This window comes from Paenibacillus sp. FSL R7-0331, from assembly GCF_000758645.1.
GTDB lineage: Bacteria > Bacillota > Bacilli > Paenibacillales > Paenibacillaceae > Paenibacillus_AQ > Paenibacillus_AQ camerounensis.
In genome coordinates, this window is record NZ_CP009284.1 from 6055675 (window position 1) to 6171017 (window position 115343).

General features: G+C 52.4%; 100 protein-coding genes, 16 tRNA genes, 2 rRNA genes, 1 pseudogene and 2 riboswitches (2 of these 121 only partly in view). Of the genes and pseudogenes, 23 read left to right on the forward strand and 96 right to left on the reverse strand.

Annotation, left to right across the window (positions count from 1 at the left end; all coding sequences use genetic code 11):
• Window positions 1-869, forward strand: partial view of an AraC family transcriptional regulator gene (locus R70331_RS26265; protein ID WP_042180772.1) — the 3' portion only. Its footprint begins 13 nt before the window's first position; 869 of the gene's 882 nt are visible here — the last part of the coding sequence; its start codon lies off the left edge, out of view; it ends in the stop codon at window positions 867-869.
• 539 nt (window positions 870-1408) lie between these two features.
• Here the strand turns inward: R70331_RS26265 and R70331_RS26270 are convergent.
• The 3 genes from R70331_RS26270 to R70331_RS26280 form a co-directional block, all read right to left on the reverse strand.
• A complete protein-coding gene (locus R70331_RS26270; protein ID WP_042180774.1) occupies window positions 1409-1969 on the reverse strand; it encodes a cysteine hydrolase family protein in 561 nt (186 codons plus the stop codon).
• Between the two features lie 21 nt (window positions 1970-1990).
• Entirely contained in the window at window positions 1991-3406 is a 1416-nt protein-coding gene (gene allB, locus R70331_RS26275; RefSeq protein ID WP_042180776.1) for an allantoinase AllB, read from the reverse strand.
• Between the two features lie 124 nt (window positions 3407-3530).
• A riboswitch (purine riboswitch) is annotated at window positions 3531-3634 on the reverse strand.
• Window positions 3635-3843: 209 nt separating this feature from the next.
• Window positions 3844-4230: a MerR family transcriptional regulator gene (locus R70331_RS26280; protein WP_042180778.1), complete on the reverse strand. Its 387-nt coding sequence runs from the start codon at window positions 4228-4230 to the stop codon at window positions 3844-3846.
• Between the two features lie 153 nt (window positions 4231-4383).
• On the opposite strand from R70331_RS26280, the gene R70331_RS26285 reads away from it, so the two are divergent.
• Together R70331_RS26285 and R70331_RS26290 are read left to right on the forward strand one after the other, a co-directional pair.
• Complete coding sequence (locus R70331_RS26285) at window positions 4384-5304, forward strand: aldo/keto reductase (RefSeq protein WP_156131200.1); 921 nt, start codon at window positions 4384-4386, stop codon at window positions 5302-5304.
• A gap of 90 nt (window positions 5305-5394) precedes the next feature.
• Window positions 5395-5949 (forward strand): hypothetical protein, encoded by a 555-nt coding sequence (locus R70331_RS26290; protein ID WP_156131201.1) that lies wholly within the window; start codon window positions 5395-5397, stop codon window positions 5947-5949.
• Window positions 5950-5968: 19 nt separating this feature from the next.
• On the opposite strand, the gene R70331_RS26295 is transcribed toward R70331_RS26290, so the two are convergent.
• The gene (locus R70331_RS26295) at window positions 5969-6598 is read right to left on the reverse strand and encodes a GNAT family N-acetyltransferase (RefSeq protein WP_052419228.1); all 630 of its coding nucleotides are present in this window, start codon (window positions 6596-6598) and stop codon (window positions 5969-5971) included.
• 131 nt (window positions 6599-6729) lie between these two features.
• Here R70331_RS26295 and R70331_RS26300 point away from each other — a divergent pair, with 131 nt between their 5' ends.
• A complete protein-coding gene (locus R70331_RS26300; protein ID WP_042183287.1) occupies window positions 6730-7290 on the forward strand; it encodes a TetR/AcrR family transcriptional regulator in 561 nt (186 codons plus the stop codon).
• 81 nt (window positions 7291-7371) lie between these two features.
• On the opposite strand, the gene R70331_RS26305 is transcribed toward R70331_RS26300, so the two are convergent.
• The 19 genes from R70331_RS26305 to R70331_RS26395 form a co-directional block, all read right to left on the reverse strand.
• Window positions 7372-7450: transfer RNA gene (locus tag R70331_RS26305), tRNA-Leu, on the reverse strand.
• Between the two features lie 28 nt (window positions 7451-7478).
• Window positions 7479-7552, reverse strand: a tRNA-Cys gene (locus tag R70331_RS26310).
• A 6-nt stretch (window positions 7553-7558) separates the two neighbouring features.
• Window positions 7559-7633: transfer RNA gene (locus R70331_RS26315), tRNA-Gly, on the reverse strand.
• 5 nt (window positions 7634-7638) lie between these two features.
• Window positions 7639-7713, reverse strand: a tRNA-Gln gene (locus R70331_RS26320).
• Between the two features lie 34 nt (window positions 7714-7747).
• Window positions 7748-7820, reverse strand: a tRNA-His gene (locus R70331_RS26325).
• Between the two features lie 40 nt (window positions 7821-7860).
• Window positions 7861-7936: transfer RNA gene (locus R70331_RS26330), tRNA-His, on the reverse strand.
• A 25-nt stretch (window positions 7937-7961) separates the two neighbouring features.
• Window positions 7962-8035, reverse strand: a tRNA-Trp gene (locus R70331_RS26335).
• A 5-nt stretch (window positions 8036-8040) separates the two neighbouring features.
• Window positions 8041-8126, reverse strand: a tRNA-Tyr gene (locus R70331_RS26340).
• 5 nt (window positions 8127-8131) lie between these two features.
• Window positions 8132-8207 (reverse strand) — tRNA-Thr (locus tag R70331_RS26345).
• A 20-nt stretch (window positions 8208-8227) separates the two neighbouring features.
• A tRNA-Phe gene (locus R70331_RS26350) sits at window positions 8228-8303 on the reverse strand.
• 20 nt (window positions 8304-8323) lie between these two features.
• Window positions 8324-8401 (reverse strand) — tRNA-Asp (locus R70331_RS26355).
• A gap of 6 nt (window positions 8402-8407) precedes the next feature.
• Window positions 8408-8481: transfer RNA gene (locus tag R70331_RS26360), tRNA-Met, on the reverse strand.
• A gap of 17 nt (window positions 8482-8498) precedes the next feature.
• Window positions 8499-8574, reverse strand: a tRNA-Val gene (locus tag R70331_RS26365).
• Between the two features lie 66 nt (window positions 8575-8640).
• Window positions 8641-8715: transfer RNA gene (locus R70331_RS26370), tRNA-Glu, on the reverse strand.
• Between the two features lie 23 nt (window positions 8716-8738).
• A tRNA-Ser gene (locus tag R70331_RS26375) sits at window positions 8739-8828 on the reverse strand.
• Window positions 8829-8831: 3 nt separating this feature from the next.
• A tRNA-Asn gene (locus R70331_RS26380) sits at window positions 8832-8907 on the reverse strand.
• A 57-nt stretch (window positions 8908-8964) separates the two neighbouring features.
• A 23S ribosomal RNA gene (locus tag R70331_RS26385) occupies window positions 8965-11891 on the reverse strand.
• 283 nt (window positions 11892-12174) lie between these two features.
• A 16S ribosomal RNA gene (locus R70331_RS26390) occupies window positions 12175-13722 on the reverse strand.
• Together the 16S and 23S rRNA genes with 16 tRNA genes alongside form the textbook arrangement of a ribosomal RNA operon.
• Window positions 13723-14162: 440 nt before the next feature.
• On the reverse strand, window positions 14163-15038 hold the full coding sequence (locus R70331_RS26395) for a nucleotidyltransferase-like protein (RefSeq protein WP_042180784.1): 876 nt from the start codon (window positions 15036-15038) through the stop codon (window positions 14163-14165).
• A gap of 129 nt (window positions 15039-15167) precedes the next feature.
• On the opposite strand from R70331_RS26395, the gene R70331_RS26400 reads away from it, so the two are divergent.
• Window positions 15168-15536 (forward strand): YgzB family protein, encoded by a 369-nt coding sequence (locus R70331_RS26400; protein WP_042180785.1) that lies wholly within the window; start codon window positions 15168-15170, stop codon window positions 15534-15536.
• Between the two features lie 121 nt (window positions 15537-15657).
• On the opposite strand, the gene R70331_RS26405 is transcribed toward R70331_RS26400, so the two are convergent.
• The 14 genes from R70331_RS26405 to R70331_RS26475 form a co-directional block, all read right to left on the reverse strand.
• On the reverse strand, window positions 15658-17373 hold the full coding sequence (locus R70331_RS26405; RefSeq protein ID WP_042183289.1) for a glycosyl hydrolase family 18 protein: 1716 nt from the start codon (window positions 17371-17373) through the stop codon (window positions 15658-15660).
• Window positions 17374-17592: 219 nt separating this feature from the next.
• Window positions 17593-18024, reverse strand: a complete 432-nt coding sequence (gene perR, locus R70331_RS26410; protein WP_042180787.1) for a peroxide-responsive transcriptional repressor PerR — start codon at window positions 18022-18024, stop codon at window positions 17593-17595.
• Between the two features lie 134 nt (window positions 18025-18158).
• Window positions 18159-20024: a DUF4097 family beta strand repeat-containing protein gene (locus R70331_RS26415; RefSeq protein WP_081947761.1), complete on the reverse strand. Its 1866-nt coding sequence runs from the start codon at window positions 20022-20024 to the stop codon at window positions 18159-18161.
• Between the two features lie 41 nt (window positions 20025-20065).
• On the reverse strand, window positions 20066-20536 hold the full coding sequence (locus tag R70331_RS26420; RefSeq protein WP_042180789.1) for a GNAT family N-acetyltransferase: 471 nt from the start codon (window positions 20534-20536) through the stop codon (window positions 20066-20068).
• Window positions 20537-20626: 90 nt separating this feature from the next.
• The gene (gene gatB / locus R70331_RS26425) at window positions 20627-22072 is read right to left on the reverse strand and encodes an Asp-tRNA(Asn)/Glu-tRNA(Gln) amidotransferase subunit GatB (protein WP_042180792.1); all 1446 of its coding nucleotides are present in this window, start codon (window positions 22070-22072) and stop codon (window positions 20627-20629) included.
• Window positions 22073-22125: 53 nt separating this feature from the next.
• Window positions 22126-23583 carry an Asp-tRNA(Asn)/Glu-tRNA(Gln) amidotransferase subunit GatA gene (gatA, locus tag R70331_RS26430; RefSeq protein ID WP_042180794.1) on the reverse strand — a complete coding sequence of 486 codons (1458 nt, stop codon included), beginning with the start codon at window positions 23581-23583 and terminating at the stop codon, window positions 22126-22128.
• 24 nt (window positions 23584-23607) lie between these two features.
• Window positions 23608-23895 (reverse strand): Asp-tRNA(Asn)/Glu-tRNA(Gln) amidotransferase subunit GatC, encoded by a 288-nt coding sequence (gatC, locus tag R70331_RS26435; protein ID WP_042180796.1) that lies wholly within the window; start codon window positions 23893-23895, stop codon window positions 23608-23610.
• A 140-nt stretch (window positions 23896-24035) separates the two neighbouring features.
• On the reverse strand, window positions 24036-24419 hold the full coding sequence (locus tag R70331_RS26440; protein ID WP_042180798.1) for a hypothetical protein: 384 nt from the start codon (window positions 24417-24419) through the stop codon (window positions 24036-24038).
• Between the two features lie 145 nt (window positions 24420-24564).
• Window positions 24565-24789 carry a hypothetical protein gene (locus R70331_RS26445; protein ID WP_042180800.1) on the reverse strand — a complete coding sequence of 75 codons (225 nt, stop codon included), beginning with the start codon at window positions 24787-24789 and terminating at the stop codon, window positions 24565-24567.
• Window positions 24786-25115, reverse strand: coding sequence for a DUF5345 family protein (locus R70331_RS26450; protein WP_042180802.1), 330 nt, complete (start codon window positions 25113-25115; stop codon window positions 24786-24788). Before R70331_RS26450 ends, R70331_RS26445 begins: the two co-directional genes overlap by 4 nt.
• Window positions 25108-25638, reverse strand: a complete 531-nt coding sequence (gene sigY / locus R70331_RS26455) for an RNA polymerase sigma factor SigY (protein WP_042183295.1) — start codon at window positions 25636-25638, stop codon at window positions 25108-25110. Before sigY ends, R70331_RS26450 begins: the two co-directional genes overlap by 8 nt.
• A 478-nt stretch (window positions 25639-26116) precedes the next feature.
• On the reverse strand, window positions 26117-26749 hold the full coding sequence (locus R70331_RS26465; protein ID WP_042180806.1) for an MBL fold metallo-hydrolase: 633 nt from the start codon (window positions 26747-26749) through the stop codon (window positions 26117-26119).
• Between the two features lie 3 nt (window positions 26750-26752).
• The gene (locus tag R70331_RS26470) at window positions 26753-27319 is read right to left on the reverse strand and encodes a thioredoxin family protein (protein WP_042180808.1); all 567 of its coding nucleotides are present in this window, start codon (window positions 27317-27319) and stop codon (window positions 26753-26755) included.
• Window positions 27316-27930 carry an undecaprenyl phosphate transporter UptA gene (locus R70331_RS26475; protein ID WP_042180810.1) on the reverse strand — a complete coding sequence of 205 codons (615 nt, stop codon included), beginning with the start codon at window positions 27928-27930 and terminating at the stop codon, window positions 27316-27318. The genes R70331_RS26470 and R70331_RS26475 overlap by 4 nt, the downstream gene beginning before the upstream one ends.
• Window positions 27931-28146: 216 nt before the next feature.
• Here R70331_RS26475 and R70331_RS26480 point away from each other — a divergent pair, with 216 nt between their 5' ends.
• Together R70331_RS26480 and R70331_RS26485 are read left to right on the forward strand one after the other, a co-directional pair.
• The gene (locus tag R70331_RS26480; protein WP_042180812.1) at window positions 28147-28482 is read left to right on the forward strand and encodes an autorepressor SdpR family transcription factor; all 336 of its coding nucleotides are present in this window, start codon (window positions 28147-28149) and stop codon (window positions 28480-28482) included.
• Window positions 28479-29135, forward strand: coding sequence for an SdpI family protein (locus tag R70331_RS26485; RefSeq protein ID WP_042180814.1), 657 nt, complete (start codon window positions 28479-28481; stop codon window positions 29133-29135). Before R70331_RS26480 ends, R70331_RS26485 begins: the two co-directional genes overlap by 4 nt.
• Before the next feature lie 65 nt (window positions 29136-29200).
• On the opposite strand, the gene R70331_RS26490 is transcribed toward R70331_RS26485, so the two are convergent.
• The 5 genes from R70331_RS26490 to yyaC form a co-directional block, all read right to left on the reverse strand.
• A complete protein-coding gene (locus tag R70331_RS26490; RefSeq protein WP_052419231.1) occupies window positions 29201-31666 on the reverse strand; it encodes an O-antigen ligase family protein in 2466 nt (821 codons plus the stop codon).
• Window positions 31667-31828: 162 nt separating this feature from the next.
• Entirely contained in the window at window positions 31829-33022 is a 1194-nt protein-coding gene (locus R70331_RS26495; protein WP_197071367.1) for a class I SAM-dependent methyltransferase, read from the reverse strand.
• 128 nt (window positions 33023-33150) lie between these two features.
• Window positions 33151-33822 (reverse strand): DUF6483 family protein, encoded by a 672-nt coding sequence (locus R70331_RS26500; RefSeq protein WP_042180818.1) that lies wholly within the window; start codon window positions 33820-33822, stop codon window positions 33151-33153.
• Window positions 33823-34027: 205 nt separating this feature from the next.
• Window positions 34028-34816 carry an alpha/beta fold hydrolase gene (locus R70331_RS26505; RefSeq protein WP_042180820.1) on the reverse strand — a complete coding sequence of 263 codons (789 nt, stop codon included), beginning with the start codon at window positions 34814-34816 and terminating at the stop codon, window positions 34028-34030.
• 75 nt (window positions 34817-34891) lie between these two features.
• Window positions 34892-35419 (reverse strand): spore protease YyaC, encoded by a 528-nt coding sequence (gene yyaC / locus R70331_RS26510; protein ID WP_231576363.1) that lies wholly within the window; start codon window positions 35417-35419, stop codon window positions 34892-34894.
• Between the two features lie 194 nt (window positions 35420-35613).
• On the opposite strand from yyaC, the gene R70331_RS26515 reads away from it, so the two are divergent.
• Window positions 35614-35838 carry a DUF1128 domain-containing protein gene (locus R70331_RS26515; RefSeq protein ID WP_042180822.1) on the forward strand — a complete coding sequence of 75 codons (225 nt, stop codon included), beginning with the start codon at window positions 35614-35616 and terminating at the stop codon, window positions 35836-35838.
• Between the two features lie 109 nt (window positions 35839-35947).
• On the opposite strand, the gene R70331_RS26520 is transcribed toward R70331_RS26515, so the two are convergent.
• Entirely contained in the window at window positions 35948-36667 is a 720-nt protein-coding gene (locus R70331_RS26520; protein ID WP_042180824.1) for a pirin family protein, read from the reverse strand.
• Window positions 36668-36963: 296 nt separating this feature from the next.
• Here R70331_RS26520 and R70331_RS26525 point away from each other — a divergent pair, with 296 nt between their 5' ends.
• Together R70331_RS26525 and R70331_RS26530 are read left to right on the forward strand one after the other, a co-directional pair.
• The gene (locus tag R70331_RS26525) at window positions 36964-37500 is read left to right on the forward strand and encodes a YtxH domain-containing protein (protein ID WP_042180826.1); all 537 of its coding nucleotides are present in this window, start codon (window positions 36964-36966) and stop codon (window positions 37498-37500) included.
• Between the two features lie 145 nt (window positions 37501-37645).
• On the forward strand, window positions 37646-37978 hold the full coding sequence (locus R70331_RS26530) for a DUF5665 domain-containing protein (protein WP_039877217.1): 333 nt from the start codon (window positions 37646-37648) through the stop codon (window positions 37976-37978).
• Window positions 37979-38075: 97 nt separating this feature from the next.
• Here the strand turns inward: R70331_RS26530 and R70331_RS26535 are convergent, their stop codons facing one another.
• The 10 genes from R70331_RS26535 to R70331_RS26580 form a co-directional block, all read right to left on the reverse strand.
• Window positions 38076-38846, reverse strand: coding sequence for a sigma-70 family RNA polymerase sigma factor (locus R70331_RS26535; RefSeq protein ID WP_039877218.1), 771 nt, complete (start codon window positions 38844-38846; stop codon window positions 38076-38078).
• Window positions 38843-39295 carry an anti-sigma B factor RsbW gene (rsbW, locus tag R70331_RS26540; protein ID WP_042180829.1) on the reverse strand — a complete coding sequence of 151 codons (453 nt, stop codon included), beginning with the start codon at window positions 39293-39295 and terminating at the stop codon, window positions 38843-38845. Before rsbW ends, R70331_RS26535 begins: the two co-directional genes overlap by 4 nt.
• Before the next feature lie 19 nt (window positions 39296-39314).
• Window positions 39315-39653, reverse strand: a complete 339-nt coding sequence (locus tag R70331_RS26545) for an STAS domain-containing protein (protein ID WP_039877221.1) — start codon at window positions 39651-39653, stop codon at window positions 39315-39317.
• Window positions 39654-39756: 103 nt separating this feature from the next.
• On the reverse strand, window positions 39757-41421 hold the full coding sequence (locus R70331_RS26550; protein ID WP_042180832.1) for a response regulator: 1665 nt from the start codon (window positions 41419-41421) through the stop codon (window positions 39757-39759).
• A gap of 17 nt (window positions 41422-41438) precedes the next feature.
• On the reverse strand, window positions 41439-42308 hold the full coding sequence (locus tag R70331_RS26555; protein ID WP_042180834.1) for a CheR family methyltransferase: 870 nt from the start codon (window positions 42306-42308) through the stop codon (window positions 41439-41441).
• 84 nt (window positions 42309-42392) lie between these two features.
• Window positions 42393-46052, reverse strand: coding sequence for a response regulator (locus tag R70331_RS26560; protein WP_042180836.1), 3660 nt, complete (start codon window positions 46050-46052; stop codon window positions 42393-42395).
• Complete coding sequence (locus R70331_RS26565) at window positions 46052-47221, reverse strand: SpoIIE family protein phosphatase (protein ID WP_042180838.1); 1170 nt, start codon at window positions 47219-47221, stop codon at window positions 46052-46054. The genes R70331_RS26560 and R70331_RS26565 overlap by 1 nt, the downstream gene beginning before the upstream one ends.
• Window positions 47222-47447: 226 nt before the next feature.
• Window positions 47448-47795 (reverse strand): YflT domain-containing protein, encoded by a 348-nt coding sequence (locus tag R70331_RS26570; RefSeq protein ID WP_042180840.1) that lies wholly within the window; start codon window positions 47793-47795, stop codon window positions 47448-47450.
• A gap of 98 nt (window positions 47796-47893) precedes the next feature.
• Window positions 47894-48427 (reverse strand): hypothetical protein, encoded by a 534-nt coding sequence (locus R70331_RS30765; protein WP_052419232.1) that lies wholly within the window; start codon window positions 48425-48427, stop codon window positions 47894-47896.
• Between the two features lie 65 nt (window positions 48428-48492).
• On the reverse strand, window positions 48493-48999 hold the full coding sequence (locus R70331_RS26580) for a DUF948 domain-containing protein (RefSeq protein ID WP_042180842.1): 507 nt from the start codon (window positions 48997-48999) through the stop codon (window positions 48493-48495).
• A gap of 186 nt (window positions 49000-49185) precedes the next feature.
• Between R70331_RS26580 and R70331_RS31310 the strand changes: the two genes are divergently transcribed.
• Both R70331_RS31310 and R70331_RS26590 read left to right on the forward strand, forming a co-directional pair.
• A complete protein-coding gene (locus tag R70331_RS31310; RefSeq protein ID WP_042180844.1) occupies window positions 49186-49353 on the forward strand; it encodes a DUF1328 domain-containing protein in 168 nt (55 codons plus the stop codon).
• 279 nt (window positions 49354-49632) lie between these two features.
• A complete protein-coding gene (locus tag R70331_RS26590) occupies window positions 49633-50010 on the forward strand; it encodes a hypothetical protein (protein ID WP_042180847.1) in 378 nt (125 codons plus the stop codon).
• Window positions 50011-50208: 198 nt separating this feature from the next.
• On the opposite strand, the gene R70331_RS26595 is transcribed toward R70331_RS26590, so the two are convergent.
• Window positions 50209-51300 (reverse strand): C40 family peptidase, encoded by a 1092-nt coding sequence (locus R70331_RS26595; RefSeq protein ID WP_042180849.1) that lies wholly within the window; start codon window positions 51298-51300, stop codon window positions 50209-50211.
• Between the two features lie 212 nt (window positions 51301-51512).
• The gene (locus R70331_RS26600) at window positions 51513-52337 is read right to left on the reverse strand and encodes a cation diffusion facilitator family transporter (RefSeq protein ID WP_442950594.1); all 825 of its coding nucleotides are present in this window, start codon (window positions 52335-52337) and stop codon (window positions 51513-51515) included.
• Window positions 52338-52518: 181 nt separating this feature from the next.
• Between R70331_RS26600 and R70331_RS26605 the strand changes: the two genes are divergently transcribed.
• Window positions 52519-52704, forward strand: coding sequence for a hypothetical protein (locus tag R70331_RS26605; protein WP_042180853.1), 186 nt, complete (start codon window positions 52519-52521; stop codon window positions 52702-52704).
• Window positions 52705-52821: 117 nt separating this feature from the next.
• On the opposite strand, the gene R70331_RS26610 is transcribed toward R70331_RS26605, so the two are convergent.
• Both R70331_RS26610 and R70331_RS26615 read right to left on the reverse strand, forming a co-directional pair.
• Window positions 52822-54447 (reverse strand): ABC-F family ATP-binding cassette domain-containing protein, encoded by a 1626-nt coding sequence (locus R70331_RS26610; protein ID WP_042180854.1) that lies wholly within the window; start codon window positions 54445-54447, stop codon window positions 52822-52824.
• Between the two features lie 119 nt (window positions 54448-54566).
• A complete protein-coding gene (locus R70331_RS26615; protein ID WP_042180856.1) occupies window positions 54567-55562 on the reverse strand; it encodes an MBL fold metallo-hydrolase in 996 nt (331 codons plus the stop codon).
• A 161-nt stretch (window positions 55563-55723) separates the two neighbouring features.
• Here R70331_RS26615 and R70331_RS26620 point away from each other — a divergent pair, with 161 nt between their 5' ends.
• Window positions 55724-56857 (forward strand): virulence factor, encoded by a 1134-nt coding sequence (locus tag R70331_RS26620; protein ID WP_042180858.1) that lies wholly within the window; start codon window positions 55724-55726, stop codon window positions 56855-56857.
• 100 nt (window positions 56858-56957) lie between these two features.
• Window positions 56958-57172: riboswitch (Lysine riboswitch) on the forward strand.
• A gap of 158 nt (window positions 57173-57330) precedes the next feature.
• The gene (locus R70331_RS26625; RefSeq protein WP_042180860.1) at window positions 57331-58791 is read left to right on the forward strand and encodes an amino acid permease; all 1461 of its coding nucleotides are present in this window, start codon (window positions 57331-57333) and stop codon (window positions 58789-58791) included.
• Between the two features lie 403 nt (window positions 58792-59194).
• Here the strand turns inward: R70331_RS26625 and R70331_RS26630 are convergent, their stop codons facing one another.
• The 9 genes from R70331_RS26630 to xylA all read right to left on the reverse strand — a co-directional run bounded on the left by R70331_RS26630 (window position 59195) and on the right by xylA (window position 73838).
• Window positions 59195-60337 carry a transglutaminase domain-containing protein gene (locus R70331_RS26630; RefSeq protein WP_042180862.1) on the reverse strand — a complete coding sequence of 381 codons (1143 nt, stop codon included), beginning with the start codon at window positions 60335-60337 and terminating at the stop codon, window positions 59195-59197.
• 350 nt (window positions 60338-60687) lie between these two features.
• Window positions 60688-63138 (reverse strand): glycoside hydrolase family 95 protein, encoded by a 2451-nt coding sequence (locus tag R70331_RS26635; RefSeq protein WP_042180863.1) that lies wholly within the window; start codon window positions 63136-63138, stop codon window positions 60688-60690.
• A 103-nt stretch (window positions 63139-63241) separates the two neighbouring features.
• Window positions 63242-64987 (reverse strand): ABC transporter substrate-binding protein, encoded by a 1746-nt coding sequence (locus R70331_RS26640; protein ID WP_042180865.1) that lies wholly within the window; start codon window positions 64985-64987, stop codon window positions 63242-63244.
• A 182-nt stretch (window positions 64988-65169) separates the two neighbouring features.
• On the reverse strand, window positions 65170-66069 hold the full coding sequence (locus R70331_RS26645; protein ID WP_042180868.1) for a carbohydrate ABC transporter permease: 900 nt from the start codon (window positions 66067-66069) through the stop codon (window positions 65170-65172).
• Between the two features lie 14 nt (window positions 66070-66083).
• On the reverse strand, window positions 66084-67073 hold the full coding sequence (locus R70331_RS26650; RefSeq protein ID WP_081947762.1) for an ABC transporter permease: 990 nt from the start codon (window positions 67071-67073) through the stop codon (window positions 66084-66086).
• Between the two features lie 114 nt (window positions 67074-67187).
• Window positions 67188-68993: a sensor histidine kinase gene (locus R70331_RS26655; RefSeq protein WP_442950560.1), complete on the reverse strand. Its 1806-nt coding sequence runs from the start codon at window positions 68991-68993 to the stop codon at window positions 67188-67190.
• Between the two features lie 111 nt (window positions 68994-69104).
• Entirely contained in the window at window positions 69105-70655 is a 1551-nt protein-coding gene (locus tag R70331_RS26660) for a response regulator (protein WP_042180873.1), read from the reverse strand.
• 212 nt (window positions 70656-70867) lie between these two features.
• Window positions 70868-72364: a xylulokinase gene (gene xylB / locus R70331_RS26665; RefSeq protein WP_042180875.1), complete on the reverse strand. Its 1497-nt coding sequence runs from the start codon at window positions 72362-72364 to the stop codon at window positions 70868-70870.
• A 154-nt stretch (window positions 72365-72518) separates the two neighbouring features.
• On the reverse strand, window positions 72519-73838 hold the full coding sequence (xylA, locus tag R70331_RS26670; RefSeq protein ID WP_042180877.1) for a xylose isomerase: 1320 nt from the start codon (window positions 73836-73838) through the stop codon (window positions 72519-72521).
• A gap of 291 nt (window positions 73839-74129) precedes the next feature.
• On the opposite strand from xylA, the gene R70331_RS26675 reads away from it, so the two are divergent.
• The gene (locus R70331_RS26675; protein WP_197071369.1) at window positions 74130-75287 is read left to right on the forward strand and encodes an ROK family transcriptional regulator; all 1158 of its coding nucleotides are present in this window, start codon (window positions 74130-74132) and stop codon (window positions 75285-75287) included.
• Window positions 75288-75419: 132 nt separating this feature from the next.
• Window positions 75420-75626 carry a hypothetical protein gene (locus tag R70331_RS26680; RefSeq protein WP_042180881.1) on the forward strand — a complete coding sequence of 69 codons (207 nt, stop codon included), beginning with the start codon at window positions 75420-75422 and terminating at the stop codon, window positions 75624-75626.
• Window positions 75627-75738: 112 nt separating this feature from the next.
• Here R70331_RS26680 and R70331_RS26685 read toward each other — a convergent pair whose 3' ends face one another.
• The 8 genes from R70331_RS26685 to deoC form a co-directional block, all read right to left on the reverse strand.
• Window positions 75739-76179 carry a GNAT family N-acetyltransferase gene (locus R70331_RS26685; protein WP_042180883.1) on the reverse strand — a complete coding sequence of 147 codons (441 nt, stop codon included), beginning with the start codon at window positions 76177-76179 and terminating at the stop codon, window positions 75739-75741.
• 94 nt (window positions 76180-76273) lie between these two features.
• Window positions 76274-76507 carry a glutaredoxin family protein gene (locus tag R70331_RS26690; protein ID WP_042180885.1) on the reverse strand — a complete coding sequence of 78 codons (234 nt, stop codon included), beginning with the start codon at window positions 76505-76507 and terminating at the stop codon, window positions 76274-76276.
• A 129-nt stretch (window positions 76508-76636) separates the two neighbouring features.
• Window positions 76637-77578, reverse strand: coding sequence for a thioredoxin-disulfide reductase (gene trxB, locus R70331_RS26695; RefSeq protein ID WP_042180887.1), 942 nt, complete (start codon window positions 77576-77578; stop codon window positions 76637-76639).
• A 382-nt stretch (window positions 77579-77960) separates the two neighbouring features.
• Entirely contained in the window at window positions 77961-79925 is a 1965-nt protein-coding gene (locus R70331_RS26705; protein WP_042180891.1) for a heavy metal translocating P-type ATPase, read from the reverse strand.
• 981 nt (window positions 79926-80906) lie between these two features.
• A complete protein-coding gene (locus R70331_RS26710; RefSeq protein WP_042180894.1) occupies window positions 80907-82037 on the reverse strand; it encodes a hypothetical protein in 1131 nt (376 codons plus the stop codon).
• Window positions 82038-82435: 398 nt separating this feature from the next.
• On the reverse strand, window positions 82436-83728 hold the full coding sequence (locus R70331_RS26715; RefSeq protein WP_042180896.1) for a homocysteine synthase: 1293 nt from the start codon (window positions 83726-83728) through the stop codon (window positions 82436-82438).
• A 351-nt stretch (window positions 83729-84079) separates the two neighbouring features.
• Window positions 84080-84601, reverse strand: a complete 522-nt coding sequence (locus R70331_RS26720) for a GNAT family N-acetyltransferase (protein WP_052419233.1) — start codon at window positions 84599-84601, stop codon at window positions 84080-84082.
• Between the two features lie 105 nt (window positions 84602-84706).
• A complete protein-coding gene (gene deoC / locus R70331_RS26725) occupies window positions 84707-85384 on the reverse strand; it encodes a deoxyribose-phosphate aldolase (RefSeq protein ID WP_042180900.1) in 678 nt (225 codons plus the stop codon).
• Between the two features lie 293 nt (window positions 85385-85677).
• Between deoC and R70331_RS26730 the strand changes: the two genes are divergently transcribed.
• Window positions 85678-86019, forward strand: coding sequence for a hypothetical protein (locus tag R70331_RS26730; RefSeq protein ID WP_042180902.1), 342 nt, complete (start codon window positions 85678-85680; stop codon window positions 86017-86019).
• A 9-nt stretch (window positions 86020-86028) separates the two neighbouring features.
• Window positions 86029-87045: a ketoacyl-ACP synthase III gene (locus R70331_RS26735; protein WP_042180903.1), complete on the forward strand. Its 1017-nt coding sequence runs from the start codon at window positions 86029-86031 to the stop codon at window positions 87043-87045.
• Window positions 87046-87139: 94 nt separating this feature from the next.
• Here the strand turns inward: R70331_RS26735 and R70331_RS26740 are convergent, their stop codons facing one another.
• From R70331_RS26740 to R70331_RS26770, 6 genes are all read right to left on the reverse strand, one after another.
• Window positions 87140-88018 carry a hypothetical protein gene (locus R70331_RS26740; RefSeq protein ID WP_156131203.1) on the reverse strand — a complete coding sequence of 293 codons (879 nt, stop codon included), beginning with the start codon at window positions 88016-88018 and terminating at the stop codon, window positions 87140-87142.
• Window positions 88019-88205: 187 nt separating this feature from the next.
• Window positions 88206-89666 (reverse strand): SulP family inorganic anion transporter, encoded by a 1461-nt coding sequence (locus tag R70331_RS26750; RefSeq protein WP_081947895.1) that lies wholly within the window; start codon window positions 89664-89666, stop codon window positions 88206-88208.
• Between the two features lie 190 nt (window positions 89667-89856).
• Complete coding sequence (locus R70331_RS26755) at window positions 89857-90933, reverse strand: bifunctional 3-deoxy-7-phosphoheptulonate synthase/chorismate mutase (RefSeq protein WP_042180909.1); 1077 nt, start codon at window positions 90931-90933, stop codon at window positions 89857-89859.
• A gap of 486 nt (window positions 90934-91419) precedes the next feature.
• Window positions 91420-93720: a PAS domain-containing hybrid sensor histidine kinase/response regulator gene (locus R70331_RS26760; RefSeq protein ID WP_052419234.1), complete on the reverse strand. Its 2301-nt coding sequence runs from the start codon at window positions 93718-93720 to the stop codon at window positions 91420-91422.
• Window positions 93721-93952: 232 nt separating this feature from the next.
• Window positions 93953-94351 carry a response regulator gene (locus R70331_RS26765; protein WP_042180911.1) on the reverse strand — a complete coding sequence of 133 codons (399 nt, stop codon included), beginning with the start codon at window positions 94349-94351 and terminating at the stop codon, window positions 93953-93955.
• Between the two features lie 138 nt (window positions 94352-94489).
• Window positions 94490-95164, reverse strand: coding sequence for a Na-translocating system protein MpsC family protein (locus R70331_RS26770; protein WP_042180913.1), 675 nt, complete (start codon window positions 95162-95164; stop codon window positions 94490-94492).
• A gap of 204 nt (window positions 95165-95368) precedes the next feature.
• Here R70331_RS26770 and R70331_RS26775 point away from each other — a divergent pair, with 204 nt between their 5' ends.
• A complete protein-coding gene (locus R70331_RS26775) occupies window positions 95369-95917 on the forward strand; it encodes a glutathione peroxidase (RefSeq protein WP_042180915.1) in 549 nt (182 codons plus the stop codon).
• 202 nt (window positions 95918-96119) lie between these two features.
• Here R70331_RS26775 and R70331_RS26780 read toward each other — a convergent pair whose 3' ends face one another.
• The 9 genes from R70331_RS26780 to R70331_RS26820 all read right to left on the reverse strand — a co-directional run bounded on the left by R70331_RS26780 (window position 96120) and on the right by R70331_RS26820 (window position 106092).
• Window positions 96120-96464 carry a 4Fe-4S dicluster domain-containing protein gene (locus tag R70331_RS26780; protein ID WP_042180916.1) on the reverse strand — a complete coding sequence of 115 codons (345 nt, stop codon included), beginning with the start codon at window positions 96462-96464 and terminating at the stop codon, window positions 96120-96122.
• Window positions 96461-98065: an FAD-dependent oxidoreductase gene (locus R70331_RS26785; RefSeq protein ID WP_042180918.1), complete on the reverse strand. Its 1605-nt coding sequence runs from the start codon at window positions 98063-98065 to the stop codon at window positions 96461-96463. The genes R70331_RS26780 and R70331_RS26785 overlap by 4 nt, the downstream gene beginning before the upstream one ends.
• A gap of 760 nt (window positions 98066-98825) precedes the next feature.
• On the reverse strand, window positions 98826-99890 hold the full coding sequence (locus R70331_RS26790; protein WP_052419235.1) for an ABC transporter substrate-binding protein: 1065 nt from the start codon (window positions 99888-99890) through the stop codon (window positions 98826-98828).
• Between the two features lie 87 nt (window positions 99891-99977).
• On the reverse strand, window positions 99978-100310 hold the full coding sequence (locus R70331_RS26795) for a 4Fe-4S dicluster domain-containing protein (protein WP_042180920.1): 333 nt from the start codon (window positions 100308-100310) through the stop codon (window positions 99978-99980).
• Window positions 100307-101917 carry an FAD-dependent oxidoreductase gene (locus R70331_RS26800; RefSeq protein WP_042180922.1) on the reverse strand — a complete coding sequence of 537 codons (1611 nt, stop codon included), beginning with the start codon at window positions 101915-101917 and terminating at the stop codon, window positions 100307-100309. Before R70331_RS26800 ends, R70331_RS26795 begins: the two co-directional genes overlap by 4 nt.
• Before the next feature lie 24 nt (window positions 101918-101941).
• Entirely contained in the window at window positions 101942-102829 is an 888-nt protein-coding gene (locus R70331_RS26805; protein WP_052419236.1) for an ABC transporter permease, read from the reverse strand.
• Window positions 102830-102843: 14 nt separating this feature from the next.
• The gene (locus tag R70331_RS26810) at window positions 102844-103656 is read right to left on the reverse strand and encodes an ABC transporter permease (RefSeq protein ID WP_042180924.1); all 813 of its coding nucleotides are present in this window, start codon (window positions 103654-103656) and stop codon (window positions 102844-102846) included.
• Window positions 103657-103771: 115 nt separating this feature from the next.
• Entirely contained in the window at window positions 103772-104548 is a 777-nt protein-coding gene (locus tag R70331_RS26815) for an ABC transporter ATP-binding protein (RefSeq protein ID WP_042180926.1), read from the reverse strand.
• Between the two features lie 224 nt (window positions 104549-104772).
• On the reverse strand, window positions 104773-106092 hold the full coding sequence (locus tag R70331_RS26820; protein WP_042180928.1) for a PQQ-binding-like beta-propeller repeat protein: 1320 nt from the start codon (window positions 106090-106092) through the stop codon (window positions 104773-104775).
• Between the two features lie 270 nt (window positions 106093-106362).
• On the opposite strand from R70331_RS26820, the gene R70331_RS26825 reads away from it, so the two are divergent.
• Complete coding sequence (locus R70331_RS26825; RefSeq protein ID WP_042180930.1) at window positions 106363-107475, forward strand: LLM class flavin-dependent oxidoreductase; 1113 nt, start codon at window positions 106363-106365, stop codon at window positions 107473-107475.
• Window positions 107476-107578: 103 nt separating this feature from the next.
• On the opposite strand, the gene R70331_RS26830 is transcribed toward R70331_RS26825, so the two are convergent.
• Window positions 107579-108445 carry a helix-turn-helix domain-containing protein gene (locus R70331_RS26830; protein WP_042180933.1) on the reverse strand — a complete coding sequence of 289 codons (867 nt, stop codon included), beginning with the start codon at window positions 108443-108445 and terminating at the stop codon, window positions 107579-107581.
• Window positions 108446-108557: 112 nt separating this feature from the next.
• Here R70331_RS26830 and R70331_RS26835 point away from each other — a divergent pair, with 112 nt between their 5' ends.
• The gene (locus tag R70331_RS26835; RefSeq protein ID WP_042180935.1) at window positions 108558-109823 is read left to right on the forward strand and encodes an MDR family MFS transporter; all 1266 of its coding nucleotides are present in this window, start codon (window positions 108558-108560) and stop codon (window positions 109821-109823) included.
• Between the two features lie 256 nt (window positions 109824-110079).
• On the opposite strand, the gene R70331_RS26840 is transcribed toward R70331_RS26835, so the two are convergent.
• Both R70331_RS26840 and R70331_RS26845 read right to left on the reverse strand, forming a co-directional pair.
• The gene (locus tag R70331_RS26840; RefSeq protein WP_042180937.1) at window positions 110080-110307 is read right to left on the reverse strand and encodes a hypothetical protein; all 228 of its coding nucleotides are present in this window, start codon (window positions 110305-110307) and stop codon (window positions 110080-110082) included.
• A 3-nt stretch (window positions 110308-110310) separates the two neighbouring features.
• Window positions 110311-111315: a TIR domain-containing protein gene (locus R70331_RS26845; RefSeq protein WP_042180939.1), complete on the reverse strand. Its 1005-nt coding sequence runs from the start codon at window positions 111313-111315 to the stop codon at window positions 110311-110313.
• A gap of 159 nt (window positions 111316-111474) precedes the next feature.
• Between R70331_RS26845 and R70331_RS26850 the strand changes: the two genes are divergently transcribed.
• Window positions 111475-112602: an N-acetylmuramoyl-L-alanine amidase family protein gene (locus tag R70331_RS26850; protein WP_042180941.1), complete on the forward strand. Its 1128-nt coding sequence runs from the start codon at window positions 111475-111477 to the stop codon at window positions 112600-112602.
• A gap of 29 nt (window positions 112603-112631) precedes the next feature.
• Here the strand turns inward: R70331_RS26850 and R70331_RS26855 are convergent.
• The 4 genes and pseudogenes from R70331_RS26855 to R70331_RS26875 form a co-directional block, all read right to left on the reverse strand.
• Window positions 112632-112739 (reverse strand): annotated as a pseudogene (locus R70331_RS26855) (helix-turn-helix domain-containing protein); the annotation flags it as partial.
• 247 nt (window positions 112740-112986) lie between these two features.
• Window positions 112987-114282, reverse strand: a complete 1296-nt coding sequence (locus tag R70331_RS26860) for an Nramp family divalent metal transporter (RefSeq protein WP_042180945.1) — start codon at window positions 114280-114282, stop codon at window positions 112987-112989.
• A gap of 359 nt (window positions 114283-114641) precedes the next feature.
• Window positions 114642-114845 (reverse strand): DUF2933 domain-containing protein, encoded by a 204-nt coding sequence (locus R70331_RS26870; RefSeq protein ID WP_231576364.1) that lies wholly within the window; start codon window positions 114843-114845, stop codon window positions 114642-114644.
• A gap of 241 nt (window positions 114846-115086) precedes the next feature.
• Window positions 115087-115343, reverse strand: the 3' end of a protein-coding gene (locus R70331_RS26875; RefSeq protein WP_042180950.1) for a glutamine--tRNA ligase/YqeY domain fusion protein. 1456 nt of this gene lie beyond the right edge of the window; 257 of the gene's 1713 nt are visible here — the last part of the coding sequence; its start codon lies beyond the right edge, outside the window; it ends in the stop codon at window positions 115087-115089.

The following is a 115343-nucleotide window of genomic DNA, read 5'->3' on the forward strand; positions in this document are numbered from 1 at the left end:
AATTCTCCAGCCCGCCGCTGCCGCATTATATTATCAGCGGACTTACCCGTTTTCCGCAGGGCTTCCGCCATGTGAACCGCCATAATATTAATGTCTTTGATCTGCTGGTCGTCCGGGAGGGCTGCCTCTATCTCGGAGAAGAAGACCGAAAGTATGAAGTGCAGGCCGGCGAGGCGCTGATTCTCCGCCCGGACTGCCATCATTACGGGACCGCAGATTGCCGGGAGGACGGCTCCTACTACTGGCTCCATTTTCAAACCCCGGGTCCGTGGTGCTCTGTAAGCTGTCATGCGGAAGCTCCCCGTGAACGGGATACCACCGAGGAGTCTGCCCATTACAACTTGTATAATGCACGTACCTTCAGCCTCCGGCTGTCGCAGTATATGACGCTGCTGCAGCCGGCCCGGATGGAGGAACTGCTCGCCCAGCTCGAGCTCCTTAAAGTCAACGCCCACCTGGATGCCGTCCGCTTCAAGCAGCAGATGCTGTTCCAGGAGGTGCTGCAGCAGCTCTCCGCCTCCGTGCACCGCGAACGGTCCGCGTCCCAGTCCACCGCCTGCGCTGAGCAGGCGGCCTCCTTCCTCCGCGCCCATTACCGCGAGGAGATCACAACCGGTATGCTGGGCGACTGCCTCAACTTCCATCCGGTCTACATTGCCCGCTGCATGAACCAGGAGTATGGCTGTCCTCCGATGGAATACCTGCTGCGCTACCGGATCGAGCAGAGCAAGCTGCTGCTGATGCAGACCAGCTTCCCGATTGCCCGGATCGCCGAGGAGGTCGGCTTCAACCAGGCGCCCTATTTCAGCTCCAGCTTCATGAAGCTGGAGGGGATTTCACCGCGCCAGTACCGGCAGCGGTTCTCTTGAGCAGTGTGCGCGCGCGATAACAGGCGTAATAATGCCACAAGTAATTGTCCCTTAGAGCATTCCAACAATTAGGTTGATTTCCTCCACCTAATCCCAGCATTTATCAACATTTACGATGATTAGGTGGACAAACGTCACCTAATTCGGTCCATATGCCCCTTTAGGGACATATTAGGGACATTTAAGTGGACTTTTTCCCACTATTACTCTAAATCCGTTGTTTGACGAAGAAATAAGTGGCGAAATTCCACCTAATTTGCTAAAAGCAGCTCGTTCAGCTCCGATCCTGGCAATAGCGCAGACAACAGCCCCTGTATACCGGAAGCATTCCCGGCGATACAGGGGCTGTTATTTGTTGTGTACTATACAGGCCATTATTTGCAGTTCATATGCTGCTTAATGGCAGCACCCGCAAGTAGCATACTTAATCTGCCGTTTATTCTCAGTACAGCCAGTGGGCTCTGACCCGGTCAATCCCATCCGCCTAACAATCGCACAGGACAGCGGCTAGCCGCTTCCCGGCAAACCTGCTAACCCGCTTAGCCCTTTACCACCGCATACTTCTCTTTATACTGCTCCAGCGTTACCACTTCGCCAAAAATCCCGATGTCGCGCAGCCCCGAGAGATGCATCTCCTCATCCTTGGAAGCGCAGCAGTCGCTGATGCAGACAACTTTATACGTATGGTACATCGCATCCGACGCCGTCGAGCGGACACAGACATTGGTCCATACCCCGGTAACAGCTACCGTGTCGATCCCCTCTTCCCGCAGGAACAGGTCCATATCCGTATAGCTGAACGCGCTGTGGCGTCTCTTTTGCACCACATAATCTCCCTTTGACTCATCAGGTGTAAGCTCAGCAATGAAATCCGATCCCCAGCTGCCTTTAATAGCGTGAACCGGCCGGACCCGGAAGTCAGCATCGTTTTTGCGGTGTGCTTCCTGTACAAAGATCACCTGGATCTCATTTTCATGGCTGAATGCTATCAGGTCCTGCAGTGCTGGTACAATCCCTGCCCCGTTTGGACAAGTCAGTGCTCCGTCCGGATGAATAAAATCATTTAGCATATCTATGACTACAATTGCGTGTTTTCCCATATTAATCACGTTCCCTTCGGTTTAGTATTTCAGCAGGCGCGGAAGCTCGCTGATCGTCTGGCGCTTCACATATTCACCGTGGCCCGGCTTGCCGACAACACCCAGCGCATCATCGTAGACCAGCGTACCGCGCACAATCGTTTTATCCACCTTGCCTTTAAGCTTCATACCATGGAACGGCGTATATTTCGGCTTACAGTGCATCTGATCCTTATCCAGCGTCCATTCTTTCTCCAGATCCACAATGGTGAAGTCAGCGTCAGTACCGATCTCCAGCGCCCCTTTTTTCGGATATAGTCCGTAGTGGATTGCCGGATTTGTGCAGAGCAGCTCTACCAGCCGGGAGAGGCTCAGTCTGCCTTTGTTGTAGCCTTCGCTGATCATAATCGGCACCAGTGTCTCTACCCCCGGGATTCCCGGAAAAGAAGTCCAGACATCCATCCCCGGCGCATCCTTCTCAGTGGCAATTTCATACGGGGCATGGTCAGTAGCCATGAAGTCAATTGTTCCGTCTGTCAGGCCCTGCCACAGCACTTCATTATCCTTTGCAGTACGCAGCGGCGGCGCGATCTTGGCGAACGTACCGAACTCGGTCATCGCATCTACCGCATTCAGTGTCAGGTAGTGCGGACAGGATTCCGCCGTCACCTTGGTTCCCTTCAGCTTGGCTTCACGGATCAGCTCGTTACCGGCCCCCGTACTCATATGCACGATATGCAGCCTGGCACCTGTCTCTTCAGCAAAGCTAATCCCCAGCTGGATTGCGGCTTTCTCAGCGAGCGCCATACGTGCTTCTGCCCAAGCCGGGTAATCCATACGTCCTTCACCCTTCAGCTTGTTAGTAAAATAATCACAGATGGCAAAGTTTTCAGCATGGATACCAATTGGCAGCCCGGTAGGAGATACAGCAGCAAATGCCTCCAGCATCTCCGGATCGGTCACACGCGGGTAACTCGGCACGGACGGCGTCATATATACTTTAAAAGCAACTACTCCATTCGCAATCTGCTCACTGATAATCTCAGGCAGCACATTGTTGCGTACGTCCTCACCAGTAATGCCGCCCCACATCGCATAATCGACAATTCCTTTGCCTTCCAGTGCATTCAGCTTGTTGAACAGGTTATCCGCAGAACGGACCGACGGCACACTGCAGCAAGGCATATCTACAATCATCGTTACCCCGCCGGCCGCGGCACTGCTTGTTCCGGTCACAAAATCCTCACGGTGCGTAAACCCCGGATCATTAAAATGCGTATGTGAATCAATAACGCCCGGCAGCACCAGCTTCCCGCCGGCATCAATAATCTCGGCCGCATCCCCCTCAAAATCCTTCGCAAAGCCCACAATCACACCATTGTTCACCAGAATGTCTGTCAGTACCTGTCTGTCGCCTTGCGGAATGCTCGCATTTTTAATGATCAGATCATAACTCATGAATACGCACCTCTTCTTTTGAATTTAGATTCAGTTCCGCGCACGACAAATAAACCCCAGGTTACAAAAGGCACAGGGCAGACACCATTCACACGCAGCCACAATAGCCGCACATAGAACAATAATTCTTTCCTGCACCTCTTGTAGCCTGGGGCAATTTACGGTCGCCTGGTCGAAACGCTCAAACCGGATTAATGAGCTTATACAAGAGCTTATTCTGTTAGTCCATCCAAGAAAGTTATTCGATAAAATGTTATGTTTAGTAACGTGATGGTTTTGAATTTGCTTTCTTAATTACCCTAATCATATCATCAGAGGGAATATCGTCAAGACACATCAGCAGTTCGTCATTAAAAAGCCGATTTTTATGTTATATTACCTAACAAAACAGGCGTTTTCCATTATATCCATAAGAATATCAGCGACATTCATCACTTCTATGCTTCATTATTTTCCGTCTCTGCCCGCTCCTCCAGCGAAGCAAAATAAGCAATCTTATGCTCCACCTTTTCCGCAAACGTCTGAAAAAATTTTATCTTCTCATCAATATGCACCTTATGCTCCTGCAGCAGCCTCCGCTGCTCAGAGAGTGAGCTATGCCCCTCTTTGGAGAGCGAGATAAACTGCTTAATGTCGGCAATCGGCATACCGGTATCCTTCAGACAGCAAATTAACGAAATTAGCTCCAGATCCTCATCGTGGAAGCAACGGTTTCCGTGCTCGTCCCGGGCTACCTCAGGCAGTACACCCTCTCTTTCGTAGTAACGCAGCGTATATTGGCTCAGTCCGCTTTTTTGTGATATGGTTTTGATGCTATATCCCATGATTGCAGCTCCCTTCTGCCGTATGGCTACGGCCCATCTCTAAAGTAACACCATTTAAGTACAATTAAAAGCGCTTCAAAAACCTGTTGACTTACACTTAACTCTAAGGTCTACACTAAACCAGGAACCTTACAAACGAGGAGTGAACGCAAAGTGGTAAAAAAAATTAAAGCAGGCAGCAGCCAGCTTGAGGTAGCACAAATTTCACTTGGATGTATGCGGATTGCCGAGCTTTCCCCGAAAGAGGCGGATGTGCATATTCACAGTGCCCTAGAGGCGGGAATTGACTTTTTTGACCATGCAGATATATACGCCGGAGGTAAAGCTGAAGAAGTATTCGGAGAGGTTGTAGCAGCAAGCCCCGGTATGCGCGACAAACTGCTGGTTCAGACCAAATGCGGAATCCGTGACGGGTTCTTCGACTTTTCCAAAGAGCACATTGTACAATCGGTCGAGAACAGCCTGAAGCGCCTAAAAACTGATTATGTAGATGTATTGCTGCTGCACCGCCCGGACACTCTGATGGAGCCTGAGGAGGTAGCTGAAGCCTTTGATTATCTCGAGCAAAAGGGTATGGTCAAACACTTCGGCGTCAGCAACCTGAACCCGCTGCAAATCGAGCTGCTCAAAAAGAATGTAAAGCAGCCTTTGCTCTTCAACCAGCTGCAGCTTAGCATCATGGTCTCCGGAATGATTGATGCCGGCTTCAATGTGAATATGACCAATGCTGCATCCGTAGTGCATGATGGAGGCATTCTGGAGTACAGCCGTCTGCACGACATGACAATCCAGCCTTGGTCCCCGTTCCAGTACGGTTTCTTTGAAGGGGTATTCCTGGGTAATGACAAGTTCCCTGTGCTGAATGAAGTAATTAACCGTCTCGCAGCTGAAAAAGAGGTCGCTGACACGGCTATCGCCATCGCCTGGCTGTTAAGACACCCTGCCGGTATGCAGCCGATTGTCGGTACAACCAACACTCAGCGCCTGCTTGATATTGCCAAAGCTTCTGACATTACCCTGACCCGTCAGGAATGGTATGAAATTTACCGCGCTGCCGGCAACAAGCTGCCTTAAGCAGCTGACAAGCCTGCACAGCCGCCCACGATAAATAGAGAAGAGTACTCTTACCAGTCCCTTCGGCAGGTGGAGTACTCTTTCTTTGCTTTGCTTATTTTAACAGCAGTGACAGAATGCTTTGACAGTCTGCAGCCCTTTGCGCTATTTTTAAGTCAATATTTTAAAGTAGAACGGAGCCTGACAATGGGACTGCATTTCATAGGTTTTATTCTGCCTCTTTTAATTTTGCTGCCGAATCTGCTGTTCATCTTCTTCGCTCCGCGCAATGTCCCGCCATCACTCACAGCTCCGCCTGTAATCTTTAATGCGCTGGAACGGGCTGGTCAGATTGCCTGCTTTACTTTGCCCATCCTGTTCGGCCAGAAGATCGCTGTACAGCCCGTATCTTCTTTAGGGTGGTTAATGTTAATCTGTTTAATCTTCTACTATATGTGCTGGCTGCGCTACTACCGGTCCGGCAGAACATTCAGCATGTTATTCAAACCATTAGGACCGCTCTCTTTACCTATGGCCATGTTCCCGGTTCTTTACTTTAGTCTGCTTGCCGTATGGATAGACTCTCTTCTCTTTGCTGCAGCTGCTGTAGTTTTTGCCATCGGACATCTTGCTGTAAGCTGGAATACCTATAAGCAAATCAGATAAAATCATAATTTCATGAGTATTAAACAGGGTTAATATTCAGCTCGAAGCTATAATTCGGTATTGAATTCCCCTTCGGCCCAATACCGAATTCGTTAAAAACCTTAAAACCATTTTTACAATAAAACCTTTTGTTCAGCTCCGTGTGGGTAACCAGTGTGATCCGGCCGCCCCCACGTTCACTGATGTAAGGGAATAGAAAATTATTAAACAAGGTGCTCCCCAGGCTTTTTCCTTGAAAACCCTTCGCCACCGCAAAGGAATCAATGTACCAGCTCTCCTTCCCGTAACGATCACAAGCCTCCTTCATTTTATCCAGTGTCCCCAGAATATGAAGAATTCGCTTTATGCCAAGCTGAGCAGCCAGTGCTAATCCGCCGTTTAACAGATATTGAACAAAGCCCGGTCCCTTTGCCCCGCTTTTTTTCAGCAGAACAGCAGAAACAATTTTTCCGTCTAGAATCCCTACAAAGCACGCACTTTGCTGATAATATGATTTTGTATTAGTATAATTAAGTCTATACAAGTTTTTTTTATAGTCCTTATCCTGGGTCAAAATTAGCGGAAACAACGGATATTCTAAAAATGAATCAGTTAACAAGGCAGCAACTTCTTGTAATTCATCCTTTTTGGCCAAGCGAAATGACTTCACGTGAATCACCTCTTATATTCCTTTGATTTTTCTTATTGTAATCAGCAGATGTATAAAATAGTATAGTCAATTCATTTTATTTGTTTATTAATGAACAGGCGAAGCCTAATTGTACAGAAATGGGGTTAATTGTGGGAGATAGACGATCTATTAAAACTAAAGCATCGATAAAACAAGCTTTTCTGACATTATTAAATACTAAGGCTATTTCTAAAATAACCGTTTTGGAAATCTCGGAGCTTGCTGACATCGGCAGAAGTACTTTTTATTTGCATTATCAGGACATCTACGATTTATATAATGAAATTGAAGCTGAGATGTTTGATCAGTTAAATCAGTTCTATGATGATTCCTTTCCAATTAAGAATCATCATGATATTATGCAATTTATTAATAAACTTACAGACTACATATATCGAAACAGGACATTATTTAACGTGCTTACTAATCCGGAAGACACATTATTAACCTCCGAAAAATTTAAGCAGTTTTTTAAAAAGAAGATCTTACAGGAAATGCTTGAGGATAACAGAGATCGTATTAAATCATCATTAAATGAAGAAACTGAAAGTTTGTTTATTGCGTCAGGGGTAGTCGGGGTTATTGAGGACTGGATCGTACGCGGCATGGAAGAAGAACCTGCGGGAATGTCTCTACGTATTCATCAGCTGCTGATGAAGTTAGAAGAATAACTGTATCACTTAACGAAAATGAGTTAGTCAGTAATAAAAAAAGGGTCCCTTAGAGATTATCTCTAAGGGACCCTTTAGCTATACCGGCGAGAGGACTCGAACCTCCACGGTTTCCCACTCGATTTTGAGTCGAGCGCGTCTGCCATTCCGCCACGCCGGCGTATTCAAGCTTATTATTCCAAAATCAATGGAGGCGCCACCCAGACTCGAACTGGGGATAAAGCTTTTGCAGAGCTTTGCCTTACCACTTGGCTATGGCGCCATAAAATGGAGCGGACGACGGGAATCGAACCCGCGACCCTCGCCTTGGCAAGGCGATGCTCTACCGCTGAGCCACGTCCGCATAAATGGCTGGGGATATAGGATTTGAACCTATGCATGACGGAGTCAAAGTCCGTTGCCTTACCGCTTGGCTAATCCCCAATATTCATTTCAATCTTCATTGTAGTAATAAAAGGGCGACTGATGGGTCTCGAACCCACGAATGCCGGAACCACAATCCGGTGCGTTAACCCCTTCGCCACAGTCGCCATATTAAGCTATTATTACAATTTCACACTTCAAAATTAATGGGGCGGCCGATGGGTCTCGAACCCACGAATGCCGGAACCACAATCCGGTGCGTTAACCCCTTCGCCACGGCCGCCATATTAAGCTTTAAAGTATTACATTGGCAGGGGCAGCAGGAATTGAACCCACACCAACGGTTTTGGAGACCGTTGTTCTACCTTTAAACTATGCCCCTAAAGATGGTGGAGGCTGATGGATTCGAACCACCGAACACGTACGTGAGCAGATTTACAGTCTGATGCGTTTGGCCACTTCGCTAAGCCTCCACAGATGGTGCCGGCGAGAGGACTTGAACCCCCAACCTACTGATTACAAGTCAGTTGCTCTACCAATTGAGCTACACCGGCATATTCTATTGTAACAATCATGGTGGCGCGGGAGGGAATCGAACCCCCGACACAAGGATTTTCAGTCCTTTGCTCTACCGACTGAGCTACCGAGCCATATAAAGTTGTGATACAAATGGCGGAACCGACGGGATTCGAACCCGCGATCTCCTGCGTGACAGGCAGGCATGTTAGGCCAACTACACCACGGTTCCAAATAATTGCGGGGGCAGGATTTGAACCTGCGGCCTTCGGGTTATGAGCCCGACGAGCTACCGGGCTGCTCCACCCCGCGTCAGTAAAAAATATATATGGTGGAGGCTGAGGGGATCGAACCCCCGACCCTCTGCTTGTAAGGCAGATGCTCTCCCAGCTGAGCTAAGCCTCCATCAAAACCAGCAACTTTTATATCATATCATTTCTCAATTAAAAAGTCAAGCTTTTAAAGAAATATTGGTGACCCGTAGGGGATTCGAACCCCTGTTACCTCCGTGAAAGGGAGGTGTCTTAACCCCTTGACCAACGGGCCATACTAATGATATCCATAAGGAACGGAGAGAGAGGGATTCGAACCCTCGAGACGCTTGTGGCGCCTACACGATTTCCAATCGTGCTCCTTCGGCCAAACTCGGACACCTCTCCATATGGCTCCCCGAACAGGACTCGAACCTGTGACAACTCGATTAACAGTCGAGTGCTCTACCAACTGAGCTATCAGGGAATATATACAGGCTTGATCACCTGAAAACTGAATCCGAAACGAATCTGCGAATTAATGTTGGATAAGCCCTCGACCGATTAGTATTGGTCAGCTCCATGCATTGCTGCACTTCCACCTCCAACCTATCTACCTCGTCGTCTCCAAGGGGTCTTACTAATTGGGAAATCTCATCTTGAGGGGGGCTTCACGCTTAGATGCTTTCAGCGCTTATCCCGTCCGTACGTAGCTACCCAGCCATGCTCCTGGCGGAACAACTGGTGCACCAGCGGTACGTCCATCCCGGTCCTCTCGTACTAAGGACAGCTCCTCTCAAATTTCCTGCGCCCACGACAGATAGGGACCGAACTGTCTCACGACGTTCTGAACCCAGCTCGCGTACCGCTTTAATGGGCGAACAGCCCAACCCTTGGGACCTACTTCAGCCCCAGGATGCGATGAGCCGACATCGAGGTGCCAAACCTCCCCGTCGATGTGGACTCTTGGGGGAGATAAGCCTGTTATCCCCAGGGTAGCTTTTATCCGTTGAGCGATGGCCCTTCCATGCGGTACCACCGGATCACTAAGTCCGACTTTCGTCCCTGCTCGACTTGTTGGTCTCGCAGTCAAGCTCCCTTATGCCTTTGCACTCTTCGAATGATTTCCAACCATTCTGAGGGAACCTTTGAACGCCTCCGTTACTCTTTAGGAGGCGACCGCCCCAGTCAAACTGCCCGCCTGACACGGTCCCCGTACCCGTTAAGGGCACCAGGTTAGAACCTAGATACGATCAGGGTGGTATCCCAACGGCGCCTCCACAGAAGCTTGCGCTCCTGTTTCTACGGCTCCCACCTATCCTGTACAGATCGTACCCAAATTCAATATCAAGCTGCAGTAAAGCTCCATGGGGTCTTTCCGTCTTGTCGCGGGTAACCTGCATCTTCACAGGTATTAAAATTTCACCGGATCTCTCGTTGAGACAGCGCCCAAGTCGTTACGCCATTCGTGCGGGTCAGAATTTACCTGACAAGGAATTTCGCTACCTTAGGACCGTTATAGTTACGGCCGCCGTTTACTGGGGCTTCGGTTCATAGCTTCGGGTTACCCCTAACCACTCCCCTTAACCTTCCAGCACCGGGCAGGCGTCAGCCCGTATACTTCGCCTTGCGGCTTCGCACAGACCTGTGTTTTTGCTAAACAGTCGCTTGGGCCTTTTCACTGCGGCCCCCTCGGGCTATTCACCCTACCGAGGCACCCCTTCTCCCGAAGTTACGGGGTCATTTTGCCGAGTTCCTTAACGAGAGTTCTTCCGCGCGCCTTAGAATTCTCTTCTCGCCTACCTGTGTCGGTTTGCGGTACGGGCACCTTCTCCTGGCTAGAGGCTTTTCTTGGCAGTGTGAGATCATGACCTTCGCTACTACAATTTTCGCTCCCCATCACAGCCTGGCCTTAACAGTGTGCGGATTTGCCTACACACCAGCCTCACTGCTTAGACGGACATCCATCAGTCCGCGTCACTACCCTCCTGCGTCACCCCATCGCTCATAGCGGATTACGGTGGTACAGTAATTTCAAACTGTTGTCCTTCGACTACGCCTATCGGCCTCGCCTTAGGTCCCGACTTACCCTGAGCGGACGAGCCTTCCTCAGGAAACCTTGGGCTTTCGGCGGATCAGATTCTCACTGATCTTTTCGTTACTCATACCGGCATTCTCACTTGTATGCTGTCCAGCGCTCCTTACGGTACACCTTCAACCTACATACAACGCTCCCCTACCCCAGATGCAAAGCATCTAGCCATAGCTTCGGTGGTGTGTTTAGCCCCGTTACATTTTCGGCGCAGAGTCACTCGACCAGTGAGCTATTACGCACTCTTTAAATGGTGGCTGCTTCTAAGCCAACATCCTGGTTGTCTGTGCAACTCCACATCCTTTCCCACTTAACACACACTTGGGGACCTTAGCTGATGGTCTGGGCTGTTTCCCTTTTGACAATGGATCTTAGCACTCACTGTCTGACTCCCGGCAAGAAGTTAATGGCATTCGGAGTTTGACTGAGCTTGGTAACCCTTGCGGGCCCCGCACCCAATCAGTGCTCTACCTCCATCACTCCATTCACCGAGGCTAGCCCTAAAGCTATTTCGGGGAGAACCAGCTATCTCCGAGTTCGATTGGAATTTCTCCGCTACCCCCACCTCATCCCCGCACTTTTCAACGTACGTGGGTTCGGGCCTCCAGTGCGTGTTACCGCACCTTCACCCTGGACAGGGGTAGATCACACGGTTTCGGGTCTACGTCCACATACTAAATCGCCCTATTCAGACTCGCTTTCGCTGCGGCTCCGGCTTCTCACCTTAACCTTGCATGTTAAACGTAACTCGCCGGTTCATTCTACAAAAGGCACGCCATCACCCATTAATAGGGCTCTGACTTTTTGTAAGCACACGGTTTCAGGTTCTATTTCACTCCCCTTCCGGGGTGCTTTTCACCTTTCCCTCACGGTACTGTTTCACTATCGGTCGCCAGGTAGTATTTAGCCTTGACAGATGGTCCTGCCGGATTCATACGGGGTTTCACGTGCCCCGCACTACTCGGGATCCGTCTCGGAGAGAATATCATTTCGGCTACAGGGCTTTTACCTCTATCGCGGGCCTTTCCAGACCTCTTCGCCTACCATATTCCTTTGTAACTCCATGTGAGACGTCCCACAACCCCAGGAGGCAAGCCCCCTGGTTTAGGCTGTTCCGCGTTCGCTCGCCGCTACTGACGGAATCACTATTGTTTTCTCTTCCTCAGGGTACTTAGATGTTTCAGTTCCCCTGGTCTGCCTCTACGCATCCTATGTATTCAGATACGAGTAACTGCGAATTACCACAGCTGGGTTTCCCCATTCGGACACCCCCGGATCAAAGCTTGCTTACAGCTCCCCGAGGCAGTTTCGTTGTTCGCCACGTCCTTCGTCGGCTCCTGGCGCCTAGGCATCCTCCGTGTGCTCTTATTAGCTTAACCTCGATTTTCTCCGGAGGAGAAATATCGGACCATTGAATAAATTCAAGATCTTCATTTCCTTCACAGAAAAATTCGTATCAACTAATAACTATTTCAACTTGCTTACACAAGTTTCAGCTAAAAGATGTTCTAAAACGCAAATTCGTTTCGGTATCCAGTTTTCAAGGATCAAGGTACTTACTTGAGAGCTTAAACTCTCAAAACTGACCAACGAGTGAGTAACTAACCGACCGGTTAGATTTTAAATTTGAATGTCCCCATTGCAGAGAACGATTCTCCATAGAAAGGAGGTGATCCAGCCGCACCTTCCGATACGGCTACCTTGTTACGACTTCACCCCAATCATCTACCCCACCTTCGGCGGCTGGCTCCCTTGCGGGTTACCCCACCGACTTCGGGTGTTGTAAACTCTCGTGGTGTGACGGGCGGTGTGTACAAGACCCGGGAACGTATTCACCGCGGCATGCTGATCCGCGATTACTAGCAATTCCGACTTCATGCAGGCGAGTTGCAGCCTGCAATCCGAACTGAGACCAGCTTTGCTGGGATTGGCTCCACCTCGCGGCTTCGCTTCCCGTTGTACTGGCCATTGTAGTACGTGTGTAGCCCAGGTCATAAGGGGCATGATGATTTGACGTCATCCCCACCTTCCTCCGGTTTGTCACCGGCAGTCACTCTAGAGTGCCCAGCTTAACCTGCTGGCAACTAAAGTCAAGGGTTGCGCTCGTTGCGGGACTTAACCCAACATCTCACGACACGAGCTGACGACAACCATGCACCACCTGTCTCCGATGCTCCGAAGAGGGGCACTATCTCTAATGCTTACACCGGGATGTCAAGACCTGGTAAGGTTCTTCGCGTTGCTTCGAATTAAACCACATACTCCACTGCTTGTGCGGGTCCCCGTCAATTCCTTTGAGTTTCAGTCTTGCGACCGTACTCCCCAGGCGGAGTGCTTACTGTGTTAACTTCGGCACCAAGGGTATCGAAACCCCTAACACCTAGCACTCATCGTTTACGGCGTGGACTACCAGGGTATCTAATCCTGTTTGCTCCCCACGCTTTCGCGCCTCAGCGTCAGTTACAGCCCAGAAAGTCGCCTTCGCCACTGGTGTTCCTCCACATCTCTACGCATTTCACCGCTACACGTGGAATTCCACTTTCCTCTTCTGTACTCAAGCCACCCAGTTTCCAGTGCGACCTCAGGTTGAGCCCAAGGTTTAAACACCAGACTTAAATAGCCGCCTGCGCGCGCTTTACGCCCAATAATTCCGGACAACGCTTGCCCCCTACGTATTACCGCGGCTGCTGGCACGTAGTTAGCCGGGGCTTTCTTCTCAGGTACCGTCACTCCGGTAGCAGTTACTCTACCGGACGTTCTTCCCTGGCAACAGAGCTTTACGATCCGAAAACCTTCATCACTCACGCGGCGTTGCTCCGTCAGGCTTTCGCCCATTGCGGAAGATTCCCTACTGCTGCCTCCCGTAGGAGTCTGGGCCGTGTCTCAGTCCCAGTGTGGCCGTTCACCCTCTCAGGTCGGCTACGCATCGTCGCCTTGGTGAGCCGTTACCCCACCAACTAGCTAATGCGCCGCAGGCCCATCCCTTAATGACAGATTGCTCCGCCTTTCATTCTCTCTTCAGGAGAAAAAAGAAATTATCCGGTATTAGCTACCGTTTCCGGTAGTTATCCCAGGTTAAGGGGCAGGTTGCCTACGTGTTACTCACCCGTCCGCCGCTAAGCTTACCCCGAAGGATAAGTTCCGCTCGACTTGCATGTATTAGGCACGCCGCCAGCGTTCGTCCTGAGCCAGGATCAAACTCTCCAAATTGGTATTTAGAAAGAGCGATTGCTCATTTTGAAACATCTGACGAGAATTTACATTCTCTACTTTTGGATCTCACCGAAGTGATCTCCAGATACTCACTCGTTGTTCAGTTTTCAAAGATCAAGCTCGCCGTCGCTTTCGATTATCTCGTCAGCAGCGACCTTTATAATATATCATGCTTCCCTCGTTTTTGTCAACATCTTTTTTTGATTTCTTTTTTCCGTTGATCACCTTCTGCTTCTCAGCTTTCAAGTGTGTCGGAGGGACGAGTTATAATTTAACATAGAATTAACAACCGAGTCAACAGTTTAATTTTCAATTTATTTATTGGTATCGTTGTTCAACTTCCACACCTAAAAACCAACAAAAAAAGAGAGTACATTTCCTCTCCTTAGCTTGACCTATTCAGCTTCACAGCATGCATACCGGTGATCTTTTTGTATCTATAGTGTGTAGCGGACCGCGCGGCCTTCAGCAGCATCATCGGCCCAGGCCGTTATCTCTCTAATCTGTGAACGGGACACCAGCTTGCGCAGTACAAGCGGCAATTCAGCACCAAGCGGACTTAGACCGGAATGCTGTAATAATTCTTTAATGCTCCAGGACTCTTTGCGGCTTCCCAGAATATCCAGCAGCAGGCTGCAGCAGTCAGACATTTTGGACATAAGAGCAAACTCACAGGCGAGCAGAATAAGCTCAACTCTCTGATCAAGCGTTTCGGTGCTCACTGTCAGCTCCTCATACAGCTTGTGTACCGGGGTATTCAGACTTTTCACCTGCTCCCACACTGCCGGACTTGGAAAGAATCCCGCCTCGCTGACCTCAATCCGTGCCCAGTGATATAAGGCAATAAGTACACAATTATATGCATCCATCGTGCAGTCGGCTTCAAGGTAGCGCTTGGATTTTACATACATGTGCAGGAAACGGGCAAATTCCATAAACAATACCCGCTCTTTAAGCGGTCCCTGGAACCGGACTATTTCACGCCGCATCTCCCCCAGAATCCCCTTAGGGTCCCAGATAACCTCGCCGGCTACCAGACTGGTAAGCAGTTCGTTATTATCCCCTGCCAATACAGCCCGTTCAAGTGCAGGCAAACCTACATGCACTGTCTGCGTCCGCCGCTCACCTGCAACGGTGTGAGTCAGAACCCGTTCCTTTTCCTGCTCCTCGTGCAGCATCAGTACCACCATATCAAAATCGTGAAGCAGAGCGCTCTCAAACGAAGCATTACCCTGTTGCCGCAGTGCTATAGCGCCCAGGACAGTCTCGTCAAACGTTTCTCCACTCAATAAGGTCAAATTGGATAGTTCCATGCTTCCCTCCATCAAATTTGGCGATTTTGCGTCACGTCAGTTATAATTCTTATAAATAATAATATTCTACATAGTCATGTCAGTTCCTTCCGGAAGTCCCAACTATATTTTAGTTAGGAGCTAAGCGATATGAAGATGAAGTCGGCTAAAATCAATGCTTTTCGCACTTGGGGACTGCTGCTCACCATGGTTGGCATGGGCCTGATGATTGCCGGAACGGCAGGCATTGTATTCTGGGGATCCGCAGGGAAAATAGCTGCCGCTATCGGACTCGTTATCGGACTGATCTCGATGACAGCCAGTCTGGCCATCTATTTTTGGGCAGGCATGCTGTCTACAAGCGCTGTCCAGCTGGAGTGTCCGGAATGCGGGAAGCTTACCAAAATGCTCGGTAAAACCGACCGTTGCATGTTCTGCCACACCCTGCTTACCCTGGATCCTGCACAAGCAACCCTGACTTCCGAGCAGCTTGAAAGTCAAAAGCTTCAGCATCCCTAGAATGCCCGGCGTGCAATTCTCTTCTTATTATCCACTCCCCCACTGAAAAATCACTGAAAAATTGATGTAAACAAAGAAAGGTGCCCCAAACGGGGCACCTTTCTTCTATATACCGGATCGTCTACTTACTTATTTCCTGAAGTGTCTGCCAAGCCTCCAGCGTTCCGAAGCTGCGGGTCCAGGAAGCCACTCCGCCAAGTCCGAACGATTTGGCAAGCTCAACCCGTGATTTCAGGGAAACCTTGTCCTCAATCCATATTTTGTTAAGCACACCGTCTACTTTGTATTCCACATAATTCTGACCTGCCTCGTTATCGAAAGACGGGGTCAGTTTCTTTTCCGCCAAAAGCTCCTGAACCGTCTTCATGCCGACCGCTTTGGAGCTTACCTTCTTCTCCCCGTTCTCCATCGTCTCAGTCCAGATGCGGGTGTAGAGCGGAACACCGAGAATCAGCTTCTCGGCCGGCACATCGTCCTCCTCAATAATCCGGCTTATCGAGTTTTCAACCCAAGACAATGAGGCTACCGAGCCTGCTGTGGGGCTGGACGCCCAATGCTCGTCATACGCCATAACAATTAAAAAGTCCGCTGCTGAGCCAAGCGCTCTCCGGTCCAGGAACAGTGACCACATTTCACTATTCGATTTCGGGGTAACATCTATAGAAGTAATCAGATTTTTGGCCTGAGCCATCGGTTTTAGCTCCCGCATAAACTGCGTGACATTCTCCCCGTCCTTGGTGTACACATTCTCAAAATCAATATTAATTCCGTCAAGATCATATAAATCAGCATATTCCAGCATTTGAACAATTGTATTCATCCGCTTTTCATAGCTCGATAACGCTTCAGTGGTCAGATCCGCGTCAAAGCTGTTACTGAGCAATCCCCATACCTCCATGCCTTGCTTATGAGCCCACTCCACATAGGCACTATCGGCCTTACTGCGTACATTACCTTCAACATCCACAATACTGAACCAGGTTGGACTGACCACGTTCACCCCGGGCAGCTCTCCAAAATTAGCCGGATTAGGCTTTCGCTCATAGACAGCCTCCCAGAACAGGTTCACAGCCTTCCCTTTCCAGCTGCGTTCTGCACGCGTAGGCACATACTCCTTCTGCTCCACTGTCTTTTCTCCGTCAGCGGTAATATCGGCAGTCTTTATATATCCGGTATAGCCGCTATCCATCTGTACATACAGCCATTCCTCATTCTCGTTCTCTGTATTCCAGATCCGTACCATTGTACCGGGAGGCATGTCCGCAATAATTGGCGCATGAATAGTCGGCTCATTGCGCAATGCCTTCGTACGGCCGCCTGTCTCCCCTTTAACCATGCCGGTCGGCACGCTCTCTCCGGCAGTCATCAGCAGAACAGCACCAGTGACGCTGTCCTCCTCCACCTCCAGCCCGTACAGATCTTCAAGAGCATCGGCCGGAAGATAGGTCACTCCATCCTTCTCTTCAGGAGCAAGCCGGAGCTGGACCGGCTCATTGTTCAGGCTGGCCGATGTTGAATCCTCCTGCATATATAGCAAATCATTATCTGTAGAAAGAATAACGGACTTGGTAGCTTCTTCATAACGGATAGCCGGATCAACATAATCCTGCAGCAAAGGGAGCGGCAAAAGTAAACCGTCACCGGTACCGCTGGCAGAGTATCCTGTTAACTGGCCTTTTACAAAAACCGGCTGCTTCATGCCTTCCCAGTCCGGCTCGGTATGCTCACGGTTAGGCAATACATAGAAAGCGATCCAATAGGCGGCTGCGGCGATAATAACAAGTACTGCGAAAAGGCTAAAACGGCTTCCACGCTTGCGGGTACGTCCTTGTCTCATTCTGCTCTCCAAAATATATCCTCCAAAACTATCAATAGATTTAAGTGCAGTTTTCTAGTCTTAAGTATACGCTATGTTCAATGCATTGGTTGCGCAAATCTGCTGGAAGGACAGGCATTAAATGGCCTCTACACTCCGGTATAACAAAAAACGCGTGATACCCGTTGCCGGATCCCACACGTTATAAATTCTCGCTCTTCACTTAAATTCCTTTACTGCTTAATGCTTGTTTTCACTGCAGCATTTGCAGACTCCGTACATTTCCATACGCAATCCGTGAACCTTGAAACCTGTTGCGAGCTCTGCCGCATGCTCTACCTCATGAAGCGACGGATAGCTGAAGTCTTCGATTTTACCGCATTCCTGGCAGATGACATGATAATGATCGGATACATTAGCATCAAAACGGCTGGAGTTATCACCGTAGGTCAATTCACGCACCATTCCGGCTTCCATGAACATCTTCAGATTGTTGTATACTGTCGCCACGCTCATACTTGGAAACTGCGGCTCCAGCGCACGATAAATATCGTCTGCCGTAGGATGATTCAATGCCTCCATCAGATACGTCAAAATAGCATGACGCTGGGGTGTAATACGGACACCGGTAGTCTTTAATTGTTCCAATGCATGCTGTACGCCACTACCCATCAATTCCACCGCCTTTAAATTAAACCCGTAATGTAAGAAATTAAAACTATACTGCAATTGTAAAACCATAATTTGAATGTTGTCAACGCGCCAGATACATTATATTCATTATTATATAATAAAAATTACTTTTTTCAATATTCCTTCACAATTAAACTGCTGTTTCCTTCTACATGCACCTTATACTCACCTGTGCCTATTTCGCCGGAAATGGTTTTCTTGTCAATCATCAGTCCGCTAATTTCAGAATTAATGTTTCCGTAACCGCTCGAACCTGCCATTGTATAATTTGCTTCAGCAGGCAGGTAAAGATTAATATCACCAACGGCGCTATAGACCTCCCAGTCCCCGCCAACCGCCTCTGACCGGACATTAATTGTGCCGTTCAGCGATTCCGCATGCAGCTTCGCCCTTACACCGTCAACTGTAAGGTTTCCGTTTTTGCTGGACAGGCTTACTTCATCCCCGCTGCCTGTAGCTGAGATATTACCGACAACCGTGGAGAGCTTCAGTGCACCTGCAACATCCCAGGCATCCATGCTTCCTCCTCCTGTTGAGAGATCAACTCCGCCTTGAACTGTACGGGCGCGGACTGCGCCGTTCAATGTTTTTCCTTTTACATTTCCAAAAATACGATGCAGAATCAGCTCACCGTTACCAGTCTCAAGGGCAATATCTTTAATGGCCTCAACGTTCTGCAGTGTTATGCCTCCGTTCATCGTCCGGATATCGAGATTGAAGCGCCGGTCTTCCGGGAGCGAAATGTCAAGGTCCATGCGCGGCTGCCGTTTGCCGGAATCGCCGTACGTTTTGTATTGAGGAGTGATTTTAATAGTGGGACCTTCTTCTACCTGGACAAAAGACTGCTCTGAAACGGCCTCTGCCTGTGCTCCTTCCAGCTGATCTACCCACACAGTGGCTGTAATTTCTATATCCTCCACTGCAGCGCGGTGGATCAGAATATCCCCGTTGATACCATCGACCGTAATCTTGGAGGTATTAAGCTCGACGGGTACAATTAGCGGCGCCTTCTCGTAACGGTTCCCTTCCGCCTCCCCGTAATCCACTGCAGCCGCAGTCAGATTAAGACTGACTTTGTTCCACAGATGCAAATAGTGCGCCTGTTCAGCCACAATAAATACGCTGGCTCCCAGTACTATTGCCGACAGCAAGCCGCGCAGGTCCATCCGGGGTCTCGGGGCTTTGGTTATATTACCCCTCCGGTGCGAAATCAGGGAAATGAGCAGATACTCCACGCCCCACAGTACCGGGATCAGCGGCCACCATTTGAGCAATAACAGCATGCTGTCGGTTCCGTTCACCCAATCCAGCAGCAGGAGAATGCCAACGGCGGCGAGCACTGCAGCAGCTGTATAGCGGCCTACACGGCGAGGGCGGCGTTCGCCGCTGTTGCGTACCAGCATACCCTTGGCAATCTCGCGTCCCCCCAGCCATAAACCGCCAAGTATCAGAACGCCAGCAACAGCAGCACCTGCATAGTTCTCAATAGTGTACTGAAGCCAGAACGGCTTTTGGCGGAAAAGGAACATAAGCACTCCCCCGAAAAGCAGCATCAGACCAAAGGCAATCCCCGGCTCACTGATCCAGGCACGGCGCCTGGCTGTCTTGCCCGCTGTTAGCGGCAGCTCCGGCTCGGATTCCTCCGGCAGCCGGAGAATACGGTCTGCAGACTGCAGCGCATCGAATACATTGTAAAAATACACGGCAGGAATCAGCAGTGCCAGCAAAATAAGCAGCGGAACATTGATCTGCATGCCTAAAGATGAAAAATACAGCATAGCCGCAATATCCAGCAAAATAATGAACAGGAAAGAAATCCCCTTGCGCAGAAGCCCAAAATAGAGATGTCCGCTTCCGGGAATAACGGCTGCCAATAGCCCTGCTATAAATTTGCGCTTGCGGGGGCGTTTTTTCTGGCGCGGCGGAATTACAGGTGGCTTAGGCTGCATAACAGATTCATCCTGCTGTTCGGAATTCATATCTGGACTCTTCCTTTCCCGAAAGGTATATTTCATCCTGCTCAAAGCTTCCCACCCCGGTAGAATTCAATCAGCTCCACTCCCGGAGCCACTTCCTCTGTACTTGCAGGAACAAAACCGTGCTTTGAATACAGGGTTACGGCAGGGTGATTCAGCTTCCCTGTAGATACTATAAACTGCTCCATTTCGGAATACTGTCTGAAAATAAATTCCAGCAGGCCTCCGGCAACGCCCTGGCGAAAATGCTCAGGATTCACCATCATCCGGGTAACCGTCAGCCTGCCCGGTGTTTCCTCAAGAACAGCTACGGCTCCCAGCAGGTCTCCGCTGTCATCAAACCGGCCGTAGAACTCCTCTTTCGCAGCGGACAGCATCTCTCTTGTCTCAAGCAGCGGAGGAATTTCATTGAAGCCTATCATCTCCGCTTCCAGCCTGTAGGCTTTGTGCTGGAGGCTCCAGAGCTCACTTAGAGTGTAATCATCCTGCAGATCCAGCCTGATTATTGTATTCATCCGCCCATTCCCCTTATATGCCGCACAGGGCCTGCCGTTGCCGACAAGCCCTGTGCATAAGATCCTATAATAAATCACCCAAACCCGGTCTTATCCGTTCAGCACTTCTGCCAAAAGGTTGTTTACCAGCCCCGGATTAGCTTTACCTTTGCTTTCTTTCATTACCTGGCCTACGAGGAAGCCGATTGCCTTCTGCTTGCCGGCTTTGTAATCCTCAACGGATTGCGGATTGGCAGCCACAACAGCTTCAACAATCTGCTTGATTGCACCTTCATCACTGATCTGTATAAGGCCCTTTTCTTCAACGATTACAGCAGGCAGCTTGCCGCTTTCCAGCATTTCTTTAAACACGGTTTTGGCGATTTTACTGCTGATGGTTCCGCCGGCAATCAGCCCGATCATCTCCCCAAGTCCCTGCGGGGTAATCTTTACCCGGGATAATTCAAGGCTGTTGCTGTTCAGATACCCGAGCAGATCGCCCATCATCCAGTTCGCAACGGCTTTGGCATCCTTTGTAAAGGCAAGACTGCCCTCAAAGAAATCAGCCAGCGGCTTGGAAGAGGTCAGTACGCCTGCATCGTAGGCTGTAAGCCCATATTCTTCGCTGTAACGGGCCTGGCGGGCATCCGGCAGTTCCGGAATGGTCTGGCGGATGGATTCCTTCCAGGCATCGTCAATATGCAGGACAATCAGATCCGGGTCCGGGAAATAACGGTAGTCATGTGCTTCCTCTTTGCCGCGCATGGACAGGGTTTTGCCCTGTGCCTCGTCCCAGCGCCGGGTTTCCTGCACTACCACACCGCCGTCATCAAGGATTTCACCCTGGCGGAACTGCTCATATTCAAGGCCGCGCAGTACACCGCGGAAGGAGTTCATGTTCTTCAGCTCGGCGCGGATACCGAATTCTTCTTGTCCCACAGGACGCAGGCTGATGTTGGCATCGCAGCGCATCGAGCCTTCCTCCATCTTCACATCGGAAACATCGCAGTACTGCATGACTGCACGGATCTTCTCCAGATAAGCACGCGCCTCTTCCGGCGAACGCAGATCCGGTTCAGAAACGATCTCTATCAGCGGAGTTCCCACCCGGTTGAAGTCAACCAGTGAGGCAAATCCGCCGTCCACGTGTGTTAGCTTGCCTGCATCTTCCTCCAGGTGAAGGCGGGTAATGCCGATCCGCTTTGTCTCTCCGTTCACCTCAATATCGATCCATCCGTTCAGGCCGATCGGCTGGTCGAACTGCGAAATCTGGTAGGCTTTCGGCGAATCGGGATAAAAGTAGTTTTTGCGGTCGAACTTGCTGACATCACCGATAGTGCAGTTCAGCGCCATTGCCGCTTTCATGGCATAATCCACCGCCTGGCGGTTCAGCACAGGCAGCACGCCGGGATGCCCCAGGCAGACCGGGCAGGTATGGGTATTAGGCGGTGCACCGAATTCCGTCGAGCAGCCGCAGAAAATTTTGGACTTGGTATGAAGCTCCACATGAACTTCCAGCCCGATGACCGTTTCGTATTTAGACATAAATGATCTCATCCCTTAAAAGTTTTGTGAGCCTGTTCCCTGTACAGAGTATTATCCGGCGGAGCTTACAGCTGTGGCCGCTCTTTGTGGTAATCTGTATGTTGTTCAAAGGCGTGCGCAACACGCAGCACGGTGCTTTCGTCAAATTCCTTCCCGATAATCTGCAGTCCGACCGGCAGACCGTCGGCAAAGCCGCAAGGAATGCTGACCGCAGGAATGCCGGCAAGATTGACCGGAATGGTCAGTATATCGTTCAAATACATCGTCAGCGGATTTTCCGTCTGTGAGCCCAGCTTGAAAGCAGTAGTCGGCGCTGTAGGGCCGATTACCACATCATATTTCTTGAAGACTTCATCAAAGTCTTGCTTAATCAGGGTGCGTACTTTCTGCGCTTTCAGATAATAAGCATCATAATAACCGGAGCTCAGCGCATATGTGCCCAGCATAATCCGGCGCTTCACCTCTGGACCGAAGCCTCGGCTGCGGGAATTGTGGTACAGATCAAGCAGTCCGCCGCCCTCATCCACACGCACACCATAACGGACGCCGTCAAAGCGGGCCAGGTTAGAAGAGGCTTCCGATGAAGCGAGCAGATAATATGCTGCCACTGCATATTCCGTATGCGGCAGGGAAACTTCTTCCCATACTGCGCCGAGGCTTTCCAGCACTTTAAGTGCGGACATCACCTGTTCGCGCACCGATGGATCTACGCCTTCGCCGATATATTCCTTCGGCACGGCAATGCGAAGTCCGGAAACGTCGCCGGTCAATGCGCTCAAATAGTCGGGGATGTCCACTTTTGCAGAGGTGGAATCCTGGGCATCATAGCCTGCGATCGCCTGCAGCACATATGCGGAATCCTCCACATTGCGGGTTACCGGGCCGATCTGATCAAGCGAGGAAGCGAAAGCCACCAGACCGTAACGGGACACCAGACCATAGGTCGGCTTCAGGCCGACTACGCCGCAATAAGATGCTGGCTGGCGGATCGAGCCGCCGGTATCCGAGCCAAGCGCGAACAACACTTCACCGGCGGCAACAGCCGCTGCCGAACCGCCGCTTGATCCTCCGGGAACATGCTCCAGATTCCATGGATTACGTACAGCACCATAAGCGGAGTTTTCATTAGAGCCGCCCATAGCGAACTCGTCCATGTTCAGCTTACCGACCGTTACCGCATCCGCCTGACGCAGCTTAGAGACAACGGTCGCATCATAAATCGGCTGGAAATTGTCCAGGAACTTACTCGCACAGGTAGTACGCAGCCCCTTAGTAACAATGTTGTCCTTTATCCCGGCAGGCAGGCCGAACAGCAGGCCGCGCGCCGCTCCTGAAGCCAGCTTGTCGTCCAGCGCACGCGCAGACTGGCGTGCCCCTTCCTCATTCAGCGTTAAAAATGCATGTACCTTACTGTCACGATCAGCAATAGCAGCCAAAGATTGCTCCGTCAGCTCACTGACGGAAATTTCCTTGCTCTGCAGCATGTTATGTAGTTCTGGCAATCGATATTGAAACAGGCTCAACATTCTTCCTCCTTTTCGGTATGGTTATTCCAGTACAGCCGGAACCTTAAAGTGGCCGTCTTCATCCTCCGGCGCGTTAAGCAGAGCTTCGTCCTGGGACAGGCTCTCCTTCACGACATCCTCACGCATGACGTTGCTGACCTGCAGCACATGTGTAGTCGGCTTTACATTTTCTGTATCCAGCTCATTCAATTTCTCGGCATATTGTAAGATAGCATTCATTTGTTCAGTAAAAACAGCCTCTTCCTCCGGGCTTAGCTGCAGTCTGGCCAGCTTGGCCACATGCTGCACATCTTTGACAGTAATGCTCATAAAGAATATCCCTCCTGTTTAAAGGGCTAAAGCGCCCGGATAACGTTTTTAATTATATTGTAGAAGCCTGGACAATTCAATGTACTTGTCATTCCGCCCTTTATCTGGATAACAAAAAGACCGGCTTGCGCCGGTCTTCCTTAAATCCAAGCCCGGAGATTCACCTGTTTGATGAATTCCGCCTGGGACATGCTCTCTTTAGGTGCTGCTTCCGCTTCTTCCGCTTCAGCATCCTCGCCGTTCATCAAATGATGAAACAGCTTCTCGTTATACGTCGATAAAGCATAATCGATCAAGGCCTCATGCGTCGCTCTTTCGGCTTCCGCCTCCAGCAGCTGATCTTCCGCCTCAATGTCCTCTGCAGTAACATAAAAATTCCTATTAGCCTGAGGGACCCGGATGACGTAATCAAACGCATTGTCAGGATTGCGGTCATAAGCAATCAGGTAGCCGTAGTCTCCGATAGGAAGACTCTGTTCAAACGCGTCAGCAACAATGACAATCTTCTCTCCCAACCGCAGCATCGCCTTACCTCCTGCTCCAAAATCTATCATGGTTCTACTTGTTTCAACAGTCTACTAGAAAAAGCTAGAGCTGTCCAGCAGCAGCAGGAGTGTTAAATGAAAGTTCACAATAATTTTCTGAAAACAAACATTGTGTAATACGGATTCAGCGTTTCTGTCCGGTTCTCCGGCGGCGTTCCGGCCGCACAACAAACAGCAGGTAAACAATCAGCGGCGTGGGAAATCCGGTCATCCCCCATAATCCCCAGAACCAGGCTGCCCTGCCTTTATCCCTGCTGCGGGCATCATGGAAAAGCCATGTCCCCTGAACCAGCAATATGGCTGCAATAACAGCCCATAGCCAATAAGGCACATCACGCAGCTCCTTCATTGCCCCCTCTCCTCCCGTCGTTGCCTGACCTTTACCGCGGCCAGCCCCCCAAGTACAGCAAGCGGAATTACCGCTTGGATAACCCAGTAAACAGCAGGCGCAAAACCAAGAAGAGTCAGAACAATACTTAAGAGAAGTATTGCAGCCAGTAAAAACAGCAGCAGCTCCCGGCGGCTCTGACGCCGTCTGTGGTCAGCCTCTGCGGCCAGAAACTGCTGTATCGCCGGTAAGGACGGTGCCGAGATGTCATCATACTGCGCATCCAGCCGCTCCAGCTCAGCAGACAGCTTATTCAGAAGCTTCTGGTCCTCAGCATCTTTATTCATCCTCTTTGAGCTCCTTTCTCAGCTGCTGCAGACCTGTAGACACACGTGATTTAACGGTTCCTGAAGGAACCTCCATAATGCTCCCTATCTCTTCATAGCTGTAGCCGTAGTAATGCTTCAGAAGTACAGCTACACGCTGGGGCAGCGGTAGCCTGGACAATGCATCAAGTACATCACTCCATTCCATATTGCGGCTCTCGAACCGCCAGCGGATAGCCGCCGCTCCCCGCTCCCGGCGCAGCCATTCTGACTCCCTCTTCCATCGCCGTTTACGGTCAATGTACAGCCGGGTTGCAATCGTGATCAGCCATGAGGAGAAAGCTGAGGTGCCATTATAATTGCCGATCTTCTCCATAGCCCGCACCATAGTGTCCTGGGCAAGCTCTTCCGCCAGGGAAGGGTCCATAGTAGCTTTGATTAAATATTTGAACAAGAAGTTGTAGTGCTCCCGCAGAAGCCCGGCCAGCGCCGTGGCATCCCCCTGCTGTGCCTGCCTGATTAACTCCAGCGTCCCTTCGTCCATCAGCTTCCTGTTCCCTCCTTCATTTGTGCACAGCTGTAATACGTCCAGAGCTGCCGGATCGTTCATTCCCCGTCCCGGTTATTTTGCAGCTCCCATAGTCTGCGCCTCCAGGGCTGATAGCGCCCCCGGCCGGCCGGAAATCCCCAAAAACATAAAGGGCTCCGTGACTCTCCGGCTGTCTGAGTTTCCTTTACCTTTGGATGATATAACGCCGGCCTCTCTATGCCTTCAGCCTTTAAATCAGCTTCACTTAAGCTGGAGCAAACATATAAATCAATACTATCGTTCTTCAATGAACTTCCTCCCATACAAATAAACCCGTATAAACAGACAAAAAAAGAACGCAAACCGGGATTAATTCCGCAGTCTGCGTGCTTCGCGAGGTAAATGTTACATTTAATTAACGTTATTGTAGCAACTTTGTATCCTTCTGTCTATCTCTATTTTCTCGCTTTTTGTCGCCTGGTAAGGAATGCCGTCACTGCATGGGGACGTAGGGATTGTTCCGGCGCTCAAAGCCAATGGTCGTCCGCGGGCCGTGCCCCGGATAAACCTTCACTTCTTCATCCAGACGGTATAGCTTGCCGCGCAAGGAATCAACCAGATCCCGCTCTCTGCCTCCGGGGAGGTCAGTACGTCCTACACCAAGCTTAAACAGGACATCTCCGGAAAAAAGATCATTCCCGCACAGGAAGCTGACGCTGCCCGGCGAATGACCGGGAGTATGAAAAACTTTAAAGGTAAGCCCTAGCAGCTTCAAAATCTGGCCCTCGGCCAGATCATATTCCGCAGGCTCCGTACTGATCGGAGGTGAGGACTCCGGCCACATCAGGGAGCCGTTCAGCTTGGGACTGACCAGCCACTCACTCTCCAGGGCATGTACATAAACAGGGCAGTTTTTGGCCTTGCGCAGTTCATCCACACCGCCAATATGGTCGAAATGGGCATGGGTCAGCAGAATCGCTTCAATCTCCATATCTTGAACAGCGCGCAGCAGTGCAGCAGGATTCATGCCGGGGTCGATGATGACACCCCGCTGCGGATCAGCTCCGGTAAGCAGATAGGCATTGGTCTGGAGCGGGCCCAGATTATAGGAGCGGACATTTAACATTGATCAGAGACCCGAAATCAGAGTGCGAAGCTCACTGGCAATAACCGCGTGCGACTCTGTTCCTTCTCCGTAGGCCTGCCCCATAGCCTTGCGCACTTCCGCAATTTTGCTGTCGTAATCAGCAGCTTCACGGTCAGGATTCTCCTGTTTGAAGGCACGCATCAGTGTCTGTACATGCTCTGGACGCGGTCCCCAGTGTCCCAGCACATATCCGCCTGTATCAGCAAAGATTACAACCGGCACTGATCTTCCGCCCATCGTAAGAAAATCATCCATAAGATCCTGATTCTCTTCAAGAATCAGCACTTCAGTCTTGATCCCTGCGGTCTCCAGAATCCGGAATACAACCGGCACATTGCGCACAACATCACCGCACCAGTCCGCAGCCAAAATCAGCACACGCAGATCATCACGATGGTTCAGGCTTTCAAAAAATTCACGGTCGTCCCCGTTATCCCATGCAAACTTCTCATACCAGGATTCAAACGCCTGCTGGTTTTTGGTCATGCTCTCCACGAACTGGCGGGGGGTCAGGCCTTGGCCAAACTTATAGGCTACATTCTGCTTCATGCTGCACTACCCTTCTTTTTGAATTTATACCATTTGAACAGAAAATAGATAATAATAACGGCAATTGCAACCAGAAGAATCTCACGGGTATATTTACCCGCAACCTCATCAATGGTCTCCCATTTGTCACCCAGGGTGTATCCCAGGTATACAAACAGCGCACTCCATGGAATCACAGCAAGTGTAGTAAGCAGCGTAAATTTACCCAGCGGCATACGTGATATACCTGCAGGCACTGAGATGGCATGACGGACGACCGGAATGAACCTTGCGGTGAAAATAACACCGGTACCATACTTTTTAAACCATTCCTCTGAGTGGTCGATATGCTTCTTGTTAATCAAAATATACTTTCCGTATTTCTCCAGCACCGGTCTTCCGCCGTAGCGGCCGATCCAGTACACAAAAATCTGTGCAATTACACCGCCAATTGTACCAAAAATAATGGCTCCGAAGAAATTAATGTCGCCCTGTGAAACCAGATAGCCGCCAAATGCGAGCACGATTTCACTTGGAATGACCTCCAGCATCAGCCCGATCATAATCCCGAAATAACCAAGACTCTGAATCCATTCAAACAAATGTGAGATCAGATCAGATATAACATGCAACTGCAGCCCTCCTCCCTTTGAATGCAAAGTGTAAACTGCCGGAAATCCGGCATTTTTCTGCTCTATGTACCCGGCTTCTACTAGCTTATTCTAGCATATGCCGGCTTACAACTTCTAGTTAAGGCACACAGCTGAATAACCGCTATTGACAATTACAGGAATAAGCGCAATTATATATTTAGACAATTACCTAAATATCGAAAGGTCGGACAGAACATGAATGAATCCTTTAAAGCGCTGGCCGATCCAACCCGGAGGCAGATCATCCGGCTGCTGCGTGAGAAAGACCGGACCGCCGGCGAGATTGCCGATTATTTCCGGATGACCAAACCCAGCATCTCCCATCACCTAAGCGCCCTGAAGCATGCCGGGCTGATACAGGATGAGCGCAAGGGGCAGTTTATTGTGTACTCACTCAATACAACTGTGCTTGAGGAGGTCCTGGGATGGTTTCTGGAACTGACCGGTGCCGGTAACAGCAGTGAGGCTGAACCGCCTGCAGCCAAGGATCAGCCCCGCGGGAAGCTCCAATCTGACAAGGAGGAATTATGATGAAGGATTTTAAATGGAAATGGCAGGACACGCTGATCGTTATATTCGGTATGCTTGCGCTCGGGTACGCTCTGGCTAACTATAGCAGACTGCCGGACCTGCTCCCTGCCCAGTTCAGCATTACAGGAGAAGTGAACAGGTATTGGCCGAAAAGCTCAATTATTATTCAAGGCGCCTTCCTGGGCCTCATTCTTCCGTTAGCTATGCAGTTCATCCGCCGGGCCGACCCCAAGAAGGATAATTACAGGAAATTTGAAGCTGCCTATAAAATGATCCGTCTGGCTATAGCCGTCATGATGGATGCTATGCTGGTGCTCGCTGTGGCCAAAGGGCTGAATCCCGATTTTGCTGCAGGCAAGCTTGCCATTGCCGTCATCGGTGTGCTGTTCATCGCGCTGGGCAACTATATGCCGCAGATAAAAGATAACTATTTTACCGGCATTAAGACACCCTGGACGCTTGCGAGTCCTGAAGTCTGGCGCAAAACCCACCGTTTCTCCGGGTACATGTGGGTAGCCAGCGGAGTATTGCTGATGCTTGCTGCATTTCTGCCTGCAACGCTGTCGATCAGCCTGATTATCACCGCTCTGCTGATTGCTGTCATTGTACCTTATGTCTACTCCTGGCTTATTTCACAGCGGATGAAGGCGTAGGGATGGTGCAGAGCGAAAGGCGTGCGATCAATTTAGATGGAATACCGCCGCTTAATTCTCTTCTTTCACGGCTCCAATGAATCTTGCCCGTTTGCCTGCACTGTCCGCACCTGGACGGCTGCTGCGATCAGCTGATCCAGCTTCGCACCCAGCTCTTCAGCTTCAACTGAAAATTCAAAACCCCGGTCATTATGTGCCTGACCTTTATTATGTTCATAAAGTGCCAGCAGCCGGTATCCCCTCGTCAGCTCGTGTCCGGCATACGCCATTGCCGCCGCGCTCTTCCGGTCGCCCTTGGCTAAAAAATACTGTCCCATCTGCAGCATCCCCTTTGCTGCGCTCTCCCATTTGACGGCATTAAACCGGTCCAAATCCAGGCTCCTTCTCATCCAGTACAACGCTCTCCCCGGATCATTGCCATCCAAATATGACTCTGCCAGCAGCCAGTGCAATCCGGCATCACCCGGGGAATACCTAAGACTGCTGTGCAGCAGCTCTATCTTCTCCTGCTCCGGAAGCAGAACGGCAAGGTTAATGGCTGTACGCGGAGCATATGGATTGTAACGCAGCGATTTCCGGAGCAGTATGCTTTGTACTTCAGGTGCAGCAGAACCTGCAGCTTGCGTGAATAAGACCTCCCCCCTCCACAGCTTGAAGGAAAATCCGGTACATACCAGACAGAAGCAGACCGTTGCGATCAGCAATTCCCGCACCCCTGACCGCTGTGCTGAAGTGATGCGGGGCATCTGTCCCTGGCGGGCAGAGCTCCGTCGTGATAAGGTGTTCAACACCAATTTCGTTGCGTAAGCTGTACGTCCAGGGACAAACTTGGCTGCCGGCACTAGTGCAGCTGCGGGTACAGAGACCCGTTTATGCAAATCGGCCGTGTCCGAATGGAAGCCGGCATCCCTAGCCCGGCTGACCGGCCTGTGCAGCGGCGATCCGGCCAGCGCCCGTGCTGTCAGCAGAAACAGCAGCAGCCAGAACAGCCCGTAGCTCCAGCTGAAATCCACCGCCCCGTGCAGGAGGATTATGAGCATTGGGGGCAGCAGCCCGGGGGCGTTCCTGCCGGCTATATATAGTGCTGCCAGCAGCATGAGCAGCAGAACGGCACCTCCGGCGATGCCGAGATTCAGCAGGAAATCGAGGTAGCCGCTGTGTACCTGGCTGCCGACATAGGGGCGGGACTGGACAGCGAGGTACGCGCTGCGCCAGGTCTCGCCCCCCTGCCCCAGCCAGGGCGCTTCCCCCGCGAGGCGCAGAGCGTCGCGGTAGAACAGCCCGCGGGCGGCGGCCGTCGGGGACGGCCCGCTGATCCGCCCGCGCAGCAGTGCCAGGACGGCGCTGCCCGCCGCCGTCCAGAGCCCCGCCGCCAGCAGCATGGCGGCGGGGTCCCTGCCCGCCGCACGCCTGCTGCGGCGGCACAGCCACAGGCCGGCGAGCAGCGCGCCGGCCCAGCACCCGGCCAGCAGCAGCAGGCCGGGCAAGGGCTCTGCCGCCAGCCCGGTGCGGGCCAGCTGGCGGTAGAGCAGCGCCGCTGCAGCCGCAGGCGCGGCGGCGCAGATAAGCAGCGGCGCGGCAAGCTGCCGCTGCAGGAGCAGTGCCGCTGCGGCGGCGCAGGCCGCAGCGAGCATGGCGCCGCGCGACTCGCTGAGGAGCAGCGCGGCGGCGTAAGGGAACAGAGGCAGCATGCGCAGCAGCTGCCTCGCGGTGTCCGGCGCGCGGAGCCGGCCGCGCGCCGACGCGCCGGCCGCCCGCTCCCCAGCGGCGGCGGCCATGACCCGCTCCAGAAGAAAGACTGCCATCGCCGCGCCGAAGGCATTAGGATACTGGAGCAGGCCGCCCAGTCTCGCTCCGGCAACACTTACAGCCGGAGAAGCTGTATAGGCAACCGCAAAGGGTACCGGCAAGCCGCCGCAGACAGCCAGCAAGCCGCTTAAGCAGATTGTCATACCAAGCATAGTCCACAGGGCTTCAAGAAACCGGGTTCCCCGGCGGCTGCCTGTACAAAGAACGGCACAAAAAGCAAAGCCCGCATATAGACCCCAGCGCAGAAGTTCATTAAGCGTACCCAGCACTGATAACGGCTCCCGCAGCTGAACGGCATACAAAGCCAAAATCAGCAGCAGACAGCCCGCAACAACGGTAACCGCTTTACCGGCCCCGCCGGTCATACCAGCCTTACCTGGCTGCTGACCTTCTATTCCGCTCCCGGTAATACATAACCGCTTGTTCAAGCCTGGAGCGGACAGAATAATGATGGAAGACGGAATTCGGAGCTTCGCAGGAAATTTACGCATGGCGGACTTTGCAGAGAATGCGGGTATTCCGGCCTGCCGCCAGCCTGCAAACAGGCAAGCAGCGGCAGCAGCCGTGCATAGGCCGAACCATACGGCCATAAACCCGTACATTTCTCTGGCAAAAAATAAGCCGCGCAGCATACAGGCCGCAGCCGCTGCAGCAGTGACCATCCCCGCACTTCCCCATACCGCTATAATCTGCAGCCTGCGCTTCCCTTTATCTGCGCTCATCTCATCACTCCAGGCACTTAAGATATCTGTAAGTATTTCCAGATTCCCTCTTGCGCAACGGAGACAAAGCTATAGTTACAAAAAAACAGGAGGACGGCTTGCTCCTTCCGGAGACAGCCGTCCTGCCTGTTATCATACTTTTGTCTTCTCTCATAGGCAGCTTCAGCCCTGTGACGGAGTTTCCGCGGGCAGCAGATCCGCACAGACACGTTCAAGATACGGCTTTGCCCCCAGAAAATCACGGAATGCGCTGTATTCGCGCCATTTGGCAGCTTTGTCTACGCTGCCGGCTTTCACTGCACGGATAAGGATATTTTTGGGTGTATGCTCCATGTCGATGAATTCCAGCAGCTGGCTGCGGTAGCCCATCAGCTCCAGCAGCTTGGCCCGGATTGCATCAGTGGCAAGCGCCGAGAAGCGCTCCTTGAGAATGCCATGTGACAACAGCGGATTCAGCACCTCATTCTCAACCTGGTTAAACAGCTCATGCTGGCAGCACGGTACTGACAGGATGACCGAAGCGCCCCAGCGGACCGCTTTTTCCAGTGCGGCATCAGTGGCAGTATCACAGGCATGCAGTGTAACGACCATGTCCACCTGATCCAGCTCGTTGTAATCGGCAATATCGCCCACAAGGAACTTCAACTGATCATAGCCCAGCTTCGCAGCCAGCTGGCTGCAGTGGGCAATAACATCCGCTTTGAGGTCAAGGCCGACAATGTTCAGCTCCCGGCGCTCCCGGACAGCCAGATAATGATACAAGGCAAACGTCAGGTACGATTTGCCGCAGCCGAAATCAACAATGGTCAAGGGACGCCCGGCCGGAAGGTCGGCCAGCACATCCTCAACCATCTCCAGGAAACGGTTGATCTGGCGGAACTTATCGTATTTCTTGGCCAGCACCTTGCCTTCACTGTTCATTATCCCCAGCTCGATCAGAAACGGAACAGGCTCTCCCTCATCCAGCACATAGCGCTTCTTACGGTTATGGGCCAGATCAGGCGCCTCCTCCTTGCTGGCAGATTTCGTCAGGATCGATACTTTGTACTTCTTGCTGATCAGCACCTGATAATCCGCCTCAATGGTGCACACCAGCGCCTGGCGGAAGGTTGACCGCAGCAGGGACATCATCTCCGCAGCAGCTTCTTCAGCCGGAATGTTCCGGTGCTCAACCTTAGGACCGGTGAAGTAGGCAAACTGGTAATGCAGCTTCCCCTTGAGCTCAACCGGCTTGACCTGCACTTTGCTGTAGGCGACCTCGCCTTTACTGCGCAATTGGCTTAATGTAGCCGATATTAAGGTGCGGCTGTTAATCACCTGTACGATTAATGTATTTAAAGATTCCACGGGGTACATCTCACTTTCACATATTGAATAGAGAACGGATTCTCATTAGCAGCTGCTATATTATAGCATGCCCGGCACACGGATATTATAAAAGGCTGCTGCAGTACTATGTCAGCTATAGAAAACGTACTTGTTAGCTAGCTTTGCTCTTGCCTGGCAGCCGCAGTAATTCTCTCCCACTCGGCCTGTCCCTGGCGGACTTCCTCCAGCGGAAGACCGCCGAGCTCCAGCGCTTCAGGCTCCTTCAGCAGCAGCCGCCGGTAGAGTCCCTGGCCTTCCACAGCAACATCTGCCCCCTGCTCCCATAACCGGTACAGGCTGTCCTCTGCTTTGGCATAACGTCCGTCAGACTCAAGATAAGGCAGCAGCAGGCGTTCCGTTTTGACGGGAAGCTGGTAGCCCTGTATGTTATCCAGCAGCTCTTCCACTTCCTTGGTCATTCCCAGCAGCTCCCGGTCAGCGCCGTGCTGATCTGCGTAGAGGAATAAATGCAGGGCGCGCATAGACCGCAGCAGCGCAGCTTCCTTATTCCCTGCAGCTGCATAAATGCTGCCCTCCTCCTTAAGCAGCCGGGCTACACCCTGCAGCTTGTCGGACTCTATTATACCGCCCAGGCGGAACATTTCGATCATGTCTTCCACGGACAAAGAGTTCAGCAGACGGGAATTCAGCCGGAAATGCCGGTTAAACTGCTCATCCACTTCCCACAGGGCCTCCGTCGTTTTTTTCTCCTGCTTGAGGGTCATCACCTTGGCTACCATTGCTGTCATATCTTCAATCATCCGGACGATATAATCTCTTCGGAACATAAATGCCACGCCTCCCCGGAAAAATATGCCGGCTGCCGGTATGTAAAACCGCAGCTGGCAGAATATCAGATGCTTCTAGGATCATCTTAAACCATTCCCGGTCCTGTGCGCCACTTCACTGATCCATAACCTAAAGAGGCAGCCGTCCGCACATCCGCGGCAGCTGCCTCTTTAGACATATCCGAATTTCCTTCCACCTGTACAATTATTCCTTAGCTGCAGGCACCTGTGCAAAATCCTTAATCATCTCAGCCAGACGCTCCGGCGCTTCATACATGCTCATATGTCCTGCTCCCGGAATGACTGCCTTAGTAATATTCGCCTTGTCGGAGGTAAAGATCCGTTCAGCCGGTACCAGGCTGTCCTCCGCACCGGCAACAAGCAGCACCGGTACAGCAGCCGCAGAGATTACATCACGGCGGTCCGGACGCTCCCGCATCGCCAGAGCCGCGCCTGCTGCACCTTGCGGCGGAGTCTTATAGCCAATCTCCTTGGCCCGTTCGAGCAGCTGCGGAGCAGCACCTGAAGCGAATAGTCCGGGAACCAGTGCATCCACAAATGAGGTGATCCCTTCATTCTGGATCGCGCTGACGCTCTTGAGCCGTTTCTCTCTGGCTTCCTCACCGTCCGGATAACCGGTTGAATGAATCAGCCCGAAGCCCTTCAGCCGGGAAGCATAGCGCTGGGCAAAGGATAACGTGACATAACCGCCCATGGAATGGCCCAGCAGATATACATCCTGTATCTCCAGGGCATTCAGCAGGGAGAGCACATCATCGGCCATCTGATCTATGCTGTATGCGCCAAGCGGAGCATCCGATGCGCCATGTCCGCGCAGATCCGGGGCAATCACCCGGTAGCTGCCGCTCAGAAAGGGAATGACCTGCTCAAAATAAGCCGAGCTTCCGCAGAAGCCGTGGAGCAGCACAATAACTTCACCCTGCCCCTGATCACTGTAACAAATATTACTTCCTTCACAACGGATATTTTCCATGGCTGCTTCCTTCTTTCTATGTAATAACTTAGGCTTGTTCTAATTATTAAGCAGAACAGCACTGCTTGAAACGTCCTAAAGCACCAGTCCAAAACCTTTTGCCGCAGCCAGGGCAATCTGCTCTGACATCTGAATAACCCGGTACAGCGGTGTGGTCTGCAGTGTGCGGTATGGAAAGGGGCCGTTCACCCCGACGATAGCAGCCAGACTGTAATTTCCGACCTCCGGCAGGCTCAGCCCAATGGACTGCGCTGGACGCAGCGGCTCACTCGCGGCGAAATAGCAGCCAAGGGCTGCCGGAGGACCCAGGCAGGCATCAACCGCTATAACAAGCTGCCCTTCCGGAATAGCCGCAATCCGCGCCACCAGATTATCCGCATCGCAAGGCGAGGGCAGGGTACCGGTAACATGGGGGAATCCGTGCTCCAGCAGCCTGCTGCCGGTCAAGGGGCCGAGGGCATCGCCTGTAGAACGGTCTGTGCCGATACATAGAAAGGTAATCTGCTCTACAGGATGCCGGCCGGCAATATCATGGAAGAAGGCCCTTAGCTGTTCTGCATCCATTTTAATCCGTTTTCTGCTCTCCTGCTCCCTGATTGCCACTATCCTTGCCTCCTTATCCCTATAAATAATCGCATTGCTTCCCTCTAATTTAACATGTTTTTTGCAGACCGGACAAAAAAATGGTGTTTCTTTACCCTGTCATGATAAAATACTTCAGAAGAAACAGCCGCGCACTTTACACAGGAAGCCGGCCATTTCATCGAATCATACTCAGAAAGGACTGTTTGCACTTCATGGATCTGACAAAGCCCAGCCAGGAAAATGTGGAATATATGATTGAGGGCATCAAAACCAAGCTTAAAATGGCGAGCGCAGCCGCCATGCAGGCATCTGCTTTCTCGGTAGACCACTACGAGGATATTCTGGATATCTACGAGGTTGCTATGGGCAGCGACCGGCTCAGCATTTCCCAGGTCGAAGCGCTGGTATCAGAGCTTGGCCGCCTGCGGAATAAATAACAAGCCTTAGACGACACAGGAGCTCTCCGCCCGGCTGCCATTTACAAATGGTTCCGGGCGGAGAGCTCCTTTTACTTTTTATCCGGATTCAACTGATATCACCGTTTTTTTATGGCAGATCAATCAGTATAAACTCTGCTGCCCCGTCGTTGGTGGTCCCTTTAAGCGTAAGATCACAGCTTTTACGGATACGGGCGGCATCACCGGGCTGAAGCTGAAATTCTCCTTCGCTGCAGCTGACCTCCAGATTACCTGAGATCAGGTAAATATGCGTACGGCGGTCTTCCTTTTGCGGATATTGCACCAGCCTGTTCGTTTCAAGCACGGACAAATAAACCGTTACATCCTCACCGAGCTTAAGCGCCCCGTCTATCTCTGCTCCTGAAGCTACAGGAAGCAAAGTGCCTGTCTTCAGCTCGCGCGGGAAAAATTTGGCATCCCAGGATGGTTCAACTCCAGGACGGTCAGGCAGCAGCCACATTTGCAGAAACCTAACATTGTCATCCGGTGAGGAGTTGGTCTCCGAATGGTTGATTCCTGTCCCTGCGCTCATAACCTGAATACTGCCTGCCTGAAGCTCGGCATGATTCCCAAGATCATCCTGATGCCGCAATACGCCTGATATTACATAAGTAATAATCTCCAGGTCGTGATGCGGATGCTCCTCCATTCCCTGCTCCGTCTTCAGCTCATTGTCGTTATGGGCCAGCAGTGCGCCGAAATGTGCGTTGCTGGGATCATCATAGTCGGCAAAAGAGAAGCTGAATTCACTGTGAATCCATTCTTTATTCGAAGTATGACGCTCTGCTGAAGTGATTATTTTTATCATTAGTTATGCACCTCCAAAGATGTTCGAATCTCTGCATTTTTTAATAAAAAGAAGGGGGTGTATGCCCCGGTTTATATTGATAATAGGCGCCTTAATTATGTATTTCTTACCCTCAACCTTTCTCTGTCAATCAGAACGATTTACTATATAATGCCATGCCCCGGTTTCGCCCTTGGGTAATGTTTCCTGAGCCTTCCTGCTGTTTCAGCCTATATCCCGTAGTTTATATACGAAGTAAGAACATTCAGGCTATCCTGAACAACAAGTGACCCTATTCTATTAAGGAGTGATTAATAATGAACAAGACAGAGACAGAACATCCGGTAGAGAGCGGCAGCACATTCTTTAAAGGTATTTTTATCGGCGGACTATTAGGTGCCGCAGCCGCATTGTTGTTCGCACCTAAGCCAGGCCGCGAAATACGCAGTGACCTGTCTGACAAGCTTACACTCGCAACAGACAAGACTAAGGAAGTTGCCGGTGTGGTAACAGACAAGACCAAAACTATTGCTACTACTGTCGGAGAAAAGGCAACGGATCTGGCCAGCACGGTATCCGCCAAAGCTTCTGACATCCTTACAACGGTCAGCGACAGCAAGCAGCAGATCGCTGCAACACTGCAGGAGACCGGTAAAAAAATCGGGGAGACTGTAGCTGAAGCATCCGGGGACGTGGCTTCCGATGTCAAAAAAGCATCTGAGGAAGTAACCGATGAAGCCAAATCCGCTTCAAAAGAGGTTGCCGATAAAGCCAAGGATGCCAAAGACGAGGTCGCCAGCGAAGCTAAAGATGCCAAGGAAGAGGTTAAATCCTCTTACAAGTCCTCTTACTAAAATGCTGTGACCTGCGGCTCAGTCTGAAGTGGAGAACAGCCAGCTCAGTGCAGCTGGCTGTTCTTATGTAATTACAACTTCTCATAACAAGAGCAAGTATGCATTATAATAAAGCCTTTATGGCTCAAGAAAGCGGGGAGACCTTATGGGAGATGCGGGCAGCAAGACCAAAACATATGAAGTCGATGAGCATCCCTTTGAGCTGCGGCACGAGGTTAAGCGGCTGAATGCCAGACTGGACAAAATAGCCGATTCTCTGGAAAAATCGGAATTCAAGGACATCCTTGAGAACTATACCAACCCTAAGAAGCGGATTGTAACCAATCTGATGGCCGGCATATCACGGGGACTGGGCCTTTCTCTCGGGACCTTCGTTATCCTTGGTTTACTCGGCTATGTGCTCAGCCTGTTTCTTGATGTTCCTGTCATTGGAGAGTATCTCGGCGAGATCAAAACCTATATTGATGCGAACAGCTAACGCCCGTGCTTCAGGGCCGGCCGGAAATAAATAAAGGACATGCCTATCCTCCGGGAAAGGGCATGTCCTTTATTTATTTGCTTATACGGCTTTAGCTTCAATAGGAAGAGTTAGCCATGATCTGTTTCAGCTTCTCAGTGGCCCGCTTCTGAATCCGTGACACACTCATTTGCGACACGCCCAGCTTCTGGGCAATGGCCCGCTGGGATTGGCCGTCCTGGAATGCAAGCAGCAGCACCTGCTGCTCCTGTTCCTTGAGCTGGCCCAGCGCCTGCTGGAGATCCATCCGCTTTTCAACGGTTTCATAGTCATTGGCATCAGAACTGATCAGCTCGCCGAGTGTAGCTCCCGTCTCCTCCTGGGAGAGCGGTGAATCAAGCGATACATAGTGGTAGCATTCCCTGCCGGCCAGCACTTCGACAGTTTCTTCCACGGTAAGATCGAGATAATGGGCAATTTCCTCTACAGCCGGTGAACGCTCCAGCCTGATGGTTAGCTCATCAATGGCCTGCTGGACAAGCGCCCCCTTCTCCTTGATTCGTCTCGGAACCTGTATGTACCAGGATTTATCCCGCAGGAAATTCTTCATATGGCCGATCATACTCTTCATCGCATACGGCTCAAAGGGAATTCCCAGACTGATGTCATATTGCTGAAGCAGTCTGATCAGCGCCATCTGTCCTACCTGGTACAAATCTTCATAGAGGTCGGGACGGTTGCGGGCAATTTTGCCTGCCGCCATCTTGACCATAGGCTCGTATTTGCGGATCAATACAGTAGCAATTTCATTATCTTTGGTCTGCTGGTATTCCCAGATCAGACTTACCGCTTCGTTCATGGACTCTGGGGGAGTCACTTTGTCACTCATACTTTCTCCTCGCTAAAATTAAGCCGTTTCGTCAGGGTAACGACCGTCCCTCTCCCAGCTTCACTCACAACGCTAACATCATCCATGAGTGCCTGCATAAGATAAAAGCCCAGTCCGCCTACCTCAACATCATTCAGCTCTTTGTCATGCAGCGTCATGCGCGGTTCAGGTGAACCCACTCCGTCAAAGCTCTCCCCCTCGTCTTTGACTGTAATGGACAAGGCGCTTGTCCCTACTTCAAAAATAACATCTACAAGCCCGTCTTCCTGGCCGTAAGCGTACAATACCGAGTTATTACAGGCTTCCGATACGGCTACCTTCATGTCTTCTATATCCTCGTAGGTAAAACCCATTTTCGAGGCGATTCCATATAAATTCAGTCTGACGATATCGACATATTCTGCGCTGGCAGGTAACTGAAGAACTACTTTTTGCACGTCATCACTCATCCTTGTTTCGATCCTTTCCTTAGTTGGAGTTCTCTTGGGGGGCAAAAAACTTGGAAATACCAGTCATATCAAACAGCTTCTGAATCTGAGGCGGAACTTCCTCAACCGTAAATTTAACATCCATTCCGTGTCTTGCCTTGAGAATCGAGAGCAGAATACCAATACCTGTGCTGTCGATATATTTCAAATCCTTAAGATTAATAACGAGATCCAGTCCCGTGTCTCCCACAAGCGGCTCCATTACCAGACGGAAATCGGGAGCGACTGACAAATCCAGCTCTCCAATCAGATAAACCGTACATACATTGCCTTCAGTTTCGGTCTTTGCGTGGAATTTTTCGCTTTTATGTGTATTCATAGACAATCTCTCCTGATTAAATGTTTTCTTTACCAATAACCCTAAAGGCATAGTGTTGAAACAAAACACGGACAATCTGCAGCAGGTAATTCCTGGGTTACCGTTAAAACAGCGAGGCATTCCGTTCAATTAGGGTACTGTCATGGACTTCATGACGGCTGATAATTTGTTTGATGCTGCTCAGCTTCAGCGGCTTGCTGATGTAACCGTCCATTCCCGCAGCCTTACAGCGGGTCTGGATGCCTTCCATGACGTTAGCTGTCATTGCAATGATAACAGTCTTCTCCGCTGACAGGCTGCTGCCTGCGCGGATTCTGGCGGTCGCTGTGAGGCCGTCCATTACCGGCATCTGCAGGTCCATAAATATATACTCATAGCAGTTCTGCGCGGCGAGGTCCACCGCCTGGCTTCCATCCTCAGCAATATCGGCGCTGTAGCCCAGCTTATCCAGCATACTGACCATCAGCCGCTGATTAATCGGATGGTCGTCCACCACAAGCACCTTTTTATGCATCCGCTCCTTATTTATCTCCCCGTGCGGCTCTTCGGCCTGAAAGCCTCTGGCAAGTTCATCCTCAGGCATTGCGGCCTGAATGGTGAATACAAAGGTTGCCCCCTTCTCCTCCATCGATTCAACACGGATCTCACCGCCCATCATTCCGACAAGTGATTTGCATATTGCCAGCCCCAGGCCCGTTCCGCCATATTTCCGTGTCATAGAGGAATCAAGCTGGGAGAACGGCTGGAACAGCCGGTCGCATTTTTCCGGAGAGATACCGATACCTGTATCCTTGACAGTGAACTCCACCATAAGCTGTCCATCAGTACCGGAGGTGCGCGAGGCTACCAGATATACACCGCCCTGGTTGGTGAATTTCACCGCATTAGCCACCAGATTAATCAGCACCTGGCGCAGCCGGGCCATATCCCCATAGATTAGCTTAGGCAGATTCTGGTCGATAAAATAAGCCAGCTCCAGGTTTTTCTTGCCTGCCTCGGCAGAGAACAGACTGAATACCTCCTGGATCGTACCCTGCAGCTCAAACAGCTGCTCCTCCATCTCCATTTTTCCGGATTCCATTTTGGTGAAGTCCAGAATATCATTGATTACGGTAATGAGCGTATCTGCGCTTTTACGGATAATCTCCGTGTATTCCTTCTGTTCAGGAGCGAGCTCTGTCTCCATCAGCAGGTCAATCATGCCCACAACACCGTTCATCGGTGTGCGGATTTCATGGCTCATCATCGCCAGGAATTCTGTCTTGGCATTGGCGGCAATTTCTGCGGCCTCCTTAGCCTTGACCAGCTCTCCGTTGATTTTTTCCAGCTCCTGCGTCTTTTGCTGCAGCAGCATGGACTGCATCTGATGCTTCTTATTGGTGAGATGCATGTTGACGAAGCCTTCAATTTTGGACTTGAGAATCTGCGGGATGAAAGGCTTGACCATATAATCAATTGCACCGGCAGAATATCCGGCAAACAGATGCTCTGCCTCTTTGCTGTTAGCCGAGATGAAAATAATCGGGATATCCTTGGTCTTTTCTCTGGCCTTGATTAACTTGGCGGTTTCAATTCCGTCCATACCCGGCATCTGTACATCCAGAACAATAACAGCGAATTCATATCTTAATAAGCTCCGCAGTGCTTCTTCACCGGAATTTGCTTTGACAAGCTTATAATGCTGGCTCTCAAGCACGGCTTCCAGTGCCAGCAGATTTTCAGGACGGTCATCAACAAGCAGTATATGAACCGGTTCTTGAACCCCCATAGGCCCCTCCTATCCCGTTATTGATTTTTACGGTATATTTTTTCAACTCTGTCCAGGGGCTCGTAGCCGTTGCTAAACCTGGTGAAATGAATAGATTCCTTTGAGCCGAGCACCAGCACACCAAAGCGGCTTAGGCTTTCATAAAACAGCCCGTGCACGTGATCGCGGAGCTCATCGTTGAAATAGATCATTACGTTGCGGCAAAAAATAACATTAAACTCATTAAACGATGTGTCCGTCGCCAGATTATGCTCGGCGAAAATAATGTTTTTGCGCAAAAAAGGCTGCAGGATTACGGAATTATATTTTGCAGTGTAGTATTCGGAAAAAGCGCGGGTTCCTCCCGCCTCCATGTAGTTCTTGGTGTATTGCTTCATTCTGCCGATCTCATATACCCCTTCTTTGGCCTGCTGCAGGGAACGCGCATTCATATCCGTTGCATAAATACGCGCTTTATCATAGAGCCCCTCCTCATGCAGCAGAATCGCCATCGAATATACCTCTTCACCGGTCGAGCAGCCCGCATGCCAAATTCTGATGTACGGATAGGTACGCAGCAACGGGATGACCTTCTGGCGGAAGGTTAAGAAAAGGCCCGGATCACGGAACATTTCCGTAACAGGAATAGAAAGGCTGTATACAAAACGTTCAAAGCAGGCACGGTCATGCAGAACCTTCTCCTGAAGCGCGGATATGGTAGGTACATTCTCGGCATGGACATGATGCCAGATGCGCCGCTTCAGCGAAGGCAGCGCATAGTTTCTGAAATCATATCCGTACAAGCGGTGCACACCGCTGAGCAGTAGTTCAATTTCGATCTGCTCCAGCTCCTGCCCGCTTCCCGTATTCCCCGTTTGTTCATCATATCCCCGTTCCATCGCTGTCATCGTTATCGCTGCTCCCTTGCTTGCTTCCGTATTTCCGGACTGGTTATTTTCACTTACTGTAATGCTATTACCCCAATAATCGGCTTACGAATACAGCCATACACGCATTAGAGAAAGAAGCTGATCGTTACTTATCGGCTTCTTCATATAATCGGAGGCTCCGGCCTCAATACACTTGGCCCGGTCCTCCTTCATCGCCTTCGCAGTGAGTGCAATAATTGGCAGCTTCTGATACTGGGGCATCTCGCGAATCCGGCGCATCGCCTCGTATCCGTCCATTTCAGGCATCATCATATCCATGAGCACCAAGTCAAAATCGTTGTGTTCAACCAGCAGATCAAGGGCCTCCCGGCCGTTCTCGGCAAACTTCACTTCCATATGGTAGCCTTCCAGCACGCTGGATAAAGCGAAGACATTACGGATGTCATCATCGACGAGCAGTATCTTCTTCCCGTCGAAGAGCTCCTCCTTATTGTGCAGCTTTTGCAGAATTTTACGCTTGTCCTCAGGCAGATTGGCTTCTACCCGGTGCAGGAACAACGTTGTCTCATCAAGCAGACGCTCCGGAGAACGGACATCCTTAATGATTATGGATTCTGCATATTTACGCAGCTGTGTCTCTTCCTTGCTGTCCAGATCCTTGCCTGTATAAATAATAATCGGCAGATCATTAAGCTCCTCATCGTCGCGAATCTGGTCCAGCAGCTCAAAGCCGGTCATATCGCCCAGCATGAGGTCAAGCACCATACAGTCATACCGCTGCTTACGCAGCTCGCTAAGGGCTTCCTCACCGGTCGACACCGCAGTAATCGCAACATCATCGTGACCGATCAGCTCCATAATAGAGCGCCGCTGAATCTCATCATCCTCAACGATCAGAAGATGCTTAAGGGTACTGGCGGTATAGTTCTCAATCTGCGAGAAGGCCCGGTCCAGTGCCTGTCTGGAGGACGGCTTCTTCAGGTACGCCATTGCACCCATCATTAGCCCCTGCTTCACTTCATCATTAACAGAGATGACATGCACAGGAATATGGCGGGTCTGTGAGGCGCCCTTGAGCTCTCTTAGAATCGACCACCCGTCCATAACAGGCAGCTGGATGTCAAGGATGATCGCGTCAGGCAGGAAGGACTTGGCCATCTGCAGCCCGGTATCACCCTGCAGCGCAACCAGGCCTTTAAAACCGCGGCCGCGGGCCATCCCGAGCAGAATTTTGGCAAAGCTGTCATCATCCTCAATAATCAGGATAACCTTATCTTCTGCCTGAAGTCCCTCACGGTCATCTTCAACGATTGCCGGGTTTAGCGGCACAGGAATGGCTTCACCTGTTCCGGCAGACTGCTGGCTCTCGGAGTATTCGGCCGGGGAATAGGCAGACGCCGCTTCCACAGCCCCCGGAAGCAGACTGTAATGCCCCTTAACCGGCAGGTAGAGGGTAAATACACTTCCCTGGCCTTCACGCGACTCCAAACCTATAGCGCCGCCCATCAGACGGGCAAGCTCACGGCTGATCGACAGCCCAAGGCCTGTCCCCCCATATTTACGGCTGGTTGTACCGTCCACCTGCTGGAACGCCTCGAAGACAATCTCCGTCTTGTCCGTAGGAATACCAATGCCGCTGTCTTTAACAGCAATGGCTACATACTCGAAATCATCCGGCAGGAAGGAAGGAAGGCGTCCAGGTTCAGCACGGCTGATTGAGAATTCCACGAAGCCCTCACTCGTAAATTTGAAGGCGTTGGACAGCAGATTGCGCAGAATCTGCTTCAGCCTGTGACTGTCTGTATACAGGCTGTCCGGCAGCGGCTCATCAAAGGCTAAACGCAAAGACAGCCCTTTCTTGGCTGCCTGCGGCGCAAAGTTCTGCTTCACAAAGGTCTTAAGCTCAGTTATCGGAATGTCTTCGTAATTCAGCTCCATTTTTCCGGCATCCACCTTGGACAGGTCAAGAATCTCATCAATCATCTTCAGCAGATCGGCACCGGACATATAGATCGTATGGGCGAACTCCACCTGTTTCTCCGAAAGGTTACCTTCTTTGTTCTCAGTAAGCAGCTGGGATAGGATCAGCAGGCTGTTAAGCGGGGTCCGCAGCTCATGGGACATGTTCGCCAGAAATTCTGACTTGTATTTCCCCGTAACGGCAAGCTGCATAGCCTGCTTCTCCAGCTGGAGGCGGGCCTGCTCAATTTCATCCTTCTTCTCCTCGACCTCCTGCACCTGCTCCTCAAGGGCACGAGTTTTGGCGACCAGCTCTGTATTGAAATGCTCCAGCTCACCCTGCTGCCGCTGCAGCAGCTCTTCGGAGCGCTTCAGCGCATCGGTCTGCTCCTCCAGGTTCTCATTGGAACGGCGCAGCTCCTCCTGCTGGGTCTGCAGCTCCTCTGACTGGCATTGCAGCTCCTCCGTAAGCGCCTGTGATTCACGAAGCAGCTCCTCAACAGCCATTCTGCGGATAATATTATTCAGTATAATACCGAGATTATTTGCCAGCTGGTGCAGAAGTTCATTCTGTAGCATAGTAAACGGTGTAAAGGAGGCAAACTCGAGCACACCCAGAACTTCATCCTCAAACAATACAGGATAAATAAAGATATGGTCCGGATGCGCATCCCCAAAGCCCGAAGTGACATTAATATAATCATGAGGCGCCTTTTCAAGCTTGAGCGGCCTCTTGTCCAAGGCACATTGTCCGACGAGGCCCTGGCCTACATCAAAGTACTCCTTAAGACCGTCCTCGGCATCTCCGGCATAAAAGGCACTTGCCAGCAGCCGGTTAGGTTTATGAAGGTCTTTAAGGTATAGCGCCCCGTATTGTGCTCCCAGCACAGGAGTAAATTCACTAATGAAGGTCTGAGAGACTTGGTCCAGCGAGCTCACACCGCGCAGCAGCTCCGTCACGCGCGCGATATTTCCATTTAGCCAGGCCTGATCGCTCTGCGCCTGGGTATAAGCCTGCTCCAGCTGCTGCTTCTGCTCGATATCCTCGGCCATCTTTTGAAAGACACGGGCTACATCACCAATCTCATCCTTCGAGTTCACCTTAATCCGGCGGATCGCTCGCATTTTTCCGTTGCCGAAGCTGGTAATCATCATCGACACCACATTAAGCCCGCGCGTGATGCTGGGAATCACCCATAAAATGACCCCGAGCCCCAGCAGCAGCCCGACTACCATAATTAATGTCACCATCTGAATCGAACGGCCAGAAGCCTCCTGTGCCTGATTTGTCTCCTGCGTCATCAGGCTGGCGTTATAGTCCGACAGGGCATTCAGGCTGTTAAGCATTTCGTTCTGGATGTCCTGTCCTTCAGAGTTACGGTAAGCGTTGGCATTCTGGAAATAACCGGCTTCAAGCATCTTGACCGCCTTGCTCTGGTAGTTCATATAAGCGGTATATGCACTCTCAATCCGGTTAAGTATTTGCAATTCATCAGCATTGGTAAGCGCGGCTTCAATAGTCTTCAGATGCCCATCTGCCTTGACCACCTTATCCTCAAGCTCTGTCTTCTGAACCTCCACTGTTTCTACATCTGCATTCAGCATCGCCGTGGTCAGGATACGGGCCATATCATTAACTTCGCCCCGCAGCCCTGAGGAAGCACGTCCTTTATCATACCTTGCGGTAAAGCTGTCAAGCTGATCGCTCATATAATTAAGCCGATCGTAGCCAATCATTGTTAATGCCAGCATAATGGCCAGCAACGCACTGAACCCGATCAGCAGCTTAGCTTTTATTTTCATTACATTTCAGTTCCTTTCCCCAGCGTAATCCACACCAGGCATTTATCGTCATCGCGCTCCACGTCAGGTTCGTCTATGAAGAATACATCCCGCATAGCCTTTTCACGCCATTCATGCCCGCTGTTGAGATGTCCTGTCATGAATTTAAGCTGATCCTCCTGATCGCCCTCGGCCATTTCGAGCAGCCCGTCCGTGTAAAGAACCAAGTGGCCATCCTCTTCATAGCTGAGACTCTGGGGCTCAATGTCAATCCGGTCAAACAATCCGACGGGATGGCAGTTGCTTTCAAGAAGAACTGGCTCCTTGGCCCCGCCCTCAAAGAACAGCCCCGGCGGATGCCCTGCGTTCACGTAGTCGATCCGTTTGGTCCGGGTATCAATAACCATATAAATGGCCGTAAAATAATACTGGACAAGCTGCTTCTCAATGTATAGCTGGTTAAACCTGCGGTTCAGCTCCTGAATGACCTTTTCGGGTTCCACATATGTAGTCACCGTATCCTTCAGCACAGAAGCGAGGAACATGCAAAAAAGCGATGAAGAGATCCCGTGACCCATCATATCGAGCAGAATAACAGCATATCTCCCGTCACCAAGCGGATACCAGGCATACAAATCACCGGCCAGCTCAAAGGAGGGCTGATAGATTGCATGGACCTCAAAGTCTTCTTCTTTAACAGGCAGGCTCAGCACGGCATTCTGCACAAGTGCGGCAAGCTTCAGCTCGTCCTGAATCCGCGTGTCCCGTTCCTTATGCCAGTCCTTTTCCCTCTTCAGACGCAGTGCCAGACGGATGCGGGCCATCAGCTCAACCTTATTAATCGGTTTCGTAACATAGTCACCGGCTCCGGCATCAAGCGCTTCAGCCAGCTTTTTGGAATCGCCCACGGCGGTCACCATAATAATGGGAATATCCCGGAGATGTTCATATTGCTGTACTACACGGCAAGCCTCAATACCGTCCATCTCCGGCATCATCATATCCAGCAGAATCAGATCCACATCCGAGGGACGCGGGCGCTGTGTATCATTCCCGGCACCAATGCCCAGAATCTTCAGCATTTCCTTCGCAGATGATGCTGTAATAAAGTTCCGGTAATCCTCCTTTTTCAGGATTTCCCGGATTATAATAACGTTGGTCGGATTATCGTCAACAATTAATATTTTCAAGCCTATTCACCTCTCCAGAATAATGTAAGCCCGTAATCATCCCTCGTATTTCATCCTTATTATCATACGATATTTAAGCAGCCCTTTACCATTATTCTAAAATTTGGAATATAAGGGTTTTGTTATTTCCGTATTCAACAAAGTAACCTCCAGCCCCACCACTACAAATAGTGGAGCTGGAGGTTACGCTATTGCGCTATAGTTCCGGCCTCCCGGAAAACGGCGGTTATTGCGGATATTTCTTGGCAATTACAAGTACCTTGCCCGCATCGAGTTCTTTCTCATAAAATCCTGCTTCCGCGCTGCTGAAGCCAAGGGCTGTAATCTTGGAACGCAAGGCGTCCCCGCGCGAGCGGAAGAGGTTGGCGATAGCGCCAAACAAACCTTCTTCACCTAAGCCGACCTCATTTGTGTCCGCCGCATCAACAATGCGGTTTTCCCGGTCCTGATCATGACTGATAACATAAATGTTATCCTTCGTGTAGCCGCTGCTGCGCAGCCGGTTCACTTCTTCTATCGCCTGGACACCGTTCTCCAAAAGCTTGGCGTATGACTGAGTGCCGATTGGACCCATGAGATCACCTTCCTTAAGCTTAGATTTGTGAGGTGGATATGTCTTCTATTAAAGACAACTGTACTTTTATTAACCTCACCGGAAGCTTATGAAACACCTCATGATGCATTCGCATCAAATAAATCAATTCCGTCCCATTCACCGGTGAACGGATTGCGGTAAATCTTCAGTGCCGCGCTTCCTCTTATATAGACATCCCCGTCATCCGCAATGAAATCCGGTTCCCCCAGCAGCTCACGTGCGGTATTGTCCGCCGGATTCAGCGACACTCCGTTAAGAATCAGGCCATACGTCCCTGCCTGGGCCGGATTCACATGGATGTAGGTAACGATACCGCCGCAGATTCCGGCCGTCAGATCAGCGTACTGATATTCCAGGCATTCCTGCCAGGGATCAGGGGAAATGCTCAGCGGCACTCCCTTACTCAGCAGAAGCTCCTCCTTCGAAGTAAACAGGGCTGCTCCCGCAAGGGAATCAAAGCTGCTGATATACGGATTCAAGCCGAGATTGTGTTCAAATGCAAGCACTACCTGCGGCTGCATGGAGAAAAAAGCGGCCGGGACATACTCCCTCTGCACGGAGGGCGATAGATATGAGGATAGCAGGCTAACCAGAAGAATGATGACGTTCATAAGACGTCCCGCCTTTCATAATGTGCACCGTTGCTGTGTGAATGGGACTGTTGCCGGAACCGGAATTAGTGCCGGAATTTCTGCCAGATTGCTGCTGCCGCGTCAACACCTTTAAGCGCTATTGCTACTTTACCCGGTGCTTTCTTGGCGTATGCGGCGTCATAGGACTTCACTGTACGCTCTTCTGCGGGAGTGAGTGTTTTTTCATCTATGGCTACCTCTCCCGCCTTCTGCTTCAGCTCACGGGATTTCCGGTATTTCTCAATTACCGTAACCGATACCTGCTTCACAGTCAGCGTAAGCTCATTCATAACATCCCCAAGGTTCTTAACGGAATCGACAATCGGATCAATCTTCTGGATCTTACCCTGGACATCAGCGGTAATATCGTTGGCATGACGGACAGTTGTCTTGATTTCATAGGTAAGCTCATCCACTGTCTTCTGCACTTCCTGCAGAGTCTGGCTGACTTTGTCGAGGGATTCCTTTGCTGAATTTAAGGTTTTGATTAAGAAGAAAACAAGTACGGCGAATGCGACAGCAACCAGTGCCACGCTCAGTTCAATGATCATTTCGAAAACCCCTTCCAAGTCATAAATATCGGCTTACTCTGCCTTATTACTGCATAGTTACCCTTACGCCAATAGCACGAAACAGCCTGTCAAGCGTCTAAAAGACCATATTATTCCATTTTGTTTCAATCCGTAAGCACCCGTTTAAACATTGACTACACCACCCGACAGAAAGGATGACTTCACATGCTGAAATGGTCGGTAATTCTGCTGGTGATCGCACTCATCGCCGGTGTATTCGGATTCTTTAATATCGTAGGAGCGGCAGTCGGCATTGCTAAGGTATTGTTCTTTATCTTCCTCATCCTGTTCATTGTATCCCTCTTCACGGGACAGCGCGGAAGGTCAATGTGATTATATCCGCCCAGCGTGCCTAGAGGATAAACATGCATAGCATTACGGAACTACAGACCCGGTGTCTCCGTCTCAGGAGCTCCGGGTTGTTCTATGTAGAGAATGTTCTTTTATTCTATTCACACAGCAGAATATGTAGGCCTTTCCCTCCGGCAGGCAATTTTAAAGTTTTATTTACACGGTTGGTTCACCGCCTCCTCTTTTTGTTTACATGCATATTAGCACAGTACAAACATGGAAAAAACCGCTAACCCAAAACCACACTAGGAGGAATTACAGATGAAAAAATTAGCCAGTTTTACAGTAGCAGTAGGTCTTATGGCATCCATAGCAGCATCGGCTTCAGCGGCAGAGGTTACAGGCACTGCAGATCCGGCAACTACAGTTACGGGGAGCACTTACAGTGAGCGGTTTGAAACTGTAATTACTCCGGCGGATATTAAACCGGCGACCCCGATGATTATTTTGACAAAAGCAACTCCTTTCCATTTCTCCACTGACAGCTTGACTCCAGCCGGCTGGCTGAGCGCCCAGACCATTGATACTACCGGCGCTGTTTTGACCGATGCCTGGGGCAATGAATGGAGAGAGGTTTATACCTGGCTTGGCAAAGCATGGATTAAGGTTCCGGCATCTGCATACGTAATTACTCCATAATGGAATAACTGCAAGCATTCATTCCTGCCTGCACCCATATCCGGCAGTCTGAGACTTAATGTCTTATGGCTGCCGTCTTCCTTTTAAGATAACACAAAAGAAGGGCTAACTCTTCAGTAGACATTCTACTGAAGAGTTAGCCCTACAAAACATCTACCCTAGTTCACCCGTCACAAACCTTGTACTGCTCTAATATCATTAGCGGACAACCGAACCTCCATACAAGAACCGGTTCATCCACGAAGAGCTTAAATTGTCGACTCTCACACCGCCGGAAGCTACAGAATACGTGTGCAGAATCTTTCCGTCTCCCAGATACATCGCTACGTGTGAAATCCGCTCCGAAAATCTGTTCACTCCAGCATAAGCAGAAGCTGAGCTTCCCTTATAATCCATAAAGAACATCAGGTCGCCGCGCTTGAGGCCGGAAATATCAGTAACCGTCTGGCTGTTCTCCCTAACCCAGGTTCCCTGCTGCCGTGAATCGGCAGGCAAAGTTAAATTCAGTGCATCCTTGAACATCTGCCGGATAAAATCAGAGCAGTCAAAGGTGCTTGTATTACTTCTGCTGGAGCCGAATTCATATGGCGTCCCCAGATATTTCATTCCTGCTGCGATAACATTATCAATGATAGCAGACTGTGCCGGAGCAGTTGGAGCCGGTGTCGGAGTTGGTGCTGGCGCAGGTGCCGGAGTTGGTGCTGGCGCAGGTGCCGGAGTTGCCGGAGCCGGCGCTACCGCTGCTTCATCCAGCTCAATATAACGGTCTGCCGAACTGGTGTAGCCGATCGTCCCGTTAGTTGTCTGCACTTTATACCAGTAGCTGTTGGTCTCCTCCAGTATTACCACCGGATCGCCTTCCTTGAGGTTCCCGAGCACTTTTCCGCTGGTTGAAGGGGTCTCACGGAGCCGGACAGACGCCTGAATGACTGCCGTCTGTACAGCTGGTGTCACTGCAGGTGCAGCAACAACACTGATATACTGATCTCCGGAACTTGTATATCCAACTTCTCCGGACGCAGTTCTGACTTTGTACCAGTAACTGTTGGTTTGTTCAAGTATAACGACCTGATCGCCCTTACTCAGGTATGTGATCACACTGCCGCTTGTAGAAGGGCTGGTGCGCAGACGAACTGAAGATTGAATAATGCCTGTCAGCGAAGCAGATGCCGTTACAGATGAAGCTGATGAAGCAGCGAATGCCTGCTGAGGGCTGAATACTCCCCAGGATAATGCAAGTGATGCTGAGACCAATAACGAAGCCGCAAGCTGTTTATGTGATCTGATCATAGCGTTCCCCCGCTTATGCAAAGATGAGAATTCAACAACGGCGCGCGCTACGTTTGTTGCTTTCTGCCCTCATTATAGGGGCAGGCGGGAATTGGAACATGCTTCTAATCTCACAAAAAGACTTGCCAAGTTATGGTAAGCACCGGGTCTATAGTCTTGATTTCTCCTTGGATTTGGTGGAAATTACAGCTAATTAGGAGCTGGCCGGAACTTTATTCTTTGGGCTCGACATGAATATGCACATTCATAATATTGTCTCTGCCGCCCATCCGCTCTTCAATCGAATCGCTGATCCGGTGGCCTTCTGCCACACTGATTCCGGCATCAACCTCCACGACCACATCAACCAGCACCTGGCTTCCATGTACACGGGCTTTAATATCCTTAATTCCCTCCACACCAGGGGTCCGGGCAATCGTACTGCGCAGATCCATGAGCTTATCCTCATCAAACCCGTCCGTCAGCCGGTAGGTGGCATCACGGAAAATATCCCATGCTGTCTTGGATATGAGTAATCCTACCAGGACGGCAGCAGCGGAATCAATCCACGGCAGGCCGAACTGTGCACCAACAATCCCTGCTGCTGCGCCGATACTGACCATGGCATCCGAGAAATTATCCTTGGCTGCAGCCATAAGGGCGCCGTTGTTAATCCGCTTGGCTAATCTCTTGTTATATATATATACCCCCATCATCGCCGCTGAACACACCACCGCCACCGCAGCAGACCAGAGCTCCGGCACCGCTTTGGCGCCTTCAAACAGAGAACGTACCGCTTCAACGATTACCTGTATCCCGACCATCGCCATAATAAAGGAAGCCAGCAGTGCCGCCACCGTCTCCGCCCGGAAATGCCCGTACGGATGATCGGAGTCAGGCGGCTTCCGTGAAATCCGCAGTCCGATCAGCACTGCTGCGGAAGCAACAATATCCGTCAGGTTGTTGAAGCCGTCAGCCAGCAGTGCGCTCGATCCGAATATAGACCCGCTTACCAGCTTAAATGCAGACAAAACCAGATAGGCAGCGATACTGACCATCGCCCCGCGTTCTCCTTTGCGTATATCCTCATAAATATCGGCCACCGGCTGACACTCCTTCTTCATCTTCTTTGCCCGGTCTGCTCCGGCAATTCATTTCTTGAATTATTCTTGCCCTTGTGGCGGCATTTAAAAACAATTAAAATGAGGAATAGGACTTGCTTCATAAGGGGGTAACATAATGAGCGAAAATACTGAGAAACCAAAGGTCAATCTGGCCGATGCCATCCGCCAGAAGCTTGAACAAAAGAAACAGCAGAATTCAAGCAAACCGGGCTCATCGTTTCAAGCCGGCTCCGCAAAGCCGCTGAAGAGCCAGAACAACAAAAAGCCTAACAACCAGCGCCGCCGCACCGGCGGGTCCTAGGCCTTTTGGTCCGGACACAGAATCTGGTTCAGCTCTGAACATAAACGGCTGCGTTATCCCGGGAGGATAACGCAGCCGTTTTGTTATGAACCTTACCTGTTCATATAATTTATTCTATTAGACTTCAACAGGATACATGCGCTGGCGCAGTTCCTTAATTTCCGGATTCTCCAGGTATTCATCATAGCTCATGGAGCGGTCAATGACGCCTGTCGGTGTAATTTCAATAATCCGGTTGGCAATGGTCTGGATGAACTGATGGTCATGGGAGGTAAAGAGAATCGTCCCGTCAAAATCAATCAGACCGTTATTCAGCGCAGTGATCGATTCCAGATCCAAGTGGTTCGTAGGCTCATCGAATACGAGCACATTCGCGCCGTTCAGCATCATTTTGGCCAGCATACAGCGGACCTTCTCTCCCCCGGACAGCACGCTTGCCTTCTTCAGCGCTTCCTCACCGGCAAACAGCATCCGGCCCAGGAATCCGCGCAGGAAGGTTTCGTCCTGATCCTTGGAGTACTGGCGCAGCCATTCCACAAGGTTCAGATTGACACCGTCGAAATAGCTGGAGTTGTCTTTCGGGAAGTACGCCTGGGTAGTGGTTACACCCCATGAATACTCACCGCTGTCTGCTTCCTTCTCACCCATCAGAATATCGAACAGCAGTGATTTCGGCTGCGAATACGGGCCTACAAAAGCAATCTTGTCGCCTTTGTTGACTACAATATTAAACTCATCCAGCATTTTCTCGCCCTCAACAGTCTTGCTCAGGCCAGTGACCGTAAGCAGCTGCTTACCGGCTTCACGCTCCGGCTTGAAGTTAAGGAACGGATATTTACGGTTGGATGGACGGATATCGTCCAGTGTAATCTTCTCGAGCTGCTTCTTACGGGAAGTCGCCTGCTTCGATTTGGAAGCATTGGCCGAGAAGCGCTGAATGAAGGCCTGCAGCTCCTTGATCTTGTCTTCCTTCTTCTTGTTGGCATCACGCTGCAGGGTCTGAGCCAGCTGGCTGGACTCATACCAGAAGTCATAGTTGCCGACGTACATCTGAATTTTGCCGAAATCGATATCCGCAATATGCGTGCAGACCTTGTTCAGGAAGTGACGGTCATGGGATACCACGATAACAGTACCTTCATAGTCCATGAGGAAGTTCTCCAGCCAGCCGATGGATTCAAGATCCAAATGGTTGGTAGGCTCATCGAGCAGCAGGTTGTTCGGACGGCCGAACAGAGCTTGAGCAAGCAATACCCGGACCTTTTCGTTGCCGCTGAGTTCGGCCATCTTTTTGTCGTGCATTTCACGCATAATGCCCAGACCGATCAGCATTGCTGCCGCATCCGGCTCGGCGTCCCAGCCGTTCAGCTCGGCAAATTCACCTTCAAGCTCACCGGCGCGCAGGCCGTCAGCTTCTGTGAAGTCGCTCTTGGCATATAGGGCATCCTTCTCCTTCATAATTTCATAAAGGCGGGTGTGTCCCATAATGACTGTTTCCAGCACCTGAAATTCATCATACTCAAAATGGTTCTGTTTCAGGATTGCCAGACGTTCGCCCGGAGTGATGTGTACATCCCCGATATTGGCTTCAATCTCGCCGGACAGGATTTTTAGAAAAGTAGATTTACCGGCACCGTTCGCCCCGATCAGGCCGTAGCAGTTCCCTGGTGTGAATTTTATGTTTACATCCTCAAAAAGTGCGCGTTTTCCGTAGCGGAGTGTTACGCCGCTTGTGCTAATCATTAAGCATTACCATCCTTTTCACTTTGGGTTTCGGCTCATTATAGCATAAAATCAAGGCAAATAGCCCGTAACATCACGTTGTTCCTGCGGTTTTGGCACTAAATCCCTATGTGTGCGCATTATTGCCCCGAATAGCGCTCCTCAGGGTGCACGATTAACGTCTCGCCGTACCCCAAGGTGCGTATCCGCTCCGGACTTATTCCCTGAGCCTCACGGGCCAGCTCCATCCGGTCCAGCGCCTCCCGCGCCGTATCGTCAGCCAGCCGGAAGGTGCCAAAATGCATCGGAATCATCATTTCAGCGCCCACATCCAAAAAAGCCTGCACCGCTTCTTCAGGATTCACATGCTGTGAGCTCATGAACCACTCCGGCTCATACGCCCCGATCGGCATCAGGGCAATATGCAGCTTGAAACGGCTGCCGATCTCCTTAAAGCCCGGAAAAAAGCCGCTGTCTCCGGCAAAATAAAGATTCGGCGGAAGCTTCCGCTTCTGTTCGTCCTTCTTCCCCTCCGGATGCCTGCCGGGCTCGGCAGGCTGAAGCACATAACCTCCCCAGTGCGAGCTGTTGGTATCAAAGGGGGTCCGCCGGGTCCAGTGCTGGGTCGGCACGAACGTCAGCTTGACCGGACCCAGCGTCAGCTCCTCCCACCACTGCATCTCCTGGCAGTTCGGAAATCCCTTACGCAGCATTTTCCGCTTGAGTCCGGCCGGAACCACGATCTTCGTGGCTGCCTTATACAGCTTGCGGATTGAGGGGAAATGCAGATGGTCATAATGGGAATGCGAGATCAGGATCAGATCCACCGGCGGCACCTCATTCAGCGGAATGCCCGGCTGGCCGATCCGCTTCTCGAAGCCGAGACGGCGGGCCCAGATTGGATCGGTAATGATATTAAGTCCCTCATATTGCATAAAAAAGGTCGAGTGCCCGATCCAGGTTATCGTCGTGTCCAGCCGGTTCCCTCTGAGATAACTCAGCTCCGGCGTGTGGTTCGGTACCTTATAGGAGTAGTCCTTCTGCTTGCTGCGGCGCTCCTCCCTCCACTGGCGCAGTTCCTTCAGCGTCTTGTCTACGCCGACGTTATCGATGTTGTTGTATTTTATTTTAGCCATAACGGCATCTCTCCTTATCAGGATTCAGTACAAATTTTACCCAATTTACGGCCGGATTAAGCTGCCGGGGCTGGCTGCGATTTTGTATTCCCCCCATATAATGATGTAAAATGCGGGTAAAGACTGCGGTGATTCTACCGAATTAAAGGGGAGCTAAGCGTATGAAGATCACATTTATAGAACCGACTCCAAGTCCAAATACGATGAAGCTTCATCTGGACGAGAGCCTGGAACCCGGCATCCGCCGGACCTATACACCCGAGAGCGAGCGCAGCGCCCCTGCCTGGGCACGGGATATGCTGAAGATCTCCGGTGTGACAAGCATTTATCACGCCGCTGATTTCGCTGCGCTGGAGCGCAAGGGCAGCGCCGACTGGGCGGCCATTTTGCGCGAGGTGCAGAGCCGCTTCGGCGCAGACGGCCTTAGCGCAGAGATTAATCTGGAGGACGAGAATGCCGGCGCCCACTTCGGGGAATCGCAGGTATTCGTCCAGATGTTCCGCGGCATCCCGATTCAGATCCGCGTAAAGACCGGCGCGAATGAAGAGCGCATCGCCCTCTCCAGCCGCTTCACGCAGGCGGTGACCGATGTGGCCAGCGCTGTGCTGATCAAGGAGCGCAAGCTCTCCGATTACGGCGTACGCTACGGCGAGCCGCCGGAAATTGCCCGCGAGGTCGAGCAGGAGCTGGAGGCGGCGTATCCGCAGGAACGCCTCGACTCCCTCGTGCAGCAGGCCATCGCGCACGGGGCCGCCGGCGAGTTCATCGAGCAGCGGCAGAAGAAGGGGCAGGCCGAGCTGCTGCTGGGCCTGCAGGACGCCGACTGGCGCGTGCGCTACGCCGCGCTGGAGGACCTGGCGCCGACTGCGGAGCTCCTGCCGGAGCTGCGCAAGGCGCTGCACGACCCCAAGCTGCAGCTGCGCAGGCTTGCGGTCGTGTACCTGGGCGACATCCGCACGCCGGAGGCGATGGAGCTGCTCTATGAGGCGATGGCTGACAGTGCCCCGGCTGTGCGGCGCACGGCCGGGGACACGCTGTCCGACATCGGCGACCCGGCTGCGACGCCGGTGATGACGGCGGCGCTTAAGGATGCCAGCAAGCTCGTCCGCTGGCGGGCGGCGCGCTTCCTCTATGAGGTCGGTACCGCTGAAGCTCATGATGCACTGGCAGTTGCGGCCGATGACAATGAGTTCGAGGTCGGCCTGCAGGCACGGATGGCGCTGGAGCGGATCGCTTCCGGCGAGGAAGCCGCCGGAACCGTCTGGCAGCAAATGTCGGAGCGCCGCCGTACCTGACACGCATCTGCCGTATTTTGTTATTGCGTGAGCCTTGGCATTTGCATTATACTAATTCCTGTTGTGTTCATAATGTATATAGATAGCCTCATCATACCTAAGATGAGGTAGAGGTCGCGAATATTATAAGTAAGCGTGCAGAGGCGTTAAGAGCCGCCTGTGAAGCCGCCGAAAGGAATATCCGCCGAAGTCTGCGCCGCCGCTCCTACATGCGCCGCAGACTGGGGCCGTTGCCGAACAGGCACGGAACTGTCACAGTGTACCGCAGGCTGCCATTGCCTGCAGAATTCTGCACTGTGTTGCGCTATCTTAACAGGGAGTATGATGCGGAGCCGTATTTTCAGGAAACCGCAGACCCGTCTGCGGTTTTTTTGCGCCTACAGGATTTGCCGCCCTCATGCACGAGGGCGGCTTCGTATACCACTCCCCTTCATGAACAGAAACACGAACCTTCAGAAGGAGTGTCCATTTTTATGCAAGCAACACAAGACAACCAGCAGCCGGCACTGCGCAAAACCTTCAAAGCCAGGCATCTGACGATGATCGCACTCGGCGGTTCGATCGGAACCGGCCTGTTCCTGGCCAGCGGCGGCGCCATTGCCTCCTCCGGTCCGGGCGGAGCCCTGCTCGCCTATGCTGCGGTAGGGCTCATGGTGTATTTCCTGATGACCAGCCTCGGTGAGCTGGCCACCTACCTGCCTGACTCGGGTTCCTTCAGCACCTACGGCACCCGGTTTGTCAGCCCGGCCTTCGGCTTCGCCATCGGCTGGAATTTCTGGTACAACTGGGCGGTAACCATAGCAGCAGAGTTAGCCGCGGCAACCGTCATTATTAAGTACTGGTTCCCAGAGAGCTCTTCTACTCTCTGGAGCCTTCTGTTTCTGCTGCTGATGTTCGGCCTGAACTTCCTCTCCTCCCGCGGGTACGGGGAATCCGAATACTGGTTCGCGATTATCAAAATCATTACCGTTATCGTCTTCCTTGTTGTCGGCGTACTGATGATCTTCGGCATCATGGGCGGCGAGCGGATCGGCTTTACCAACTTCCAGCTTGGCGGAAGCTCGTTCCACGGCGGCTTCTTCGCCTTCGTCGGCGTCTTCATGGCCGCCGGCTTCTCCTTCCAGGGCACGGAGCTGGTCGGTGTTGCTGCAGGCGAAAGTGAAAATCCGCGCCGCAACGTGCCAATCGCGATCCGCCAGGTGTTCTGGCGGATTATGATCTTCTACATCTTCGCCATTCTTGTCATCGGTATGGTGATTCCTTACACGAATCCCGACCTGCTGCGCGGCGGTATCGACGATATCGGCGTCAGCCCGTTCACGATTGTCTTCAACAAAGCCGGACTTGCGATTGCCGCCTCCGTGATGAATGCCGTCATCTTAAGCTCCGTCCTGTCGGCCGGCAACTCCGGAATGTATGCCTCCACCCGCGTCCTGTACGCGATGGCCAAGGACGGCATGGCGCCGCGTGCGCTGGGCAAGCTGAACCGCCGCGGTGTGCCTGTCGGCGCCCTGCTGGTGACTACAGCAGTCGGCATGCTGGCCTTTCTCGCTTCGTTCTTCGGCGACGGTGCCGTCTACAACTGGCTGCTCAACGCCTCCGGGATGTGCGGCTTCATCAACTGGCTGGGCATCGCCGTCTGCCATTACCGGTTCCGCCGCGCTTTCGTGAAGCAGGGCCATTCGCTCAGCGAGCTGCCATACCGGGCCAGATGGTTCCCGTTCGGTCCGCTCTTCGCCTTCGCGCTCTGCATGATCGCGGTGCTCGGACAGAACATGGGTGCCTTCACCGGCAGCAAGATCGACTGGTACGGCGTACTAGTCTCCTATGTCAGCCTGCCGCTGTTCCTGCTGATCTGGGCCGGCTACCGCTGGTTCAGACCCAGCCGCCTCATCCCGCTCAAGGATTGTGATCTCAGCACCCATGCAGACTAGGCACTGGTTCATCATCTAAACTATTTATTACATTAAAAAGGATGCTTGCGCTGCAATGTAGCGCGGAGCATCCTTTTTAATGTGTTTCCACTGCCGTCCGTACTTCCACCTGTTTTCCCTTGGTTCCCTTCCTCCCTCCACACTCCCCAACATTTAGTTGGATTTTCGCTACTTATTTCCCGCTTTTTTTAGCATTCAGAGCAATTAAATGGAAAAACGCCACTTATTCCAGACGGTTTCCCTATAAGAGGCGATAACCGCAGAATTAGGTGGCGTTTTTCCTGTTAAAATTATCTTCTCCATTGTTTATGCAGAAATAGTTGGCAAAATTCCACTTAGCTTGTTAGACAGATCAACGTCAGTACTTTCCTCGCCCGCGGATTATCCCATGCAAACAAGCTGGTTATTTCCAGGTCACATAGACCTTTAGATCACCGGTATTCTCAAAGACGGAGCTGGTGTACGCAAGCTGGTCCAGTCCAAGCGTGTACAGCGTCTGCAGGTCATTCTTCAGCAGCTTCTCGCTTCCCCGGTAACGGAACAGCAGCGATTGCTTGCCGGAAGCGACAGCGGCTCTTGCCAGCTCCTTCAGCTCTGCAGCAGAGCTCACGACTTCTTTTTCCTCATACAGCCTGTAATCCAGCTGCTCCTGCAGCTGCTCAAACACAGCTACTCCCGTTCCGCCGCGGCTGACCAGCTCGGACAAGGTCTGGGCATAGGTGACCGTTGCCGCGGGATAGGATTTGGTCCAGCTGTGGTCACGGCGCATCTGTGAATCTGTTCTCATGTAGTATGCCGTACTGACTTCACCTTCAATGTTCGGTACCGGATCATCCCACGTAGTATCCAGGTGGTACCAGAGCCCGTTCAGCTGAACCAGATTCCAGGCATGGGATTGTCTGGCTCCTCCCGCCGGCTTGGCTGTGCCTTCGACAATTTTATTGGGAATTCCTGCACCGAGCAGCAGCTTATAGGTAAGCAGGGAATAGCCCTGGCATACGGCGCTGCCCGTCGTCAGTCCTTCATAGGCAGTGTATTTAGTATACGTGTTATCATATTTCAGGTTCAGCACCACCCAATCATGAATAACTTTGATTTTCTGGTGGTTATTCATGCCCGGCTTGATGATCTTCTGAAGAATTGCTTTTACCTGCTGATTTACATAGGCGGTCTGCTGCTGCGTCTCCCGGTACTTCACCTGCACTGTCACATTGGCGGCAGACTGGCCGTTTTTTGTATATGAAAAAGCATAGCTGTCAACGATGTAATACAGATAAATATCACTGGCCATGGCTTGGTCAATTGCACTCTGCACTTGAGCCTTCAGCTTAGTAGTCTTCCCTGCATATTTAAAGATAATCGTCTCCCGGCGGTTACTCATTGCCCCCGTCAGCCTCTGCGTCATCTCGCTTACCGATTGAAGCGAAGCGGTTGCAGCAGCCGCGTGTACCTGTCCCCAGCCGTAATAAGCCGCCGGCGGCAAGGCCGCAGACAGCAGCATTCCCCCCAGTAACGCCTTCATTAGCGATAACCGTCTTTTCCCCATTGTTCTCGTGCCTCCTGCAAACTTCATATAGCTGCGGCTTACAGTATAGTATAGTTTGTACTCCTACTCTATAGTAGATGCCGGAAATTTCGTTTGTACAACCAGAACTTAATGTCCTCAACGTCTTCGGCCTGCTACACTGCATTCTGCAGTATCCATTCCATATTATCTCAAATTAAAAATAGATACTATTATTATCGGCCCGGATTGTCCGCGGAATAAGCTTTTTCCATGGAATAGCACGAAGCTGAGGAGTTTAGTCTTTTCCGGCAAAAAAACTGCTCCCGCGCAGCTTTATGCTGCACAGAGAGCAGTTTGATACCCCAGCTATTTATTGCGAATCCTTCCTCTTATGCTTCGTCAGCAGTTACAAGGTAGACTTCGCCTGCTTTAACCCGAAGAGGCTCAGCAGCATCGGCAAAGCTGCCGTCAGGCCGCCGGATCTTCAGCCCGCGATCGTATACAAGACGGCATTCCCCGTTCCTGGATGCGGCAATACGTGCCGATACCAGCACCCGGTCCTGCCATTCAAGCTCCAGCTCGTAGCCGCCGCGCGCCCTGATCCCCTTTACCCGGCCGTTCTTCCAAGCCTCAGGAAGGGCCGGGAGCAGGCGCAGTTCGCCCAGATGGCTCTGCAGCAGCATCTCGGCAATACCGGCAGCTGCACCGAAATTCCCGTCAATCTGGAACGGCGGATGGGCGTCGAACAGATTGGGATAAGCCGAGCGCGATAATAGTGTACGCACAAAGCTGTGAGCCGCCTCTCCGTCCCGCAGTCTTGCGTACAGGTTGATCAGCCAGGCGCAGCTCCAGCCGGTATGCCCGCCTCCTGACGCAATCCGCTTCTCAAGCGTCCGCCGCGAGGCTTCAACCAGCTCAGGGGTATCCTGCTCGTTGATCATCTCACCCGGGTACAGCCCGTACAGATGAGAGACATGGCGGTGTCCCGGCTCCGCTTCACTGAAATCCTCATACCACTCCTGAACACGCCCGTCCGCGGTGATAACAAGCGGGGCCAGTTGCGGCAGCGTCTGCTCCAGCTGCTGCCGGAATGCATCATCCGTGTCCAGAATCCGCGCAGCTTCCACGCAGTGCCCAAACAGCTCCCGAATCAGGCTCATGTCCATCGCCGACCCCATCGAGACACTGCAGGCCTCCCCTTCAGCGGTAACAAAGCGGTTCTCCGGCGAGGTCGACGGATTGGTGACGAGCAGGCCGTCCGGCCCTTTAACCAGCCAATCCAGCGCGAACAGCGCTGCCCCCTTCATTAGCGGATAGGCCGTCTCCTGCAGAAAGACAGGATCGGGATTATACGCGTAATGCTCCCAGAGATGACGGCTCAGCCACACGCCGCCCATCGGCCAGAACGCCCAGCTGGCATCGCCGCCGGACGGCACGGAGCTCCGCCACAAATCCACATTGTGGTGGGCTGTCCAGCCGCGCGCTCCATAGTGGACCGCGGCCGTTCTGGCTCCGGTCTCGCTCAGCTCGCTGATCAGATCAATCAGCGGCCCGTGGAGCTCACTCAGATTGCCGGCCTCAGCCAGCCAGTAATTCATCTGCGTATTGATATTCGTCGTATAATTACTGTTCCACGGCGGGGTGACATGCTCATTCCAGATCCCCTGCAGATTGGCGGCCTGCGAGCCGGGACGCGAGCTGCCGATCAGCAGGTAACGCCCGTACTGGAAGAGCAGCGCCTCCAGTGCCGGATCTTCCCCGCCGTTCTTGTATGCAGCCAGCCGTTCATCGGTCGGCAGCTCTGCTGCTTCGCTCCAGCCGAGGTCAAGCTCCATCCGGCGGAACAGCGCCTGATGATCGGTGATATGCCGCTGCTTGAGCACCTCATACGGCACTTCCGCAGCCGCCGCCAGCCGCAGTCCGCAGCGCTCAGCCGGGCTAAGCAGCTCCGCGCCTGTTCTGCTGCTCTTCAACTCTGCCGCTCCAGCCTTCACAGTCATACCCTCTGCTGAAAACAGCGGCTTCCCGCTGCCCTTCAAATGCGCAGCCCTGCTTCGCACCTGCTCATAATCCGTAGCGGCAGCAAGCACCAGCTGCACCTGGTCCGCACCGGAGACAATTAGCCGCCCGTCGGCGGCTTCAACGCTGCCGCCTGTAGTAATCAGCTGCATATGCAGCTCGAAGGCGATCCCAAGCCCGTCCTCATACTGGATCGCATACGGATGATCCCGGTGATAGTTATCAGCTATATGTGTCGGGCAGCGCCCTTCCAGCACCAGTCCCGTTACACCGGCTGTCCTTACCGTATGCCGCAGCGGACTCGAAAGAGCCAGCTCAAGGTTGAGTCCGCCGCTTGCCTCGCTCGAAGCCCGGACCACCATCACGCCGTCAGGCGCACTGATCCAAGTCTCACGGGTGAACACGCCTGCCTCTGTCCGGAAAGATACGGAGGCAATCCCGCTGTCCAGATCGAGCTCCCGGCTGTATTCCGTGCAGCTGTCTGTACCCGGCTGGCTCAGCAGCAGATCGCCAAGCGGCATGTACGCCTGGCAGTTTACACCAAGCATCCGGCTGTTAATCAGCTTCTCCGCCTCGGTATAGCTTCCTTCCGCGACCAGCTCACGCGCTTTTTTCAGATAACGTAATGCCTCATAGTTGTTCGTATCCCGGGGAAATCCCGACCATAATGTATCCTCATTCAGCTGGTAACGCTCCTCAGCCGTACCGCCGAACACCATTGCGCCCATATGACCGTTACCAAGCGGCAATGCCTCTTCCCAGACAGCTGCGGGCTGCTCGTATTTCAACTTCCACGCTTGTCCCTGATTCACGTCCCTCATCCTCTCCGGCCTTCCATAGGGGCAGTATACAGCAAAAGACCCGGACTAACACCGGGTCCCTGCTGCTTGAATTAAGTTTGTAGTTCAGAAAGAATATCCTGAATTAAAATTCTTTACCGGTCCACAGGGATACTCTCTTTTTCACAAGCTCAGTGAATTCTTTTTCCATATCCTGAGCGCCTGCCTTGTCCAGCTCGGCAAGGAATGCATCGTAGACCTTGTCGAAATCACCCGGTTTGGACAGGATTGCTTCCGGAATGCGCTTGCGGATAATATCTTGGGTCTTCTTGTAAATTACCTGATACTGGCCGTCTGTCGGAACTGGCAGGTTGTAAAGAGCGCCTGTTTCTTTTATAGGGAATTCATCCTCTTTCGGGAACAGGTCTTTCCAGGTTGTAGCACCATAGCCGGCGAGTGATTCCTTCTCAGCTTCAGAGTAAGCTGCTACGATTTCATCCGGGAAGGTTGCAGTATAATAGTTGTCAGTAGAATCCTTCACTCCGTCGCCATAACGTGCACCGAAGATCAGATACTGGCCGATACCCGTTTCTTTTTGGAAGTTAGCAGCATCATTGGCTTTTTTGTTGGAAATTTCAGCCGGAACTTCACGCTTGCCTTCTGCATTTACAGTGTAATGCTTGCCTTCAACACCCCAGCTTCTAAGAACCTGACCTTCATCGGAGGACATCCAGTCCAGCCATTTGATGATACGCTCAGGGTCTTTAGCGGCAGTTGTAATCGCCAGCCCGTAGCCGTCGATACCTGTCTGCATGAAGGAGTGATCTTTATACTCTTCGCTCAGGGTTACAGGGAAGTGGGCATAGGTATACTCATCTTTACCGGCTGCTTTCAGTGCATTTTCACCGTCAGAATATTCCCATTCCTGGGAGATCAGACCAAGGACACGGCCGCTTGCAACCTTCGCTTTGTACTGGTCATCTTTCTGGACGAAAGTATCTTTATCCAGCAGGCCTTGATTGTACATGCCGTTCAGCCAGCGGAAATATTCCTTTTCTACAGGGCGTTTGTAGTGAAGCTGTGCTTCGTAGGTTTCAGGATCTACATAGTACTCACCGTCATCCGGTGCGCCTGTCGTAGTGAAGGCAGGGTTGGTAACCGTGATCATAATCTTCCAGTCATCGGCATTCAGTGTGAGCGGAATAGTCGGCTGGCCGTCTGTTTCCGGATGCAGCGCCACGTAATCCTTCAATACCTTCTCATAATCAGCCAATGTTTTTACTTCAGGATAACCCAGCTCTTTAAGTACGCGGTGCTGGATCTCGAATCCGCCTGTTGCGTCAAAGGAGGATTGACCGACGCCCATATTAGTAGGAATCTGATAGATGCTCTGGTCATCCAGACTGTATTTCAGACGGTTCATGTTCTCGCCGTACACTTTTTTGAGGTTAGGCGCATACTTGTCAATCAGCTCAGTCATATCGATAATCAGGCCTGCATCCACAAGGGTACTCAGATTTCCCTTTGCAAAGATCAGATCAGGCACATCGCCGCTGGCAGCCATCATAGGAATCTTCTGGTCACCGCCGCCGCTGCCGACATCGAATTCAGCTTCAATCGTTACGCCGGTCTTTTCAGTAATCACTTTACCTACATCATCCTGCATTTTGTTCCAGTTCGGACTGGCATCTCCGCCGAAGAATGTGATTGTAAAAGGGCTTGTATCCATTGCATCATCTGCAGGCTGGTTCGTAGCTGTGTTGTTACCAGTATTAGCCGGCGTATTATTGGCAGTATCATTGGCAGCGTTGTTGTTGCCGCCACAGCCTGCGATCAGCATAGAGCTCATAAGCATGAGTGTAAAAGCAGTTTTAATGCCTTTGCTTTTCATTTGAATCCCCCTTAAAAATTTGTATGTTCCTATATGCATATCAGGCTTAACCTGAGTATACCGTTGTTAGCGCTTGCAAAATCAATATAATAATAAATCCTGCAAGCGGTGAAGCTTGGGGAGCGTAATCCGGCGGATGTGTCCGCTCAGCATTTACGCTCCCCGGCTGCCAATACCGGGATCTAAGCTTTTACCGCACCCAGTGTCATACCGCCGACAAAATACTTTTGCAGGAACGGATATACAACGAGAATAGGTACAGTAACTACAATCGTGATTGCCATCTTGATGGATTCCGGTGAAATCTGTGCCATCTGCCGGGCCATATCGTTGGCATTTACCATGCCGCTGCCCTGGTTAGTGGTCGCAAGCACCTTCATCAGCTCATACTGCAATGTTGTAAGCTCTGGTTTGTTACCGTTGTAAAGGTAGGTTGTGAACCATTCATTCCATTGTCCTACAGCGAGGAACAGCGCAATGGTGGCAAGTACCGGTTTACAGAGCGGCAGGATGATCTTGTAAAAAATCATAAAGTCATTCGCGCCGTCCAGCTTTGCTGATTCCTGCAGGGCAAACGGCAGGCCGTCCATAAAAGAACGGATGATGAACACGTTGAAGGCGGACACTGCACCCGGAAGAATGTAAATCCAGAAGGTTCCGATCAGTTCCATATCTCTCATCAGAATGTACATTGGAACCATACCGCCGGAGAAATACATAGTCAGGGCCAGGAATACCGAGACAAACTTTCTTGCTCTGAATTCCGGCCGGCTGAGCGTAAAGGCCAGCATGGAAGCACTGATCAGACCGAGAAGAGTACCTGAAAGGGTACGCAGAAGTGAAATCTTGAAGCCTTGAATCAGACCGGTATAACTGAATATCCGCTCGTAGTTCTCAAGTGTCCAGGCTCTTGGCCAGATGTAGATACCGCCGCGGACAGTGTCTGTAGATTCATTAAAAGAAATCGCCAGCACGTTGAGGAAGGGATATAACGTCACGATCATAATCAGGGTAAGAAAAACGTATAGGAATATATCGAATGCACGTTCAGACTTTGTCATTTGAAAAGCTTTGCTAGCCATCTGGGATCCCCTCCTTACATGATGCTTTCTTTAGTTAATTTCTTCATTACACCGTTAGCAGAGAACAGCAGGATTACACTGACCACTGAGGTGAACATACTTATCGCTGTACCATAGGAGAACCGTGAGATCTGAATACCATATTTAAGCGCATACAAATCCAGTACTTCCGAATAATCGGTGACCAGGTTGTTCTGCAGCTGGAACTGCTTTTCAAAGCCGATACCGACCAGGTGGCCGATGTTCATAATGAGCAGTACCATAACGGTTGATCGGATACCCGGCAGCGTAATATTGAACATCTGCTTGACTCTTCCTGCACCGTCCACTTTTGCCGCTTCATACAGCTCTTTGTCGATACCTGTAATTGCAGCCAGATAGATAATCGCATTCCAGCCGGTTTCTTTCCAGATGTCGGCTCCCGTTACCACACCCCAGAAATACTTCCCTTGGGCCATGAACTGAATCGGCTCATCGATGACATTCATCCAGAGCAGCAAATCGTTCACGATCCCTCCGTCGATGGAGAGTGTCTTGTAGACAATCCCGCCGACAACAACCCATGATACAAAGTGAGGCAGGTAGGATACGGTCTGAACCGTTCTCTTGAAGACACTTCCGCGCAGCTCATTGAGCAGGACGGCAAACAAGATAGGGACCACGAAACCGACAATCAGTCCGAGAATACTCATTGCGAGTGTATTTCTTAGTACGAGGTAGAAGCGTTCATCCTGGAACAGCTCTTTAAAGTTATCCAGTCCGACCCATTTCTGCTCGCCAAAGGATTTGGCAGGCTTATAATTCTGAAATGCCATTATCCATCCCCATAAGGGCAGGTAGCTGAAGATAAAAACCCAGATTACGAATGGAATAGACATTAGATACAAGTACCTTTGCTGCAGTACACTACTCCAAAATCCACTGTTTTTCCGCTTCGTAGGTGGGTGGGGGGTTACGCTTTCATTTGCTGTAACACCGTTTTCAGTGAGCGCTTTCACGATCATTATTCCCCCTTCGTTTTTATATTCATATCATACCGTACCGAAATGTAAGCGAATACCCGACATATTTTATCTAAAACCACATACAAATTAGACATTGAAACAGCAGCAGGGGAACTAATGTTTGTAATCGCTATCATTCGGGATAGTAAAGGATATTTCCGTCCCTATCCCCTCTTCGCTGGCAATCCTCAGGCCGTACTGCTCCCCGTAATACAGCACCAGCCTCTGATGCACATTGCGCATCCCGATCCGGCTCCGCTGCTCCTCCTCCGCTGCCGTAATGACCGCCAGCAGTTCAGCCAGACGCTGCTCCGACATTCCGACACCGTCATCCTTTACATTAACGCGGATTTCATTATCCTGCATGGTTACACTGACATAGACATGCACGGGTCCCTCTTTATTCTCCAGCCCGTGAACCACGGAATTCTCGACGAGCGGCTGGATAATCAGCGGCGGAATCAATACCTCTGCTGCCTTCGCGTCAAAGGCAATCTCATACACCAGCCGCTCCTCGTACCTGAACTTCTGAATCTCCAGATAGGAACGGATCATTTCAATTTCTTCCTTGAGCGGGGCCCGCTCCCGGCCGACCTCCAGGTTTTTGCGCATCAGCTTGCCTAGCAGCCGTACAATGTTGGCGATCTCCTTCTCACCCTTGAGATGGGCATTCATGCGGATCGACTCCAATGCATTAAACAGGAAATGCGGATGAATCTGGCTGGCCATCATCTTCAGCTTGATCTCCCGCTGGGCGATCTCCAGCCTGCTGTTCTTCTCGTTGGATTCGATCACCTGGCTGATCAGCTGGTTGATGCTGGACACCATGTAATTGAACTGGCGCGAGAGCTGGCCGATTTCGTCCGTACCGTCAATGTGGGAGACAATGTTCAGATTACCGAGGGCCACCTGGTTCAATTGACGGCTGAGCCGCAGCAGACGGTTCGTCGTGAGCAGAGAGATGATGTACACCATTACCAGTGCAACCAGCAGCACGCCGCTGATAATCAGCAGCCCAAGCACGCTGACCTTATTGGCATCGCTGAGAATGCTTTTGGTTTCAAAAACGGAAATAATTTTCAGCTTGCTGATGCTAAGCTCGGGGTTTATCTCGTCAAGAATCACGTAGGAGTCCTCGCCTTTGACCTGAGTCTGAATCACCTTTTCCGTCTGGCTCTCCAGATTGACCCCAATATCAAAAGAGGCAAGTGTCGTGCCGACGAGATGCGGGTTCTTGGCTGCCACAACATATCCCTGTTCATCGGTGATAATGGTCTCGAACGGCTCCTGGGACAGCATGCTGTTCAGCTCATCCTGATTGACCTGGACCATAATAACGCCGGTGCTGTTGTATTCAGGATAAGACACCTGCCGGATCAGGCTCAGCTTGTTGATGCTCCCCTTAGTCTTGCTCAGAAAGTCCTCTTTATCATCTATATAGAGCCAGTAAATTCCTTTGGTCTCCATCACCTTCCTGAACCAGACTCTTTCCTCGGTCTCCCGTGTCAGCGGAGTAATCGCGAGGTTGTTGACCAGGGTCGGGTTGTCTATAAAAAAGCGGATATTGGCAATCTCCCGGTACTGCAGCATGTAATCCTGAAAATCGGAATAGTTCATATAAGCCTTCGTAAGCTCCAGAATGTTCGGGTACCTTGTGTTTACAAGCACTTCAAGCGTTTCATCAAAAAACAGCAGGTTGGAAATATCCGTAGGCACACGCAGCTTTCCGGACATCTGGCTTTTGATTTTCTCCACATTATTGGTTGCCTGGTCAATCGCCCGGTCAAGTGCGGCGCTCCGGAAATAGCTGATTAGGATAATCCCGACAATCAGCACCGGAATCATGACCACGACAACGTAAAACATCATCAGCTTATACTTCAGCTTCATATTATTAATAAGGCTCACAAGCTGCTTCATCTTCATCCTCCCCCGGATATGTCAAACAGGCTGTCCCGCTCATCCGCTGCGGATGGGGAACAGCCCGTCTATCATAAACCTGTGCCTCACGTTCGGCAAGCCCTTCGCCGTTTAATGCTCCTTGCGGAAGGCGCTTGGTGATACACCGACATATTTGCGGAATTTGGCGTTAAAATAATCAGCATTCATGTAACCGACCCGTTCCGCCACCTCGTACACCTTCATGCCCTGCGCCAGAAACTGCTTGGCCTTCTCAATTCTCACCTTGTCGAGGTACGTATTGAAATGCTCACCGATCTGATTCTTAAACATTTTACCCAGATAAGCGCTGTTATAATTAAAAATCTGTGCCAGCATTCCAAGCTTCAGATTCTCGTTATAACGGCGCTGGATCAGGTCGGTGATCCGTTTAATTTCATCCCCCCGGCCGCCGCTGTTCAGCTGTCCTGCCAGGTGCTCCAGATAATCAGCCACCATGCGGTGGATATCGCTCAGAAAAAAGCTGTTGTACACATCGCTCGCCGGGGAAGGATTGTCGCTGACCAGTGCACGCACCTCCGGGTTCGCCGCCTCAAGCCGGGCAATGATGCTGCTGATAATCCGGATCAGATTGTTTTTGATGTGGAACTCATCATGTCTGGCTTCCACCAGCTTGGCGATCATCTGCTTCACCAGCGGTGACAGGATTTCTGTGCTACCCGTCTCAACTGCCAGCAGCAGCTCCATCTCTTCATCACGCTCGGATTCCCCGTGTTCACCCGGCTCTGCCTCAGGCTCCTCAGCAGCCTCGGCCCAATGCTCCATGAAGCCGCCGGAGAGTATCTCCCTGTGCCCGAAAAAAGCCTGCTCAAGCAGCATCCTGGCCGCGCTGTAAGAAGCAGCAATACGCTCCGGGTCTGCCGCCGTGCCGCCGGATGCGGCGTAGTAATCCAGGCCTTCCCTGAGGATGACCCGGTCAAGCTCCTGCCGCAGTGCAGCGCGCGCAGCGTCATCCTGCAGCGGCTCCTTAAGCAGCAGGCCGGCGTAGGGAGGCAGGCTGAAGTACTCAGCCTCCTCCGGCTGCCAATGCCGCTCCAATTCACTGCGGACACGATCTTCCTTTCCTTCTTCCCCCTTGGCGGGGTTCAGCAGCTTGAGCAGTACAACCTCGCTGCTTCCCTGCAGCTTAAGCTTGCCGGCCGCCTCAAGAGCACTGATATCCCCCGGGCCGGGCTGGAACAGTCCGCGCAGCCAGAGTTCACGGCTGTTCTCCTCCACTACATTCTGCAGAACGTTCAGCATCTCCTCTTGCCCGATCGTCACACGCATCTCCCGCAAATAGGAGATAAGCTCCTCTTCATCGACCGGCTTCAGCAGGTAGCCGTCAATGCGGTTGGAAATGGCCCGCTTGGCATATTCAAAGTCGGCATAGCCGCTGAGAATCAGCACGTGGCATTTCGCATTCTGTCTGCGCAGCTCTGTAATCAGCTCCAGACCGTCCATTCCCGGCATCCGGATATCGGCGACAACCAGCTTAGGAGCAAACGTATTGTACTTCTCGAGCGCCTCGAATCCGTTCGCTGCAGTTGCTACGACCGTATAACCCTCATCCTCCCATGGAATCAGGCTGCGCAGTCCCTCCCTCAGCTTGGGCTCATCATCCACAATCAGCACTTTTATCATCAGCTCTCAGCCCTCCCCTATAACACGAATCCGGAAACAAGTAGAAACGGCTCTGCCTTCCTTCAGAGAAGACAGCAACCGTTTCTGCGGGAAATATAAGGATTACTGATTGCGTAGAACATATACATCCTTATATTTGGACAAACCGTTTTTTCCGGAATTCTCAAGTATTATCAGCTGACCATCCGCCTGACACAGCTAAGCTTCAGCTGTTATCTGCGGTAAGCCGCCAGCTTGTTATTCAAATCGCGGGTCTGTCCGTATACATCCTGGTAAAGTGCAAACAAGCCGTCATAGACTGCAGCCTCTTCTGCATTCGGCTTAAATACTTCTGCCGGACGGATGAAGGCTTCGGCGCATTCGCTCAGCGAGGTGAACCAGCCGCTGCCGTAGGCAGCCAGCATAGCTGCGCCCATCGCCGGACCCTGCTCGCTTTCCAGCTTAATAATGGAAGCATTGAAGATATCAGCCTGCATCTGCAGCCAGGCTTCATTCTTGGCACCGCCGCCAATCGCGATGATTTCTGTAATCTCTTTACCCGATTCACGCACGATCTCAATCGATTCACGCAGCGAGAATGTGATGCCTTCCAGCACCGAACGGGTGAAATGGGCCAAAGTATGGCCGGAATCCATGCCGATGAAGCTGCCGCGGATGTTGGCATCCGGGTGCGGGGTACGCTCACCGCTGATGTACGGGGTGAACAGCAGGCCGCCGCTGCCTGCCGGAATCGATGGTACGCCGGACAAGAGTTCATCAAAGCTCTTCTCAGCGGCAAAGGTTTCCTTGAACCAGGTAAGGCTGTGGCCTGCCGCAAGCGTTACGCCCATAATATAGAAGGCATCCTTCTCACTGTGGTTGAAGAAATGAACCTTGCCCTCCAGGTTAAGATCCTTGTTGGTTTCATAGGACAGCACAACACCCGAGGTACCGATGCTGCACATCGTCCGGCCTTCACCAAGGATACCTGCACCCAGCGCCCCGCAGGCATTGTCAGCACCGCCGGCGAATACCTTTGTCGAGGTCAGCAGGCCGGAAGCCTCCGCAATCTCAGGCAGCAGCGTGCCGGTCTGGTCAAAGGATTCCACCAGCTTCGGGCACAGGGACAGCGGCAGGGAGAAGGCTTCAGCAATCTCCGGGCTCCACTGCTTCGCACCCACGTCCAGCAGCAGTGTTCCGGCTGCATCCGAGTAATCCATCGCATAGTCGCCGGTCAGTCGGAAACGCACATAATCCTTAGGCAGCAGGAACTGATGGGCCTGCTCCAGCACTTCAGGCTCGTTCTCCTGAACCCAGAGAATCTTCGGCAGAGTGAAGCCTTCCAGCGCCTTATTTCTGGCGATGTCGATCAGCTTCGATCCCAGCGTCTTCTCAATTTTGCGGCATTGGGCCGTAGTCCGTGTATCATTCCAGAGAATAGCCGGACGCAGCACTTTGCCTTCGCTGTCCACCAGCACCAGCCCGTGCATCTGGCCGGAGAAGCTTAGCCCGTCTACCTGTGACGGATCAACGCCTGAGGTCTCAATCAGCCGGCGCAGGCTGACCAAAGTCCCCTGCACCCAATCCTCCGGATTCTGCTCGCTCCAGTTCGGCTGCGGCCGGCTCAGCGGATACGCTTCCGAATGCTCGAACGCTACCTTTCCCTGCGCATCAACAAGCACAGTCTTAACTGCGCTTGTTCCGAGATCGACACCGATTACATATTTCATAGTTGGGGCCTCCTAAAATTTATATGTAGCATAAACGCTTCAATAAAACAAGAAAAGGGGCTGCCGAAGAATGCTTTCTTCAGCAACCCCCGTTGCATTAATGGTCAGTCAGCCTTGAACTTACAGGCAGTGCCGCAAGCTGCGGCAGCTCTGCTTACTCTACAGTAAGAATGTACTGGTTCAAAGTAGCTCTGAGCAGTTCCTGACGTCCGGACTGGTTCGCACGCGGATTTTCGTTGTTCAGCGCGTAGTCAGCCAGGGAAGCCAGAGTAGCCTTGCCGGATACGATGTCTGCGCCTACGCCTTCATTGAAGCTGCTGTAGCGTTTTGCGATGAAATCATCGAATACACGGTCTTCGATCAGCTTGGCAGCAACCTTAAGGCCCTTGGCATAAACGTCCATACCGGAGATATGTGCCAGGAACAGATCCTCAGGCTCGAAGGAAGGACGGCGTACCTTGGAGTCGAAGTTGATTCCGCCTTTGCCGAGTCCATCGTTCTTCAATACTTCATACAGGGTCAGAGTAGAATCATAGATGCTTGCAGGGAATTCATCTGTGTCCCAGCCCAGAAGCGGATCGCCCTGGTTCGCATCCAGCGACCCCAGCATGCCGTTGATGCGTGCTACACGCAGCTCGTGCTCGAAGGTATGTCCTGCCAGAGTGGCATGGTTGGCTTCAAGGTTCAGCTTGAAGTGCTTGTCGAGATTATATTTCTGCAGGAATGCGATGCAGGTTGCCGCATCAAAATCATATTGATGTTTGGTAGGCTCTTTTGGCTTAGGCTCAATCAGGAACTGTCCGTCGAAGCCGATTTCCTTGGCGTAATCTACTGCCATGCTGAACAGACGGGCAATGTTGTCCTGCTCAAGAGCCATATCTGTGTTCAGGAGGGTTTCGTAGCCTTCGCGGCCGCCCCAGAATACATAGTTGTCAGCGCCCAGACGTTTACCGACTTCCAGACCCTTCTTCACCTGTGCAGCTGCGTGTGCGAACACGTCAGCATTGCAGGTGGAGCCTGCACCGTGCATGAAGCGAGGGTTAGTGAACATGTTGGCAGTGTTCCACAGCAGCTTTTTGCCGGATGCCTTCATGCCTTGTTCAAGGATATCTACGATAGTATCGATGTTGCTGTAGAACTCGCGCAGGGATGCGCCCTCAGGAGCAATGTCTACGTCGTGGAAGCAGTAGTACTGCAGGTCCATCTTTTCCATGAATTCAAAAGCTGCTTCTGCACGTGCCTTAGCCTTGTCCAAAGTGCTCAGCTTATCCCATGAGCGGACTGCAGTTTCAGCGCCGAACGGGTCGGAGCCGCCTGCTGTTAATGTATGCCAGTATGCCATTGCAAATTTCAGATGCTCTTCCATCGTTTTGCCGGCTACGATTTCTTTAGGATTGTAGAATTTGAATGCGTAAGGATTAGTGGAACGGCTGCCCTCATACGAGATTTTGCCCACTGTTTCAAAATAAGCCATTATTAAAATCCTCCTCTGTTTTGCTTCGCCCGCAAGCGTTTACAGCAACATCTTATCATATCTTTTTGACTTTGTATATTGGTTAAACAAAGTTTTTTTTACTTTTTTTCGGCTGCATGCATGAACATAAAGTACCCGCCTGCCGCAGCTGCTATGCGGACCCCGGAGGAACCTTCCCCCCGCGTTACATTCTGATGTGCCCTCCTGCTGCCTGTTGCTTTTTAACGGACATCGCTCTAGACTAAAGGTCATATGTTGATGAGAACGTTGTCAAAAAAGGAAGTGTGCTGTGTGAGGGTTACCGCCGACCAGGCTCTGGTCAAAAAGATTAATAAATCGCTTATTCTACATACCATCCGTATGAATGCCCCGGTCTCGCGGGCCAGGGTCTCCGAAATGACCGGTCTTAATAAAGCTACCGTATCCAATCTGGTTGCCGAGCTATGCAGCCAGGAGCTGGTCACCGAGGCCGGACCCGGCGAGTCGAGCGGCGGACGCAAACCGCTGATCCTGCATTTTAATGCGGCAGCCGGCAGTGTAATCGGCATTGAGCTGCGGGTGAAGCAGCTTACTGCCGTGCTATGCGATCTGGACGGGGGCGTTCTGCAGGAGGTGGACTGCCGGCTTGAAGCACATGATTTGCCCTATGTGCTGGAGCAGATGAAGAGCATCATTACTGCCTTAATTGCCCAGGCCCCTCCTTCCCCCTACGGTATCGTTGGCATCGGGGTCGGTGTTCCGGGTATGGTGGACGACGGGGTTGTGCTGTTCGCGCCCAACCTTGGCTGGGAAATGGTCGAGCTGCGGGCCATTCTGGAGAGCAGCTTCGAGGTGCCGGTTACCATCGACAATGAGGCAAATGCCGGGGCACAGGGAGAGCTGAATTTCGGCGCGGCACGCGATGTGCGCCATCTGCTCTATATCAGCGCAGGCTCAGGGATCGGCTCGGGGATCATCATCGGCGGAGAGCTGTATAAAGGTGCTCGCGGCTATGCCGGAGAGACCGGGCATATGACGATTGAAGCGGAGGGCAAGCCCTGCAGCTGCGGCAGCCGCGGATGCTGGGAGCTGTACGCTTCGGAGAAAACCTATGATAATCAGGGGCTCACCCTGCCTGCACGCACAACAAGCGAGCTGGTCCGGCACGCTATTCAAGGGCAGGAGGATGTCCTTAACCATTTCGCCTCAATCGGAGAATATCTCGGAATCGGCGTAACCAATCTGATCAACAGCTTTAATCCGGAGCTGATCGTAATCGGCGGTGCCCTTTCAGAGGCTGAGCCCTGGCTGGGAGGGCCGCTGCGCCGGGTAGTAGCGGAGCGCACGCTGCCTTACCATAAGCAGCAGCTGGAGATTACCTTCTCCCGGCTCGGCAGCCGGGGAACCGTAATCGGCGCCGGGTTCTCAGCCGTGATGCATTTTCTCGGCAATATCCGGGTAACCCTATAGTCAGAAATTGACGTAAAATCGCCGCATTTAAAGCCGCTGGAGGGCAGCAAAAATAACAGGAATGTTTTATAATTAAACTCATATAAGTGTGATATATGTCACACGCGTTTCCCCTGAACGGAGAGTGAGTTTATGACCTATGTTGATACATCTGATATTTCGGCGCAGATGTTCATCACTGTGCTGCTGCTTCTACTCATAATCGCTCCTTTAGTCAGCCTTGGTGTACTGCGCCTGTTTCAATCAAAGAAGAAATCAGGCATCATGCTGATTATCAGCGGTGCCGCTGTTTACGGCGTCTTCCAGGTTGTCATGTCTATCACCCACATGTTTACTTAACGTATAATTCCGGATGATTTATCCTCCGGACCCAGGACAAAGGCCACACCGCCCCGGAAGGGATGGCATGGCCTTTGTTTTTGTACTTATTTTACTGTAAAAGCGGCTGTCCTTACATTCTGCTCTGCGCCGGCTTCTTTACAGAGAATACGCAGGCAAAACGTTCTACTCCGGGATATTTTTCACCCAGGCTGGTGACAGCAAAACCCGCATTTCTGTAGAACCCGGCAGCCTCATGATCCGTCTCAGCAGTAAGCTTCTCCACTCCGTCCGCCCGGCTAACCTCAGCAATCATACCCCGGCCGATACCTTTGCCCTGCCAGCCGGGCTTTACGGCAATATGCCTAATCTCTACCGTATGTCCGCCCTCCAGCCGCAGCCCGATTATTCCGCTCAGCTCACCGTTTACAAAGCAGCCGAACAGCTCTCTGGAATCTCCGGTAAAATACCGGTTCATCTCCTGTTCCGCAGCCTCTCCTCCAGCAGCCATGCACAGGGCAAGCAGCTCCTTCACCGCATCCTGATTCCAGTAATCCCTTAAGCATATTAACAACGTACACAGCCTCCTCTTCAGCAAAAATAACGAAAGCAAAGACCGCCCCCGTTATGGAAGCGGCCGGTCAATATTGTATAAGGACAATAGCTTATTATACCGTTGCCAGAGCTTTGGCGAACTGGGTTTTATTCATGCCTACGATTTTGAAATCGCCAATAACGGTTACAGGCACTGCTCTCATTCCCATATCCCATACCTGCTGGGCAAAATCATCGTTCTGCTCAATGTTGCGCTCCTCGTAGGATACGCCCTTTTCGCTCAGAAAGCTTTTGACCTGGCGGCAATGCGGGCAATTGGTCGAAGTGTACACAATTACATTTTCCATCGGATGTTCCCTCCTAAAAGTTTTGTAAGCTGTGCTTCCTGAATTTCATCGTACAAAACTCACTGCGTAAGCATAAGCCTTCTTAGTTTCTATTGTAGCACCGCAGTGCTTTTTTGACTAAAAGAAGTATTACAGAATAACGGCGCTGTGCTCCAGGCTCTCGATGTATTTCTCGGCATCCATAGCTGCCATACATCCGCTGCCTGCTGCGGTAATGGCCTGTCTGTAGCGGGTATCCTGCACGTCGCCGCAAGCGAAGACGCCCGGAATGTTAGTCTCGGAGGTGCCCGGATTGGTCACGATATAGCCGTTCGCATCAGTCGTGATCTGTCCGCCCAGGAATGAAGTGTTCGGGTGATGGCCGATGGCTACAAATACACCGCTTGCTTCAATAATCTCTTCTTCACCGGTTACATTGTTAAGCACCTTAAGTCCGCTTACGCCTTTATCGCCCGCCACCACTTCCAGCGGAGTGCGGTTCAGACCCCAGGTTACCTTGGCGTTGTCGCGTACACGCTCCTGCATGATTTTGGAGCCGCGCAGCTCTTCACGGCGGTGAACCAGGGTTACTTTGGAGGCAAAACGGGTCAGGAAGCCGGCTTCCTCAAGTGCGGAATCTCCGCCTCCGACAACAACAATTTCTTTGCCGCGGAAAAAGAATCCGTCACAAGTGGCGCAAGTGCTGACACCACGGCCGATATTATCCTGCTCACCGGGAATCCCGAGATACTTCGCTGTCGCACCGGTAGAAATAATCAGGGTATCTGTTACCAGCTGTCCCATTCCTTCGACATTCAGCTTGAACGGGCGGTCACCCAGCTCCACGCTGTTCACCCAGCCTGTAATAAACTTTGCACCGAAGCGCTCAGCCTGCTGACGCATATTATCCATAAGTTCCGGCCCCATAATCCCATCAGGGAATCCCGGAAAATTCTCAATTTCAGTTGTAGTGGTAAGCTGTCCGCCCGGCTGCGGGCCTTCAATAACCAGCGGATTCAGGTTGGCACGGGCCAGATAAATAGCAGCAGTCAGCCCGGCCGGTCCGGTACCAACAATAATGGATTTGTACATGATTATATCCTCCTTGAGATGGACGGCTGAGTGCCGGATCTGCAGTTGCTTAATTAAAATTATTATAATGTAGTACTTATTATGATCATCTCAAGGGAATATGTCAATATGCCAGACTCGTTCTAATCGTCCTTTTTTGTGAACAATTCAATTTTAAACAATTTATTTGGCGGAACAGGGTTTTTGACACTGATTATAATGATTAAAGGGATGATATTTATGTTCCCGGATGAACTGCGGCTCCAGAAAACATTAGCACCTCCGGCCGCAGCCAATCTGCAGAATTCAGGATTTAGAGCGTGGTCCGTATTTGAAATCTGGAAACTGTTCATGCCGCAGCAAGCAAGCTTTTCTGGAAAAAGCCGTTAGTCTGCCGCTACCGTTATCTTAGCAGTCTCAATCCGTTCAGAATAACCAGAATCGTACTGCCTTCATGGCCGACCACACCGAACGGAAGGGCAATCCCCTGCAAAAAGTTGCTCAGCATCAGCGTTACAATCACTGTCACCGCAAAAATCATATTCTGCTTCACAATCCGCTGCGTCCGGCGGGCCAGCTCAATCGTTGAAGCGATCTCTTCGATATTGTCATTCATCAATACGATGTCGGCAATTTCCAGTGCAGCCCCGCTGCCCTTCATCCCCATACCAATGCCCACTGTGGCCGTTGCGAGCGCCGGTGCATCATTAACACCATCGCCGACCATTACAACCTGCCCGTATTGTTCCCGCAGCTCTTTGATCCTTGTAACCTTATCCTCCGGCAAAAGATCAGCAAATACCAGATCCACTCCCGTCTTGCCCGCCATTACGCCTGCTGCAGCCTTCCGGTCCCCTGTCAGCATCGCAACCTTGACTCCGAGCTTTTGCAACTTCTGCACAGCAGCAGCTGCCTGAGGCCGCACCGTATCCTGCAAAGCGATCATTCCGGCAATATGTTCTTCATCAAGGATCAGCGAAACCGTCTTGCCTTCACTTTCCAGCTGCTCCCGGACCGCTCTCCAATGTGCATAGGCATCCGCACCGGCTCCTGCCGGTTCATCCAGCCTATCCGATCGGCCGATCCGCCACAGTCTGCCGTCAATCCGTCCTTCTATGCCCCAGCCGGTTACCGACCTGTTCTCTTCCGTGCTGTACAGCTCCACCTGCTCCTTCTCAGCCAGACGGACAACCGCCTCCGCCAGCGGATGACGCGACAGCTGCTCAATGGAAGCACTGACTGCAAGCAGCTGTTCACGGCTGTAGCCTTCTCCGGCAACCAGATCAGTAACCTGCGGCACCCCCTCGGTCAATGTACCCGTCTTGTCAAAAGCGACTACCTGCACCTTAGCCATATTTTCCAGATGAACGCCGCCTTTGAACAGGATGCCTTTGCGTGCGCTTTTGGAGATCGCGGACAGCATAGCCGGCATAATTGATGAGACCAAGGCGCACGGGGATGCAACTACAAGGAACACCATCGCTTTATAGAAGGTATTGCCCCAGCTCCAGTCCAGTACAAACGGCGGCAGCGTAATTAATCCAATTGTGGCAACAACCACTGCACGGGCATATACCGACTCTAATCGTTTAATGAACCGCTGCGAATCCGGCACCTCCGTCTCCGCTTCCTCTACCATTTTGATGATCTTGGCAAAAAGCGTATGTTCAGCAGCAGTGGTAACCTCGATATACAACGGGCCCTCCCCGTTGACCGTACCCGCGAATACTTCGCTGCCGACCGCCTTCTCAACCGGCAGTGATTCCCCGGTGATGGAGGCCTGGTTAACAGACGATTCTCCGCGGCACACCTTGCCGTCTGCGGGAATCAGCTCACCCGGACGCACCAGCAGCAGATCGCCTACTGCCAGCTGGTCAATCGGCACCTCGCTCATCGCTCCCTGCTCAATACGGATAGCTGTGGCCGGCTTGAGCGCCATCAGCGCCGAGATATCCTTTTTGCTGCGCTCCATAGTGTAGCTTTCGAGCGCTCCGCTCATGGCAAAGATGAAGATCAGCATTGCACCTTCATTCCAGTAGCCGATTGCTGCTGCACCCAGCGCAGCGGCGATCATCAGCAGATTGACATCAAGGTCACGCTCTTTGACCAGCGTCTCCACGCCTTCCTTGGCCTTGATCCATCCCCCTACTGTATATGAGATTACATAGAGTACCACTGACAGTACCTCCGACCAGCCGCTGGCCGCCCAGGCAATGAGCATCAGCAATCCGCTGCCGAGCGCCGCCTGCATCTCCGGATTGCTCAGCATAGCGACCGGATCAAAGCGCCGCGGCTTAGGAGCCCGGGGCTGCTGGCCGGTGCCCTGGCGGGCTGCTGATTTAGGGAGTTGTTTGGATGTTGCTTGCATAGTTAATCACCTTCCTGATTGTATTGGATAGCACACTTGAGAATGAGAGCCATTCTTACAGCCCTTAAAATGACACATGCTGCCCCGGCTCAGCCGGGACAGCATGGTAAATGAGAATGATAATCATTTTTGTACTACTGCAAATATATTTCCTCAGTGCAACTTATAGCTATACTATACCACTTTATCCCCGAAAGTAAACCCCGGAATCCGTCTAATTAAAGGCAGCCTGCCGTTGGCCCGTACGGCTCCTAACCGGACCTTATTTACTGGCTTAACGGTATTTATGAAGAGTTCGCGGCAAGCGCGATTTAGGACAGTAAGAGGGGGAGTTTGTCGTGAGAGGATTGGAGCGCTGTTTGGCGAGCTGCCGGGGAGGGGATGATCGGATAGCGGCTTGCGAGCGGATTTGTGGGAGGATCGGAGCGGTAATTGAAGAGCCGCTGGAGAGGTGATTAGAGCACCGTTTGCGATCTGCCAGGGAGCGGATCCGTGAGAAAATTGGGCGTTGCCGTATTGGGGATGTTTCTTTAACGTATGGTGCGGGCATTTATTTGGATTTTCGCCAACTAATTCCACCACGTCTCAGCTTCTGTGATCATTAATTGGAAAAACTCCACCTAAACTTACCTAATTACCTCTTAGAGGGCGATAAACAGTAAATGAAGTGGAGTTTTTCCCACTAATAGCCTCTTCTCAGGAAAAAAACCAGAAATAGGTGGCGTTTTTCAACCTAATGGGATCAGTCCCCTCTGCATAAACGTTGCTGCCACATAAATAATGAGGAATGTTCTACTCCATGCACTTAATTCCTGCTGCTGCCCCTGCTGCCCCTGCTGCCCCTGCTTCCCCTGCTCTCCTGCTCTCCTGCTCTCCTGCTCTCCTGCTTCGCCGCTATAGCCGCATTCTCAGCAACTACAAAAGGCGATATCCGCTCTTAAGCAGGATACCGCCTACTCAGGTGCACCACAGGAGTTAAACCTACAGCCATCCTTCGGCGGCTGTATCAGTGCTGCTGTCCTGCCGGGCTATCCAGGTCAGGCAGGCCGCCCGCAGCAGCGCTTCGGTCCGCTGGCCGGCGCTGCAAAAGATCCCGCTCATGCCGATCCGGTACAGATCGGCAAGCGCTCCCGCCGCCGCGGGCCCGGCGGCGAGCACAACCGCCGCCGGCTTCACGCGCCGCACGGCGGCAAGCGCGGCTTCCGCCGCCAGGACGAAGTCCGCGGCGGCGGACTCCTCCGGCGCGGCCAGGTCCGCCGCGCTGTCAAGCACCAGGAAATCGGCGATGCGCGCGATTTCCCCCGCGGCGGCGGGCGGCACACCGGGGGCGATTAGCGCCCCGATGCTGCACGCCGCCGCGTAAGCGTGGCCGAGGGTCTGCTCGGCCACGTCCTCGATGAATTCGCGCTGCGAAGCGAATTCAGCCACGCTGGCGGGGTACGCCGCCAGCAGATCAATGCGGCTGTCGCTGCCCAGCCGCTGGTTCGCCGCCACGGCGGCGAACAGGGCTTCGAGCTGCACATCCTGCAGCTCCGCCAGCTTGGCAGGCCAGGCCGCCAGCTCCGGCGTGTGCAGCAGTGTGACAGCGGCCCAAATGCTGTCCGCTGATTCCAGCAGGGCGGCGGAGGCGGCCCGCAGCCGGTAATAGATGCGCTGCAGGGAACGCTCAGCCTGCAGCGCATCTTCGCTGTTCAGCCAGCATTCATATAAGCCGGCCAGCTCCGGGGTCTGCAGCCATTCCTCACTCCGGATCAGGCAGGGCCCAGCCGGGAATGAGCCGGATTCATCCCGCTGCAAAGACCGGTCTGCGCTTCCTTCACGCAGCACCAGGAAAGCAGGACGGTCTCCGGTCCGCTTCAGATAAGCCCGGCCGGGAGGCTCCGCGCCTCTGCCCCGCTTTTCTCCGGTGATAAACTCCGCTGCAGCGGAAGCCACAGATGCAGCCTGGCTCATCTCCACTCCCAGCGCCCGGTCAGCAGCACTATACTTGAACGGGCGCTCCCCAATATCACGATTGTAATCCTGCTGTTGTTCACCCTTCATCCCCGCACCCACCTTTATTGGCATTGGATTGCTGCCGGCCTTGCTGTACATACAAGCGGTTACCGGCATGTTGCGCTTCTACCTCTTATAGATACGGGATTATATCCTGAAATATGCAAGCGGTATCAGAACGATAACAGTTCTTCGCCACACATCCAGTAAAACAGTTTAAGCACGGAGGACGCAGATGCTTTGAGCGCTCTGTAGATACCAGCTGTCACACAACCGCGTACAGCCCAAAAAGCCCCTGCCCGCATCCTCCTCCTGTCCGGCCTTTTTGGGCTGAACGGAGTCAAATGCGGTAGAGGCTTATGCAGGAAGAACGGAAAATCTCCTTGTAACAACGGCAGCCGTTAGAACCAGCAGAGACGCAGATGCTTCTAACACCTTACACGCCTTATCTGCTTTCAGACGCCGCCCCTGTAGAACAAGAGCAGGATCATGTCATCGCATATTGGCTGTTGTGCTTATTGCTGGCTTGCGGCAATCGCCTGCTGCAGATCATGCAGGATATCATCGATTGATTCGGTGCCGATGGACAGGCGCAAAAGCTCAGGCTTAACGCCTGCAGCCGCCTGCTCTTCAGCCGATAACTGCTGGTGCGTAGTACTCGCAGGATGAATAATCAGCGACTTGGAATCGCCGACATTAGCCAGATGGGAGAACAGCTTCACATTCTCGATCAGCTTAACCCCGGCGTCAGCCCCGCCCTTAATGCCGAAGGTTAGGATGGCTCCTTGGCCTTTTGGAAGATATTTCTGCGCAAGCTTATAAGAAGGGTGACTCGGCAGGCCGGCATAGCTGACCCACTCTACATCTTCATGGCTCTCCAGGAACTGCGCCACCTTGAGCGCATTCTGGCTATGGCGTTCCAGCCGCAGATGCAGCGTTTCCAGTCCCTGCAGCAGCAGCCAGGAGTTGAACGGCGAAATCGCTGCCCCCAGGTCGCGCAGCAGCTGAACACGGGCTTTGATAATATAAGCAATCGGTCCAAGCGCTTCCGTGTAGACCAGACCGTGATAGCTCGGGTCCGGCTCGGTCAGGCCAGGGAACTTACCGCTTGCCTTCCAGTCAAACTTACCCCCGTCAACGATAATCCCCCCGATGGACGTGCCGTGTCCGCCGATAAATTTGGTAGCCGAATGGACTACGATATCCGCTCCGTGCTCAATTGGACGCAGCAGGTACGGGCTAGGGAAGGTATTGTCGACAATCAGCGGAATACCGTGCTCATGGGCAATCGCTGCCACTGCCTCAATATCCAGTACATTGCCCTGCGGATTGCCGATAGTTTCAGCATAAAGCGCCTTTGTCTTATCCGTAATAGCGGCGCGGAAATTCTCCGGGTTATCCGAATCTACAAAATTCACTTTAATTCCCAGCTTAGGCAGAGTGGTTGAGAACAAATTATACGTCCCGCCGTACAGGCTTGCCGAGGATACAACCTCATCGCCTGCACCGGCAATATTTAATATAGAGAAGGAAATAGCCGCCTGGCCGGAAGCTGTCGCCAGTGCCCCTGCCCCGCCTTCAAGTGCCGCGATCCGCTGCTCGAATACATCGGTAGTCGGATTCATCAGACGCGTATAAATATTGCCGAATTCCTTCAGCGCAAACAGGTTCGCAGCATGCTCGGCATCCCGGAAGCCATAAGAGGTAGTCTGATACAGCGGTACAGCACGCGATAATGTGGTAGGGTCAATCTCCTGGCCGGCATGAACAGCCAAAGTTTCGAACGACAGCTTGCGGTCTTCTGACATTGGTATTTCCTCCCCTGTGATCATCAATGGAAAACATTCTCATTTAAGAATTGTAACTATTCTCTCACAAATGATGTCATTTGGGAAGCAAAAAATCATATTAATCCGGTGTGTTTTATTATATTTGTAAAAAATCCCTTCTAACGGTGCTCTTCACTCCAGATTAGCCTAAACCCGCACAAAAGTACACGCTTACATTTTATTTCGAATCCACTCCTTCTGCCAGCCGCTCATTAGCCGGTTCGACACAATTCCCTGCAAGCTCCCCCGCTCACTCCACTGCCTGCCTACAGCTTACCTCCCTGCTACACAGGCCCATTCCGTCCAGGCAATCCGCCAGTAAAAATCCTGCTACTCTCCAGCCTCCGGCTTCGGCAAAAAATAATACACCAGTCCGTCCACCAGCTCCTCCTTATGCTGAAACCCGAGCCTCTCCAGCAGCCTGGCAGAGCGTTCATTAGCCGGATCGGCGGTTGCTTCTATCAGCTCCAGCCCCATATCTCCGAAGCCAAACCGGATAACCGGAGAGATAGCCTCAGTCATAAGCCCACGGCCCCACCAGCCGCTGGACAGATCATAGCCGATTTCCGCCCTGGACTGTTCTCCGGTTACCCAGCAGTGATACCCCAAGGTTCCCGCCAGCTGTCCGGTAGCTTTGTCAAAAATCCCCCAGCGGCAGCCGGGATCCTCTGTGTGAAACCGGATAATCTCTGACGCCTCAGCGAGTTCTTTGCAAGGGGGAATGTCCATGTACCGCGTAACCTCTTCATCCGCAAAATGCCGGAATACCGCTGTGCTGTCGCTTTCTTGTAACACCCGTATGTATAAACGCTCCGTCTCCAGCTCCGGAAAAGCAAACTTCTCCTCCATCATTCTTCCTCCTGTTCAACTCTAAGTTACCGTCCGCAATATACAAAAAAGCAGGAGAACACAATCATTCAATGTTCTCCTGCTTGTCCTGCCTATAAAATCATTTGGTTAGTAGCTGCTCTGGCTCTGCTCGCCTTTGGCAATGGCTACGCCGCCGCTGGTACCGATCCGGGTTGCTCCTGCACCGATCATGATCAGCGCGTCTTCGCTGCTGCGTACGCCGCCGGAAGCTTTAACGCCGATGTCAGGACCTACGGTAGCACGCATCAATGCGATATCTTCCTTCGTTGCTCCGCCTGTGGAGAAGCCGGTCGAAGTCTTCACAAAGTCTGCACCGGCTTCTACAGCAAGCTTGCAGGCGCGTACCTTTTCTTCTTCGCTCAAAAGGCAGGTCTCGATAATAACCTTGGTCAGCGCTTTACCGCGTGCCGCCTCAACCACAGCCGCGATATCACGGCGCACCAGCTCGTTGTCCCCGTCTTTTAACGCACCGATGTTAATAACCATGTCCACTTCTCCGGCACCATTAGCAATGGCATTGGTTGTTTCAAAGGCTTTGGTCTCCGGAGTTGAAGCGCCCAGCGGGAAGCCGATAACGGTACATACTTTGACTTCCGGGGTGTCCTTCAGCACTTCATGGGCTGCTGCCACCCATGCCGGGTTAACGCAGACAGATGCAAATTTGTAGGTTTTGGCTTCTTCCGCCAGCTTGATAATATCATCCTTACGGGCATCCGCTTTAAGAAGCGTATGATCTATGATCCGGGATATTGTGTTGTCACTCATTGTTAATTCCTCCATGGCTGCAGATATTTATAGACGTTCTCATACCTTGTAATCATACCAATAGTCGCCTGCTTTGGAAAGCTTAACGGCTGCGGCTCCTTATAAATACGCTTACCTGCTTACCTTGACCGAGATAACAATCCCTATTTATAAATATAAAAAAGTGAATAGGTTAAATATGAAAAATATCCCTTTTAAAAAAATCAACAATCGTTATAATGGATTCGTATCCTTATTAAGACAAAGATTTGCTTTTATTAACATTTTCCGAGGAGAAGGAGAGGTTTAGAAAGATGGGAAGCTTTAACTTTGCAAACAATACCGCAGAATCCATTCTAAACGTTCAGGTCGAAGGAACCATGTCAGAGGAGGATGCCGGAAGATTTATCCAGGAATACAATGAGATTGTGAGCAGGTTCGATCCAGCCAAATACGATATTGTACTGGATTGCACTGGCCTGAATGTCTCCACTTCCGATGTGCTGCCTATGCTGGAGCAGTGCTATCTTTTGTATCAGCAGTCCGGCTTTAAGAAAGTGGTCTTTACCATCACCAAGAGCCCTATTCTCAAAATGCAGCTCAGCCGGGTAGCCCGCAGTACCAAACTCGAAAATTACGAAATTATCGAAGTGTAGGTGACGCTCATGGAACATACCGGAGACAATATCAGAATTCGCACTGCCGCTTATTATCATCCGCAGCACGTGGTAGACAATGATTATTACTTGGAGCACTTTGCCGCCCTCGGCAAGGATATCAAGAGGTTTCTGGAAGTCATGGGCCGTGAGCAACGATACATTATTAATAACAGTCATGAGAATGCGCTGACCATGGGGTATGAGGCTGCGGCCAAGGCGCTTGCGGATGCCGGACTGCAGGGTGAGGATCTCGATATGATCGTATTCGCCTCGCAGACACCGGAATATACCTATCCGACGAATGCCCTGCTGCTGCATCACCGGCTCGGCGGCAAGCACCGCACGGTTACGCTGGATTCCAATGCCAACTGCGCCGGAATGGTAACCGCTGTGGAGCAGGCCAGCCGGTACATGCAGGCTAACCGCAGCGTCCGCTATGCGCTGATTGTCGGCAGCGACTACAGCTCCATTAACTGCAGGACAGACGATGAGATTACATACGCCAACTTCGGGGATGCCGCAGCTGCCGTTATTCTGGAGCGGACCCCTGAGGCTCCCGGCTTCATAGATTCGCTGTATTATACTGATTCCGCGATTTGGGAGGGTATTACTTTCCCGGCGTGCGGGCTGTCGGGCATCTATCGTGACGGCCTGACGCCCGAGGATTTCAAGCTGCGCTGGATTCCTTTTGACGGCTCGGTATGTGTAGATGCAGCCATTCATGACATCAAGGAGCTGCTGAACCGCCACGGCCTGGCTGCTGAAGATGTTTCCGCGTTCTGCCTGTCCCAGTTTTCACTGAAAAATATGGAGCTGATCCGTGAAGGGCTTGGCCTGGAAGCAGAGGAAAATGACGAAAGGTTCGTTTATGTGGGCGGTGAGTTCGGCTATACGGCCACGAGCAGCCCGTTTATCGCCTTTCAGCGCGGAGTGGAAGAAGGCAGGATTCAGCGCGGAGATTATATTATCTTCTGGTCTGTTGGAGCAGGCTGGCAGATTCCTACAATGCTCTACCAATACTAGTACAGGCTGGCTGACGAGCCTGTGCAGTGAGGTCCGGCATCATCAAGAGCCTTCCCCCGGTTAAGGACCGGCGGGTAAGGCTCTCTTTTTTTATCTAAGGGTGCTGCCGTGTTAGGCCTTCCGGGGTAAACCGGTATTCCGTGACCTCTGATTCGCCGAGATCAGAGGCTTCAAAGATCAGATCCTCTCTCAGTACCACGGAATCCGCCTGCAGAGCATCATTTATATACGCCTCCTCTGCGTACCCGTCATGCCAGCGGTACACATAGGCAGTCATCGGCGTACCGTGGGCTGATATCACTTCAGCAGTTCCATCACGGTCAATATCTGCTTCACGGGTATGTCCGGTGTCCACCAGCAAAATCCCCGCCGGTACTCCCGCTTCATCTATCTTGTAGTAACTGCTAAGTGCTAAATTGGCACCCAGTCCTCCGGTAATTTTTAGTATCCGGCTGTTAAAAGCAGATACTCCAGCTGCCGACAGATCCTCCGGCTTACGGTAATTGTAGGTACCGACTGAGCCAAGGCTGTAATGGGCTGTGGCTGTACCTAGGTCAGCATACACATAATCCTCATCTCCCGGAAGCGTATAAAAGGTAATGGCAATTCCGGCGGTGAAATCCTCCAGCCGCTCCACTGAAACTGTCACTGCGTCTGCGGGAATGCCTGACCATGCCTCAGCCTGCGGCAGCCGCTTCACTACCTGCCAGTCCGGCATGATTACGCCCGCCTGACCGGAAGCTGTTATGCTTCCGGCTGAGGACGGCGGTGCGGACGAAACAGATGGTGCGGCAGCAGGAACGGACGGTGTACCGGGAGCAGCTGGAGCGGTTAAAGCAACAGTTGCTGCGGATGAAGCAACAGGAGCTTCTTCCGTGTTAGTGCCGCTGCCGGAGAAGCCGCAGCCTGCCGTGAGCAGGAGCAGTGAGGCGGCAAACAGTACCGCCGGTTTGGTAGTCAGTATAACTCTCATCGGTTAGCACCTCAGCTTTTCTGGGAACTCATACCTAAAAGTATAGTCAGTTCCTTGCGTTTAGAGGTAACTTTATAGACGCCAGCCGATTAAAATGTTGTTGCATTTCCGGCTGTCACAATCACCGCGCATAAAAAACAGCCTTCTCCGCAGAGAAAGCTGTAATTTCTATTTAATATTAACTCCGTTAAGCATGTCCGCCGGACAAGCCAAGCCCGATCCGGTCAATGAGCTGTGTGCTTTGCTCATTTAATCCGGTGACGGTTACTTTTTTACCGAGCGCCTTATATTTGCTGATTACTTTAGCAATGGCACCGGCGCCGGACTGATCCCATACATGTGAATGGGCAAAGTCGATGATAATCTGCTGAGGGTCACCCTCATAGTTGAATTCATGGACAAAATGGCTTGTGGTTCCAAAGAACAGCTGCCCCGCCACTGTATACGTAACGGCGGCCTCCCCGGAGGTACGAGTATTCAGGCTGATCGAAGCCATTTTCCAGGCAAAGGATACTGCGCTGAGCAGCACGCCGAACAGAACGCCGATTGACAAATTATCTGTTGCTACCACCGTGACTACCGTCACAATCATAACCATGGCATCCGCACGCGGAACCCGGATCAGCGAGGTTAAGGAGCTCCATTCAAAGGTGCTGATACAGACCATGATCATGACACCTACCAGCGCCCCCATCGGAATCTGCTTCACCACATCCCCGAGTACAAGAATCAGGATCAGCAGGAACACGCCGGATACAAAGGTGGACAGGCGGGTCCGCCCGCCGGATTTCATGTTGACCATGGACTGGCCGATCATTGCACAGCCTGCCATCCCGCCGAAGAAGCCGGTAACGATATTCGCCAGGCCCTGGCCTTTAGCTTCACGGTTCTTGTCACTCGGAGTGCCTGTAATATCGTCGATCAGTGTTGCCGTCATGAGCGACTCCAGCAGCCCCACTACAGCAAGCGATAAGGAATACGGCAGAATAGTCAGCAGCATGTCCAGCGTAAGCGGCAGCTGCGGGAGATGGAACAACGGCAGAGCCGATGTAATCTCGCCCATATCCCCGACCCGGTTCACATCAAGGTCAAGCACGATGCTCAGCACCGATACGATAATAATGGCGACAAGTGCCGAGGGTACAGCCTTCGTGAAGCGCGGAATCGTGTATATGATGACCAGGGTAAGGGCCACCAGGGCATACATGATCCAGCCCTGTCCCTTAAAGTGCACCAGCTGCGCCATAAAGATCAGAATAGCCAGCGCGTTGACGAAGCCGGTCATGACCGGCTGCGGCAGGAAGGTGATAAATCTGCCGAGCTTCAGCAGGCCCATCAGAATCTGAAAGATTCCGCAGAGGATCGTTGCTGCGAACAGATACTCGATGCCGTGATTCAGCACCAGGCTGCCGACCAGCAGCGCCATCGCCCCGGTCGCCGCCGAGATCATTCCCGGACGGCCTCCGGCAATTGCGGTAATCACCGCAATGCAAAAAGAGGCGTATAAGCCGACCATCGGGCTGACTCCGGCCAGAATGGAAAAAGCGATCGCTTCCGGAATCAGCGCAATTGCCACCGTCATACCGGACAGAATATCACTGCGGGTGTTGGAGAACCAACCATTATTCAATTGTGTGTGCTTCAAAATGCAGCTTCCTCCTGTGTCTGATAAGGTATAGGAGCATCCCGAAGATGCTCCGGTCCGGTGCAACGCCAATGCTATTCATTGTACCCGACAGCCTTAACAGCCACAAAAGCCACACCTGCACTTGTAAGCGCTTGTTTCTATTTATTTCTCTACATTTCTTCTATTTACTCAAAAATCCGGTTTATTTAATTTAACGGAACAGGCCGGAAGCCTTAACCTCACTGAAGAAGGTATTGAACTCCTCAATGTTCAGCTGCTGTGCTGCATCGGAGAGCGCAGTAGCCGGGTCAGGATGCACTTCAACCATGATACCGTCAGCACCGGCAGCAAGCGCAGCCTTCGCACAGGGGATCAGGATATCCTTGCGTCCGGTGGAGTGGGTAACATCCACCAGTACCGGCAGATGGCTCTCCTGCTTGAGAATCGGCACTGCCGAGATGTCCAGCGTATTGCGCGTCCATTTCTCGTACGTGCGGATGCCGCGCTCGATCAGCATTACCTGCATATTGCCGCGTGACATGATGTATTCTGCTGCATGGAGGAATTCCTCCATTGTTGCTGCCAGACCGCGCTTCAGCAGCACCGGCTTGTTCAGCTCGCCGGCGGCTTTGAGCAGCTCGAAGTTCTGCATGTTACGTGCGCCGATCTGGATAATATCCACATAATCCAGCGCCGGCTCCAGATGGGCCGGATCAACAATTTCACTGATTGTCAGCAGGCCGTATTCGTCGGCAGCTTCACGGAGGATACGCAGTCCGTCCATGCCGAGCCCCTGGAAATCATACGGTGAGGTCCGGGGCTTGAAGGCGCCGCCGCGCATAACCTTGATTCCGGCTTTCTGTAGGGCAGCGGCAACGGTGCGGGTCTGCTGTTCACTTTCAACAGAGCAGGGACCGGCAACCATTACAGAGGACAGGCCGCCAATTGCGACATCTCCCGGCAGGACGATAACCGTGTCCGCTTTGTGGGTTTTCCGGCTGACGAGCAGGCTTTTCTTATGCTCGGCGGATTGCAGATCCAGAGAAGCAGCGAAAATCTGTTTGAAGAGGCTGCGGATTGTTCCCGCGGTGAAAGGTCCTTTGTTGCTCGCTACAAGCTTCTCCAGCATCGCTTTTTCACGTTCCGGATCGAACTTCGGTACGCCCTGCTTTTCTTTAACCACTCCAATTTCCTGTACAACCTGTGCACGCTCCGAGATCAGCTCCAGCAGCTGTCCGTTGATCTCGTCCAGGCGCGCTCTCAGTTCATCCAATTCCACATTCGTCATTTACCTTCCACTCCCTCTTGAATAATATTTAACATTTATGAACGCAAAAAGGCCCCCCGTCGCAAGGGACGAGGAGCCGTGGTACCACCCTTATTTAGAGACTAGCCCAAATGCATGGCAGAGGAAACGGAATAGCCTTTCCCCAGACCTGAACTAACTCTGTCTTACACCCGGTAACGCGGGGCGCGGACCCTCCTACGCATAAATGCTGCAGCAGATACTTCAGGGGCCGGCTCGGAAGTGAACTTCGGCGCTAAACGTCTCATGAGGGTGCTCTCAGTCTCCGGCACGCCTTCCCTGTTAAGATCCGCTTGCAGCGCTTACTCTCTTCGTCATTGCCTGTATAGCTATATCGGCGCGTCTTATGCGCCGGTTTCTGCTATCTTAATCAAAATGCTTATGGGATGCAAGGGCTTATTGCACCGCTCTGCAGCTTTATCGCAATAAATTAACACTCAAGACCCATATAGAAGCTTTTTGCCGGGCTTATTCCCGTTCAACCAGATATTTTGAACCCTCTGCATTACTGAAAAATCTGGCGATCAGGTTCGTGACAGCCTCACTGCGCAGCGGCTTGCTGATATATTCATCCATTCCCGCCTCAAGGCAGTGCTCCCGGTCTCCCTTAAGCGCATTCGCTGTAACTGCAATAATGACCGGCTGACGCTCAGGAGAAAGCGTCTGTCTGATTATTCTGGTAGCCTCCAGCCCGTTCATTCCGGGCATCTGCACATCCATAAATATAAGATCATAAGCTGCTGCTTCTGCCATCTGTACTACCTGCAGGCCATCAGCTACAACCTCAACGGAAAAGCCCCGCTTCTCCAGAATTTTACGCAGGACGATCTGATTAATCTCGTTATCCTCCGCAACCAGAATCCGCAGAACCCGGCTCACCTGGCCTGAACCAGCAGATATTGCGCCGCCCTGCGCAGCTGGCAGTCCGCTTGGCAGACGCAGCTTAACTGTGAATTCAAACGCGGCCCCCTGCTGCACGGCGGTATTCAGACTGATGGTTCCCCCCATCAGCTCAACCAGCTGTCTGGCAATTGCCAGTCCCAGTCCGGTCCCCTCATGCCTGTGGCCCATAGAATGATCCAGCTGGACAAACGGCTCAAACAGCCTGCCCCGGGAATGCTCAGGGATGCCTATGCCGGTATCCGCTACGGTAAAGTGCAGTTTGACCTTTCCTTCCTGCTGTTCCAGGAGGGAGACCCTGACCGTGACCCCGCCGCTGTAAGTAAATTTCACTGCGTTGCCCACCAGGTTAAACAGCACCTGCTTCAGCCGCTCACTGTCTCCGATTAAAGTCCCCGGTACATCCGGGTGGATATGGACCGCCATGGACAATCCCTTCATTTCTGCTTTGCGCAGCAACAGCTCAAGCACGGAGTCTAAGCAGTCTTTAAGCACAAAAGACTGCTCGTGGAGCTCTGTTTTGCCTGCTTCGTTCTTGGAGAAATCCAGAATATCGTTAATGATACTCAGAAGAGTATCGCCGCTCTGCCGGATAATTTCCAGATACTCGCGCTGCATCGAGCCCTGCTCACTCATATCAAGCAGCAGGTCCGTCATTCCGAGCACGCCGTTCATCGGAGTACGGATTTCGTGGCTCATCATCGCCAGGAACTCACTTTTGGCCCGGTTTGTACTCTCCGCCGTCTCCTTGGCGATCAGCAGCTTCTTCTGTTCGGTAATATCCTTAACAATAATATAGAATCCTACCTTGGCTTTATTAATGATAATCGGTGCAACCGAAGTCAGCACTTCGACAGTGTGGCCGTCTTTATGCCGGATAAAGTCGTTATTCCGCTGCCCGCCGTGATCCGCTCCGTTATATCTGAGCACAGCCTGCAGATGCTGCTCCCCGATAATCCTGCCTGCATTCATTCCCGCCAGCTCAGGAATGGTATGACCTGTCAGCTGGCAGGCCTGCTCATTGCCGTTGATAATAGTCCCTGAAAGATCCAGAGAGATAATCGCATCATGGTTGTATTTTTTCAGCGAGGTATAGCGCTCTATCGATTCCTGCAGCTTCTGTTCAACATTTTTGCGTTCGGTGATGTCACGTCCTACAGCGAGTACGCCCGGGTACTTCTGCCCCTCTAATGAACGCAGCGTAAATTCAAGCCACACATAATGCCCGCCGGCATGAAGAATCCGCAGCTGTATGCTCTGTACGTCCTCTGTTTGCGGACCGCTGAGCACGATAAGATCCTCGGGATGAATAAGACTGCTTATATCACTGCCTATCAGCTCTGCAGGCTCATAACCCAGCACCTCCCGGACAGACGGTGAGCAGTACCCGCACACCTGATCCGGTGTCGCGTAATACAGGATGTCCCTGATATTGACCGCAATCAGCCGGTAGAGCTCGTCCTCCGGGACATAGCCGGCAGGCACAGCCGGTTCCTCTTGCTGCTCCGTTAGTTGAATGACATAAAACAGCGCAGCCCCATTGGATGGATCTCGTATAAGCGAGCTGTGCAGATGCAGCGGGACAAGCTCTCCCAGCGCATGAAGCATCCGGACTCTGCTTTCAAAAAAGGGAACCCCGCTTGTGTTCAGAGCTCCCGTATGCCCGCTATATAACTCCACAGAATCATTCGATAAAAGCTCCCTGAAATCTTGCCCCAGCAGCTGCTCTTCCGTGTACCCCAGCAGTGAGGTTACTTCCGGACTAATGCTTGTCCAGTTGTGCTCAAGAGAGAGAAAGGCTGCTCCGACAGTACCCGCCTGATACGCTTGCCCAAAGGAGGAAAGCGCTTCTGGATGATGTCTGACCATCTGATCCACCGCCCGTTTGTGGAGTATTAAAAGCAAAGAAATTAATTAAAATCTGTAATATTAATATCTTGCATCTACGGGCGAAAGTCAAATGCTGCCAGCAGGAAAAAAACACCACTTTCAAGCGCAAAAAGTCGCTGCACAGCGAATACCATTCTTTTTCTGACAAACCGGTCTTTAGACGGAGCTCTCCCCAGTTCTCCATCTCTAATAATCTCGCTTAAACCTTGGCCTAGTCTGTAGAAGGATCACCTGCTAACATTTTTTTAACGGTATCCGTAAAGACTTTGACCTGAAAAGGTTTGGTAATATAAGCGGCAAAGCCGATGTTCATGGCCTGTTCAATATCTGAACGCAGCGCAAACGCACTGATCGCCATAACCGGTATATGCCGGGTATCCTCACTGCCTTTCAGCCGTTCTATGGCCTCGTAGCCGTTCATACCGGGCAAGCCGATGTCCAGAATAATCAGATCGGGCAGCCGGCGGGCTGCAATCTCCAGTCCCTGTTCCGCTGTTTCGGCTTTCAGCAGCAATACGGAGGGCAGATTTTTTTTGAAGATATGATGCATCAGAGCCATATTCAGCTCATTATCTTCTACATACAGCACACTCTGCTGATACTCCTCCATTTGCCTGATCCCCCCCAATGTTCACGGTCGCCGAATTTCCTGAAAAAAGAAAAAGCCGAAGAGAGGGTCCTATCACCCCTTCTTCGGCTCATGTTCGGCTCATTCGCATGTCCGACTCATTTCCGCCCCATATGTTATTTAGTGAAACGTATATGCAATCACACTTGTATCCTTATCAAAATCCCAATCCACATAAATGTCAGACAGCTCCTTGCCCAGCATTGGCGCAATGGTCGTAGTGTCTTCCAGATAACGTTTTTCCATTTTGCGTTTCGTTGTCTTGAGTGTATTCTCATAGCCGAGGCCAATCAGTTCCTTCTCCAAAGGAATCAGAATGCCTTCACGCTTAATGATCAGAATACGCGGCCCCAGCCACCAGGAGTCGGTGAACACGGGTTCCTTCTGCACCTTCCGGCTAACTTCGTTGATCTGGGCATGAACGTGCTCACGTCCGGCATAATCATCGACAGCCACTCCGGCGTTTTTGATAAGTGCAACAATCATCCCGGAAGCATTATGTATACCCCAGTCATAAAATATTTCACTGACCTCAATAGCCATCGTATCCTTCAGGTAAGCCGAAAGCTCAGGAAGCAGGGATTTCATCAAGAGCTCGCGCGTATAGCGGAATGCCTGCTCTTCTTCTTTGTTCAGCAGAAATCTCTCAACAGGCCCGATGAAATTCCGGATATGCAGTGCGATGCACTGTTCTCCGATGGAAGCATGGATAGACTCGGGACCTTTTCCGAAACGTTCTCTAAGCAGTCTACCTGTAAAACTGGAAAGTTGGCTAGTAAGTTCTGTAGTGCTCATAAATTTCCTCCAGCAATATATTCTTTGTCATACCCGGGGAGATGCTCTGCCTGCTGAAGAAACGGTTCGTTCATCTTAGTATAATCTCAACAGCCTGCTTCGTACATAAAAAAAATAATCAGATCGTTTGACAGCAAAGTTTAAGTTGCATACAATTAAATTGTCATAAATAAATTATGCGTCACAGGGAGGCTGAAGCTGCCAATGAGTATCCATAAATATACTGCCCGTAATATCCGCGGAAAAGAAACAAGCCTCGAACAATATAAAGGAAACGTACTGCTGATCGTGAATACCGCCAGCAAATGCGGGTTCACTCCGCAATATTCCGACCTGCAAAAGCTGTATGAGAAATTCCAGGACCGCGGCTTCCAGATTCTCGGCTTTCCCAGCAACCAGTTTGGGGAGGAACCCGGCACAAACGAAGAGGTTGACGTGTTCTGCCAGATTAACTATGGTGTCAGCTTTCCCCTGTTTGAAAAGATTGATGTCAAAGGCCCCGGTAAACATCCTTTGTTCAGCTACCTGACCTCTGAGGCTGGCTTTGCCGGCTTCGACCAGGATCACTCCGGCAGCCGGCTGCTGCAGAAGATGCTTGAGGAACGCGATCCCGCTTCCCTGGCCGACGATGAAGTGAAATGGAATTTCACCAAGTTCCTGATTGACCGTGACGGCCATGTGGTGAAGCGCTTTGAATCTCCTGTTGATCCGCTGGATATTGAGCCGGCTGTTGAAGCGCTGCTGCAGGAATAGCTTTACCGGAATTGCTTCAAAAGAACAGTAATGTTGAAAACAGTAAAGTTAAGAACAGTAATGAAAAAGACAAACTTCAAAAGGGTGTCCCAAAGCCGCAGAATGAACTGGCTTACGGAACACCCTTTTTTAATGGCCAAACTGCTGCAGCCGTTGGTCAAAGCTGGCATTGGCCGGACAAGCCTCCAGCCCTGCACTCCTCTTATTTACTGCGGAAGGTCTCGGTGAACACCTCAAAAAAAGGCGTCGTATCCCGCTCCGCCATGGTGTCCTCCGCCCCCGGATTCCAGCCGATCTCGGCCCGCCAGCTGCCGAGCAGCCCTGAGGCGATCAGCTCCTGTTCATCTACCTGAACAGACTTCTCTGCTTGCGGCGCTACGTAAAGCGCGTCCACGGGACAATAGGCCTCGCACATGAAGCAGGTCTGGCAATCCTCCTGGCGGGCAATCACAGCAAGCTTGCCCTGCATGTCAAAGACATTGACCGGACATACCTTCACGCACAGCCTGCAGCCGATGCAGCGGTCCGTGCTTACCAGTTCGATCATATGGCCCGCTCCTCTCTGGGTGCCGGCAGCTCACTGGCGTGCGGCACACTTTCCGTGCTGATGCTGATCCGGTCGATGCCCGACAGAATCAGCCGGTGGGTCTGGCGCGGGTCCAGCGCCGGATATTCCGCAAGCCGCTGCAGCCCCCGGCTCTCCTTGCGGGCGAGCGCAGCGGTGTAGATCCAGCGGCCGGCCTGCAGCATGGCCGCCGCTTCGCGGGACTGCACGATGCCCTGTACCGTGGCCGGCGGGCGGCCGGTGATATAGGGCATCAGGCTATCCAGCCGCTGCAGCGCTGCGGCTACCACGGGCTCGCTGCGGAAGTAATTGATCCGCAGCGGCAGGATTTCCTGCTGGACCGCCGCAATCAGCGGCTTCGGGTCCAGCGTCCCGCTTGCCGAGGCGCCGCCGGCAAGCCCCATGCGGCCGGCGGCGCGGAGCTGCCGGCTGCCGGCCAGGCACGGCTGCGACAGCGCGTGCCGGGCTGCTCCAAGGCCAGCCCAGCTGCCGCTGCAGATGGCCCAGGAGGCGTTGTAGGCGCCGCCGCCGGAGATGGCGCCGGTGACCTTCTCGCGGGAGGCGGCATCTCCCGCGGCATACAGGCCCGGCACCGTGGTGCTGCAGTCGGTGCCGGTCAGGCGCAGGCCGCCCGTGCCGCGCATCGTGCCTTCATAGCGGAGCGTGAGCGGGAATTTATCCTTGAACGGATTAATTCCCGCCCGCTCCAGCGGCATGAAAAAGATCGGATGGGCGCTGCGCAGGAACTGCTGCTTCGCCTCTGTATCCGCCAGATCCAGCGAGGCATAGACCGGCCCCTTCAGCATCAGCTCCGGGATGCTGCCGAAGGTGCGGTCGCCGCGGTGCAGCGGATTCCCGGCCTGATCATACAGCGTCGCCCAGGCCAGCATCCGTCCGCGCGTCACCGTGCCGTCCGCGAAGCTCGGGGCATATTGCCGGGTGAACTCCATTCCCGACAGGTCTGCCCCTATTTCAGCAGACATCAGCAGGCCTTCTCCGGTCAGTACATTGCAGCCCAGGCCTTTGCTGAGAAAGGCGCAGCCGCCGGTAGCGATAACCACCGCGTTCGCCCGTACTTCCCAGGCCTCCCCGGTCAGCCGGTTAATGCCGCGGGCTCCCCCGGCACCGTGCTCATCATGCAGCAGCTCCAGCGCCGGAGACTGGTCCCAGATCTTCACTCCCGCCTTGCGCACAACACGCCGCATAATCTTCATATACTCCGGCCCGTGCAGATGGGTGCGCAGCGGGTTCCCATCCTCATCCTTCGGAAAAGGGTAGCCCCACTCCTCAATCTGCTCTAGATTCTGCTCCACCTGATCCAGCACCCGGTGAATCCAGCTGTTCTCCGACAGGTAGCCGCCTGCCTGCAGTCTGGACCGGACTGCCGCATCACGCAGCTCCGCTAACGGCGGAATCACCAGCAGCGTAGTCCCGCCCGGTGCTGTAGCACCGCTTGTCCCCAGGTAACCTTTATCGGCAAGTATGACCTTCGCGCCTTGCGAGGCCGCATTCCATGCCGCCCATGCCCCGGCCGGACCGCCTCCCAGCACAAGCACATCTGTTGTTATCTGCTGCTGCGGCATTGTATTCCTCCTTAAATGTGTGCTAGCTCTCGCTGTATGGCCTTCGCAGCCCTGATTTGATTGTAAACACTCCAATGCACAGTTGGGATAAATGTGGTTTAGTATCGATAAGGTTGAGGGTATTGCCGAAAGAATGAGTTAGCGCAAAAAGGTTGCTTAAGAGTGAACGGGCGAGCACGTGTACAAATTGATGTAACAGTAAACGGGTGCGCGTATGTTAAAGAGAAAGTAACGATACGGAGTTTCCGGGTATACTACTATGCTACAAAGGTTAATATTGAAGTGGTAATTAGCTTCTTCTTCACAGCAGATCGCCTCGCAGGCGTACGCTCATCTATTTAAGTGGAAATTCGCCACCTATTCTCCTTCCACACTCAGATATGTGAGCATTAGTGGGAAAAATGCCAACTAAATGCGCCTAATATACTCAAAAAGGGCATATAGACCGAATTAGGCAGACTTTTTCCAACTAATCATCATATTTTCCTAAAAATAATGAAATTAGGAGGAGGAAATCCAATTAAGTTAGTAGGAACACCTGCCGGATCATCTATTTATCCCGTTTGGCGTTCCTGCGCCCCGGCTCTCCCCCGCCCGCCTTCAGTTTAGCTGCTCACTATATTCCTGTCGCGGACGCTGCCGGAAGGAACTCTTACCGTCCCCTCCAGATACAGTCCGTTCCTCAGCCGCAGTCTAATGCTTTTCACCGCTGCAGGCTTGTTTACGCATAAGCCACTAAGCTCCTCCCGCCGCTTGAACGTTACTGAAGCTGCCAGTCGCTGATATTGAAATCTTTTTTGGCCAGCTTTTCTTCGACCAGGAAGTTCTTGGTGCCCTCCAGCAGCTTGGTGCCTTCTTCGGTAAAGGCAGTATCCTTAATATCGCTGATCGGATTTACCTGTTTGGCCAGCTCCGGCGTGGTATTACCGATTTCGGCGAGGAATTCGTAATACTCATCTTCATGCTGCTTGAGGTCAGCCAGCGCTTTTTCACGCGCCTCATTCCATACCTTCGGGAAGTCCGGGAATTTCTCCAGATAATCCTCCGAGACAACAGTAGCGCTGGAGCCCAGCAGGTCCGGATGCTTCGAGGCATCGTCAAGGTGGGTATAGCCTTCATCAATCAGCTTCAAAGCCGGAACGCCGAGGTTGGTGGTCGCATCGACATCCCCTCTGGCGAGTGCTGCGGTCGCATCAGGAATCAGCATGTGCACCAGCTTATAATCGGTTACCCCCTCCTGCTGCAGCAAGCCTACAACATAACGGTGCATGAAGGAGCCTTTCTGGATAGCAATGGTCTTGCCCTGCAGATCCTTAACGGTCTTCGGGCCGTCCTTTTTACCGATCAGATAGCCTACAGTGTGGGCCGAGGATTGCGAGATCAGGCGGGTTTTGGCGCCGGAAGCGTAAGCGATAATGGCCGGGGTATCCCCAAGGCTGCCAAAATCAAGCCGGCCGCTGATCAGCGACTCCGTCTGGTCCGGTCCGTTCGGGAAGCCGGTCAGCTTCACTTCGGTGATGCCGTATTTCTTAAGCTCCTCCTGAATGATTCCCTTATAAAAGCCCCAGCCCTCCGCGCCGCCCGGCACATTCAGCTTATTGGAGCCGATAAAGCCGAAATTCAGTACAGCCGGCGCAGTGGCCGCTGCTGTCTCGCCGCCAGCAGCATCCGCAGTATTATTACCGCCCGCTGCCGAGGCTCCGTTGCCGGAGCCGGCATTATTGCCGCAGGCCTGCAATACCAGCATAATCATGACCAGGCTTGCGAGCAGCACCCCGCGTGCCCCTTTTTTCCGTCCGCCTTGAATCTCTCTGTACGTTTTCATTAATGTTGTTCTCCCCTCGGTCTGTTATCTGATAATTGCTGTTTCTTTACAAGAAGCTTCCGCAGCCGCTCCCGGCTGCCGGACTTTCTAGAACCCGGCTCTGGCCGCCAGTTTATACATAAAGTCATGGCTTGCCACCGGCTGTCTGCCTCTGCCCCAGCCTACCTTTTCCCTGTACCCGCCGAGCAGCCCCTGCTCTTCCAGCTCCGCCTCGGTCACACCGATAACCGTTTCGGAATCAGGTGCGACATATAGCGCATCGGCAGGGCAATACAGCTCGCACATGAAGCAGGTCTGGCAATCGCTCTGCCGGGCGATGACGGGAATTCCGTCTTCTATCCGGTCGAATACATTCGTCGGGCAGACGGATACACACTGGTTACACTCTACACACCTGGCAGCGCTGATGACTTCAATCACAGTAGTACACTCTCCTTCGCAACTTCCTCTGTCTTCACCCATACCTGATCCAGCCCGCCGCTGATCAGCCGGTGATGCTGGCTGTTGTCCGTCTCCTTGTAATCCTCGCGTTTATGCATGCCTCTCGTCTCTGTCCGGGCCAATGCGGAGCTGTACATCCAGCGGGCGGTCGCTGTCATCGCTTCCGCTTCGCGGGCCTTCACCCCTTCTGGTGTACGCTGGATTTCCCGGCTGCGCTGCTCCTTCCACAACCCGTCCAGGCGGCCAAGCGAGGTATTCAGTCCCTGCTCCGTACGGAACAGGTTAATGTCGTACGGCTTGACTTCGTCCTGCACAGCCGAGACGAACTCTGCTGTACGCGCCGCCGTTCCCGGCTTCACCTGCTGGTCAACCAGCGGCGAAGAGGATAGCCCGCGCGGCTTACGGTCGGCCGCGTGCCGCCCCAGTCCGGCGGCATAAGCAGCTGCGCCTTCTCCGGCAAAGGAACCGGAGGACATGGCCCAGGCGGCATTATGGCTGCCGCCGCCGGTGAAGCCGCCGCAGATCAGCTCGCGGGTTGCCGCGTCTCCTGCTGCATACAGGCCCGGAACGCCGGTACCGCAGTCCTCATCCGTTATGCGGATGCCGCCGGTGCCGCGTACCGTGCCTTCCAGCCGCAGCGTGACCGGGAAAGCATCCTTAAACGGATTAATACCCCGGCGGTCAAACGGCAGGAAGAAATTTGTCTGGGCAACCCGCAGCAGCGGCTGCAGATCCTCAGAAGCACCATCAAGCTTCGCATATACCTGGCGGCCGGCCAGCAGATTGCGGGCGATGACTGAACGGCCTTTTTTGGACCCGGCCCCCTCTACCACGCTGCCGTCTTCATAATAGAAGCTGGCATAGCTGTAATAGGCGGTCTTGGTCACGGAGGAGAAGGTCGGGCAGATCGCATAGGCATTGGAGAATTCCATGCCCGACAGGCTGGCCCCGGCCTCAGCGGCGAACAGATAGCCGTCACCGGTCAGCACATTGCAGCCCAGTGCCCTGCTGAGGAAAGCACAGCCCCCGGTCGCGATGACCACCGCTCCCGCCTGGACACTCCAGCCCTCTCCGCTCTGGGTCTGCACGCCGGTAGCCCCGGCAACACCGTGCTCATCGGCCAGCAGCTCAAGCGCCGGGCTGTGATCGAGGATCTTCACTCCTGCCTTCTTGACCAGCCTGCGCATCAGCCGCATGTATTCCGGCCCCTGCAGGCTCCGGCGGTACTGGTTGCCGTGCTCATCCAGCGGGAACGGGTATCCGGAAACACCCAGCCGGTTCATATTCTCATAAGTGCGGTCCAGCACCCGGTCCATCCAGCGGTGCTCAGCCAGCTTGCCGCCCATGGAGTAGCGGCTGGCCTTGGCTTCCTCACGCAGCTTGTCATCCGGCTGTACATACCACACTCCGGTGCCTGACGGCGCAGTTGCTCCGCTGGAGCCGCAGTAGCCTTTATCGGCCAGAATAACCTTCGCGCCCTTTGCCGCTGCCGTAAGTGCAGCCCAAGTGCCTGCCGGACCTCCTCCGATTACCAGCACATCCGCCTGCAGATTCAATGTCCCTATATGTCCTATAGAAAGATTCATTTACCTTCAGCCCCCTTGATATAATTAGCCCTGATAGCTGTCCCGCCAGTGCAGCAGCTTACGTTCGATGACACGGAATAAGGAATCAATCAGCTTACCGACAATGGCAAAAATAATGATGCCTACAAAGATGACCTCTGTATCGGAGTTCTGCTTGGCCTCGTTAATCAGGAAGCCTACCCCGGAAGAAGAGCCGATCAGTTCAGCAACGACCAGGCCGATCCAGGCTACGGCCATTGAGAGCCGCAGCCCCAGCAGAATACCGGGCAGCGCAGCCGGAAGAATCAGGCGGCGCAGCTTCTGCAGCGGCCCGAAGCCAAGCACTCTGGCTACCTCGAACAGCTTGTTATCCACGCTACGGATACCCATAAAAGTGTTAATATACAGCGGGAAGAAGGCGCCGCTCAGAATAATAGCTACCTTCGACACCTCGCCAAAGCCGAACCAGAGAATAATCAGCGGGGCAATGGCGAGATGCGGAACCAGCCGCAGCACCTGAACGCTGGGGTCAAGCAGATACTCCGCTTTGCGGAACAATCCGGTCAGTACGCCAAGCAGCAGGCCAAGAACTCCGCCGATTACATATCCTAGGCCTGCCCGGCCGATGCTGACACCGAGGTGATGGAGCAGCTCGCCGCTGGCCGCAAGTCCGGCAAAGGCCGACAGAATAGACAAGGGCGTAGGCAAAAACTCCGGCGGGATCCAGCCTGCACTACCGCCGAGCTGCCATAGCGCAATGACTGCCACCGGTATGGCAGCTCCGGCTGCCCAATCGGACAGAAGATGCTTTGTCCGGTCAGAATACACCCTTTTCTGCTTGTTAGAAGCAGAGATAGGTGCTGTTCCGGTGTAATCATGTGCCTCCCTTACCGTTTTTGCTGATTTCACAATCATTTCTGCCCCGTTGCTCATGCTGTACATTCCTCCTATCCTTGATAGCTGTCCTTCCATCTCAGCAGCCGCCGTTCAATCAGGCGGACAGCCGTATCGCTAAGCAGCCCGGCTACGGCAAACACAATAATTCCGACGAAGACTACAGGCGTATCGGCAAACTGGCGGGCATCCGACATCATGTAGCCGATACCCGAGGTCGATGCAATCAGCTCAGCCACAACCAGCCCCAGCCAGGACAATCCCAGCGACAGGCGTACACCGAGCATAATATTCGGCACTGCCGCCGGCAGCACCAGCCTCAGCACCTGCTGCAGCTTGCTGAAGCCAAGCACCTTCGATACTTCAAACAGCTTATTGTCTGTGCCGCGGATTCCCATGAAGGTGTTGATATACACCGGGAAGAACGCGCCTTTGGCGATCAGCAGCACTTTGGATTCCTCGCCGATCCCGAACCAGAGGATGAACAGCGGCACCACCGCCAGACTCGGAATCATCCGTATCATCTGAAGCGACGGGTCCAGCAGGCGCTCCGATCTGCGGAACAGTCCGACCAGAATACCCAGCAGCAGCCCCAGTCCCCCGCCGAGCAGAAATCCGGAGAAGGCCCGCACTGCACTGACCCGGAAATGGCTCCACAAATCTCCGCTTGCTGCCAGCGCAATAAAAGATTGGGCTATAGTATAAGGAGTCGGAAACAGCATCTCCGACAACATTCCGTAATGGCCGAGCAGCTGCCACGAGACCAGCAGGCTTCCCGGCAGCAGCAGGCCGAGTCCGGCAATAACCGCTTTTCCGGGCCTGCCGGGTCTGCCGGCTCTTCCTGCGGTCACAGCCTGGTTGCTCATATAAACGCCTCCTCAATGCTTATAGTTAATAATTCTCATAGTTTAAGTCGGATATATAGCAGCAACAATTCCTAACTCCGCTCTTTTCAACGCCTGCCGAAAACCAGGAGAATCTCTAGATACCCGCCCCGTCCGTCAATTCCAGCTCCTCCACCTTCTCAAAATAATTAAGCACCCTGAGCCGCAGCTCCTGAAAGGAGGTGGTTGTCTTTTTGCGCGGATAAGGCAGGTCCACCGGTACGATTTTGCGGATTTTGCCAGGCCGCGGCTCCAGAATAACTACCCTGCCCCCCAGAAACACTGCTTCATCAATATCATGCGTTACAAAAATCATCGTTGTCCGGTTCTTCCGCCAGATATCCAGCAGCACCGTCTGCATGTGGGCCCGGGTAAAGGCGTCCAGCGCCCCAAACGGCTCATCCAGCAGCAGAATCTTCGGATTCCGCAGCAGCGCCCGGGCAATCGCTACCCGCTGGGCCATCCCTCCCGAGAGCTCACGGGGATAGGCTTTTTCAAAGCCGGTCAGCTTCACCAGCTCAATCAGCTCATCCACCTTCTGGCGGATATCGGGCCGGCTGAGCGGCAGATCCGAAGCAATGTTCTTCTCAACGGTAAGCCATGGAAACAGCCGGTGCTCCTGAAAAATAAACCCTTTGTCGATTCCCGGACCGCCGATTGCCTTCCCTTCCAGGGTCACACTTCCGGTATAGCCGGTGTCCAGGCCGGCGACGATGCGCAGCAGCGTGCTTTTGCCGCATCCGCTCGGGCCAATTACGGTGATAAATTCGCCCTGCTGCACATCGAGATTCACCTCATGCAGCGCTTTAACCTGGCCTCCGGCGGTGTCAAAGCTTTTGTTCAGCTGCGCAATGGACAGCATTACTTCTCCCATCTCTGCTCCTCCTTCTGGTGTGTGGGCTGACCTATTGTTCAGCTGGTCCTTTTATTGCAATAAAAAAACAGAGGGACCTCGCGCTGGATAGCACGGGCACCTCTGTCTGTACAGTCGGCCAATGTAATTCAAAGTAAAAAAATTTGAATTTGTGCATTTAAAATATCACCTATCTGCAGGTCTGTCAACAAAAAGACACAATATATTTTGATAAAAGAGTCAGCCTATTTAGTCATCTTGAGTGCAGCCGGCTCTTTAATCGCTGTGATCTTCCCCTTGCTCTGGACCAGGATCATCCCGTTTTCCAGCAGGGTAGGGCCAAAGGCTTTGCCTGAGGTTTTAAGCTGCAGCACCTGGGCTCCAGTAAGCAGATTGACTGCTACCAGCTGACCGTCTGCCTTGGCAATATACATGCCGTGTCCAAGCAGGTCGAAGCGGGCAATTGATGCACCGCCGTAATAGGATACGCCTTGGCGGTTGGCTGTTTTGACCCCGTACACAGTCTCTCCATCACTGAAAAGAATTCTTCCGTCATACGGGCCTGCAGCATACATCAGGTCTTTTCCGCCGCCCGCAGCTGAATAGGTTGTTTTGGCTGCCTTGGCCGGATCTGCGTCTGCCGGATAGGAGTACACGGTATTCCCCTGGTTAATGTACAGCTGATTACCGCTGATCCAGGCTTGTCCGCTGCTGCTGAGCGCTTCGTCCGGATTGATATTTTCAGGATTATACTCCGCTGTGCCAAGCACCTTCCCTGTCCTTGCATCCAAAGTATCTAGCGTAGGCAGCGCGACCATTTGCAGCAGATTGGATGTCCGCGGTGAGATCAGTGTCCCTTTTCCGGCGGCAACAGGCATGGAGTAATTCCCTGCTTCCCACAGCTGTTTGCCGGTCTTCCGGTCAAAAGCACGCAGCACATCGTACGAATATGCCCCGGATACCGTATCTTCGGCGAGCACAAGCTCACCCTGGACCTGAACAGCCTGCCACAGCGGTTCGCTGTAATTATCCTTCCACTGCAGCTTGCCTGTCTGCAGATTATAAGCCTGAATATCACTATTGACGGCAAACAGCTGACCCTGGTCAATCAGCAGCTGCCGCGGATTTTTGCTCGGGGCCGAGGAGCTCCACAGGTTCTTGCCGGTGGCTGCAGTTACAGCATAGATTGTGCCTGTCTGCGAGCTTGCATAGATCACACCATTCTCATACAGCAGCGGGGCACTTAGCTTCGCTCCGTATTTCCAGATCCTTTTGCCGGTCTGCGCATTCAGTGCAAGCAGCTGGCCCTGCTGGATAAAATAAACCTTACCTCCCCCGGTTACAGCAGATCCGCGGCCGATTGCCGTTTCATCAGCCTGTACATCCATTGCGCTGGACCAGACCGTTACTGCAGCAGGCGGCTCAGCCAGATTCCCCGTAAAATTATTGTATATGTAGGAATGGTGAGGATCAGCTACTGCCGACTCTGCATTACCTCCGGCAGCCAGCAGACTGATTCCAATCAGTGCGGCTAACGCCCCGGTTCTGAACTTCATTTTCCCCATAATATAAATGCCTCCTGTAAAAAGAATGCAAACTATTTCTATTATATTCCATACACACTCTTTTTCCTGTATGAATCTTTTTAAATATCAACACACTAAATTCAAGTGCTCATGCATCTGACTTGGCAGCATACAGCCGCTAATGCGCTTACACAAAGAAACATTTACTCATAAACTTACATTTTGTAAGTTGTTGTGCTATAATAATCCCTATCCTATGTACAACGGACAAGCAGAACAACTATTTTGAGATATAAGGAGTCTCTATTTATGACTAATACCAATAATGTGAAGCCGGACAACGCTCCGGCATTTGAGTTCGGCATCTATACATTAGGCGATCTGGTCACCGACTGTCACACCGGACAGCGGATCAGCCCGCAGCAGCGGCTGCATGAGGTAATTGAGGCAGCCAAGCTTGCCGATGAGGCGGGGCTTGATGTCTTCGGCGTGGGTGAGCATCACCGGCTGGACTTTGTCATCTCCTCCATGCCGGTTGTGCTTGCTGCCATTGCCCAGGTGACCAAGCGGATTAAGCTGACCAGTGCGACCACTGTGCTAAGTACGGCTGATCCGGTACGGATCTTCGAGGACTTCGCCACGCTGGACCTGTTGTCCGGCGGCCGGGCGGAGATTATTAACGGGCGCGGCGCTTTTCTGGAATCCTTCCCGCTGTTCGGATACGATCTGGAGGATTATAAGAAGCTGTTCGCCGAGAATTTGGAGCTGCTGCTGGAGCTGAATAAGCATGAGGTCGTAAGCTGGAACGGCTCCTTCCGCTCACCGCTGAAGAATGCGGAGATTGCCCCGCGTCCCCTGCAGCCGAAGCTCCCGCTCTGGGTCGGCATCGGCGGCTCGCCTGAAAGCGCTGAGCAAGCCGGACGGCTGGGCATCGGCATGGCCATTGCCATCCTCAGCGGCAGCCCGGAGCCGTTCCAGAACCTCGCTGCGACCTACCGCCGCAGCGGGGCAGAAGCCGGACATGCAGCTGAAGACCTGAAGATTGCCATCACCAGCCACGGCTACATCGCCAAAACCTCACAGCAGGCGGTCGATGAATACTACCCTTACTATTACAGCTACCGCAACGCCATCAGCCCGCATGCCGGGCAGGAATACCGGGTATCCCGCGGCGATTTCGGCCGCTTCGTCTCTCCGGTCAATACGCTGGCTGTCGGCAGCCCGCAGCAGATTATCGAGAAGATCCTCTACCAGCATGAGCTGTTCGGCCATAACCGCTTCATGACCCAGCTCGATATCGGCGGTCTTCCATACAGCAAAGTGGCTACTGCCATCGAGCTGCTCGCTACAGAGGTCGCTCCGGTTGTCCGCCGGGAGATTGCCAAGAAAACAAGCGTTGCGCCATCGTCCGCTGAGCTTTAATTTCGGGCCAGGCCAATTCTACAATAAACCTGCGAACAAGCTGCGCTGTCCTATTACATGGACGCGCAGCTTGTCTGCGTTAACGGGACTGTTCAGCAGCGGCTTACAGCCTTTCCCCCAGATGCCCGCGGCATGCCTTGAGCAGAGCCTGATAGCTGTCCTCGAACTCAAGCTGCCTGAGGATGTTCAGGTAGCCCCTCAGCTCCGCCGGACTCTCCTTCTGCTTCAGACAGAGCAGTGTGAGCTCATAGTAGATCAGCGTGACAATTTTGTCGTAGAGCAGATGGGTTTTATCTGCTAACGGCAGCGCTTTTTGCAGAAACAGCAGGCTCTGCTCATAATTGTGCTCCTTCAGGCACCGGATCGAAAGGTTCTGCAGCAGATGCTGCTGGACCGTTCTGCTCTCGGGAAAGGAGTTGTATCTGTCAAATTCCTTTGTCCCCCTGAGGCCGAAAAAAACCGCATCGCTGCTGCTAAGCGTGAACAAAAAGTTATTAAGCAGCTTGAATTCGTACAGGTACCATTTATCCACGCCGAGCAAATAAGGCTTGATGTAATCCGCGATCTCCTGCAGTGTTGTCACTTCATCCGCATGCCCGTACTGAACCAGAACACCTTGCCCGAGCAGGTACAGGTGGTAGTACGCTTCAGTCTGCGTGGATTCATACATCAACCGGCACTCCCGGCTGACCTCCCTGACCAGGGCAAAGTCGTAGCGGTTCCCCGCTTCCGTCAGCTTCAGATGCAGGGTCCGCTTCACCTGCGGAGCATTGTCCTGATGCAGAAACAGCAGCTCCTCCAGCGACATTTCCAGCTTATCCAGCAGCAGAATCAGCTTGTCGTAGCCCGGATAATAATGCCCGCCTTCAAAGCGCGAGAGGTTGGATCGGCTCATGATGTCCCTTGCCAGCACCGCCTGGTTCATTCCCTTGGACCTGCGGATCTGCCCGATCGTCCGGCCAAGAATCATTGCTCCTCTCCTCCGTTTCCCTGTGTGAGTATCCAGCACATTTTGCTAAGCTATTTTTTATTGTATGCTACACTCGGCACAATGAAAATACAGATTTTGGAGGATAACGACAATGAATCTGCGTGCTGCCTATCAGCTCAACAGCAAAGTATGGAATATTCTCGCCGGCACTCTTTTTACAAGAACCGCCCTGTTCATGAGCGTCCCTTATCTGGCCATTTTTCTGACCGGTCAAAAGCACATCCCGCTCCTGCTCACCAGTCTGATCCTCGCGGTTAATCCGCTGGCAGGGGTAGCCTTCAGCTGGCTTGGGGGCACACTTGCCGACAAACTTCCGCTCCGCAACATCATCCTGTACACCCCCCTTATCTGGGGAACCGTGTTTATCCTGTTTTATTATGCCGGGAGCTTCTGGAGCTTTCTGGTTCTGAATGCCCTGAACGGCCTTTGTTATTCGCTATTTGAGCCCGCCAGCAAAAAAGTGCTGTCCGAAGAATCGCTCCCGGAGCACCGTCTGCTCGTCTTCAACCTGAGGTACACGGCGATTAACGCCGGCTGCTTTGCCGGCCCCTTGCTCAGCCTGCTGTTCAATATGAAAATGTCCCTGTTCCCTTACGTCATCCTCGGTATTATGTACATTCTGTACGGCGCCTCCACGATGTTCTTTTTCCGTAACACCTCCGCTGCCCGGACCTCCGTTCCTGCTCAAGCCAAAAACGTCCGCAGCCTGCAGGCTCTCTCCGCAATCCGTAAAGATCAGGTCTACCTGCTGCTGATTGCAGGCATGAGCTTCTCCTATTTCGGCTATTCGCAGCTGAACGGAACCGTCTCCCAGTATCTGTCGGGCACTGCCCTGCTCACAGACGGTACCCGGCTGTATTCCATCCTGCTGTCGGTCAACGCCGTTGTCATCCTGGCTGCCCAGTTCGCCGTACTACGTCTGATTTCCGGCTGGAATCCGTTCAATGTGGTGCTGCTCAGCAACCTGCTGATCGGACTCAGCTTCCTGTTCTTCCTCTTTCCTCCCGCCTATCTTCCGCTGCTGCTATTCATTGCCGTATTCAGTCTGGGCGAGCTGCTGATCGGTGCGCGGTTTGATGCCCTGGTGGATGAGCTGTCCTCTGCGGATAATAAAGGGCTGTACTTTGGCTGCGCTGAAATGGTGAAGCTTGGCACGATAAGCGGTCCGGTCGCCGGAGGGGGGCTGCTGGGGATCTTCGGATTTCAGGCGGCCTGGCCCGTGTTCGGGCTGCTGGTTATCATTACGCTGGCCGGTACCGGACTGATCCGGGCGGCACGGCTGCGGCACCTAAGTGTACTGAACATGAAAAAGGCCGGTTTTGGTACAGTACCTTTGACGGATAAATCTTTACGGTAGGCTAGTTAGCCGCTCTACTATTCTGTTAACAACGATCCAAACAACATTAAGTTCAACCCCTTAAGCTTTGGAAAAACTCCATTTCATTAGAAGCAATTCGCCCAAATTCGCTGATCATAGCCGGTATAAGTGAACATTTTCCAATTAAATTCCCTCCAAAGCGCTGATTCCGGCAAATTAGGTTGCTTTTTTCCAACAAAAAAAGCCCCCGGATCTCCGGGAGCCTGAACTTACCTGCTGGGTTACAAATCTAAAGTTAAGCGAATGATGGCTTCTTGTTATCGACCTTGCCGCTGACCAGCTTCTTGTACTCCTCATCCCCGCCGTTAACAGACGGCGCGAGATAGACGTAATCGGATGCGGCAGACGGCTTGGCGGTACGGCCGGCATTCTTCCTGCCTTTGCTGCGGCTTGTGCCTGAGCTCCCGCCTGCGGACCGGCGGACAGCGCCTGAAAGACTGACTACACCCTTCATATTCTTCATGCTCTAGTCCCCTCCCACTAAATGATTGACGGTACGGAACAAATCCCGGTTATACGTGACGGTTGCCTTCAGATCCTCAGCCGACAGCCCGTCATTGCCGGAAAAATGTACAGAAAGGACATGCTTGTCACCTAAAGGATAGCATAGGATATAGACCTCCGCAACTTCCGTCCGTTGTAAAAACGTCCATTCCCGGCGTAAAAAAGCATCCATTACCCCCGGACGTTTATCCTGTTCCTCCCCCTCCGGCGCAAACGGATAGACATGCCCGCGGCCCACATTGCCGCCGACCTGCTTCAGGCCCTCCTCCCCGCCGGCCCGCCACAATGCGGCGCCAATCACCCGGCATTGCTCCGGCGGTACGAAGGAGTTACGGATAGCCTCACTGAGCGCCTGATATTTCTCTGCTGCCTCAGGTAAGGCCACATTACTATTATATTGCCAAAAGAAATGAAGGATACTTTCTTTGCGCCTGAGTTCAAGCTTCAGCTGTGCCAATTCCTTGTGCGGGTCGCTATAGGCACCCTGCTCATGAATACTGTCCATAATCTTCCCGCAGCTGACATCCACCGCTGCAACCGGATTGTCGTGCTGATATTCATAATCCAGCAGCGTAAGCCCGGCCAGGTCCGACATAAGATGATATTCCTCCACATCGGTGCCGGGAATGAGATCACTGCGCGGCGATATCTGGTCGGGCAGCAGACAGAATACCCTGCTGCGGCGCAGCCGCGCCCAGAACAGCCCCATCTCAAACTGCGTATTATCCCGGGTCACATAATAGTATTTGCCGCGGATCCGGGCCACATCATCAGGCGAGAAGATAAATACGGCAAAATCACTTTCATCCAGATGCCGCTCCAGCGCATCCATCGTATATTCGCCTGAACGGAAGGCGCTGGCGTACCAGGGGTACACCTGGGCCTCCCGCTTCAGCTGCTCATGTACCGCCCTTGCATAACGGATAGATTCTCTGGAAGATCCAATGAAACATTTTGGTCTGGTCACGGATGATCTCCTTTGTCATTTTCGCAATCTGTAATAATTATACAGTCGTTTAGCGTCTAGGAACAGAGTCTCATTTTCTTAAGATTTTAAATAAAAACCTGTTCCTCTGCCGGTAGAGCGGGTAATATCAGTTTATTACCCCGGGAAACGAGGCTTCATATGATTAAAAGCATACATAAAGCACTACTGCTGGCCGGCCTCTTAACCGGCGCTCTGCTTACGTTCTGCCAGGCGGAAGCTGCGGCCGCTTACACAGCAAAGGTATACGCCAGTTCCCTTACTGTCCGCAGCGAGCCGGCCGCAGGCGCCTCCGCCGTCGGATTCATAAAAAACGGCACTACCGTAACTGTAACCGACGAGCAGCATGGCTGGATGAAGGTCCGCTCCGGTTCAGTAACCGGCTGGGTAGCGGGATACTACCTTAAGAAGGTGGATGGCGGCTCGGCTTCAACGGCAGCCGGCTCCTCAGTATCAACAGTCAAGGCCTCCTCCGGCAGCAGTTCCGCAACTGTAACCGCGGACTCCTTGCGGATCAGAGGCGGTCCGGGAACCGGCTATGCCGTGGTCGGATCGCTGAAGGCCAAGGATAAAGTAACGGTACTGGCCCGCCAGGACGGCTGGGCGCGGATCAAGACAACCGCAGGCGAAATCGGCTGGGTATCGGCGCAGTATCTTTCCGGCGGAGGCTCATCAAGCGGTGTAACCACTGCATCCGCGACAAGTACAAGCTCCAAGGGAGTGAGTAAGATCGGCAGCAAGCTGATCGTTATTGATGCCGGGCATGGGGGCAGCGATCCCGGCATGCTTGGTACCACTTACAATACCATGGAGAAGGACCTGACCCTGCAGACAGCCTTCTACTTAAGGGATTACTTAACCGCTAAGGGTGCAACGGTTCAGATGACAAGGACTACAGCAAGCCAGAAGCCGACGCTTGCCCGCAGGGTGCAGATCGGCCATTCGGCGGATGCGGATGCTTTTGTCAGCATCCATTATAATTCTTCGCCAAAGAATGTGTCGGGAACGCTGACCTTCTTCTATTCGGAATCGGACGATCTGCGGCTGGCCCGGGCGATTGAGAACCGGCTGGGCCAGGGAATCGGGCTCAAGAGCAACGGGCTGTCGTACGGAAATTATCATATTCTGCGCGAGAACAGGGTTCCTGCTGCCCTGGTGGAGCTGGGGTTCCTGAGCAATCCTTACGACGAAGCGATTGTGCGCACCTCCAGCTATCAGAAAAAGGCCGCCAAGGCTATTGCCGAAGGGCTGGCCGATTATTTTAAATAAGCTCCAGATTAATACCGCAAGCAGTGCAGCTACTGCTTGCGGTATTCTCGCGGGGTCAGGCCGGTGGCTTTTTTGAATACCCGGCTGAAATATTTCTCATCCTCATAGCCGACCAGCTCAGAAATCTGCGACAGCCGGTCTCCCCATTCACCGATAACCTGCTCCATCCGCTCCGGATCTCCCGATAACACAGCCACTCCGAGCTTATCCGGCAATGCTTCGAGGACGTAGTCTTTAGCAGATCCACTATCCTCCTGCTGCTGATAAGCTGGATAAAGCAGTGCAGGATATTGTGAAGCAATAGATTATCGGGTTATGTAAAAGCACCTTCAAAACCGCCTTAGCGGAATTGAAGGTGCTCTTTTGTGCCGGTTAAAATTATAATTAGACAAACAGCTCCACGATCAGGAACAGGTTCAATGCGACTACCAGCGCGGAGATCATCCAGCCGAGTATAGTAGTAACTCGATGGTTAACCAGCCCGTGCATAATCTTGCGGTTGCTGGTGAAGATGACCAGCGGAATAAGTGCAAAAGCAATCCCGAATGACAGCACGACCTGGCTCATGACCAGCGCACTGGTAGCATTGATTCCGAAAGCGATGATCACCAGCGGTGGAATAATGGTAATCGCCCGCCGCAGATACAGGTTGATTCGCTTGTTGATGAAGCCCTGCATGACCACATCTCCGGCCATTGTGCCTACAGAGGAGCTGGATAAGCCGGCAATCAGCAGGCCCAGGCCAAAGGCAACCGCCGTAACCGGTCCGGCCAGATGGCTGAATTGCTCGAATGCGACATCCAGATCTTCGACCACCAGCCCGTTTTTGAAGAACAAGGCTGCAGCTACAATGACCATGGCCATATTCACCGCACCGGCAATCACCATCGCAATGACAATATCGATCATTTCCCATTTGAAAATCTGCTTCTTCTGCTTCTCATCTATCCCGACTACCCGGCTCTGGGTCAGCGACGAATGCAGATAAATCGCATGCGGCATAACGGTTGCCCCGAGAATCCCTGCGGCCAGCAGCACGCTGTCTACTCCCTGAAACGCCGGAGTAAAGATCCCCGCGACTACTGCCCCGGCATCCGGCTTCGCCATGATAACCTGAAAGGCAAAGGCTAAGACGACGACCATGACCATCGAGGCAATCCCTGCCTCCAGACTGCGGTAACCGCGCCGCTGCAGCTCAAGTATAGCGAAGGAGCCTACAGCCGTAATCAATGCAGCCGGCAGCATCGGAATGCCGAACAACAGATATAATCCGAGTGCCGCCCCGATAAATTCTGCCAAATCCGTAGCAATAATGACAAGCTCACTTTGAATCCATAAAAAGATAGCTGCCCCCTTCGGAAACTGCTCCCTCGCCACTTCGGGCAGGTTCTTACCCGTTGCAATACCTAGCTTGGCGGATAACGCCTGGATCAGCACAGCCATCAGGTTCGAAGCGGCAATGACCCAGAGGAGCAGATACCCGTATTTCGAGCCGGCGGTAATATTCGTGGCGAAATTCCCCGGGTCCAGGTACGCTACTGAAGCAATAAAAGCAGGGCCCAGGAACGGAAGCAGCCGCTTCAGCCCTTTTACATCCCCGTTTAATACGGCCTGTGCTGTAATTTTGTTCTGTTTAGCCTTTATGATTTCGCGTGTCTCCACTGCTGTCTGTTCAATCATATTGAACCCTCCTTACGCCTGAAAAGTAATCTATACACATGAAATGTTGTCTCAACACCGAAAATTTGTGTTCGTGCACCAAAGTTTCCCTAAGGCAACTTTAACTTTACAATCATTATATTCCTCATAGTGAAAAATGTAAATGTAATTTTCATGGTTCTCCTTCCGTTTGCATACATAAGTACAATTACCGCAATCCGGGGGTTGGCAATCAGCATCCGGCTGTTGTAAAGGGAGATTAGATTCTGCGGGGAGCGGCTGCCGTGAAACCCCGGACATGCAAAAGAGATGGAAACCGGAATTCCCCGTTTTCCATCTCTTTTTTTGCGCTTGCTCCGCTGCCCTGCATATTGTTCCATTTACACTGTCGTATTGTGACGGTCTGCACGCAGCTGTTCCATTTGGGCCTTTAGCCCGCTGAGCTCCTGTTCCAGCTCTTCTATATGCTTGCGCTGCGGGCGTCCGCCGTGACCGCGGTGACCATGGCCTCCGGGCATGCCGAACATCATCAGGATCATCATCAGCGGACAAATCAGGGTTACCAGCCAAGACCAATTCATCATTTTGCCTCCTTCGGGATTCAAGTTGCTGCTTCCCAGTATAGAGGCCTTTTGTGGAGAAAATATGTTGCTGGTGGCGGCAACTAAGTCGATTTCCGCCAGCTAATTTATCCCATATCGTGCTCATGTGATGAATATGGAGTTTTTAGTTGGCATTTTTCTACCTAATTCTCCGCTAGTGGAGCTAAAACGAGAATGAGTTGACGATTCCACTAACTTAAAACACACCCAGTCTCCTCCCCACCTACTTCTTCCCCTTCCACCCGTCCTTCAGCGGTACGATCCGGTTGAAGACCAGGCGCTCACGGCTGCAAAGCTTGTTATCGGCGGTAAAATAGCCGTGGCGGATGAACTGGAATCGCTCCAGCGCCATTGCCTCCAGCACATACGGCTCGACCAGGCAGTGCTCCAAAGTCCGGATGGAATCCGGATTTATAACATCCTCCCAGGCTTCGCTTTCATCCTTCGGCCCTTCGCCAGCCTTCAGCAGCTTCTCATACA

Bases quoted from the DNA above. Each gene is read 5' to 3' on its own strand.
- R70331_RS26650 (WP_081947762.1), bottom strand. From the start codon at position 67,073: ATGATCGTGAAAGCGCTCACTGAAAACGGTGTTACAGCAAATGAAAGC.
- R70331_RS26505 (WP_042180820.1), bottom strand. From the start codon at position 34,816: ATGGAAAATATCCGTTGTGAAGGAAGTAATATTTGTTACAGTGATCAG.
- R70331_RS26805 (WP_052419236.1), bottom strand. From the start codon at position 102,829: ATGAGCAACGGGGCAGAAATGATTGTGAAATCAGCAAAAACGGTAAGG.
- R70331_RS26825 (WP_042180930.1), top strand. From the start codon at position 106,363: ATGACTAATACCAATAATGTGAAGCCGGACAACGCTCCGGCATTTGAG.
- R70331_RS26560 (WP_042180836.1), bottom strand. From the start codon at position 46,052: ATGAAAATAAAAGCTAAGCTGCTGATCGGGTTCAGTGCGTTGCTGGCC.
- R70331_RS26640 (WP_042180865.1), bottom strand. From the start codon at position 64,987: ATGAAAAGCAAAGGCATTAAAACTGCTTTTACACTCATGCTTATGAGC.
- R70331_RS26660 (WP_042180873.1), bottom strand. From the start codon at position 70,655: ATGATAAAAGTGCTGATTGTGGATGATGAGCCCAAGCTGAGGGAGGGA.
- R70331_RS26465 (WP_042180806.1), bottom strand. From the start codon at position 26,749: ATGTTAAATGTCCGCTCCTATAATCTGGGCCCGCTCCAGACCAATGCC.
- R70331_RS26690 (WP_042180885.1), bottom strand. From the start codon at position 76,507: ATGGAAAATGTAATTGTGTACACTTCGACCAATTGCCCGCATTGCCGC.
- R70331_RS26530 (WP_039877217.1), top strand. From the start codon at position 37,646: ATGGGAGATGCGGGCAGCAAGACCAAAACATATGAAGTCGATGAGCAT.
- deoC (WP_042180900.1), bottom strand. From the start codon at position 85,384: ATGAGTGACAACACAATATCCCGGATCATAGATCATACGCTTCTTAAA.
- R70331_RS26770 (WP_042180913.1), bottom strand. From the start codon at position 95,164: ATGAGCACTACAGAACTTACTAGCCAACTTTCCAGTTTTACAGGTAGA.
- R70331_RS26850 (WP_042180941.1), top strand. From the start codon at position 111,475: ATGATTAAAAGCATACATAAAGCACTACTGCTGGCCGGCCTCTTAACC.
- R70331_RS26595 (WP_042180849.1), bottom strand. From the start codon at position 51,300: ATGATCAGATCACATAAACAGCTTGCGGCTTCGTTATTGGTCTCAGCA.
- R70331_RS26480 (WP_042180812.1), top strand. From the start codon at position 28,147: ATGAATGAATCCTTTAAAGCGCTGGCCGATCCAACCCGGAGGCAGATC.
- R70331_RS26515 (WP_042180822.1), top strand. From the start codon at position 35,614: ATGGATCTGACAAAGCCCAGCCAGGAAAATGTGGAATATATGATTGAG.
- R70331_RS26765 (WP_042180911.1), bottom strand. From the start codon at position 94,351: ATGGAGGAGTATCAGCAGAGTGTGCTGTATGTAGAAGATAATGAGCTG.
- R70331_RS26610 (WP_042180854.1), bottom strand. From the start codon at position 54,447: ATGATTAGCACAAGCGGCGTAACACTCCGCTACGGAAAACGCGCACTT.
- R70331_RS26525 (WP_042180826.1), top strand. From the start codon at position 36,964: ATGAACAAGACAGAGACAGAACATCCGGTAGAGAGCGGCAGCACATTC.
- R70331_RS26395 (WP_042180784.1), bottom strand. From the start codon at position 15,038: ATGGAACTATCCAATTTGACCTTATTGAGTGGAGAAACGTTTGACGAG.
- R70331_RS26755 (WP_042180909.1), bottom strand. From the start codon at position 90,933: ATGACGAATGTGGAATTGGATGAACTGAGAGCGCGCCTGGACGAGATC.
- R70331_RS26710 (WP_042180894.1), bottom strand. From the start codon at position 82,037: ATGCCGGTAACCGCTTGTATGTACAGCAAGGCCGGCAGCAATCCAATG.
- R70331_RS26735 (WP_042180903.1), top strand. From the start codon at position 86,029: ATGGAACATACCGGAGACAATATCAGAATTCGCACTGCCGCTTATTAT.
- R70331_RS26450 (WP_042180802.1), bottom strand. From the start codon at position 25,115: ATGAATAAAGATGCTGAGGACCAGAAGCTTCTGAATAAGCTGTCTGCT.
- R70331_RS31310 (WP_042180844.1), top strand. From the start codon at position 49,186: ATGCTGAAATGGTCGGTAATTCTGCTGGTGATCGCACTCATCGCCGGT.
- R70331_RS26800 (WP_042180922.1), bottom strand. From the start codon at position 101,917: ATGAATCTTTCTATAGGACATATAGGGACATTGAATCTGCAGGCGGAT.
- R70331_RS26840 (WP_042180937.1), bottom strand. From the start codon at position 110,307: ATGAAGAATATGAAGGGTGTAGTCAGTCTTTCAGGCGCTGTCCGCCGG.
- R70331_RS26590 (WP_042180847.1), top strand. From the start codon at position 49,633: ATGAAAAAATTAGCCAGTTTTACAGTAGCAGTAGGTCTTATGGCATCC.
- gatC (WP_042180796.1), bottom strand. From the start codon at position 23,895: ATGAGCATTACTGTCAAAGATGTGCAGCATGTGGCCAAGCTGGCCAGA.
- R70331_RS26655 (WP_442950560.1), bottom strand. From the start codon at position 68,993: ATGAAGCAGCTTGTGAGCCTTATTAATAATATGAAGCTGAAGTATAAG.
- R70331_RS26605 (WP_042180853.1), top strand. From the start codon at position 52,519: ATGAGCGAAAATACTGAGAAACCAAAGGTCAATCTGGCCGATGCCATC.
- R70331_RS26440 (WP_042180798.1), bottom strand. From the start codon at position 24,419: ATGCTGCGGTTGGGAGAGAAGATTGTCATTGTTGCTGACGCGTTTGAA.
- trxB (WP_042180887.1), bottom strand. From the start codon at position 77,578: ATGTACAAATCCATTATTGTTGGTACCGGACCGGCCGGGCTGACTGCT.
- R70331_RS26400 (WP_042180785.1), top strand. From the start codon at position 15,168: ATGAAGATGAAGTCGGCTAAAATCAATGCTTTTCGCACTTGGGGACTG.
- R70331_RS26870 (WP_231576364.1), bottom strand. From the start codon at position 114,845: ATGATGAATTGGTCTTGGCTGGTAACCCTGATTTGTCCGCTGATGATG.
- R70331_RS26705 (WP_042180891.1), bottom strand. From the start codon at position 79,925: ATGCAAGCAACATCCAAACAACTCCCTAAATCAGCAGCCCGCCAGGGC.
- R70331_RS26405 (WP_042183289.1), bottom strand. From the start codon at position 17,373: ATGAGACAAGGACGTACCCGCAAGCGTGGAAGCCGTTTTAGCCTTTTC.
- R70331_RS26785 (WP_042180918.1), bottom strand. From the start codon at position 98,065: ATGCCGCAGCAGCAGATAACAACAGATGTGCTTGTGCTGGGAGGCGGT.
- xylA (WP_042180877.1), bottom strand. From the start codon at position 73,838: ATGGCTTATTTTGAAACAGTGGGCAAAATCTCGTATGAGGGCAGCCGT.
- sigY (WP_042183295.1), bottom strand. From the start codon at position 25,638: ATGGACGAAGGGACGCTGGAGTTAATCAGGCAGGCACAGCAGGGGGAT.
- R70331_RS26580 (WP_042180842.1), bottom strand. From the start codon at position 48,999: ATGATCATTGAACTGAGCGTGGCACTGGTTGCTGTCGCATTCGCCGTA.
- rsbW (WP_042180829.1), bottom strand. From the start codon at position 39,295: ATGAGTGATGACGTGCAAAAAGTAGTTCTTCAGTTACCTGCCAGCGCA.
- R70331_RS26570 (WP_042180840.1), bottom strand. From the start codon at position 47,795: ATGGGTCCAATCGGCACTCAGTCATACGCCAAGCTTTTGGAGAACGGT.
- R70331_RS26280 (WP_042180778.1), bottom strand. From the start codon at position 4,230: ATGGGATATAGCATCAAAACCATATCACAAAAAAGCGGACTGAGCCAA.
- R70331_RS26535 (WP_039877218.1), bottom strand. From the start codon at position 38,846: ATGAGTGACAAAGTGACTCCCCCAGAGTCCATGAACGAAGCGGTAAGT.
- R70331_RS26715 (WP_042180896.1), bottom strand. From the start codon at position 83,728: ATGTCAGAAGACCGCAAGCTGTCGTTCGAAACTTTGGCTGTTCATGCC.
- R70331_RS26600 (WP_442950594.1), bottom strand. From the start codon at position 52,337: ATGGTCAGTATCGCTGCCTATCTGGTTTTGTCTGCATTTAAGCTGGTA.
- R70331_RS26630 (WP_042180862.1), bottom strand. From the start codon at position 60,337: ATGGGGAAAAGACGGTTATCGCTAATGAAGGCGTTACTGGGGGGAATG.
- R70331_RS26790 (WP_052419235.1), bottom strand. From the start codon at position 99,890: ATGAAAACGTACAGAGAGATTCAAGGCGGACGGAAAAAAGGGGCACGC.
- R70331_RS26620 (WP_042180858.1), top strand. From the start codon at position 55,724: ATGAAGATCACATTTATAGAACCGACTCCAAGTCCAAATACGATGAAG.
- R70331_RS26615 (WP_042180856.1), bottom strand. From the start codon at position 55,562: ATGGCTAAAATAAAATACAACAACATCGATAACGTCGGCGTAGACAAG.
- R70331_RS26720 (WP_052419233.1), bottom strand. From the start codon at position 84,601: ATGATGGAGGAGAAGTTTGCTTTTCCGGAGCTGGAGACGGAGCGTTTA.
- R70331_RS26545 (WP_039877221.1), bottom strand. From the start codon at position 39,653: ATGAATACACATAAAAGCGAAAAATTCCACGCAAAGACCGAAACTGAA.
- R70331_RS26775 (WP_042180915.1), top strand. From the start codon at position 95,369: ATGAGTATCCATAAATATACTGCCCGTAATATCCGCGGAAAAGAAACA.
- R70331_RS26740 (WP_156131203.1), bottom strand. From the start codon at position 88,018: ATGAGAGTTATACTGACTACCAAACCGGCGGTACTGTTTGCCGCCTCA.
- R70331_RS26730 (WP_042180902.1), top strand. From the start codon at position 85,678: ATGGGAAGCTTTAACTTTGCAAACAATACCGCAGAATCCATTCTAAAC.
- allB (WP_042180776.1), bottom strand. From the start codon at position 3,406: ATGAGTTATGATCTGATCATTAAAAATGCGAGCATTCCGCAAGGCGAC.
- R70331_RS26495 (WP_197071367.1), bottom strand. From the start codon at position 33,022: ATGTACCCCGTGGAATCTTTAAATACATTAATCGTACAGGTGATTAAC.
- R70331_RS26625 (WP_042180860.1), top strand. From the start codon at position 57,331: ATGCAAGCAACACAAGACAACCAGCAGCCGGCACTGCGCAAAACCTTC.
- R70331_RS26820 (WP_042180928.1), bottom strand. From the start codon at position 106,092: ATGGGGAAAATGAAGTTCAGAACCGGGGCGTTAGCCGCACTGATTGGA.
- R70331_RS26635 (WP_042180863.1), bottom strand. From the start codon at position 63,138: ATGAGGGACGTGAATCAGGGACAAGCGTGGAAGTTGAAATACGAGCAG.
- R70331_RS26500 (WP_042180818.1), bottom strand. From the start codon at position 33,822: ATGTTCCGAAGAGATTATATCGTCCGGATGATTGAAGATATGACAGCA.
- R70331_RS26555 (WP_042180834.1), bottom strand. From the start codon at position 42,308: ATGACAGCGATGGAACGGGGATATGATGAACAAACGGGGAATACGGGA.
- R70331_RS26680 (WP_042180881.1), top strand. From the start codon at position 75,420: ATGACCTATGTTGATACATCTGATATTTCGGCGCAGATGTTCATCACT.
- R70331_RS26760 (WP_052419234.1), bottom strand. From the start codon at position 93,720: ATGGTCAGACATCATCCAGAAGCGCTTTCCTCCTTTGGGCAAGCGTAT.
- R70331_RS26550 (WP_042180832.1), bottom strand. From the start codon at position 41,421: ATGGGGGTTCAAGAACCGGTTCATATACTGCTTGTTGATGACCGTCCT.
- xylB (WP_042180875.1), bottom strand. From the start codon at position 72,364: ATGAAATATGTAATCGGTGTCGATCTCGGAACAAGCGCAGTTAAGACT.
- R70331_RS26420 (WP_042180789.1), bottom strand. From the start codon at position 20,536: ATGAATACAATAATCAGGCTGGATCTGCAGGATGATTACACTCTAAGT.
- R70331_RS26835 (WP_042180935.1), top strand. From the start codon at position 108,558: ATGAATCTGCGTGCTGCCTATCAGCTCAACAGCAAAGTATGGAATATT.
- R70331_RS26485 (WP_042180814.1), top strand. From the start codon at position 28,479: ATGATGAAGGATTTTAAATGGAAATGGCAGGACACGCTGATCGTTATA.
- R70331_RS26815 (WP_042180926.1), bottom strand. From the start codon at position 104,548: ATGGGAGAAGTAATGCTGTCCATTGCGCAGCTGAACAAAAGCTTTGAC.
- R70331_RS26490 (WP_052419231.1), bottom strand. From the start codon at position 31,666: ATGAGCGCAGATAAAGGGAAGCGCAGGCTGCAGATTATAGCGGTATGG.
- R70331_RS26520 (WP_042180824.1), bottom strand. From the start codon at position 36,667: ATGATAAAAATAATCACTTCAGCAGAGCGTCATACTTCGAATAAAGAA.
- R70331_RS26445 (WP_042180800.1), bottom strand. From the start codon at position 24,789: ATGAAGGAGCTGCGTGATGTGCCTTATTGGCTATGGGCTGTTATTGCA.
- R70331_RS26810 (WP_042180924.1), bottom strand. From the start codon at position 103,656: ATGAGCAACCAGGCTGTGACCGCAGGAAGAGCCGGCAGACCCGGCAGG.
- R70331_RS26270 (WP_042180774.1), bottom strand. From the start codon at position 1,969: ATGGGAAAACACGCAATTGTAGTCATAGATATGCTAAATGATTTTATT.
- R70331_RS26830 (WP_042180933.1), bottom strand. From the start codon at position 108,445: ATGATTCTTGGCCGGACGATCGGGCAGATCCGCAGGTCCAAGGGAATG.
- R70331_RS26645 (WP_042180868.1), bottom strand. From the start codon at position 66,069: ATGGCTAGCAAAGCTTTTCAAATGACAAAGTCTGAACGTGCATTCGAT.
- R70331_RS26470 (WP_042180808.1), bottom strand. From the start codon at position 27,319: ATGAAGCAGAATGTAGCCTATAAGTTTGGCCAAGGCCTGACCCCCCGC.
- R70331_RS26780 (WP_042180916.1), bottom strand. From the start codon at position 96,464: ATGATCGAACTGGTAAGCACGGACCGCTGCATCGGCTGCAGGCTGTGC.
- perR (WP_042180787.1), bottom strand. From the start codon at position 18,024: ATGGGTAGTGGCGTACAGCATGCATTGGAACAATTAAAGACTACCGGT.
- R70331_RS30765 (WP_052419232.1), bottom strand. From the start codon at position 48,427: ATGAACGTCATCATTCTTCTGGTTAGCCTGCTATCCTCATATCTATCG.
- R70331_RS26415 (WP_081947761.1), bottom strand. From the start codon at position 20,024: ATGAATTCCGAACAGCAGGATGAATCTGTTATGCAGCCTAAGCCACCT.
- gatB (WP_042180792.1), bottom strand. From the start codon at position 22,072: ATGAGATCATTTATGTCTAAATACGAAACGGTCATCGGGCTGGAAGTT.
- R70331_RS26860 (WP_042180945.1), bottom strand. From the start codon at position 114,282: ATGATTGAACAGACAGCAGTGGAGACACGCGAAATCATAAAGGCTAAA.